Origin of the sequence: Neiella litorisoli, assembly GCF_014773395.1 — a bacterium.
GTDB classification, from domain to species: Bacteria; Pseudomonadota; Gammaproteobacteria; order Enterobacterales; family Neiellaceae; genus Neiella; species Neiella litorisoli.
This window is the reverse complement of record NZ_JACXAF010000013.1, coordinates 1-114,439: the sequence shown is the minus strand read 5'-3', so window position 1 is coordinate 114,439 and position 114,439 is coordinate 1. Positions and strand designations below refer to the sequence as shown.

The 114,439-nt window shown below is 51.1% G+C and carries 115 protein-coding genes, 1 other RNA gene and 1 pseudogene (1 of these 117 cut by a window edge); 55 read left to right on the top strand and 62 right to left on the bottom strand.

Annotation, left to right across the window (positions count from 1 at the left end):
• Together ampE and ampD are read right to left on the bottom strand one after the other, a co-directional pair.
• Positions 1-253, bottom strand: the beginning of a protein-coding gene (ampE, locus tag IC617_RS11120) for a regulatory signaling modulator protein AmpE (protein WP_191145061.1). Its footprint begins 800 nt before the window's first position; 253 of the gene's 1,053 nt are visible here — the first part of the coding sequence; the start codon lies at positions 251-253; its stop codon lies off the left edge, out of view.
• 58 nt (positions 254-311) lie between these two features.
• The gene (gene ampD / locus IC617_RS11115) at positions 312-884 is read right to left on the bottom strand and encodes a 1,6-anhydro-N-acetylmuramyl-L-alanine amidase AmpD (RefSeq protein WP_191145060.1); all 573 of its coding nucleotides are present in this window, start codon (positions 882-884) and stop codon (positions 312-314) included.
• A gap of 169 nt (positions 885-1,053) precedes the next feature.
• On the opposite strand from ampD, the gene nadC reads away from it, so the two are divergent.
• From nadC to yacG, 8 genes are all read left to right on the top strand, one after another.
• Positions 1,054-1,911 carry a carboxylating nicotinate-nucleotide diphosphorylase gene (gene nadC / locus IC617_RS11110; RefSeq protein ID WP_191145059.1) on the top strand — a complete coding sequence of 286 codons (858 nt, stop codon included), beginning with the start codon at positions 1,054-1,056 and terminating at the stop codon, positions 1,909-1,911.
• A 270-nt stretch (positions 1,912-2,181) separates the two neighbouring features.
• Complete coding sequence (locus IC617_RS11105; protein WP_191145058.1) at positions 2,182-2,622, top strand: pilin; 441 nt, start codon at positions 2,182-2,184, stop codon at positions 2,620-2,622.
• Between the two features lie 131 nt (positions 2,623-2,753).
• Positions 2,754-4,460 carry a type IV-A pilus assembly ATPase PilB gene (pilB, locus tag IC617_RS11100; RefSeq protein WP_191145057.1) on the top strand — a complete coding sequence of 569 codons (1,707 nt, stop codon included), beginning with the start codon at positions 2,754-2,756 and terminating at the stop codon, positions 4,458-4,460.
• Positions 4,461-4,478: 18 nt separating this feature from the next.
• On the top strand, positions 4,479-5,711 hold the full coding sequence (locus IC617_RS11095) for a type II secretion system F family protein (RefSeq protein ID WP_191145056.1): 1,233 nt from the start codon (positions 4,479-4,481) through the stop codon (positions 5,709-5,711).
• 27 nt (positions 5,712-5,738) lie between these two features.
• A complete protein-coding gene (locus IC617_RS11090) occupies positions 5,739-6,611 on the top strand; it encodes a prepilin peptidase (RefSeq protein WP_191145055.1) in 873 nt (290 codons plus the stop codon).
• Between the two features lie 3 nt (positions 6,612-6,614).
• The gene (gene coaE, locus IC617_RS11085; protein WP_191145054.1) at positions 6,615-7,229 is read left to right on the top strand and encodes a dephospho-CoA kinase; all 615 of its coding nucleotides are present in this window, start codon (positions 6,615-6,617) and stop codon (positions 7,227-7,229) included.
• Positions 7,230-7,264: 35 nt separating this feature from the next.
• Positions 7,265-8,011 carry a cell division protein ZapD gene (gene zapD, locus IC617_RS11080; protein WP_191145053.1) on the top strand — a complete coding sequence of 249 codons (747 nt, stop codon included), beginning with the start codon at positions 7,265-7,267 and terminating at the stop codon, positions 8,009-8,011.
• A gap of 18 nt (positions 8,012-8,029) precedes the next feature.
• A complete protein-coding gene (gene yacG / locus IC617_RS11075) occupies positions 8,030-8,254 on the top strand; it encodes a DNA gyrase inhibitor YacG (RefSeq protein ID WP_224745953.1) in 225 nt (74 codons plus the stop codon).
• On the opposite strand, the gene mutT is transcribed toward yacG, so the two are convergent.
• From mutT to IC617_RS11060, 3 genes are all read right to left on the bottom strand, one after another.
• Positions 8,251-8,655: an 8-oxo-dGTP diphosphatase MutT gene (gene mutT / locus IC617_RS11070; protein WP_191145051.1), complete on the bottom strand. Its 405-nt coding sequence runs from the start codon at positions 8,653-8,655 to the stop codon at positions 8,251-8,253. The two genes, yacG and mutT, sit on opposite strands and share 4 nt — an antisense overlap.
• A gap of 9 nt (positions 8,656-8,664) precedes the next feature.
• Positions 8,665-11,364: a preprotein translocase subunit SecA gene (secA, locus tag IC617_RS11065; protein ID WP_191145050.1), complete on the bottom strand. Its 2,700-nt coding sequence runs from the start codon at positions 11,362-11,364 to the stop codon at positions 8,665-8,667.
• 130 nt (positions 11,365-11,494) lie between these two features.
• Positions 11,495-12,433, bottom strand: coding sequence for a M23 family metallopeptidase (locus IC617_RS11060; protein ID WP_191145049.1), 939 nt, complete (start codon positions 12,431-12,433; stop codon positions 11,495-11,497).
• Positions 12,434-12,462: 29 nt separating this feature from the next.
• Between IC617_RS11060 and IC617_RS11055 the strand changes: the two genes are divergently transcribed.
• Positions 12,463-12,930: a DciA family protein gene (locus tag IC617_RS11055; protein ID WP_191145048.1), complete on the top strand. Its 468-nt coding sequence runs from the start codon at positions 12,463-12,465 to the stop codon at positions 12,928-12,930.
• Between the two features lie 34 nt (positions 12,931-12,964).
• On the opposite strand, the gene lpxC is transcribed toward IC617_RS11055, so the two are convergent.
• The 16 genes from lpxC to mraZ all read right to left on the bottom strand — a co-directional run bounded on the left by lpxC (position 12,965) and on the right by mraZ (position 30,604).
• Entirely contained in the window at positions 12,965-13,873 is a 909-nt protein-coding gene (lpxC, locus tag IC617_RS11050; protein ID WP_191145047.1) for a UDP-3-O-acyl-N-acetylglucosamine deacetylase, read from the bottom strand.
• A 111-nt stretch (positions 13,874-13,984) separates the two neighbouring features.
• Positions 13,985-15,136, bottom strand: coding sequence for a cell division protein FtsZ (gene ftsZ / locus IC617_RS11045; protein ID WP_191145046.1), 1,152 nt, complete (start codon positions 15,134-15,136; stop codon positions 13,985-13,987).
• 37 nt (positions 15,137-15,173) lie between these two features.
• Positions 15,174-16,409, bottom strand: coding sequence for a cell division protein FtsA (ftsA, locus tag IC617_RS11040; protein WP_191145045.1), 1,236 nt, complete (start codon positions 16,407-16,409; stop codon positions 15,174-15,176).
• Positions 16,396-17,172 (bottom strand): cell division protein FtsQ/DivIB, encoded by a 777-nt coding sequence (locus IC617_RS11035; RefSeq protein WP_191145044.1) that lies wholly within the window; start codon positions 17,170-17,172, stop codon positions 16,396-16,398. The genes ftsA and IC617_RS11035 overlap by 14 nt, the downstream gene beginning before the upstream one ends.
• Positions 17,173-17,185: 13 nt before the next feature.
• The gene (locus IC617_RS11030) at positions 17,186-18,121 is read right to left on the bottom strand and encodes a D-alanine--D-alanine ligase (RefSeq protein ID WP_191145043.1); all 936 of its coding nucleotides are present in this window, start codon (positions 18,119-18,121) and stop codon (positions 17,186-17,188) included.
• Complete coding sequence (murC, locus tag IC617_RS11025; protein WP_191145103.1) at positions 18,111-19,556, bottom strand: UDP-N-acetylmuramate--L-alanine ligase; 1,446 nt, start codon at positions 19,554-19,556, stop codon at positions 18,111-18,113. The genes IC617_RS11030 and murC overlap by 11 nt, the downstream gene beginning before the upstream one ends.
• A 20-nt stretch (positions 19,557-19,576) precedes the next feature.
• A complete protein-coding gene (murG, locus tag IC617_RS11020) occupies positions 19,577-20,656 on the bottom strand; it encodes an undecaprenyldiphospho-muramoylpentapeptide beta-N-acetylglucosaminyltransferase (RefSeq protein WP_191145042.1) in 1,080 nt (359 codons plus the stop codon).
• A complete protein-coding gene (gene ftsW, locus IC617_RS11015; protein WP_191145102.1) occupies positions 20,653-21,867 on the bottom strand; it encodes a cell division protein FtsW in 1,215 nt (404 codons plus the stop codon). Before ftsW ends, murG begins: the two co-directional genes overlap by 4 nt.
• Positions 21,867-23,195 (bottom strand): UDP-N-acetylmuramoyl-L-alanine--D-glutamate ligase, encoded by a 1,329-nt coding sequence (gene murD, locus IC617_RS11010; RefSeq protein ID WP_224745943.1) that lies wholly within the window; start codon positions 23,193-23,195, stop codon positions 21,867-21,869. The genes ftsW and murD overlap by 1 nt, the downstream gene beginning before the upstream one ends.
• 13 nt (positions 23,196-23,208) lie before the next feature.
• Entirely contained in the window at positions 23,209-24,291 is a 1,083-nt protein-coding gene (gene mraY, locus IC617_RS11005) for a phospho-N-acetylmuramoyl-pentapeptide-transferase (RefSeq protein WP_191145041.1), read from the bottom strand.
• Entirely contained in the window at positions 24,285-25,685 is a 1,401-nt protein-coding gene (locus IC617_RS11000; protein ID WP_191145040.1) for a UDP-N-acetylmuramoyl-tripeptide--D-alanyl-D-alanine ligase, read from the bottom strand. Before IC617_RS11000 ends, mraY begins: the two co-directional genes overlap by 7 nt.
• A complete protein-coding gene (gene murE / locus IC617_RS10995; RefSeq protein WP_191145039.1) occupies positions 25,682-27,175 on the bottom strand; it encodes a UDP-N-acetylmuramoyl-L-alanyl-D-glutamate--2,6-diaminopimelate ligase in 1,494 nt (497 codons plus the stop codon). The genes IC617_RS11000 and murE overlap by 4 nt, the downstream gene beginning before the upstream one ends.
• Complete coding sequence (locus IC617_RS10990) at positions 27,172-28,899, bottom strand: penicillin-binding transpeptidase domain-containing protein (RefSeq protein ID WP_191145038.1); 1,728 nt, start codon at positions 28,897-28,899, stop codon at positions 27,172-27,174. The genes murE and IC617_RS10990 overlap by 4 nt, the downstream gene beginning before the upstream one ends.
• Positions 28,896-29,204 (bottom strand): cell division protein FtsL, encoded by a 309-nt coding sequence (gene ftsL / locus IC617_RS10985; RefSeq protein WP_191145037.1) that lies wholly within the window; start codon positions 29,202-29,204, stop codon positions 28,896-28,898. The genes IC617_RS10990 and ftsL overlap by 4 nt, the downstream gene beginning before the upstream one ends.
• Complete coding sequence (gene rsmH, locus IC617_RS10980; protein ID WP_191145036.1) at positions 29,201-30,145, bottom strand: 16S rRNA (cytosine(1402)-N(4))-methyltransferase RsmH; 945 nt, start codon at positions 30,143-30,145, stop codon at positions 29,201-29,203. Before rsmH ends, ftsL begins: the two co-directional genes overlap by 4 nt.
• Positions 30,146-30,604 (bottom strand): division/cell wall cluster transcriptional repressor MraZ, encoded by a 459-nt coding sequence (mraZ, locus tag IC617_RS10975; RefSeq protein ID WP_087505484.1) that lies wholly within the window; start codon positions 30,602-30,604, stop codon positions 30,146-30,148.
• Between the two features lie 426 nt (positions 30,605-31,030).
• On the opposite strand from mraZ, the gene IC617_RS10970 reads away from it, so the two are divergent.
• Entirely contained in the window at positions 31,031-32,179 is a 1,149-nt protein-coding gene (locus IC617_RS10970) for an HIT family protein (protein ID WP_191145035.1), read from the top strand.
• Positions 32,180-32,242: 63 nt separating this feature from the next.
• On the opposite strand, the gene IC617_RS10965 is transcribed toward IC617_RS10970, so the two are convergent.
• Entirely contained in the window at positions 32,243-33,037 is a 795-nt protein-coding gene (locus IC617_RS10965) for an OmpA family protein (protein ID WP_191145034.1), read from the bottom strand.
• 150 nt (positions 33,038-33,187) lie between these two features.
• Entirely contained in the window at positions 33,188-35,470 is a 2,283-nt protein-coding gene (mrcB, locus tag IC617_RS10960) for a penicillin-binding protein 1B (RefSeq protein WP_191145033.1), read from the bottom strand.
• A gap of 130 nt (positions 35,471-35,600) precedes the next feature.
• On the opposite strand from mrcB, the gene IC617_RS10955 reads away from it, so the two are divergent.
• The 5 genes from IC617_RS10955 (at position 35,601) to IC617_RS10935 (ending at position 38,805) form a co-directional block, all read left to right on the top strand.
• Positions 35,601-35,765: a hypothetical protein gene (locus IC617_RS10955; protein WP_191145032.1), complete on the top strand. Its 165-nt coding sequence runs from the start codon at positions 35,601-35,603 to the stop codon at positions 35,763-35,765.
• 197 nt (positions 35,766-35,962) lie between these two features.
• Positions 35,963-36,511, top strand: coding sequence for a DUF4136 domain-containing protein (locus IC617_RS10950; protein WP_191145031.1), 549 nt, complete (start codon positions 35,963-35,965; stop codon positions 36,509-36,511).
• A 590-nt stretch (positions 36,512-37,101) separates the two neighbouring features.
• Positions 37,102-37,401: a hypothetical protein gene (locus tag IC617_RS10945; RefSeq protein ID WP_191145030.1), complete on the top strand. Its 300-nt coding sequence runs from the start codon at positions 37,102-37,104 to the stop codon at positions 37,399-37,401.
• Between the two features lie 179 nt (positions 37,402-37,580).
• Positions 37,581-37,850: a hypothetical protein gene (locus IC617_RS10940; RefSeq protein WP_191145029.1), complete on the top strand. Its 270-nt coding sequence runs from the start codon at positions 37,581-37,583 to the stop codon at positions 37,848-37,850.
• Positions 37,851-37,899: 49 nt separating this feature from the next.
• Positions 37,900-38,805, top strand: coding sequence for a LysR family transcriptional regulator (locus IC617_RS10935; protein ID WP_191145028.1), 906 nt, complete (start codon positions 37,900-37,902; stop codon positions 38,803-38,805).
• A 41-nt stretch (positions 38,806-38,846) separates the two neighbouring features.
• Here the strand turns inward: IC617_RS10935 and IC617_RS10930 are convergent, their stop codons facing one another.
• Positions 38,847-39,164 (bottom strand): hypothetical protein, encoded by a 318-nt coding sequence (locus IC617_RS10930; RefSeq protein WP_191145027.1) that lies wholly within the window; start codon positions 39,162-39,164, stop codon positions 38,847-38,849.
• Between the two features lie 166 nt (positions 39,165-39,330).
• Positions 39,331-41,799, bottom strand: coding sequence for an ATP-dependent helicase HrpB (hrpB, locus tag IC617_RS10925; RefSeq protein WP_191145026.1), 2,469 nt, complete (start codon positions 41,797-41,799; stop codon positions 39,331-39,333).
• 310 nt (positions 41,800-42,109) lie between these two features.
• Here hrpB and IC617_RS10920 point away from each other — a divergent pair, with 310 nt between their 5' ends.
• From IC617_RS10920 to panD, 11 genes are all read left to right on the top strand, one after another.
• A complete protein-coding gene (locus IC617_RS10920; protein WP_087505494.1) occupies positions 42,110-42,319 on the top strand; it encodes a cold-shock protein in 210 nt (69 codons plus the stop codon).
• A gap of 121 nt (positions 42,320-42,440) precedes the next feature.
• A complete protein-coding gene (locus IC617_RS10915; protein WP_191145025.1) occupies positions 42,441-42,899 on the top strand; it encodes a hypothetical protein in 459 nt (152 codons plus the stop codon).
• A gap of 11 nt (positions 42,900-42,910) precedes the next feature.
• Positions 42,911-43,429, top strand: a complete 519-nt coding sequence (gene thpR / locus IC617_RS10910) for an RNA 2',3'-cyclic phosphodiesterase (RefSeq protein ID WP_191145024.1) — start codon at positions 42,911-42,913, stop codon at positions 43,427-43,429.
• A gap of 10 nt (positions 43,430-43,439) precedes the next feature.
• A complete protein-coding gene (sfsA, locus tag IC617_RS10905) occupies positions 43,440-44,138 on the top strand; it encodes a DNA/RNA nuclease SfsA (protein WP_191145023.1) in 699 nt (232 codons plus the stop codon).
• A gap of 189 nt (positions 44,139-44,327) precedes the next feature.
• Positions 44,328-44,777 carry an RNA polymerase-binding protein DksA gene (dksA, locus tag IC617_RS10900; protein WP_191145022.1) on the top strand — a complete coding sequence of 150 codons (450 nt, stop codon included), beginning with the start codon at positions 44,328-44,330 and terminating at the stop codon, positions 44,775-44,777.
• Between the two features lie 30 nt (positions 44,778-44,807).
• On the top strand, positions 44,808-45,695 hold the full coding sequence (gene gluQRS, locus IC617_RS10895) for a tRNA glutamyl-Q(34) synthetase GluQRS (RefSeq protein ID WP_191145021.1): 888 nt from the start codon (positions 44,808-44,810) through the stop codon (positions 45,693-45,695).
• Positions 45,696-45,875: 180 nt separating this feature from the next.
• Complete coding sequence (gene pcnB, locus IC617_RS10890; protein WP_191145100.1) at positions 45,876-47,183, top strand: polynucleotide adenylyltransferase PcnB; 1,308 nt, start codon at positions 45,876-45,878, stop codon at positions 47,181-47,183.
• A gap of 18 nt (positions 47,184-47,201) precedes the next feature.
• Complete coding sequence (gene folK / locus IC617_RS10885) at positions 47,202-47,708, top strand: 2-amino-4-hydroxy-6-hydroxymethyldihydropteridine diphosphokinase (RefSeq protein ID WP_191145020.1); 507 nt, start codon at positions 47,202-47,204, stop codon at positions 47,706-47,708.
• Between the two features lie 70 nt (positions 47,709-47,778).
• On the top strand, positions 47,779-48,576 hold the full coding sequence (gene panB, locus IC617_RS10880) for a 3-methyl-2-oxobutanoate hydroxymethyltransferase (RefSeq protein WP_191145019.1): 798 nt from the start codon (positions 47,779-47,781) through the stop codon (positions 48,574-48,576).
• Positions 48,573-49,427 carry a pantoate--beta-alanine ligase gene (gene panC, locus IC617_RS10875; RefSeq protein WP_191145018.1) on the top strand — a complete coding sequence of 285 codons (855 nt, stop codon included), beginning with the start codon at positions 48,573-48,575 and terminating at the stop codon, positions 49,425-49,427. The genes panB and panC overlap by 4 nt, the downstream gene beginning before the upstream one ends.
• Positions 49,428-49,503: 76 nt before the next feature.
• Positions 49,504-49,884: an aspartate 1-decarboxylase gene (gene panD / locus IC617_RS10870; protein WP_191145017.1), complete on the top strand. Its 381-nt coding sequence runs from the start codon at positions 49,504-49,506 to the stop codon at positions 49,882-49,884.
• 119 nt (positions 49,885-50,003) lie between these two features.
• On the opposite strand, the gene IC617_RS10865 is transcribed toward panD, so the two are convergent.
• Entirely contained in the window at positions 50,004-50,909 is a 906-nt protein-coding gene (locus IC617_RS10865) for a LysR substrate-binding domain-containing protein (protein WP_191145016.1), read from the bottom strand.
• 234 nt (positions 50,910-51,143) lie between these two features.
• On the opposite strand from IC617_RS10865, the gene focA reads away from it, so the two are divergent.
• The 3 genes from focA to IC617_RS10850 all read left to right on the top strand — a co-directional run bounded on the left by focA (position 51,144) and on the right by IC617_RS10850 (position 54,694).
• Positions 51,144-52,592, top strand: a complete 1,449-nt coding sequence (focA, locus tag IC617_RS10860) for a formate transporter FocA (RefSeq protein ID WP_191145015.1) — start codon at positions 51,144-51,146, stop codon at positions 52,590-52,592.
• Positions 52,593-52,803: 211 nt separating this feature from the next.
• Positions 52,804-53,433 carry a uracil phosphoribosyltransferase gene (gene upp / locus IC617_RS10855; protein WP_191145014.1) on the top strand — a complete coding sequence of 210 codons (630 nt, stop codon included), beginning with the start codon at positions 52,804-52,806 and terminating at the stop codon, positions 53,431-53,433.
• A gap of 37 nt (positions 53,434-53,470) precedes the next feature.
• A complete protein-coding gene (locus IC617_RS10850) occupies positions 53,471-54,694 on the top strand; it encodes a uracil-xanthine permease family protein (RefSeq protein WP_191145013.1) in 1,224 nt (407 codons plus the stop codon).
• Between the two features lie 52 nt (positions 54,695-54,746).
• Here the strand turns inward: IC617_RS10850 and IC617_RS19075 are convergent, their stop codons facing one another.
• Together IC617_RS19075 and rnpB are read right to left on the bottom strand one after the other, a co-directional pair.
• Positions 54,747-54,947, bottom strand: a complete 201-nt coding sequence (locus IC617_RS19075) for a DUF6538 domain-containing protein (RefSeq protein WP_369410396.1) — start codon at positions 54,945-54,947, stop codon at positions 54,747-54,749.
• 281 nt (positions 54,948-55,228) lie between these two features.
• Positions 55,229-55,581, bottom strand: an RNA gene (gene rnpB / locus IC617_RS10845) — RNase P RNA component class A.
• A 207-nt stretch (positions 55,582-55,788) separates the two neighbouring features.
• Between rnpB and IC617_RS10840 the strand changes: the two genes are divergently transcribed.
• Positions 55,789-57,816, top strand: a complete 2,028-nt coding sequence (locus IC617_RS10840) for an EAL domain-containing protein (RefSeq protein WP_191145012.1) — start codon at positions 55,789-55,791, stop codon at positions 57,814-57,816.
• Between the two features lie 41 nt (positions 57,817-57,857).
• Here IC617_RS10840 and rsmI read toward each other — a convergent pair whose 3' ends face one another.
• Positions 57,858-58,691 carry a 16S rRNA (cytidine(1402)-2'-O)-methyltransferase gene (gene rsmI, locus IC617_RS10835; RefSeq protein WP_191145011.1) on the bottom strand — a complete coding sequence of 278 codons (834 nt, stop codon included), beginning with the start codon at positions 58,689-58,691 and terminating at the stop codon, positions 57,858-57,860.
• A 78-nt stretch (positions 58,692-58,769) separates the two neighbouring features.
• Between rsmI and IC617_RS10830 the strand changes: the two genes are divergently transcribed.
• Genes IC617_RS10830 through IC617_RS10815 form a run of 4 tightly spaced genes read left to right on the top strand, consistent with a single transcriptional unit; the run spans position 58,770 to position 62,129 of the window.
• The gene (locus tag IC617_RS10830; protein ID WP_191145010.1) at positions 58,770-60,575 is read left to right on the top strand and encodes a penicillin-binding protein activator; all 1,806 of its coding nucleotides are present in this window, start codon (positions 58,770-58,772) and stop codon (positions 60,573-60,575) included.
• 1 nt (position 60,576) lies between these two features.
• Positions 60,577-60,927: a YraN family protein gene (locus IC617_RS10825; protein ID WP_191145009.1), complete on the top strand. Its 351-nt coding sequence runs from the start codon at positions 60,577-60,579 to the stop codon at positions 60,925-60,927.
• Between the two features lie 14 nt (positions 60,928-60,941).
• Positions 60,942-61,532, top strand: a complete 591-nt coding sequence (locus IC617_RS10820) for a phosphoheptose isomerase (RefSeq protein WP_087506302.1) — start codon at positions 60,942-60,944, stop codon at positions 61,530-61,532.
• A 3-nt stretch (positions 61,533-61,535) separates the two neighbouring features.
• Positions 61,536-62,129, top strand: coding sequence for a BON domain-containing protein (locus IC617_RS10815; protein ID WP_191145008.1), 594 nt, complete (start codon positions 61,536-61,538; stop codon positions 62,127-62,129).
• A 63-nt stretch (positions 62,130-62,192) separates the two neighbouring features.
• On the opposite strand, the gene IC617_RS10810 is transcribed toward IC617_RS10815, so the two are convergent.
• From IC617_RS10810 to rplM, 7 genes are all read right to left on the bottom strand, one after another.
• Positions 62,193-62,648, bottom strand: coding sequence for a ClpXP protease specificity-enhancing factor (locus tag IC617_RS10810; RefSeq protein WP_191145007.1), 456 nt, complete (start codon positions 62,646-62,648; stop codon positions 62,193-62,195).
• Positions 62,649-62,675: 27 nt separating this feature from the next.
• Positions 62,676-63,302 carry a stringent starvation protein SspA gene (gene sspA / locus IC617_RS10805; protein ID WP_087506299.1) on the bottom strand — a complete coding sequence of 209 codons (627 nt, stop codon included), beginning with the start codon at positions 63,300-63,302 and terminating at the stop codon, positions 62,676-62,678.
• A gap of 83 nt (positions 63,303-63,385) precedes the next feature.
• Positions 63,386-64,126 carry a cytochrome c1 gene (locus IC617_RS10800; RefSeq protein ID WP_191145006.1) on the bottom strand — a complete coding sequence of 247 codons (741 nt, stop codon included), beginning with the start codon at positions 64,124-64,126 and terminating at the stop codon, positions 63,386-63,388.
• The gene (locus IC617_RS10795) at positions 64,123-65,382 is read right to left on the bottom strand and encodes a cytochrome b (protein ID WP_191145005.1); all 1,260 of its coding nucleotides are present in this window, start codon (positions 65,380-65,382) and stop codon (positions 64,123-64,125) included. The genes IC617_RS10800 and IC617_RS10795 overlap by 4 nt, the downstream gene beginning before the upstream one ends.
• Positions 65,382-65,972 carry a ubiquinol-cytochrome c reductase iron-sulfur subunit gene (gene petA / locus IC617_RS10790; protein WP_191145004.1) on the bottom strand — a complete coding sequence of 197 codons (591 nt, stop codon included), beginning with the start codon at positions 65,970-65,972 and terminating at the stop codon, positions 65,382-65,384. The genes IC617_RS10795 and petA overlap by 1 nt, the downstream gene beginning before the upstream one ends.
• A gap of 215 nt (positions 65,973-66,187) precedes the next feature.
• Positions 66,188-66,580: a 30S ribosomal protein S9 gene (rpsI, locus tag IC617_RS10785; protein WP_087506295.1), complete on the bottom strand. Its 393-nt coding sequence runs from the start codon at positions 66,578-66,580 to the stop codon at positions 66,188-66,190.
• A 17-nt stretch (positions 66,581-66,597) separates the two neighbouring features.
• A complete protein-coding gene (gene rplM / locus IC617_RS10780; protein ID WP_087506294.1) occupies positions 66,598-67,026 on the bottom strand; it encodes a 50S ribosomal protein L13 in 429 nt (142 codons plus the stop codon).
• A 720-nt stretch (positions 67,027-67,746) separates the two neighbouring features.
• Between rplM and IC617_RS10775 the strand changes: the two genes are divergently transcribed.
• Complete coding sequence (locus IC617_RS10775) at positions 67,747-67,902, top strand: hypothetical protein (RefSeq protein WP_191145003.1); 156 nt, start codon at positions 67,747-67,749, stop codon at positions 67,900-67,902.
• Between the two features lie 25 nt (positions 67,903-67,927).
• Here IC617_RS10775 and zapE read toward each other — a convergent pair whose 3' ends face one another.
• A complete protein-coding gene (gene zapE, locus IC617_RS10770) occupies positions 67,928-69,022 on the bottom strand; it encodes a cell division protein ZapE (protein WP_191145099.1) in 1,095 nt (364 codons plus the stop codon).
• Positions 69,023-69,225: 203 nt separating this feature from the next.
• Here zapE and IC617_RS10765 point away from each other — a divergent pair, with 203 nt between their 5' ends.
• From IC617_RS10765 to IC617_RS10750, 4 genes are all read left to right on the top strand, one after another.
• A complete protein-coding gene (locus tag IC617_RS10765) occupies positions 69,226-69,597 on the top strand; it encodes a Z-ring associated ZapG family protein (RefSeq protein WP_191145002.1) in 372 nt (123 codons plus the stop codon).
• 78 nt (positions 69,598-69,675) lie between these two features.
• Positions 69,676-71,019, top strand: a complete 1,344-nt coding sequence (locus IC617_RS10760; protein ID WP_191145001.1) for a Do family serine endopeptidase — start codon at positions 69,676-69,678, stop codon at positions 71,017-71,019.
• Between the two features lie 104 nt (positions 71,020-71,123).
• Positions 71,124-72,224: an outer membrane-stress sensor serine endopeptidase DegS gene (gene degS / locus IC617_RS10755; RefSeq protein ID WP_191145000.1), complete on the top strand. Its 1,101-nt coding sequence runs from the start codon at positions 71,124-71,126 to the stop codon at positions 72,222-72,224.
• Between the two features lie 69 nt (positions 72,225-72,293).
• Positions 72,294-73,694, top strand: a complete 1,401-nt coding sequence (locus IC617_RS10750) for an SEL1-like repeat protein (protein WP_191144999.1) — start codon at positions 72,294-72,296, stop codon at positions 73,692-73,694.
• A 31-nt stretch (positions 73,695-73,725) separates the two neighbouring features.
• On the opposite strand, the gene IC617_RS10745 is transcribed toward IC617_RS10750, so the two are convergent.
• Positions 73,726-74,610 carry a LysR family transcriptional regulator gene (locus tag IC617_RS10745; RefSeq protein WP_439651258.1) on the bottom strand — a complete coding sequence of 295 codons (885 nt, stop codon included), beginning with the start codon at positions 74,608-74,610 and terminating at the stop codon, positions 73,726-73,728.
• A gap of 117 nt (positions 74,611-74,727) precedes the next feature.
• Between IC617_RS10745 and IC617_RS10740 the strand changes: the two are divergent.
• Together IC617_RS10740 and IC617_RS10735 are read left to right on the top strand one after the other, a co-directional pair.
• Positions 74,728-75,810 (top strand): annotated as a pseudogene (locus IC617_RS10740) (alkene reductase); the annotation flags it as partial.
• Positions 75,811-75,864: 54 nt separating this feature from the next.
• Positions 75,865-76,944: an alkene reductase gene (locus tag IC617_RS10735; protein WP_191145097.1), complete on the top strand. Its 1,080-nt coding sequence runs from the start codon at positions 75,865-75,867 to the stop codon at positions 76,942-76,944.
• Positions 76,945-76,951: 7 nt separating this feature from the next.
• Here IC617_RS10735 and IC617_RS10730 read toward each other — a convergent pair whose 3' ends face one another.
• From IC617_RS10730 to IC617_RS10690, 9 genes are all read right to left on the bottom strand, one after another.
• A complete protein-coding gene (locus tag IC617_RS10730; RefSeq protein WP_191144998.1) occupies positions 76,952-78,838 on the bottom strand; it encodes a CRTAC1 family protein in 1,887 nt (628 codons plus the stop codon).
• A 156-nt stretch (positions 78,839-78,994) separates the two neighbouring features.
• Complete coding sequence (locus IC617_RS10725) at positions 78,995-79,279, bottom strand: nitrogen fixation protein NifW (RefSeq protein WP_191144997.1); 285 nt, start codon at positions 79,277-79,279, stop codon at positions 78,995-78,997.
• A 12-nt stretch (positions 79,280-79,291) separates the two neighbouring features.
• The gene (gene murA, locus IC617_RS10720) at positions 79,292-80,557 is read right to left on the bottom strand and encodes a UDP-N-acetylglucosamine 1-carboxyvinyltransferase (RefSeq protein WP_191144996.1); all 1,266 of its coding nucleotides are present in this window, start codon (positions 80,555-80,557) and stop codon (positions 79,292-79,294) included.
• A gap of 14 nt (positions 80,558-80,571) precedes the next feature.
• Positions 80,572-80,826, bottom strand: a complete 255-nt coding sequence (locus IC617_RS10715) for a BolA family protein (RefSeq protein ID WP_191144995.1) — start codon at positions 80,824-80,826, stop codon at positions 80,572-80,574.
• On the bottom strand, positions 80,826-81,143 hold the full coding sequence (locus IC617_RS10710) for an STAS domain-containing protein (RefSeq protein WP_191144994.1): 318 nt from the start codon (positions 81,141-81,143) through the stop codon (positions 80,826-80,828). Before IC617_RS10710 ends, IC617_RS10715 begins: the two co-directional genes overlap by 1 nt.
• Positions 81,136-81,777 (bottom strand): MlaC/ttg2D family ABC transporter substrate-binding protein, encoded by a 642-nt coding sequence (locus IC617_RS10705; RefSeq protein WP_191144993.1) that lies wholly within the window; start codon positions 81,775-81,777, stop codon positions 81,136-81,138. The genes IC617_RS10710 and IC617_RS10705 overlap by 8 nt, the downstream gene beginning before the upstream one ends.
• Positions 81,777-82,262 carry an outer membrane lipid asymmetry maintenance protein MlaD gene (gene mlaD / locus IC617_RS10700; RefSeq protein WP_191144992.1) on the bottom strand — a complete coding sequence of 162 codons (486 nt, stop codon included), beginning with the start codon at positions 82,260-82,262 and terminating at the stop codon, positions 81,777-81,779. The genes IC617_RS10705 and mlaD overlap by 1 nt, the downstream gene beginning before the upstream one ends.
• 7 nt (positions 82,263-82,269) lie before the next feature.
• Positions 82,270-83,046, bottom strand: a complete 777-nt coding sequence (gene mlaE, locus IC617_RS10695; RefSeq protein WP_439651260.1) for a lipid asymmetry maintenance ABC transporter permease subunit MlaE — start codon at positions 83,044-83,046, stop codon at positions 82,270-82,272.
• The gene (locus IC617_RS10690) at positions 83,046-83,879 is read right to left on the bottom strand and encodes an ATP-binding cassette domain-containing protein (RefSeq protein ID WP_191144990.1); all 834 of its coding nucleotides are present in this window, start codon (positions 83,877-83,879) and stop codon (positions 83,046-83,048) included. Before IC617_RS10690 ends, mlaE begins: the two co-directional genes overlap by 1 nt.
• Before the next feature lie 409 nt (positions 83,880-84,288).
• Here IC617_RS10690 and IC617_RS10685 point away from each other — a divergent pair, with 409 nt between their 5' ends.
• The 12 genes from IC617_RS10685 (at position 84,289) to mgtE (ending at position 93,543) form a co-directional block, all read left to right on the top strand.
• Positions 84,289-85,263: a calcium/sodium antiporter gene (locus IC617_RS10685; protein ID WP_191144989.1), complete on the top strand. Its 975-nt coding sequence runs from the start codon at positions 84,289-84,291 to the stop codon at positions 85,261-85,263.
• A gap of 8 nt (positions 85,264-85,271) precedes the next feature.
• Positions 85,272-86,240, top strand: a complete 969-nt coding sequence (locus tag IC617_RS10680) for a KpsF/GutQ family sugar-phosphate isomerase (protein WP_191144988.1) — start codon at positions 85,272-85,274, stop codon at positions 86,238-86,240.
• A complete protein-coding gene (gene kdsC, locus IC617_RS10675; protein ID WP_191144987.1) occupies positions 86,240-86,791 on the top strand; it encodes a 3-deoxy-manno-octulosonate-8-phosphatase KdsC in 552 nt (183 codons plus the stop codon). Before IC617_RS10680 ends, kdsC begins: the two co-directional genes overlap by 1 nt.
• Entirely contained in the window at positions 86,788-87,363 is a 576-nt protein-coding gene (lptC, locus tag IC617_RS10670) for an LPS export ABC transporter periplasmic protein LptC (RefSeq protein ID WP_191144986.1), read from the top strand. Before kdsC ends, lptC begins: the two co-directional genes overlap by 4 nt.
• Positions 87,341-87,886: a lipopolysaccharide transport periplasmic protein LptA gene (gene lptA / locus IC617_RS10665; protein WP_191144985.1), complete on the top strand. Its 546-nt coding sequence runs from the start codon at positions 87,341-87,343 to the stop codon at positions 87,884-87,886. The genes lptC and lptA overlap by 23 nt, the downstream gene beginning before the upstream one ends.
• A gap of 3 nt (positions 87,887-87,889) precedes the next feature.
• Positions 87,890-88,615, top strand: coding sequence for an LPS export ABC transporter ATP-binding protein (lptB, locus tag IC617_RS10660; protein ID WP_087506276.1), 726 nt, complete (start codon positions 87,890-87,892; stop codon positions 88,613-88,615).
• Positions 88,616-88,688: 73 nt separating this feature from the next.
• Positions 88,689-90,137, top strand: coding sequence for an RNA polymerase factor sigma-54 (locus IC617_RS10655; protein WP_191144984.1), 1,449 nt, complete (start codon positions 88,689-88,691; stop codon positions 90,135-90,137).
• A 29-nt stretch (positions 90,138-90,166) separates the two neighbouring features.
• Positions 90,167-90,454, top strand: coding sequence for a ribosome hibernation promoting factor (gene hpf, locus IC617_RS10650; RefSeq protein WP_191144983.1), 288 nt, complete (start codon positions 90,167-90,169; stop codon positions 90,452-90,454).
• 15 nt (positions 90,455-90,469) lie between these two features.
• Positions 90,470-90,919, top strand: coding sequence for a PTS IIA-like nitrogen regulatory protein PtsN (gene ptsN, locus IC617_RS10645; protein ID WP_191145096.1), 450 nt, complete (start codon positions 90,470-90,472; stop codon positions 90,917-90,919).
• A 27-nt stretch (positions 90,920-90,946) separates the two neighbouring features.
• A complete protein-coding gene (gene rapZ / locus IC617_RS10640) occupies positions 90,947-91,795 on the top strand; it encodes an RNase adapter RapZ (RefSeq protein WP_191144982.1) in 849 nt (282 codons plus the stop codon).
• A gap of 4 nt (positions 91,796-91,799) precedes the next feature.
• Positions 91,800-92,072: an HPr family phosphocarrier protein gene (locus IC617_RS10635; RefSeq protein WP_191144981.1), complete on the top strand. Its 273-nt coding sequence runs from the start codon at positions 91,800-91,802 to the stop codon at positions 92,070-92,072.
• Between the two features lie 112 nt (positions 92,073-92,184).
• Entirely contained in the window at positions 92,185-93,543 is a 1,359-nt protein-coding gene (gene mgtE / locus IC617_RS10630) for a magnesium transporter (protein WP_191144980.1), read from the top strand.
• A 580-nt stretch (positions 93,544-94,123) separates the two neighbouring features.
• Here the strand turns inward: mgtE and IC617_RS10625 are convergent.
• Together IC617_RS10625 and pmbA are read right to left on the bottom strand one after the other, a co-directional pair.
• Positions 94,124-94,609: a GNAT family N-acetyltransferase gene (locus IC617_RS10625; RefSeq protein ID WP_191144979.1), complete on the bottom strand. Its 486-nt coding sequence runs from the start codon at positions 94,607-94,609 to the stop codon at positions 94,124-94,126.
• Positions 94,609-95,946 carry a metalloprotease PmbA gene (gene pmbA / locus IC617_RS10620; protein ID WP_191144978.1) on the bottom strand — a complete coding sequence of 446 codons (1,338 nt, stop codon included), beginning with the start codon at positions 95,944-95,946 and terminating at the stop codon, positions 94,609-94,611. Before pmbA ends, IC617_RS10625 begins: the two co-directional genes overlap by 1 nt.
• Positions 95,947-96,056: 110 nt before the next feature.
• On the opposite strand from pmbA, the gene yjgA reads away from it, so the two are divergent.
• A complete protein-coding gene (gene yjgA / locus IC617_RS10615; RefSeq protein ID WP_191144977.1) occupies positions 96,057-96,581 on the top strand; it encodes a ribosome biogenesis factor YjgA in 525 nt (174 codons plus the stop codon).
• Between the two features lie 65 nt (positions 96,582-96,646).
• Here the strand turns inward: yjgA and tldD are convergent, their stop codons facing one another.
• Genes tldD through IC617_RS10575 form a run of 8 tightly spaced genes read right to left on the bottom strand, consistent with a single transcriptional unit; the run spans position 96,647 to position 107,488 of the window.
• A complete protein-coding gene (gene tldD / locus IC617_RS10610) occupies positions 96,647-98,113 on the bottom strand; it encodes a metalloprotease TldD (RefSeq protein ID WP_191144976.1) in 1,467 nt (488 codons plus the stop codon).
• A gap of 17 nt (positions 98,114-98,130) precedes the next feature.
• Positions 98,131-98,937, bottom strand: a complete 807-nt coding sequence (locus IC617_RS10605) for a carbon-nitrogen hydrolase family protein (protein WP_191144975.1) — start codon at positions 98,935-98,937, stop codon at positions 98,131-98,133.
• Positions 98,930-102,967, bottom strand: a complete 4,038-nt coding sequence (locus IC617_RS10600; protein ID WP_191144974.1) for a YhdP family protein — start codon at positions 102,965-102,967, stop codon at positions 98,930-98,932. Before IC617_RS10600 ends, IC617_RS10605 begins: the two co-directional genes overlap by 8 nt.
• Before the next feature lie 2 nt (positions 102,968-102,969).
• Positions 102,970-104,457: a ribonuclease G gene (rng, locus tag IC617_RS10595; RefSeq protein ID WP_255522917.1), complete on the bottom strand. Its 1,488-nt coding sequence runs from the start codon at positions 104,455-104,457 to the stop codon at positions 102,970-102,972.
• A gap of 3 nt (positions 104,458-104,460) precedes the next feature.
• A complete protein-coding gene (locus IC617_RS10590) occupies positions 104,461-105,036 on the bottom strand; it encodes a Maf family protein (RefSeq protein WP_191144973.1) in 576 nt (191 codons plus the stop codon).
• A gap of 30 nt (positions 105,037-105,066) precedes the next feature.
• Positions 105,067-105,540, bottom strand: a complete 474-nt coding sequence (mreD, locus tag IC617_RS10585; RefSeq protein WP_191144972.1) for a rod shape-determining protein MreD — start codon at positions 105,538-105,540, stop codon at positions 105,067-105,069.
• A complete protein-coding gene (gene mreC / locus IC617_RS10580) occupies positions 105,540-106,424 on the bottom strand; it encodes a rod shape-determining protein MreC (protein WP_191144971.1) in 885 nt (294 codons plus the stop codon). The genes mreD and mreC overlap by 1 nt, the downstream gene beginning before the upstream one ends.
• 20 nt (positions 106,425-106,444) lie before the next feature.
• A complete protein-coding gene (locus IC617_RS10575; protein WP_087506261.1) occupies positions 106,445-107,488 on the bottom strand; it encodes a rod shape-determining protein in 1,044 nt (347 codons plus the stop codon).
• Positions 107,489-107,513: 25 nt separating this feature from the next.
• Here IC617_RS10575 and IC617_RS10570 point away from each other — a divergent pair, with 25 nt between their 5' ends.
• Positions 107,514-108,170 (top strand): YbaK/EbsC family protein, encoded by a 657-nt coding sequence (locus tag IC617_RS10570; protein ID WP_191144970.1) that lies wholly within the window; start codon positions 107,514-107,516, stop codon positions 108,168-108,170.
• Positions 108,171-108,176: 6 nt separating this feature from the next.
• Here IC617_RS10570 and IC617_RS10565 read toward each other — a convergent pair whose 3' ends face one another.
• The 5 genes from IC617_RS10565 to IC617_RS18990 are packed head-to-tail and all read right to left on the bottom strand — an operon-like array spanning position 108,177 to position 113,894.
• The gene (locus IC617_RS10565) at positions 108,177-111,623 is read right to left on the bottom strand and encodes a DUF6701 domain-containing protein (protein WP_191144969.1); all 3,447 of its coding nucleotides are present in this window, start codon (positions 111,621-111,623) and stop codon (positions 108,177-108,179) included.
• The gene (locus tag IC617_RS10560; RefSeq protein ID WP_191144968.1) at positions 111,620-112,093 is read right to left on the bottom strand and encodes a hypothetical protein; all 474 of its coding nucleotides are present in this window, start codon (positions 112,091-112,093) and stop codon (positions 111,620-111,622) included. The genes IC617_RS10565 and IC617_RS10560 overlap by 4 nt, the downstream gene beginning before the upstream one ends.
• On the bottom strand, positions 112,065-112,883 hold the full coding sequence (locus IC617_RS10555) for a prepilin-type N-terminal cleavage/methylation domain-containing protein (protein WP_191144967.1): 819 nt from the start codon (positions 112,881-112,883) through the stop codon (positions 112,065-112,067). The genes IC617_RS10560 and IC617_RS10555 overlap by 29 nt, the downstream gene beginning before the upstream one ends.
• The gene (locus IC617_RS10550; RefSeq protein ID WP_191144966.1) at positions 112,883-113,443 is read right to left on the bottom strand and encodes a type IV pilus modification PilV family protein; all 561 of its coding nucleotides are present in this window, start codon (positions 113,441-113,443) and stop codon (positions 112,883-112,885) included. The genes IC617_RS10555 and IC617_RS10550 overlap by 1 nt, the downstream gene beginning before the upstream one ends.
• Positions 113,433-113,894 (bottom strand): prepilin-type N-terminal cleavage/methylation domain-containing protein, encoded by a 462-nt coding sequence (locus IC617_RS18990; RefSeq protein WP_191144965.1) that lies wholly within the window; start codon positions 113,892-113,894, stop codon positions 113,433-113,435. Before IC617_RS18990 ends, IC617_RS10550 begins: the two co-directional genes overlap by 11 nt.
• Between the last annotated feature and the right edge of the window lie 545 nt (positions 113,895-114,439).

Here is a 114,439-nt window from a genome sequence, read left to right as displayed (position 1 = left end):
CTAACACAGTCACCACCAAACTAAGCAGGCCAAATAAAGCGCCTTCGACCACTTCCAGCACTAGCCAGACAATCAGTGCCGGAATGGCCGCGATGGCAACCATGCCGATCGGCGCATCAAACCAGCCTTGGGTGGTACGATTTTTTTTCAGGGTGTCGAACAGTGATTCAACATAAGTGGCGAACTGCCATTTTGGCGACGGTAACACAACCCGCTCCAAAGCGAGGGCAAAAAGAAGAGCGAGTAACGTCATGGCATTATTCCAGCTAGTCAGTTTTAAATGTTTAAAACACTCGTTGTCGAGTTGTCCCTTAAGCGTTTAGCGCCAATTGGGAACGGAAATAGCCCCAATCAAAAGCTACCCCAGGATCGGTTTTGCGGCCAGGAGCAATGTCGCAATGGCCAACAATTTTCCCCAATGAAATAGTAGGATAGCGCAACATTAAGGCTTTTGTGATGGCAATTAAACGCTGGTACTGAGCAGAAGTAAAGCCGCTGTCGTCGGTTCCTTCTAATTCAATACCAATCGAAAAATCATTGACCCGCGTGCGGCCTTGAAAACTCGACACGCCAGCATGCCAAGCGCGCAGATGAAACGGCACATATTGCTTAACCTCGCCTTGGCGATTGATCACGCAATGAGCCGACACTCGTACGCCTTTCAGCTGGGCAAAGAATGGATGAGCGGAGCAGTCGAGCGTCCCCATAAAAAGATCATCAATATAGCTATGACCGAACTCGCCCGGCGGCAACGTAATGTTGTGGATCACCAACACACTGGGCTGCTCATGTTGCGGACGCTCATCGTAATGAGAGCTCGGGCGCTGTTGCACGCCGACTAAACAATGGTGGTCATCAATTTCGGCACGTTCGAAGATGGGCATAGGAAATAACAGCCTTATAAAGCACGACTAATTAGTTTAATTGTGCCGGATGTAATGAAAAATCTCAGGCAAAACACGGCCATTGGCCAATAGAAATACTGTGCAGTTGCTCACAGAGAGGGTAAACTATGGCGCAAATTTTTCCGAGTTCAGAGCCGAAGACCGAACAATGGCCACCGCAGAAAATGTCCGTCGCTTAGTAAAAGCCTGCCTGTCAGAAGATTTAAACCACTTAACGCCCACCGAAGGTGATATCACCGCGTCACTAATCCCCCTCCATACCATCAGCAAGGCCTACATTATTAGCCGCGAAAAGGCGGTGTTTTGTGGCAAAGCTTGGGGCGATGAAGTCTTCAAACAGCTCGGCGGTTCAGTGTCAATCGAATGGTTGATCGAGGACGGTGAGGTGATGGAAGAAAATCAGCGAATTTGTAACCTCGAAGGTCCGTCTCGTGACATCCTGACCGGTGAGCGCACCATGCTCAACATCATCCAAACCTTATCAGGCACAGCGACCGCAACTCGGGTTTACGTTAACGCCATCGAAGGGACCGGCGTGCGCCTGCTTGATACCCGCAAAACGATTCCCGGTATGCGCAACGCTCAAAAATATGCTGTCTACTGTGCCGGAGGCGTCAATCATCGCTGCGGTTTATATGACGCATTTTTAATTAAAGAAAACCACATCGCTGCGGCAGGCAGCATTGCTTCTGCGGTAGAGCAAGCTCGCGCCAATTTCCCAGGCAAGCCGGTTGAAGTTGAAGTCGAAGATATGAAGGAATTCTGCCAAGCCCTTGAAGCTGGCGTTGACCGAGTGATGCTCGACAACTTTTCGCTGCCACAAATGCGCGAAGCGGTGATCATTAATCAAGGTCAGGCAGAACTGGAAGCCTCGGGCAATGTCACCATAGAAACAATTCGTCAGGTCGCCGAAACCGGCGTCGACTATATTTCAGTGGGTGCGCTAACCAAGCACATTCGTGCCGTCGATTATTCCATGCGAATTGAGTCGGCGAACCAATACTAAATGGCAACAAACGGCCGATAAAATGAACAGCGGCCGTGTCATAAAACGCGCCAAGAATTCGTAATGCGTCAAGATTTGGATCAAAAAAGCAAAGTGAATCAAAATTTTGGCGCGCTGTAAAACCGGCACTTGACTGCCTTTCGACGTTTTCGGAGCTAATTTCAAATTAATTCTAAAAAGTTGATTATTTGTTATTGAAAACGCCCAAAACCCTACCTAGTATCATTCCAACGCACCCCCTGATACAGCGTCCTCGACGGAGATATTATTATGAAAGCGCAACAAGGTTTTACTCTAATTGAATTAATGATCGTCGTGGCGATCATCGGTATTTTGGCAGCAATTGCATTGCCTGCTTATCAAGATTACGTTCGTGGCTCGCAAGCCTCTAGTGCGATTGCTGAAGCGTCTTCTTATAAGATGGCGATTAGCGTTTGTACCAGCACAGAGGGAAATGGCAGTGCGGTAAAAGCTGACTGTTCCAACATTCCAACTGCCCCGACCTCGGGAGCAGGCTCAGCAGTTTCTGTTAACAGTACGTCTGGCGTGATTACAGTGAATACAGATTTGGATAGCCAAGGCTCTGCTGTCTCTGGGGTTGGCAGCGTAACCATTACACCAACGCTATCTGGTGGTAATATTGTTTGGACTATCAGCGGTGGCGCAGACTGTGTAAGTCTTGTCAAAGGTTGTGTCTCTAGCGGCGCCTAAACAGTCATCTATCCTGAAAAGACCACCCTTGGTGGTCTTTTTTTTTGGCTATGTTATTTTGATGAGCATCTGGTTAGTTAACCTATCTTTTAGCTATAGCTATTAAGCCCATGCACATAATAGGGTTCTGAATGGATCATGCAGCAAAAATTCAAGGCTTAGCCACCTTGTTGGTCCGCAAGCGTTTACTCGAAGCCAGCACTGCGGTTAGCTTGATTGAACAAGCTCGCACTGGTAAACACAATTTTATCAGCCTGCTTATCGAACAAAAAATAACCACCAGCAAAGCTTTGCAGCAGCTATTGAGTGACGAATATGGTATTGCTGCGCTTGACCTAGACACGGTCGACGTTGAGCAGTTGGATGATGAATATCGCAACGAGTCACTGATCAGAAAGCACCATGCGCTACCATTATATATCGAGCGAGGCATGTTGATTGTTGCAGTCGATGACCCAATTAACATCACTGCATTAGAAGATTTTCAATTTAGCTTTGGTAAGCGAACCGAACCCGTACTGGTCGAGCATGACAAACTTGCTAAGGCCATCGAGAAGGTTCTTGATTCTGGCTTTGACGATATTGATTTGGGCGATGTATCCGATGATGAACTGGCCAGCATGGAAGTGCAGGATACCGAGAGACAAGAAGATGACGAGGTTGATAGCACCGACGACGCGCCAATCGTCGTCTACATCAATAAGCTACTCATGGATGCAATCCGCAAAGGCGCATCGGATTTGCACTTTGAACCCTATGAAAAGAGTTATCGGGTGCGCTTTCGTATTGATGGCATATTGCATGAAATCGCCTCGCCGCCAATCACCCTTTCCACGCGCTTAGCGGCTCGCCTCAAAGTCATGGCGAATCTTGATATCGCCGAGCGTCGGGTACCACAAGATGGCCGGATTAAAATGCGCATTAGCCGCACCAAGGCCATTGATTTTCGAGTCAGCACCTTGCCGACCTTGTGGGGCGAAAAAGTGGTGATGCGGATTCTGGACTCATCCAGTGCTCAACTCGGGATTGATATGTTGGGCTATGAGTCAGCGCAAAAAGAGCTCTACCTTAGTGCCCTGAATCAGCCGCAGGGAATGATTCTGGTCACAGGACCAACTGGCTCGGGTAAAACCGTATCGCTTTATACCGGCTTAAATATTCTCAACACGCCAGAGCGCAACATTGCCACTGCCGAAGATCCGGTGGAAATTAACCTCGCCGGTATCAATCAGGTGCAAATTAATACTCGGGCGGGGTTAGATTTTGCATCCGCTTTAAGAGCTTTCCTGCGCCAAGATCCAGATGTGGTGATGGTCGGTGAGATCCGTGATTTGGAAACCGCCGAAATTGCCATTAAGGCCGCTCAGACCGGCCACCTAGTATTGTCTACACTACATACCAATTCCAGTGCCGAAACCCTGACTCGATTGCTCAACATGGGTGTTCCGGCCTATAACATTGCCAGCTCGGTCAGCTTGATTATCGCCCAGCGACTGGCTCGCCGTTTGTGTAGCAGCTGCAAGACGATAGATGACATTCCTCCTGAGGGCTTACTGGCAGAAGGTTTTAGTCAAGAGCAAATCGATGCTGGCTTAACCGTGTATAAAGCGGTTGGTTGTGACGATTGCACCGGCGGCTACAAGGGGCGAGTTGGCATTTATGAAGTAATGCCCATGACAGACGCCGTCGCCAAAATTATTATGGAGAACGGCAACTCGTTGCAAATTGCACAGCAGACTCAGAAGGAAGGCGTTGCTAACCTGCGCCAGTCTGCCCTTGTCAAAGTTGCTCAGGGCGTAACGTCATTGGCTGAAGCCGCGCGCGTTACCAGTTTCTAATCCACAGTTGGTCTTTCTATGGCAGCAGTAGCGAAACCAGTAACAATCAAAGTGAATACCTACCAGTGGCAAGGCGTCAACCGCAAAGGCCGCCGTGTTGAGGGGGAAATTACCGCTGCCAACGAGCAAGCAGTAAAAACTCAGCTGCGCAAACAAGCGATCGCGGTTTCAAAAATTAAGAAAAAGCCCAAGCCGCTATTTGAATTAGGCAATAAAATCAAAGCTGTTGATATTTGTATGGTCACTCGCCAAATTGCCACCATGCTCGGTGCTGGAGTGCCCTTGGTGCAGGCGTTGGAAATTATTGGCAAGGGCAGTGACAAAGAACAGCTAAGAAAACTACTAGAAGAAATCCACGCCGAAGTATCTGCCGGTAACCCACTCAGTGAAACGCTAAAAAAACACCCCGCTTATTTTGATGATCTGTATTGTGACCTAGTGGCGAGTGGCGAGCAGTCCGGCGCCCTTGATTCCATTTATGATCGTATTGCCACCTACAAAGAAAAAGCCGAGGCACTCAAAGCGAAAATCAAAAAGGCCATGACCTATCCAGCCATCGTGATCCTCGTTGCTGTGGTGGTGACGGCAATTTTGCTGATTTTTGTGGTCCCTAGCTTTGAAAATATTTTTGCTAACTTTGGTGCCGAGCTCCCCGCTTTCACCCTGTTTGTCATTGGCATTTCCAATTGGCTCACGGGCAACCTCTGGGTGGTGATTGCCGCGGTATTTGCAGCCAGTTACGCCTTTGCCCGGGCTCACCGTTCATCAAAATCGTTACGCGACAAAACTGATGCACTGATTTTAAAGCTGCCAGTAGTTGGTGGTATTTTGCATCAAGCTGCAGTTGCCCGTTATACCCGTACCCTCTCCACCACCTTTGCCGCCGGGGTACCATTGATCGATGCGTTAGACTCGGCCGCCGGCGCCTCAGGTAATGCCGTTTATCGTGACGCCATCAAAGCAGTTAAAGCGGATGTTGCCTCTGGCGTTCAATTAAACAGCGCCATGCGTCAAACCAGACGTTTTCCCGATATGGTCAGCCAAATGGTGATGATTGGCGAAGAAGCGGGCTCTCTGGACGATATGCTGGCAAAAGTTGCCACCATTTATGAGCAGCAGGTTGATGATGCTGTTGATAACTTAAGCTCCATGCTCGAACCACTGATTATGGTCATTATTGGCACCCTGGTTGGCGGCTTGATTGTTTCCATGTACCTGCCAATTTTCCAACTCGGCAAAGTGGTCGGCTAACTTTTTTGCTTCACTGGACTCCTCTGAATGATTGAACAATTTACCCATGCAGCGGCAACATCTCCGCTGCTGATATCAGTGATCTGCTTTGTCTTTGCCGCTTTGGTTGGCAGCTTTCTTAATGTGGTGATTTTCCGATTACCGGTGATGATAGAACGACGCTGGCAAATCGAATGCGCGGCATTAAATGACCAACCTGAACCCAAGTTCGATCGCTTCAACTTAATTGTGCCAAGTTCCCATTGCAGCAGTTGTGGCACTGCCATCAAACCGTGGCACAACTTGCCAATAGTCGGTTGGTTTATCTTGCGGGGCAAATGCGCCGCCTGCGGCCAATCCTACTCTTTTCGTTATCCGGCGATAGAGTTGCTGACCGCCAGCCTGTCAGTATTGGTACTTCACGTAGTTGGATTTACCGGACTAGGTCTAGCGATGGTGGTATTCACTTGGCTACTCATTTGCCTCACCTTTATCGATATTGATCATTATTTGCTGCCCGACCCGCTCAACTACATCCTGCTGTGGCTCGGTTTGCTGGTGCATGTTGTGCTGATGCCCCATGCTTTGGTCGATGCCGTTATTGGCGCCATTGCCGGCTACTCAACCTTATGGAGTGTCTATTGGGCATTTAAGTTGCTGACCGGCAAAGAGGGCATGGGTTTTGGCGACTTCAAGCTGCTGGCCGCGCTGGGGGCTTGGCTTGGTTGGCAGTTACTGCCATTAGTGGTGTTGCTGTCGAGTGCAGTAGGTGCGGTGCTCGGCATCGCGATGATCCTGTTAAAAGGCCGCGACCATCAAAAACCCATCCCTTTCGGCCCTTACCTTGCCATCGCAGGATGGATTGCCTTGCTGTGGGGCAATGACATTCTGGATCGTTACTTTGCCATGCTGGGCTATTAGCAAGTGAGCGGTTTCGTCGTCGGCCTGACAGGTGGCATTGGCAGTGGTAAAACCACGGTTGCCAATGAGTTCCAACGCTTAGGCGCAGGGTTGGTGGATGCCGATGTCATTGCTCGCGAGGTAGTCGCCAAAGGTAGCCCTGCGCTCGCCCAAATCAGCGCTCATTTTGGGCCAAAGGTAGTTGATACCACAGGCGAGTTAGACAGAGCGGCATTACGGGCTTTGGTGTTTGGCAACGAGTCCGAGCGACAGTGGTTGAATCAATTGTTACATCCACTGATTCGCCAGCAAATGATCGAACAAAGCCACAATCAACAAGCGCCATACACCATTCTGGTGGTGCCACTGTTAATTGAAAATCAGCTACAGCAGCTATGCCAACGCATCGTCGTCGTTGATGTTCCGCAATCAATCCAAGTCGAGCGAACGGTAAACCGTGATCAGGTTAGTACCGAAGCAGCTTGGGCGATCATCCAGCGGCAAGCGAGTCGGTGGCAGCGGATCAGAGCCGCAGACCATATCATTAACAACCACAGGCCATTCGAACTAGTAGCAAAAGATGTTTTACACTTGCATCGGCATTTCCTAGAATTCGCTACTCAAAGCTATTCAAATTGATTTGCTACCCTCTGATCTGACTCGATGGAAACCGCATGGCTGAAGCGTTCACCTATCAATTTCCCCTGAATGAAACGTCTCGCTCTTACCTCAGGATTGAACAACTGCTATTACGCTGCCACCAAGCCATGCAGCACATTAGTGAGCAGTCTTGTTTAAGCTACTTTGGCGCTTTGTTTGATTTGCTGGAACTATTAGAGCGCGCCGATGTGCGCCAAGATTTAATTAAAGATCTCGAAACCCAGCAAAAAGAATTAGCCCGCTGGGCAACTTATCCGAATGTTGATTTGGAAGCACTGGCGAAGCTCGAAGCCGCCAACCAGCATTGTCTTACTAATTTGCGCAGCCAGAATCGCTTAGCAAATTGTCTCAAGTCCGATAAATTTCTGGCTGGCATTCGTCAGCGTTTCAGTATTCCCGGTGGCAACTGCTGTTTTGATTTACCCCAGCTCTACCACTGGATAAATCTTCCGGCAGAAAAGTGTTTAACCGATATGCAAAATTGGCTGCGTCAGCTCGACATTTTAGCTGGCGCCATCGCTCAGTTAATGCACCTGATCCGTGATGGCAAGCCGTTTCAGCGGGTCATTGCGCGCAAGGGCTTCTATCAGGCGAGCGCTGAGAATTTACAGCTTCTGCGGATCTCCTGCTCGCCAGAGCATACTGTTTTCCCGACAGTTTCTGGCAATAAGCACCGCTTTACCATTCGCTTTATGCAGCATACCGACAGTGGCACAGCCGCTACTGAAAGCGATATTGAGTTTCTGTTGTCGGCCAGTTAAGGCCAGAGAGTAATGACGATGAAAGTAAGTTGCCCAACCTGCCAAAAACAAGTCGAGTGGAGCACGGAAAACAAGTTCCGGCCATTTTGCTCTGAGCGCTGCAAGTTGATTGATTTAGGTGAGTGGGCCGATGAAAGTCACCGGATTGCTGGCGAGCCCGATCGTCAGCAAATGGAACAAATGAGTGACGATGAGTTAATGGCCATGATGGTCAAGCTTCAAGCCAAACCAGACAGCGATTAGTCGGCGCCCAAAGCTGCCACCACGCGCTCGACAATAGCGACATTGGCAGCAGGAAAATCATAGTTAGCGAGTTCGGACGCGGCGACCCAGCGTCCTTCGAGACCTTCTTGGCTGCTCGGCTCGCCATCAAACTGGCGCACCCAATGAACGTCTAATTTCACCTGCTTGTCGCCATAGTCGTGACAAACCACTAACAATGGCGAGCAATCATGAACCGTGATCGCCAATTCTTCTGATAATTCCCGCACCAATGCCTGCGCGACGGTCTCACCGTTTTCGCACTTGCCACCGGGGAATTCCCACTTATCGCCCTGATGTTGATGGGCCGCTCGTCGGGTCAAAAAAATATGGCCGTGGCGTTCAATCACGCCAACGGCCACATGGACTTGCTTAATGCTCACGCGACTGCCTTACGCCAGTTTGCCGTGACACTGCTTGTATTTTTTACCTGAGCCACATGGGCACGGCTCATTACGACCCACTTTCGGCATCGCTCGCTGTTGCGGCTGCTGTTGGTCGGCTGATTCGGCACCAGCAGCACCTTGATATTGCTTCGGCAATGCTTGTTGTTGCTGACGGCGTTTTTCCTCGGCAGCCTCAACATCTTCTTGCGACTGAACTCGAACTCGGCTCAGAATCGAAATGACTTCCAGTTTCAGCGCATCAAGCATATTGCTGAATAGGGCAAATGACTCGCGCTTGTACTCTTGCTTGGGATTCTTCTGAGCATAACCACGCAAATGAATGCCCTGGCGCAAGTGGTCCATCGCCGCTAAGTGATCTTTCCAATGGGTGTCGAGTACCTGCAGCATGATCTGCTTTTCGAACTGACGCACAATTGGTGCACCAATCATTTCTTCTTTCTGACGATAAGCATCAGAGAAGGCGTGTTGAATGCGTTCGCGCAAGCTATCTTCGTGAAGCTTGTCGTCTTCATCCAACCATTGCTGCAACGGCATGACCATGCCGAAATCACCTTTCAAACGCTCTTCGAGTCCGGCAACATCCCACATTTCTTCCAAAGATTGCGGTGGAATGTATTCGCTGACTAACTGATCGACCACATCTTCACGGATATTGGCAATCGAGTCTTTAATTTCCTCAGCATCCATTAGCTCATTGCGCTGCGCATAGATCACTTTACGCTGGTCGTTGGCAACATCATCATATTCAAGCAACTGCTTACGAATATCGAAGTTGCGGGCTTCCACTTTGCGCTGAGCGTTCTCAATAGCGCGCGACAACCAAGGGTGTTCAATCGCCTCACCGCGCTCCATGCCGAGCTTCTTCATCATGGTACCCATCCGATCAGAAGCAAAAATGCGCATTAGCGGATCTTCTAGCGACAGGTAGAAACGCGACGACCCTGGGTCGCCCTGACGACCAGAACGACCACGGAGCTGGTTATCGATACGACGAGATTCGTGACGCTCGGTACCAATAATGTGCAAACCACCGGCTTCAATAACGGCATCGTGTCGCTCTTGCCAAGCCGCTTTGATTTCTGCGATTTGTTCATCAGTTGGGTTATCCAGCGCATCAATCTCTGCTTGCCAGCTACCACCCAAGACAATATCAGTACCACGACCAGCCATGTTAGTCGCGATTGTTACGGCACCGGCACGGCCAGCTTCGGCAACAATTTCGGCTTCTTTTTGGTGGAATTTAGCATTGAGGACGTTGTGCTTGATCTTGGCTTTTTTCAGTAAGCCAGAGAGCAGCTCAGAAGTTTCAATGGTGATGGTACCAACCAGAATCGGTCGACCTTTTGCCACCTGCTCATGGATGTCTTTAGCAATGGCCTCGTACTTTTCTTCTGCGGTCAGGTAAACCTGATCGGCGGTATCGTCACGTACCATTGGTTTGTTGGTTGGGATAACCACAGTATCCAAACCATAAATGCTTTGGAATTCAAACGCTTCAGTGTCTGCGGTACCTGTCATACCCGACAGTTTTTGATACAGGCGGAAGTAGTTCTGGAAGGTGATCGACGCTAGCGTTTGGTTTTCATTTTGAATGTTAACCCGCTCTTTAGCTTCAACGGCCTGGTGTAAACCTTCAGACCAGCGGCGGCCCGGCATGGTCCGGCCGGTGTGCTCATCTACGATGACAATTTCATCGTCTTTGACGATGTAATCGACATCGCGCTTGAACAACACATGAGCTCGAAGCGCTGCGTTAACATGATGCAGCAAGGCAATGTTAGCCGCATCGTACAAGGATGAACCTTCATCCAGCAGCTTGTTGTTTGCCAATAGCTCTTCAATGCGTTCCTGACCTTGCTCAGTCAAGTGAACCTGTTTGGCTTTTTCATCAACGGTGTAGTCGCCTACCGCTGCTTCTTCTTCGGTATCTTCTTTTTCCGCCTTGGTCAGCATTGGGATCAGGGTATCGATTTGGCGATACAAGCCTGAGCTGTCTTCGGCAGGACCAGAGATAATCAACGGCGTACGGGCTTCATCAATCAGAATCGAGTCGACTTCATCGACCACTGCATAAAACAGCGGGCGCTGAACGCGATCTTCTGGCCGGAAGGCCATGTTGTCACGCAGGTAATCGAAGCCGAATTCGTTGTTGGTACCATAGGTAATATCTGAACCGTAGGCTTCTTTTTTGGCATCTGGTGACATGCCGGCTAAGTTGATCCCCACGGTCATGCCAAGGAATTCAAACAGTGGTTTGTTCCATTCGGCATCACGCTGGGCCAAGTAGTCGTTCACCGTAATCACGTGAACGCCTTTGCCAGTTAGCGCGTTGAGATAGGCAGCCAAGGTAGCGGTAAGGGTTTTACCTTCACCGGTGCGCATTTCAGCAATCGAACAGTCATTCAGCACCATGCCGCCGATCAGCTGCACGTCGAAGTGGCGCATTGAGAATACACGTTTACTGGCTTCTCGAACCGTAGCAAAGGCTTCAGGCAGCACGTCTTGTAAGCTTGCGCCGTCGCTGACTCGAGCTTTCAGCTCTTCGGTTTTTTGTTTGAGTTGGTCGTCAGAGAGGGCCTCGAAGTCTGCCTCCATGGCATTAATTGCGTTGACAACTTTACGCAGCTTCTTCAGTGTTCGGTCGTTTTTACTGCCAAACAGTGAAGTCATCAATTTTACAAACATGGCTTGCCTAGTATTTTTTATTTGTTGGTCGCTGGTTAATGCTCTAACCAACGCTCATGGACACATTGTTCCGATGACCCCGCATAATGAACGGATCAGTCAATCAGGTAAAGTCTATTTATGGGGTCATTTATCGAAAAATAAACGGGCTGGGATCCACTTGCTTACCATTTTTTAGCACTTCGTAGTGCACATGGGGCCCTGTAGAGCGACCAGTACTACCCATAGCCGCAATGACATCACCTTTGGTAACTACATCACCAATGGCAACATAAATTTTGCTGTTGTGACCATAGCGGGTTGTGTAACCGCCGCCATGACTTACCTCAACCAAATTGCCATAACCCCAGCGTTTTCCAGCATAAGTGACAACGCCAGCCGCTGTGGTGTAGACATCACTGCCGGCATGGCCAGCAAAATCGACGCCCCAATGGGATGCTTTCTTACCAGTGAATGGATCTTTACGAGCGCCAAATCCAGATGATAACCAGCCTTCGCCAATTGGACGGCCGGATAACCAACTGGCATCTTCGACATCTTGTTGTTGCAGGAGGACCGATAACAAATCAAGCTGGCGTTGCTTGTCGTCATATTGCTCGATGAGCTGGTCGAGCTGGCTAAGCATTTGCTGGATATCATCGCTATTAGACGCTGGAGCAGCAGATAGCGGGCCACCAGCAGAGTCCATTGACTGTAAATTGGCGGTGGTTGCAACTTGAAATTCAGACTGTTCAATATCGGACTTTTGTACCAGCAGCTGGCTGACTCGATCCAGCTGGGAGGATTTGGCTTGCAGTGTGCCAATGTGTTCCGCCATTAAACTGATTTGTTCGTGCATTTGGCTGCGCAGCTTTACCAATGCGTCGCGCTGCTGTTGCTGCACTTGCTTTGCCGCAGCCACCTGCTGCTGATAATGATTGGCAGAAATCAAATGAGGTGCCAGCCACCAAGGGGCGATGAGTAAGGCCAGCAGAGCCGCCAACGATAGCAGTAACGCGGCAGGTGAAGGACTCCAAGATACTGGCTTCCCTGCTACATTAAACGTTAAACTGAAAATCGTTCGACTCATGGTTATTAATCACTAAATCTCTACTACAGATGTCAAAAGCTAACCGCCAACCTGTGGCATTTAATCAAATTGTCCAAAGCAACCGCTCAGGGTTAGCTAATATTGCCCGTCGAAGCCAAGCTTTGCAAAGCTTACAGCAGCAGTTTGCCAAGGTCATCGACGATGACTTGCGAGGCCACTGCCGAGTTGTCAGTTACCAACAAGGTGTACTCTCACTGAGCGTCGACTCACCGGTTTGGCAATGGCGGTTGAATATGAACAAAACAGCCATACTTGCCAAATTGCGACAATCAGGATTCACCGCGCTGACCACACTGGAATCCCAAGTCAAACCCACTGCAACGATTCAGTCACAGCAAGATTCAGGCTTTCACGTCAATCGGCAGATCTCTCATCAAACCGCAACCGATCTTCGCCAACTCGCCGAATCCACTCCCGAACCACTTAAATCTCAACTACTTAAGTTAGCTAGTCGTGAAAAAACAAAACCAGCGTAAGCGCTGGTTTTGTGGTGTTATTTGCAAATTGTCTCTATGCCAAACTCGGCACCTGATAGCTGATGGGAGCTTCCTGGTCGTCAAAGCTGACGATCTCCCACGCTTCTGGCTGCGCTAACATGGCTCGAGCCAGCATATTGTTCAAGGCATGGCCTGATTTGTATGCTTTCACTTCGCCGACAATGCCAAAGCCTGCCATGTACAAATCACCAATTGCATCAAGGATTTTGTGCTTTACAAACTCATCGTTGTAACGCAAACCATCGGTATTCAGAATCTTAAATTCGTCCAACACAATGGCGTTATCCAAGCTGCCACCAAGAGCCAAATTATTCGCTTGCAGGTACTCAATATCGCGCATGAAGCCAAAAGTACGCGCGCGAGAAATTTCCTGAACGAAGCTACAAGCCGACAGGTCCAGCACTTTGCGCTGGGTGTCTGCTTCAATCGCCGGGTGATTAAAATCGATTGCGAAATCGATGCGGAAACCGTTATAGGGTGAGAGTTCGGCCCACTTATCACCATCTTCGACGCGAATCGGCTGCTTGATCCGAATGAAGCGTTTGGCGGCTTGCTGCTCTTCAACACCTGCTTGCTGCAACAGATAAACGAACGGCAATGCACTGCCATCCATGATTGGGATTTCTTCAGCATCAACTTCAACGAAGACGTTGTCGATTCCCATGCCCGCTAAGGCGGCCATCAAGTGCTCCACCGTCGATAGGCGAACACCATCATCTGTTACCAGCGCAGTACAAAGAGTCGTTTCTCGGACTAGCTCAGCACTAGCTGGAATATCAACTACCGGATCAAGATCGGTACGGCGAAATACAATACCTGTATTCACCGGCGCAGGACGCAAAACCAGTTGCACTTTGTTACCAGAATGCAGACCAATCCCTGTCGCTTCAATCGCTTGTTTAAGCGTGCGCTGTCTCATCATATAGCTTGCCAATTATCCAAATTTATCCGAAAAATGTGCGTTGGGTCGCGCATTGTACCAGAGAGAACTCAGGAACACAAAAAGCGACCAAAAAACAACCAATAGCACAGTTTAGTCTGCTTGCTTCCGAAGGAAAGCAGGAATGTCCAAAATGTCGTTGTCACTTTCTGGCAACTCGACTTGAACCGGCTGCTGACCACCAACGGCGACTTTGCCTGGCGATTGCGGTGCTGTCACCGGTGCTCGCATGGTGGGTACCTCAGGACGCTCCAGCGACGACTCAACCAAGGTAATGTCCGGCTTACGCTCAGCACCAATGCCCGTGGCAACAACCGTTACGCGCAACTCATCTGTCATTTCTGGGTCAATCACGGCACCAACAACAACCGTTGCATTGTCAGAAGCAAAGGCTTTAATCGAGTTACCCACGGTATCGAATTCTTCGATGGTGATATCCAGACCCGCGGTGATATTCACCAAAATGCCGCGAGCACCCGCCAAATCAACATCTTCGAGCAGTGGTGACGCAATCGCCAACTCAGCCGCTTCTTGCGCACGGTCGGCACCGGAAGCAACGCCAGTACCCATCATCGCGGTGCCCATTTCAGACATCACTGTTTTAACGTCAGCAAAGTCAACGTTGATCAAGCCTGGGCGAGTGATTAATTCAGCAATGCCCTGAACCGCACCATAAAGCACATTATTGGCTGCTTTGAATGCATCCAGTAGCGACGTGCCTGGGCCCAACACCTTCATCAGCTTTTCGTTTGGAATAGTGATGAGTGAGTCGACGTGTTTCGCCAACTCATCAATCCCTTGGCCGGCGAAATTCATCCGCTTATTGCCTTCGAACGGGAATGGTTTAGTCACCACAGCAACGGTCAAAATACCCAGTTCACGAGCTATTTCGGCAACCACTGGCGCAGCGCCAGTACCGGTACCACCGCCCATGCCACCGGCGATGAAGATCATATCAGCACCTTCCAGTGCTTGTTGAATCGCTTCACGATCTTCCATTGCCGATTGGCGACCCACTTCCGGGTTGGCGCCAGCACCTAACCCTTTGGTGATATTGGCACCCAGTTGGATCTTGTTGCCAGCACTTGATTTACGCAGTGCTTGCGCATCGGTATTTGCTGCTAAGAATTCAACACCTTCGATGCTGTTTTGCACCATGTGTTCGATGGCGTTTCCGCCGCCGCCGCCAACACCGATTACTTTAATGACAGCCTCGTCAGTATGGCTTTCCATAATTTCAAACATGACAGATTCTCCGTCGAATTATCAGTCTCACCCTATATTAAAACTCACCTTTGAACCACCCCAGAATGGTGGACCAAAGGGAAGCAACCTTTTCTGTGCCAGTGCGCTCGCGCGTATTCCCCAGTACATCGTCCATGCCGTAGTGCAGCAGGCCTACTGCGTTGGCATAACTTGGGTCACTGACATAGTCGTACAAGCCCTTAACTTCTTGCGGCTGTCCCAGCCGTACTGGCATCTGGAAAATATCTTCGGCCAGCTCAATGGCCCCCTCAATTTTCGCCGTTCCGCCAGTGAGAACCACGCCGGCAGCAATTTGATCTGCCAAACCTGATCCCTTCAGTTCTTCGTTAATCAATTCAAACAATTCGTGGTAACGCGGCTCAACCACTTCCGCCAAGGTATGGCGTGACATGGTTCTTGCCTGCCGGCCGCCAACGCTTGCCACTTCAATGGTGTCTTGCATGTTGACTAACTGACGCTGTGCGCAGGCGTATTGCACTTTAATCTCTTCCGCATGATTCAATGGCGTGCGGAAAATCTTGGCAATGTCACTGGTGACCTGATTACCTGCCACAGGGATCACCGCGGTATGGCGAATTGCGCCATTGGCGTATACCACCATATCAATGGTGCCGCCGCCCATATCAACAACACAAACACCCAGCTCTTTCTCGTCTTCGGTCAGAGCCGCATCGCTAGCCGCCAAAGCCGAGAAAATCAGCGATTCTACCCGCAAACCACATCGCTCAACCACTTTTTCCATATTGCGGGCCATATCATTGGCGCAAGTGATCAAATGGACCTTGGCTTCCATCCGCATGCCATTCATGCCAATCGGACTTTTGATGTCCTCCTGACAGTCGATGGAAAACTCTTGCGGCAGCACATGCAACAATCGACGCTCATCCGAAATCGGGATCGATTTGGCGGTGTGAATGACGTTATCGACGTCTTCTTGCGTCACTTCTTCGCCGTTAATCGACACCATGCCATTTTCGTTCTGGCACTTAATGTGACGACCACTAATCCCTAAATAGACTGACGCAATTTGGCAATCCGCCATTAACTCCGCTTCTTGTACCGCTCGTTGGACGCAGCGCACAATGGAGTCCAGATCATTAACGCCGCCTTTGTCCATACCTCTAGAGGCATGGTTACCAACGCCAACAATGCTGAGTTCGCCGTTCGCTAAAATCTCACCCACTAAGGCACAGACTTTGGACGTACCAATGTCTAATCCAACGATGAGTTTGCGCTCGTTACTCTTTGCCATCTTGCTCTGCTAACCCTTCTTCAGTTTGATCCGGCCACTTCACTGCTGCGCCGGTGTCATACCGCAAATCAACATATTGCGGCGTACTTCGTTGCTCGTTGATCAGCTCTGGATACAACGCCAGAAACCTCTCAAATCGTGCCAATGTCTGTTCTCGGCCGAGTCGTAACTCGATTCCATTTGCCAACCATAATGTCCACGCTTGCCGTGACGTGACTTTCATCCGGATCACTTGCAAACCGGCCTTGTCAGTTGCTGCCCGAGTAGCGGCCAGCATCGACATGGTGTCGCCAACCAACTCATCGGCAGCTTCAATCAGCGGTAACTGCGCCACCACCGATGTATCAGGGACAGCAAACAATTCCCCCTGATCACTGACCAAACGGCTATCGCTCCACCGCATCACCGGTTCAAACTCGGTGACATGAACACTCAGCTGATCAGGCCATTCCTTTCGTACCGCAGCCTTATTAACCCAAGGCAACGCCACCACTTGCTGTTGCACCCAATCGACATCCAACTGGGTCAAACTTGGCAGCGGCCCCTGAGCCAACAATTGCTCGGTAACCATCTCATCGCTAACAAAGCGACGATCGCCATGAAGCCGTAAATGTTGCACCGGCAATGCCGCTCGGTCACTCCAGACATGAGCGGCGCCGTAGGCCAAATACAAGCCGCCGACTAGTGTGACCAAAAAAAATGCCACACCAAACCAAAACTCCCACTCAGGAAGACGCTGAGCTTGCGACGCTCCAACAGTCATCCTGATGCTCCGCTTAGACCTTGGCTTGAGCCAAAATCCGCACAACCAATTCGGAGAAACTTAACCCTTTTGCTTTGGCGGCCATTGGCACCAAACTCTTTTCGGTCATGCCCGGCACCGTGTTCACTTCCAGCAAATGCCATTGGCCATGATCATCACGCATGGCATCAACTCGGCCCCATCCTTCGGCGCCAACCGCATCAAATGCTTCTTTGGCGTAAACCTGCAGCGCTTTTTCATCCGCTTCTGGCAAGCCACATGGACAAAAATATTCGGTACTCTGGGACTGATATTTGGCGTCGTAATCATAAAACTCGTGAGGCGTTCGCATTTGCACCACTGGCAGCGCCTCATCGCCTAGAATCGCCACCGTGAACTCGTCCCCTTCAATCCAGCGTTCAACCAACACTTGCGGATCGTAATTGAGAGCGTCTGCGACAGCAGCCGTCAGTTGCGCGGCAGTGGTTGCTTTAGCCATGCCGATACTGGAACCTTCACATGCCGGTTTGACGATCACCGCTCCAGACAGCGCAGCGAGTATATCCGCCGCTTCGGCGTCATCGAGCGGCTCGGCAATAATGCGATAACCTGCGGTCGGCAAGCCCATACTTTGCCAAATTTGCTTGGTGCGAATTTTATCCATGGCTAGGGCTGAGCCCAGTACTCGACTACCGGTATATGGAATACCAAGCCATTCCAACGCGCCTTGCATCACGCCGTCTTCGCCACCTCGGCCGTGCAAAGCAATAAATACTCTGTCAAAGCCTTGCGTTTTCAATTCAGCCAGCGGCGTCTCTGCGGGGTCAAAACAGTGGGCATCAACGCCTTCACTGACTAACGCCTGATGCACAGCGGTTCCGGATTTCAGCGAGACAGGTCGCTCCGCTGAGCGCCCGCCCAGTAACACCGCTACTTTGCCAAACTCGGCCACATTGACATCATGCGCCATGTTCACTTCCTCCGGCGCTCGCCTTCATGGTTTCGATATTCAGTTGATAATCGGCTAATCGTTTTGCCAGTGCGCCAACACTGCCAGCACCTTGAGTCAGCACCAGATCGCCATCGACCAGCACATCAGCCAGCACCGACGGCAGTTCCTCTGGACCGCTGACATACACTGGGTCGATCTTGCCGCGTTGACGAATGGTGCGGCACAACGAGCGGCTGTCCGCTCCTGCAATACTCTCTTCGCCGGCGGCATACACTTCTAATAGCAACAAGGTGTCGGCTTGTGACAGCACATCGACAAAGTCTTCATATAAGTCTCTGGTTCGGGTGTAGCGATGAGGCTGATACACCAACACCAAGCGTTTGTCGGGCCAAGCCTGACGCACCGCATTTAATGTGGCGGCAACTTCGGTCGGGTGGTGACCATAATCATCAACCAACAACGCCTTGCCTGCGCCGGTGTCAAATTCGCCGTATTGCTGCAAGCGGCGGCCAATGCCTTCGAACTTTTGCAAGGCGGCTAACAAATGCTGATCGGCAACACCTTCATCGGTAGCGACCGCAATCGCCGCTAACGCGTTCAGCGCGTTGTGCTGACCGGCCATATTCAGTTGCACCGTCAACGGTTGCTGATTCGGCCGGTGAACCACAAATTCACTGCTGGCACCTGACTGTCGATAATCAGTGGCACGAACATCGGCATCTTCAGCAAAGCCATAGGTAATCACCTGACGACCACCTTCCTCGGCTAACTCACGAACCACAGGGCAATCAATGCACATCACCACCAACCCGTAGAATGGCAGGTTATGGATAAATTCGCGGAACGTTGCTTTGAGCTGTTCAAAGTCGCCGCCATAGGTATCCATATGATCCGCTTCGATATTAGTGATCACCGAAATCATCGGCTGCAAGTGCAAGAATGAGGCATCGCTCTCATCGGCTTCAGCCACTAAGTAACGGCTTTTTCCTAAGCGAGCATTGGTGCCAGCGCTATTGAGCAAACCACCAATCACAAACGTTGGATCCAATCCGGCTTCGGCCAGAATACTGGCGGTCAAACTGGTTGTGGTGGTTTTGCCATGGGTGCCAGCAATGGCAATGCCGTGGCGGAATCGCATCAGCTCGGCCAGCATTTCGGCCCGGCGTACCACAGGAATACGATTTGCTTGCGCCTCGGCAATCTCGGGGTTACTCGGATCAATCGCAGTCGAAACCACCACCACGCTCGCCCCTTCAATGTTCGACGCCGCATGGCCGATAAAAACAGTCACACCCAGTCCGCGCAAACGCGACACCATGGCATTGTCGGCGATGTCACTACCCGTGACTTGGTAGCCTTCACCTGCTAATACTTCAGCAATACCGCCCATGCCGGCACCACCGATGCCAACAAAGTGGATTCGCTCAACCCGGCGCATTTCCGGAATTCGCATTGCGGTATTTGGCTCTAAATTCACAGTGTTCCTCTTACTACTTGTTGGCATAACGATGCCATGCGCTCTGCTGCGTCGTTGATTGCAACGCTACGAGCCGCATTGGCCATATCCAGCAACCGTTCAGGCTGCTTGGCCAGTTGTTCAATATGTTGGGCTAACGCAGCCGGCGACAATTCGCTCTGCGGCATCAATATCCCCGCACCGGCTTGCACTAAAACTTGGGCATTCTTGGTTTGATGATCGTCAACCGCATGGGGCAAAGGCACCAGAATCGATGCTCGGCCGACGGCCGCTAATTCCGACACGGTCAGCGCGCCAGCGCGACATACTACCAAATCACACCACTGATACGCTTCATCAATGTTGTGAATAAAATCATCGGCGTGGTGCGGTTCAATCCCAAAATGCTGATAGCTCGCCTTAGTCGCTTCACCGTTGCCCTTGCCTGCTTGGTGCCACACCTCGATTTTGCATGTATCAACCAGCAAGGCTAACGCTTCTGGCACCCTGTCGTTAAGAACCTTGGCACCAAGACTGCCGCCCACCACCAGCAATCGCAGCGGCCGTTGCTCGACAAGCATCGGTAAGGGTAGCGCCATTAAACTGGCTCGAACCGGATTGCCGACCACGTCGCCCTTGTCGAACGCGCCGGCAAACGCCATGAGTACCTGATCGGCAAATTTTGCAACATAACGGTTGGTTAATCCCGCTACCGCGTTTTGTTCATGCAACACCACAGGAATACCGGCGAGCTTCGCTGCCAATGCGCCAGGGCCACTGGCATAACCGCCCATGCCAATGACGACTTGTGGCTGAAATTTTTTCAATACAGCTCGCGCTTGCCACACTGCTTTTAGCAACTTGAATGGCGCCGCCAGCTTGCGCAACAAACCATTGCCGCGCACACCCTTGATATCAATGAAATGGATCGGATAACCGTAGCGAGGCACCAAATCCGCTTCCATTCGCTCAGCAGTGCCAAGCCATTCAATCTGCCAGCCTTGCCCTGCTAATTGCTCCGCCACCGCCAAACCGGGGAATACATGTCCGCCAGTACCGCCAGCCATAATCAACGCGCGTTGGGTTAACGTGGTCATTTTCTACGCCCCCCAACAGCCTGAATATTGGCCATTCGCATTTCATGATCGATGCGGATCAACACGGCGATGGCAATACTCAAGATCACCATCGAGCTGCCGCCGTAACTCACCAGTGGCAGCGTCAACCCTTTGGTAGGCAGCAGGCCAGCGCTAGCACCAATGTTCACCACACCTTGGAAACACAACCAGATGCCGATACCGCTGGCTAAAAAGCCTTCAAAGTAACGTTCGTTATCCAGCGCTTGACGGCCAATCAACAGACCGCGAAAAACAATCACGGCCAACAGCAAAACAACCCCAACGACACCAACAAAGCCCAATTCCTCGGCTAAGATGGCAATCACAAAGTCGGTATGGGCTTCTGGCAAATATGACAATTTCTGAATGCTGTTGCCCAAGCCTTCGCCGGTCCAGCTGCCGCGACCAAACGCCATCAAGGATTGGGTCAGCTGATAGCCACTGCCGAATGGATCGGCCCATGGATCCCAGAAACTGGTCACTCGCCGCAGTCGGTAAGGTGAAAATAAAATCAGTAGCACCACTGCGCCGACGCCGGTCATCACCAGCGCAGCGAACTGCCATAATTTAGCGCCAGCTAGAAACAACATGCCCATGGTCGTTACCAACATCACCACCACAGTACCGAGATCGGGCTGCATAATGAGTAGGCATGCAAGGAAGAAAAACACCACCAAGGGCTTCAAAAAGCCTTTGACGTTTTCTCTGACTTCATCGTGGCGGCGCACCAGGTAACCGGCCAAATAGGAGAAAAAGAACAACTTAGCCAGCTCTGCCACTTGAATGTTAATGGGCCCAAGTGCGAGCCAACGGGTACTGCCGTTGACCTTTTTACCGATGATCAACACCGCGATCAGCAACACAAACGCAATCAGCAGCAATAACGAATTACCCTGCTGCCAGCGATACATGGGCACATGCAAAATCGCTCCGGCAACGGCCAGTGCAATACACAAAAATACCGCGTGACGAATGGCAAAATGATACGGATTACCAAAGCTTTTTTGCGCTTCAGGAATCGACGCTGACATCACCATCACCAAGCCGGTCGCCATCAGCGCAAGGGCACAAGTGATCAAGGTGCCATCGTACAAGCTGGGCGCTGTCGGGCGATTATCGGTGCGCCGATTCAGCAATTGCGCCCAGGCGGGCCATGCCCAATTACTGCGCCACTGAGTTAGAGCCGCCATCATTGCGACACCTCCTTGGCCAGTTGGGCAAATTGTTCACCGCGAACCATGTAATTGGGAAACTGATCGAGACTGGCGCACGCCGGTGACAACAACACCAAATCGCCATAACAGCTAATGTCGCTAGCCAGTCGTACCGCTTCTTCTAAATCATTGACCAGGCGAGCCTGATGACGCTTATTGGCCAGTTTCACCGCGTCCTTGCCAAAGCAAATCAGCTCATCAACCTGCTGATTGAGGACGCCGCACAAACTGCAAAAATCTGAGCCCTTGCCATCGCCACCGGCCAGCAAAATCAATTTGCCTTGGTAGCTGCCAGCCAACCCTTGGAGGGCAGCCAATGTGGCGCCTTCGTTGGTGGCTTTCGAGTCATTCACCCACACCACGCCGTTTTGGTCATACACGGTTTCACAACGATGAGGCAAACCACCGAACGATTTGAGGACAGTTAGACAGGGCGCCAAATCATCAACAAAATCGACCACACAGGCTAACGCTGCTAGGGCATTAGCTTGGTTGTGGGAGCCGAGCATCGCCATATCATCGACGCTCATCAATGGCTGCGAGCCCAAACACAGCTGGCGGTCTCGCAATGTCCACTGCTCAGGATCGGTACTGACATCAAGACCAAAACTAGTCTGGCGCTGCGGCTGACTAGCCGGTTTGGTTTGGCCGTCCTGACGATTCCAGATCGCCAGTTTGGCATTGTCATAGATGCGGTTTTTAGTGGCGGCGTAATGGTCGAAACTATCGTAGCGATCGAGATGATCGGCAGTCACATTCAGGCAGCAAGCAACATCGGCATTGAGTGAATGGGTAGTTTCCAGTTGGAAGCTGGATAATTCCATCACCACCACTTGCGCATCGCTGCCGATTTCATCCAATACCGGCACGCCGATATTGCCAATCGCTGCGGCCTTCACGCCAGCGGCATTGAGCATCTGCGCCACTAACGTAGTGACCGTGGACTTGCCATTGGAGCCGGTAATGGCGATTCGAGGGCGATTATCAGCGCGGCAGAACAATTCAACGTCACCGATAATTTCTGTTCCTGACTGCGCGGCTTTAGCAATCGCCGGAGTCGATACAGCAATGCCGGGACTGACCACCAGCACATCGCATTGACTTAGCAGCTCACTATCGAAATCCCCTAGATGGGCTGGCAGTGAGGCGTCGAACTCAGCCATCAATTGGCTGGCGCCAGCGGGCAATTGCGCACGACTATCAAACAGCACAGGCTGCTGGCCTTGGGCCAACAGCCAGCGAAGTACCGAGCAACCTGTTTGCCCCATACCTACAATGCCGATTGTGTCAGTCGTTAAGTTCAATGCGTATCCCCTGTTAGCGCACTTTCAAAGTGGCTAAACCAATCAGTACCAGAATCAAGCTGATAATCCAGAAACGGACAATCACCCGCGGTTCGGGCCAACCCTTGAGTTCATAGTGGTGATGAATCGGCGCCATGCGGAAGATGCGCTGACCACGTAGTTTGTAGGAGCCGACCTGCAGGATCACCGATACGGTTTCCATCACAAACACCCCGCCCATAATGAACAACACCAATTCCTGTCGGACCAGAATGGCCAATGTGCCGAGCGCTGCGCCCAGTGACAGTGAACCAACATCGCCCATAAATACTTGTGCCGGATAGGTGTTGAACCATAAAAAGCCAAGCCCAGCGCCAACGATAGCGGCGCAGACAATCACCAATTCGGAGGTTTCTGGAATATAAGGAATGTGCAGATAGCTTGAGAAATTGACGTTACCGGTGACATAGGCAAAGAAACCGAATGCGGCAGCAACCATCACCGTTGGCAAAATCGCTAGGCCATCCAGGCCATCGGTTAGATTCACGGCGTTACTGGTACCAACAATGACGAAATAGCTCAGCAACAAATACATGGCGCCGAGCTGCGGCATCACATCTTTGAAAAACGGCACCACCAGCAGAGTTTCGGCTTCAAGGTGAGCCGTTTGATAAAGGAAGAATGCGGTGCCGATTGCCACCACTGACTGCCAAAAGTACTTCCACTTGGCAATCAAACCTTTCGGATCTTTTCGGATTACTTTGCGGTAATCATCGACCCAGCCAATGGCGCCAAAGGCGGTAATGACAAAGATCATCACCCAAACATAGCGGTTGCTAAGATCGGCCCACAATAATGTTGCCAGCAAAATCGCCGCCAAAATAAGGACGCCGCCCATGGTCGGCGTGCCGGCCTTGCTAAAGTGAGATTCCGGCCCATCGTCGCGAACAGTTTGGCCAATTTGCATCGTTTGTAAAAAACGAATGACCTTAGGGCCGAGCAGCAAAGCCACCATCAAGCCGGTCAGGATACTGACAATTACTCGCAACGTCAGATAAGAAAAGACGTTGAAACCTGAATAAAACTGCGTCAGCCAGTCCGCTAGCCAAACTAACATGATATTTCCTCTTTACTGCGCAACCATTGCTGCAGTCGCTCGATAACTCGCTCCATCGCAGCACCACGTGAGCCCTTGACCAGAATTCGCACCGGTTGCGATTGCTGGCCAAGCCACTCGGTTAGTGCTGCCATCAAGGCATCAATTTCATAAAAGTGTTCGCCGTGCCCCGCTTGGCTGGTAAAGCCGTGCTGTGCCACTTCGCTCAATGAACCCAAGGTGAATAGCGCGTTGACGTTGTTTTCCTTGGCGTAAGCACCGGCATCGTGGTGATGCTGACGGGCCCAGCCGCCAAGCTCGCCCATGTCGCCCATGACCAGTGCGGTTTGCTCGTCTCGGCAATTGGTTAACACATCGATTGCCGCTTTCACTGAGGCTAAATTGGCGTTGTAGGTGTCGTCGATAACGGTCAAGCCATCGGCCAATGTTTGGCTATCGAGCCGGCCTTTGACAAACACCCCGGCTTCCAAAGCGGTAGCAATTTCAACAATACCAATGCCCATGGCATAGGCTGCGGCGCTGGCAGCCAAGGCATTGTCGATGTTATGCAAACCGGCCATTGGTAAACACATATCGATGGATTCATGGCCAATGGACAGCACAAACTGGCTGCTGTCTTGTTCAAGCTCGATATGGCTGGCGCGCACTTGCGCTTCGGCGGCGCCTTGTCGTGACCAAGTCACAACTTGTTTATCACTGAGTTTGCCAAGCCATTGCTCGGCGTATTGGTTGTGATAATCGAAAATCGCTACGCCCTGAGTGGGTAACCCAAGAAAGATCTCAGATTTGGCATTGGCAATGCCCTGCTCCGATCCAAAGCCTTCCAAATGAGCACTGCCGATATTCGTGATCAGTGCCACCTTGGGTTTCACTAGGTTAGTGGTGTAGGCAATTTCACCTTGATGATTAGCACCCAGTTCAATGACACCATGGGTATATTGATGGGTTAATCGCAGCAGGGTGAGCGGCACGCCAATTTCATTATTGAAATTGCCGGCAGTTGCTAGCACTTTGTGGTGCTTGCCGATAATGGCCGCGGTCATTTCTTTCACCGTGGTTTTGCCTGCACTACCGGTAATTGCCACACATTTGGTTTGGCAACGCTCCGCCACTAATGCGGCAATCGCACCCAGTGCCAGTTTGGTGTCTTTAACAATCAGGTGCGGGAGTTCAGATGTAATGGCTTGGCTGACCACCAACGCACAAGCGCCCGCTTGCTCAGCTTGAGGCAAGAAATCGTGGCCGTCGAACCGATCGCCGACCAGCGCGACAAACAAAGCCTTGTGATCAATTTGACGGGTATCGGTACTAACCGCTTCAATGCTGACCTGACCATCGCCGACCAAGGTGGCATCGAGCGCCAACGCCAATTCTTGCAGAGTCAAAGGGATCACAATGTCACCTCCAGTAGACTCTGAACCACAGCGCGGTCGCTAAAATTCAAACGTTGATCGGCAATCAACTGGTAGTCTTCGTGGCCTTTGCCGGCAATGACGATAAGGTCGTCGAGGTTCGCCTCTCGCAAAGCGGTTTGAATCGCCTGATGGCGGTCTTCAATGGTCATCACGGCTGCTGGGTCCTGAAAGCCATTGATGATGTCAGCACTGATATCTTGCTGAGCTTCGCTACGCGGATTGTCAGCGGTGACAATCACTTGATCGGCATATTGTTCAGCGGCTTTGGCCATCAAAGGGCGCTTACCTTTATCACGGTCACCACCGCAGCCAAACACCACCCACAACTTTCCTTGGCAATGATAACGCGCCGCTTGCAGGGCAACCGCTAGCGCGTCTGGAGTGTGGGCATAATCAACAATACAAACCGGATGGTCCGCTTGCTGGAAACTTTCCATGCGGCCAGCCACCGGTTTTAATGCGCTCAACGCTTGGGCTAGTTGCGGCAACGGCAAACCTGCCGCCAACAGTGGACCGAGTGCGGCGAGAACATTGCTTAAATTAAACCGGCCAAGCAGCGGCACATGAGCTTTGGCCTCGCCCCAGCTTGAGACCAGTTCGATATCGAAGCCAGTGGCCGTTGGCGTTAGTTGCTCAATGCCAAGCCAGTTCGAATACTGGCGCAAAGCGGCAACATCTTCGATGCCATAGGCAATAGCATCGGCACTCAGATCGGCCAGTAATTCACGGCCAAATTGATCATCGGCATTGATCGTTGCGCTGACCAAGGTTGGCCAACGGAACAGTGCCGATTTAGCCTCACCGTAGGCTTCCATACTGCCGTGATAATCAAGGTGATCGCGGCTTAAATTGGTGAATACGGCGTACTGGAAAGCAACACCGCCGACGCGGTTTTGCACTAGCCCATGAGAGGACACTTCCATGCACACCCAGTTTTCCTTGGCTTTATCGCCAGCTTGCTGCAATTGCGCCAGCAGACGGTGAACGGTTAACGCATCCGGCGTAGTATTTGGCAGCTCATGCAAGGCTTTAGGGTCGCCATAACCCAGCGTGCCGATCACACCGGCGCTGCGGTTCATCGCTTGCAGCAGCTGCACCATGTAGTGGGTCACCGAGGTTTTACCATTGGTACCGGTGACGCCAACGGCGACAGGAGCGCCAGCACTATTCTGGTAAAAACGCGCGGCCAACTCGCCGAGTTGCTCTGGTAATTGAGTCAGCTCCACCACTGGCACTTGCCATTGGCTGCTGACATGCACTCTGTCACCATCAACCAATACTGCACAGGCGCCCTGACAAATCGCCGCCTTGATAAAATCGGTGCCATTACGCTGATGACCGCGCAAAGCAACAAAGACATCACCGTGACTAATTTGACGGCTGTCTAAAACCAAATGACGCGCCGTTACATCAGCAACGCGCGCGCTTATTCCCCAGGGCTTGACGATGTCGCGTAAGCGTTTGCTCATGGCCATACCCTCGCATAATCAGATGTGTCCGCATCGGGCGGAATATTGAGGTAATGCAGCGCTCCGGCCATCACCGCAGAGAATACCGGTGCGGCAACATCACCGCCGTAATACTTATCGCCGGCGGGTTCGTTAATGACCACCGCAATGGCTAACTTGGGCTGAGACAAAGGCGCTACCCCAGCAAAATCAGCGACATATTCTTCGCCATAACCACCGGCGATGGCTTTACGCGCAGTGCCCGTTTTACCTGCTACCCGATAGCCAGGTACCCGAGCCTTGGTGCCAGTGCCGCCCTCTTCGGTTACTGATTCGAGCATTTCCAGCACGTTAGCGACGTGCTGCTCTTCAATCACCCGATCCCCTTGCGGCAACTCATTGAGTTTCAAAATCGATAATGGATATTTAATCCCGCCGGCACCCAGCACGGCATAAGCGCGCGCCAACTGAATCGGGGTGATGGTCATACCATAGCCAAACGACAAAGTGGCCAATTCAAAATCCGACCATTTACGGCGAATCGACAAATGGCCCATGGATTCGCCAGGCAACATGGCATCGGATAAACCACCAAAACCTAATTGGAAGAAGGTTTCGATCAGCTGATCTGGGCTCGATTGCAGGGCCATTTTGGTGACCCCAACGTTACTCGATTTTTGCAATACCGCCCGCACCGACATGTCGCCGTAGTTTTTGCTGTCACGCACTTCACGGCCACCAATGCGCATCCACCCCGGTGAGGTGCTAATCACCGAATCGGCATCAATCACACCATTGGCTAAGGCACCCAAAACCACCATGGGTTTCACCGTCGAGCCAGGCTCAAAGGCATCGGTCACCGCGCGATTGCGCATCCGAAACGGGTCGCGGTCAGCACGGTTATTAGGATTAAACGATGGCGTATTGGCCAACGCTAAGATTTCACCGGTTTCAACATCAATCACCACCACCGAGCCGGACGTTGCGCCGTGATACTCAGTGGCGATTTTAAGTTCGCGATAAGCAAGGGCTTGAATACGTTGATCAATGGCCAGCTCGATATCACCCGGTTTTTCGCGCGCTTCAATAATGCCCAACTCTTCCACGGTGCGGCCGGAACGATCTTTGCGAATTCGGCGCTTTTCTGGACTACCAATCAACCAGTCATTAAAGGTCGACTCAATGCCCTCAATACCATTGGCATCAATGTTGGTGACACCCACAATGTGAGCACTGACTTCACCCGCAGGGTAGAAACGACGGGATTCTGTTTTAAGAAACACACCGGGCAACTTGAGTTTGCGGACATATTCAGACAGCGCTGGGGTCACTTGCCGCTTGATGTACATAAAACGGCGATTGGGTGACGATTCGATTTTAGTGATCAGCTCATCGGCTTTGATACCGAGGGCATCAGCAAGGGCAGTCCAATGCTGACGCTTTTGAATACCGCCACGGTCGGCAATCACTTTCGGATCAACCCACACCGCTTTGACCGGCACGCTGACAGCCAACTCTTCACCATGACGGTCGGTAATCGTGCCGCGCTGAACATCGCCAGTTTTAGTTCGCAGCGATCGCATATCGCCTTCACGCTTGAGGCGGTCAGGTTCGAGCACCTGAATATACGCAGCCCGAGCCACCAGCATGGTAAACATCAAACCAATCGCGATCACCACGGTATAGAACCGCCATGGGATCACCGTGGGTCTTAGCTTACGCTTGGCGTGGGTGGAACGACTCATCGAACCTCCACCAGCGTTTGGTCAGTCCGCGATGGCCTAACCATACCCAGTTGTTTGGTGGCTTTGCGGCTAATGCGGCTATGTTCAGCCAAGGCGCCTTCTTCAAGGCGCAGGTGACGCCACTCAACATCAAGGTGATCGCGCTGCTGCTTCAGCTCATCTAACTGTGCGGTGAGCTGACGATTGTCATAGGCCAACTGAACCACGGCAAAAGCACTGATCAATACCGCAATACCGAGGGTCCAACGCAACTTGTAGCGCAGGATGTCTCGCAGCATGACTTTCACGAGCAGGGGGTGACTCATTGCTTCACCCCCTGCTTTTCTGCGATCCTCAGCACCGAGCTGCGCGCACGGCTATTGATTTCAATTTCTCGGGCTGAGGGTTTAATCGCTTTGCCAATCGCCTTGAGTGGCAGTGACTGTTTCAGTTGTTCTTCGGTTAACGGCAAACCGCGCGGCGGTGGTGTGCCCTTACTGTGATGCCGAATAAATTGCTTTACAATCCGATCTTCAAGCGAATGGAAGCTGATCACCGACAAGCGCCCTGTATTGGCTAACGCGTCCAGCGCCCCATCTAAGGCTTGGCGGATCTCCTCTAATTCGGAGTTAATGTAAATCCGAATCGCTTGAAAACTGCGAGTAGCAGGATGTTTGTTCTTTTCTCGCTTGGGACTGACCTTAGCAATCAAATCAGCCAGCTGATGGGTAGTCGTGAGCGGCGCATCGTCGCGATGGGCAACAATCGCTTTGGCGATCCGCCAAGCAAAGCGCTCTTCGCCGAATTCTTTGAGTACCCAGCTAATCTCATCCGCTTCGGCCTCAGCCAACCACTCGGCGGCATTGCGACCGGAAGTGGGATCCATCCGCATGTCGAGTGGCCCATCTCGCAAGAAGCTAAAGCCACGATCGGCTTGATCCAATTGCGGCGACGACACCCCTAAATCAAATAAGATGCCATCAACTTTGCCGATTAACTCACGCTGTTCCAGATAGGTGTGGATGTGGGAGAAGGGACCATGCTGGATGCTGAATCGTGGATCGTTAATCTGCTGTGCGGTGGCAATAGCTTGCGGATCGCGGTCAATCGCAATTAACCGACCATCAGGACCGAGACGGGACAATATCTCTCTGCTGTGGCCGCCGCGACCAAAAGTCGCGTCCACATAGATCCCATCCGTTTTGATCGCCAACGCATCCACTGCTTCATGCAGTAGTACGGTGACATGCTCCTGACTCGCTGCCATTTAAATACTTATGTTTAGAAGGTTATCGCTTAATGGTTCATCATCGGCAAGCTGTGCTGCCAAGTCCTTGTCCACCTGGGCTTGCCAGTTGTCATCGGACCAAATTTCAAATTTGTTGGTTTGGCCAACCAGCGTGATTTGCTTTTCCAACGAGGCAAATTGACGCAGTTTGGCGGGGATCAGAAAGCGACCATTTTTATCCATGTCACAATCGCTGGCATGGCCGATCAGCAGTCGTTGCAAACGACGTTCGGCTTCTTTCATGCTGGAGAGACGGCGCAATTGTGCTTCAATGGCTTCCCATTCGGGTAGGGGATATAACAGTAGGCAGGGCGAGGCCACGTCAATGGTACATACCAGACGGCCTCCACATTGATTCATCAGCATGTCGCGATAGCGCGAGGGTACAGCGAGCCGTCCCTTACTATCCAAGCTGATTGCACTTGCCCCACGAAACATGATCCACCTTTGTGTCGTAACATTCGACACACTAATTCAACAATGATCCACTTTGATCCACTTTTTCCCACGAAAGCTAGTTTAGGGATTGCAAACAAGGTCTGTCAAGGGAGGTGATAAGGCTTTTATGGCAATAAAAAAGCGGCTTTCAGCTAACCAATTGGTATTGAAAAAGAAGTGGGAAATGATGGCATAAATGTGACAATTAAAGGGCTGGCGAAGGTTTGAACAAGATCCATTTTTTGACAAAAATGATCCAAGGGTGGATCAAAGTGGGAAACAGGGGCAGATCACAAATTTGTTGATTAATTGCACAGTGGTCATGCCACACCATCGCCTCAATCGGTTTTTCTAGTCTTGCGCCAGTGGACGACCCGTTCGACTCCTATACTGATAACAAGCCAGTTAATTCACAGAGCAAGCGAGATGAAACAATTCGTATCGATGGCCAAATTAAAACAGCATCTGGTCGATCCGCAACCCCTGCGTATGGAGCTATCGCAGTTAATCGAGCAATTGATTGATAACTCCAACAGCAGCCAAAACATACCAGAATCCCATTATCAGATTGACCCGAGAGACGGCACCATTAGCGTGTTCAGCGCCGCTCGCGCGAAGCGAATCCATACCACCGCAGCAGAACCAGCCGCCCAATCGGACGATCAATCAGACTGCCCCATATGTCAGGGTCAGCTAACCACAGTCTGCCACATTCAACCGCTATCCGAAGGTGCCAGTTTTATTACCGATAACCTTTATCCTGTGGTTACGCCCCATGGTTTAAACCCAGAAGCTCACACCGAATTTGGCACCCAATCTTTTATCCGCGGCGGCCATATTTTTGGCGGCCACTTTCTCCAATGGACCAGTTCAGATCACCATGCTGACTGGCACAATATGGCGATCGACGATCTGGTACTGACCGTTGATCAACTGGCCAAGTTCAGCCTCAAAGTGCTCACCGAAGCTGATGCCATGCCCAAAACGGCCGGTTGCCAGCAAGGCAGCCGTGGCTATTTTTCTATCTTTAAAAATTATGGCGCTAAGGCCGGCGCTTCGCTCACCCACGGCCATCAGCAATTGGTGTTTTCAAACATCATGAGCCGAAGCAGCTTTAACAACTGGCGGTTTTATGGTCGCCATATGGAAACTTTTGCCGACTACATGCTGCGAGAAAACCCGACCTCGCTCGAGTTGCTGGATTTGGGCGAAGTGGTATTGCTGATCCCCTACTTCATGCACCGTCCTTACACCATGATGGCGTTTGTCAAAGATACCGCGTGCAGCCATTTGCATCATTTAACGCCGTTGCAAACGCGACAGCTGACAGAGGCAATGCAGCTGGCGATCAAGTCCATTCGAGCCGAGCTAGCCGCCGACGGCAAACCCATTGCGTTTAACGTGACGCTGCACACTGGACCGGGCTGCGGCTTGTACGTTGAAATTCTGCCGCGCGCAGACACCATGGGCGGGCTTGAATTACAAGGCTGCTGGGTCTGTCAGGCATTGCCAACCGATTGCCACCAGCGTTTGCAAGAACGAATTGGGTTGCTGCGAACAAAACCCGAGAGTTAGTACTGTTGGCCGCAACAAAAACGCCTGCAAAAAGCAGGCGTTTTTTATCTCAGTCAATCATGACTATTTTTTAGGGAAGACTTCCACTCGGCGGTTCTTCGCACGGTTGGCTTCAGAGTCGTTGGCAACCACTGGATCTTCCATACCATAGCCTTGCACATCCAACTTGGATTCAGCTACACCCTCTGATACCAGAACGGCACGAGCATTACCGGCACGGCGCTGTGACAAGCGGACGTTGTACTCTTTAGAGCCGATTGAGTCGGTGTAACCGGCGACTTCCAGCATCGGCACGTTGGTTGCGTTTGCGGCACGAGCGACACAAGACAAGATCTTCTGACCTTCACCAGAAATCTCAGCCGAATCAAAGGCAAACAATACTGGTTTCGCTTTCACCATTTTGTCGTCAGTAACGAATAGGTAAGGTTTACATTCATCAGGAATATTCGATGCAATGATCAGCGGACAGCCTTTTTCATTCACTTCAATACCTGCTGGGGTGTTCGGGCACTCGTCCAAGTGATCCGGCACACCATCGCCATCAGTGTCTAGTGGGCAGCCATCGCGATCCACTTTAACGCCTTCAGGGGTACCTGGGCATTTGTCGAATTCATCTGGCACTCCGTCGCGATCTTCATCTTCAGGATCGCAAAGAATGGCGCCAGCAATCGCACCAGCAACCGCACCAGCCGGCGCTGCTGCACTTGTTAGGCCTGCACCGGTTGCCGCACCGCCAAGGGCGCCACCAGCAATCGTACAAAATCCAATGTTTTCTCCAGGGTTATCACGGTTAGTGGCACAACCGCTTAGCATCACTGCCGCGAAGGCGATTAGTGATATCAATCTTTTCGCGTTCATCCAAAAAGTCCTCGTAAGTGTGTATTACTTATTATGCTCCTAGCACAGAAGCTCTAGCCTAAAAAATGACGACCAGTTTTTAGTTGTCAGGTCATTCCATACAAAAGTAGGTGACAAATGTTTGTCACGCCAATTTTTGCTCGTTGTATTTTAACCAAAAATCCTTTTCCACCAAGGTCTGACACTATCATCTTTTGGTGTCTCTTTTTTGACACAAGGTTGAATCGCAAGATCTTTGCGCTGATCGATTGGCAGTACACGCTGTTTTTGGCATTCGCCCGAAAAAATCTGGCCGTCGCTATCAACCGCCATTAATGCCACATCAGTCGGCGGGATCAGCTGTAATGGCAGTGCTTTTCGCTTCGCCAAATAGCGACTGTAGAATTGCATGGCCGCCTGACTACCGGTCAGTTTGATCGGCTGATTGTCATCGCGGCCAACCCACACCACGACAATTTCGCGACCATCAACCCCAACGAACCACGCATCCCGATAATCGTTCGAGGTGCCGGTTTTGGCCGCCAGCTCAGCGTCACCAAAAGCACTTTGCAACTGCTTTGCGGTGCCCGCTTTGACGACCTGCTGCATGGCAAACATCACTTGATAAGCATTGGATGAATCAAGCGCCTGATAGCTGCCAGGCGGCCGAATATGTTGATTACCCGAACGATCTAAAGAGACCCCCGCAACTAAATAAAGTGGCTGATAGGAGCCATAGTTGACCAAAGAACTGTATAGCTGCGCTACTTGCCATGGCGACATGGACACACTGCCCAATAAATCTGACGGATATAAATGCGGCGCGGGCGCTCCGGTGAGGCCTGCCAATAACTTAGCGATCGGCTCCAGACCTACCGACATCCCCAAGTTGACGAAAGGCACATTCAAGGATTTCGCCAACGCATCAATCGCCACCACACTGCCGCGATACTGTTTGTCAAAGTTCTGCGGCTGCCAGCGTTTGCCCTCCGAGCTGCGCATCGACACGGGCCTATCGTTGAGCTTCGACGCCAAACTCATGTCCGATTTAAACTCAAGCCCAGCAAGTAAAATCACAGGTTTCAACAACGAGCCAATCGGTCGCTGCGCTTCGGTCACCCGATCGTAGCCGGGGTAATCTGGCCGACGGTCACTAATCATTGCTCGGACCGCCCCACTAACGCTGTCGACCGCAATCATGGCAACCTGCAGTTGCTGCAATTGATGACGATCTTCTAATTCTTCGATCACACTCACCGCAGTTTGCTCCATAGCAGCCTGCGATAGCGGATCAATGGTCGTCGCCACCGCCATCAACTCACCAGCATGACGAGATGAAATGCGCTGCTGCAGCTCTTTTCGCACGGCTCGAACCACCGCTGGCCGCTGTTTTAACTGCAGCTTTTGTTTCGCCACAACGGCCACCGGTCGGGCACTAATGCGTTGGTATAAGTCGGTGTCGAGTTGCTCCCGCTCGAGCAACATTCGTAAAATTAGATCACGCCGCTCGGCAAGCTTTTCTGGGCGCCGCCACGGGTTATACAGGCTTGGTCCTTTGACCATCGCGACTAACGCAACTTGTTGTTCTAAATTCAGCTGATGCAGCGGCTTGTTGAAGTAAAACTGGCTGGCTGTGGCAAAACCATGGATCGCCGTTGCACCGTGCTGCCCCATGTATATTTCATTGATATAAGCTTCGAGAATGACATCTTTGTCGTAACGCCACTCCATCAGTAGCGCTAGGAATGCTTCATTGAGTTTTCTGATCAGGCTGCGCTGGCGTGTCAGCAAAAGGTTCTTAGCCAGTTGCTGGGTTAAGGTGCTGCCTCCCTGTACCGTATGGCCAGCCTGCAAATTCGCCACCATGGCTCTGGCAATGGCAATCGGATTAACTCCCCAGTGTTGGTAAAAGCCGCGGTCCTCAACTAACAGCAGTAACTCAATAAGCTGCTCCGGCACTTGCTGTAAATCGATCCAAATCCGATCTTCTCGCGTTCCCGCCCAGATTTTATCCAGCGTCACCGGCGCTAAAGTCAGTTTGTCTAACGGGGAGCCTGCGGCCTGTAGCTTGGTAATGCGGTCTTGCTCAAAACCAACGGTAATGACCCCCTGCTGGTGATCGGTGGCGGTAAAATGAATCGCATCGCGATGATGAACCAACAGCTTGGAGTGAAGGTCTTGCTTTAACTGTTTGATTTGGTTGGCTTGTTGGTACCCCAGCGCTTTTAATTCAGCAACCAGTTCGGTTGCCGAAAGGCGAATGCCGGACTGAATCACCAGCGGGCGCGCTTGTACGGTCAGCACATGGGGCTGGTAGAGCTCGGCAAATGCTTGTTGCAATTTACTGTCGAGGTAAATCAGGTAGCCGGCCAGCAACACCGCAAGACTAAAGGCGACTTTGCCAATCACCCGCCACCAAGAGTCCTGACCAATGATCCGCTCACGCCAGCTCATAAGGCGGTGTCAGTCCGTGAAAATAGCAACAACGTAGCTCCTGAATTGAGCGTCATGACTGAATATTTTTTAAACAAAACTCGGTCTATTGACGTAGTAATAATCAAATTAAACAACTATCGGAGCACTTATGATGATCGTGATTGAAGGTGATGACAATGCCATTGAGCTGGAATTTCATCTGATTGAGCAGCGCATGGCGCCAACAGTTCCGCAAAAACTAGGCACCACTGCAGAAGTAGAAGCCGCCTGTCAGGCTGGCGCACTGCTGCCAGACGGGTTCGAGGCCAAGTAAAACCGCCCATCCGAGGTTTGTCTCATTTAATGAAACAACCCATTTCATTTTCGCTGATTTTTCATCGCTAACTTGTACCCTATCATTTGCCTCGTTGAATACATCAAGTGGCGGCGAAGCACCCGCGGCCATCTTTATTACAGAGTTCAGTGGAGGCGACAATCATGAAAAAGCGAAACTCTCTTGGCGGAATAATAATGGCTGCAGCTGCATTGGTTTTATCGGGTTGCGCTAGCAGTCCTAAAGTCGAAGCAGATTATGCTAATGGCTACAACTTTGCGCACCTGAGCACCTTTTCAATGGTGCCGATTAACAACGACACCTATGCCGGCCAGCCGGGAGAAAGTCTGACGGAGCAACGCATCAATGAGTCGCTCAGAACGCACTTGAGCAACCGCGGCATGACTGAAGTGCCAGCCGATCAAGCCGATATTCTGGTGTCTTATTACGTCACCAGCGAGGATAAAACTCGAGTCACAAGCTATAACACAGGGTTTAATCACCACCGCGGTCTTTATCGCGGCCATCACCGCCATGCTTGGGGCTATGGTGTTGGCAGCGACATTCAGGTACGTCAATTTACCGAAGGCCAGCTGCTCATTGATTTCGTTAGCCCAGAGAACAACATGGTCGTTTGGCGCGGTATTGGCGCCAAAAAATTGAAGTCATCGCCGACCCAACAAGAGCGGATGGACACCATTGATCAATATGTCGATGCCATGCTGGCTGAAGTTCCAGGCTGGTAAAGGCCCACAGCTCAACCACGAGAAGCCCTCCGTCATGACGTGACTGGGGGCTTTTTATTGGCGACTTAGCCACCAACCGTCGCGACCACAACCGAAAGTCATTGTTGCAATAAGTGGCACAGTTCGTCTCAGCAACCGCCATTTTTCATCATCGAATTTGCGCCTAAACTTGCCTCATCAGTGACCAACACACTCAATTATTTGGAGAACACCATGACTAAGCCAACCACAAACCGCTCTCGCATCGCTTTGCTGTCAATTATTGCGAGGGGCTGTTGAGCTTCACGGTATAAATTTTGTTCGTCCAAAACACTCTTTTGAGCAAGGAGCGAGCTATGCCGTATAGGGATCTATACAAATAGCGAGCGACGCAGCGAAATGAGTGTTTTGGCAAACCCTTTGGGCAGCATTTATGGGCAATTTATTCGGCGTCAGCGATGACTTATTGACGGCCAGTCAACTTCGCAATCGCTTTCTTGCCTAAATCACCCATAAAGTGCTGCAAAAATATACAGTGAAGCTCAACAGCCCCTAGTATCAGCTCATTCGCTACGGCAACCGCCAGCGAGCATACCGAGACCGAGCAATACATGATTAATACGGCCGGCAAAGCCATCTACATGAATGAGTTTTGTGGCACCAACATTGAAAAAGACAAGTTTGTCGAAATCGCTAAATTGTCTGCTTTTGCCAATGGTGAGACTGTTGCTGCACCTGGCGAAATCAATTGGAGCGAGCTGCAACAACCAGCACATCGGGCCTATTACGAGTATGCAGTGGCACACCCAAATGGCTCGGCTTGTGAGCAATTGCTGGAGCGCACCGCCAACGTACTGCCGATGCTGGAAACGGGTCAGATCATGGAGCTGGAACTTGAGTTGACTCAATAAGTGGTCCACAGCTCAACATCAACGTGGAATAAAACAACTAACAACAACACGGGCCGGCTTCTGCCGGCTTGTTTATTTTCAGTATTTTTTGGGTATCGGACTGGTAGTTTTCCCAGCATTCAAACAACTCATCGAGCAGTAGAGTAGACACATCACTACACAATAAAAAATACCCCGCGATGAACTGGATAAATACCTGCAAAACAATCTTTGTGGCCACCGGCCTGATCACTTATTTAGCCCATGCTACTGATATCCAGCTGGATGATGAGCAATTGAGCGTTCAGCAGCAATCGCTAACGCAACAAACAGTGAATGGGACTTGGCCAACGGCAGCAGAACATCACCATGGCGCTCAAGCAGACGCCAGCTCAACCTCCCCAAAAGTATCGGACAGAGCAGCTAATGAATGGCTCCAGCTTGATCAGTTATTTGCCGATCACTCTTAATCAAGGCGTACTATAGTAGCTTATGGATAAGTAAAAAGAGCGTGGGAACATGAAGTTAGAAGACATGGAGCTGTTTGTTGTAGTGGCCGAGCTAGGTAGCTTTACCAAGGCGGGCGACTATTGCGACATGCCCAAAAGCACGGTCAGTCGGCGGGTTAAAGAACTCGAAGACAGCCTCAAAGTTCGCCTGCTAAATCGAACGACTCGGGCGCTTCACCTTACTCAGCAAGGTGAAGTCTTTTATCAGCGCGCAAAAACCATTCTTGATGATATTGCCCGTATTCAAAATGAGGTGGCAACAGAACAAGCCACAGCGTCGGGCCGAATCACGATCTATGCGCCGAGCCTGCTATTTCACGTCTTCGCCCGCTGGGTCACCCAGTTCCGCAAAGACTTTCCCAACATTTCCCTTGAACTGCTGTCGCGCGACGATAATGCCCCTTTGGGCGATGACAAGCGCTTCGATTTGCTGTTTCAAGCGGGCGCATTGGAAGATTCCAGTTTAATTGCTAAAAAGATCTGCGACATTCCTGGCGGTTACTATGCCAGCCCAGATTATCTGGCACAGGCAGGCACGCCGAACACCCCCCATGATCTGGCCGAACACGACATCGTATTTCGCGAGCTTGTTCACGGCGAAGAGCCCAAGTGGTACTTCAAGGATGCGGACAACGAATACTGCGTGGAATTAACCCCGAGTGTGATTACCGACTCACCTCAAGGCATGTTGGCCCTGACCAAAAGTGGCGCCGGCGTTGCTCGGCTATCGGATATTCATGTCAAAGAGCCATTAGAAAACGGCGAATTAGTGGAGCTGTTTAATGGTCGCTATAAAATGAAAGCGCCGCTCTACGCGCTTTACCCATCACGACGATACATGCCAGAGCGCGTTCGCCTGTTACTGCAATATTTAGAGAGCGAGCTGCCCAAAGCAATCGATCATTTGCTGACCTGATACCTGCGATGGCGCTCGCATTGTTCTAACCGATCAGTGTCCTAACCGATCAGTTTCGACAAGTTCATTTGCTGGGCATTGACCAGTGGCTGTTGTAATTGCGCTAGATAACGCCGAGCCATCGCCGTTAACTCAACATGCTGCACGGGTGAATCGACACGTAGCCAGACCGCTGGAGCCGTCAGATCTAACTCCTTTAACTCGGCAAATGCAGCGGTTCGGCTAATACCTCGATTAGCGGCTAACTCATCAATGCTGCCTGCCTCATCTAAATCAGCGAGCAATTGTATCGCGGCAAAGTTAAGCGACATCACATCAACCTCCCCGCCATTGAGTACCCACAACGATGCGGATGCCAATTGTGATCCGGCATGTTGAAGCCATTAATTGTTGTCATTTCAAACTCCCTAACTTCATTAATGATTTGAAGATGTTCATGGTAGAGAGCCGTTGACGGGTGAAAAATAGCGCGTTTTAGGATGGATAGTTGCAGTGAATGCAACAATCCACCCCAGCGATTAGCGGCTATTGCAAATGTCGCTTGGTCTTCCTCGTTGGTGCTGTATTGGCTGGATCATCAGGCCACAGGTGTTTCGGATAACGACCTTTCATTTCTTTTTGCACTTCCTTGTATGAACCTTGCCAAAACTGCGGCAGATTCTGGGTTAATTGCACTGGACGTTTCGCCGGTGACAACAGCTCAAATGCCAATTGGCAGCGACCTTCCGCCAATAGCACTTGCTGATTGAAGCCATACATTTCTTGCATTGGCACAGCGACTTTCGCCCCACCGTTATCGTCATAAGCAATCGCGACCTGCCGCCCGAGTGGCGTGGTGAATGACGTCGGTAACGTTTGATCAAGCTGCTGAGATGCTTGAAACCCCAAATATGCGCGCAGCAGCTGTAGTAAATCTAATTGCTGCAGTTCCTTGTGGCTGCGAACACCAGGCAAGTAAGGCAACAACCACAGCTCAAGGGTATTGAGTAAGCCGTCAGTGGTGAAGTCTGGCCAATCATCACTACCAGCAACTTGCCACTGTTTGGCCAATTGAATGCGCTGAATGAGATTGCTGGCAGGCGTCGACCAATTCAACACAGCTAATCCTTTGCGTCTCACCCACTGGCACAACGCCGCCCCTATTTGATCGCTGGCCATATCGCTCAGCGGGCTGCTGGTTAACACCAAGCGGCCTAACTTTTGTTCTCGACGACCAATCACTCGGGCTTTGTCATCATCCCAGTCAACCACGTCCTGCTCGATAATAAAGTCGCTCAAATGCTGCTGGATCAGCTGGGGAGAAATTTCAATGGCCGCTCGGATCCAACTATCAGCATGATGCTCGCTGAGTTGATGCTGCAACACCAACAACCACTTAGCGCGCTGCAACGGATCGTCAGTCGCAAGTTGCACACCAATGCCATCACTAGTGCTGTAGCTGTTATTGTGACGTTGTTTTGCCACCCGATCAGGAAAGGCTCGAAGTAACAAAGCATCGAAACCGGCGGTCGAAAGCTGGCTGGGCCACTGGCGACCACCGGCTCGCTTGAACCATTGCCGAGCCTGCTGATCAACGGCTCGGGACGACTGCTTAATCGCACTATCCAATCGGGCCAAAAACTCCACCGAGCGATTCGCCCGCTGTTCGAGTAATGCCGCACCATAACAAGCCGCAGCAAGTAATGAATCGCCTTGCTCCGCCCCCAGCACCAGTAAGTGAGCAAGCCGTGGCGACAGCCCAAGTTGCAGCATCGCGCGGCCGTGATTGTTGATATTGCCCTGACGATCAATCGCACCGAGCCATTGCAACTGTTGCTTGCCATGCTGCCAAAGGCCGCCATTAGGCGGTGTCAGCCAGGTCAGCTGGTCTAACTCAGTGATCCCCCACTGGGCCAACTCTAGTGCTAGTTGAGTCAGTTCAGCATAGGTCACTTCAGGCACGATCGCTGGCTCAAAGCTTTGCTGCTGTTGTTCTGACCACAGACGGTAGCAATGCCCCTCGGCAACACGGCCTGCCCGACCAGCACGCTGCTTAGCCGATGCCCGACTAATCTGCCGAGTTTGCAAACGGCCAGCATTGGCACTGCTCACAAAACGCATGGCGCGCTCAAATCCGCTATCGACCACGGTTTTAACCCGCGGCAAGGTGATCGAGGTTTCAGCAATATTGGTCGCGACAATCACCCGCCGCTGCTCACCGGGCTGAAAGATCCGCTGTTGCTCGGCGTGGGATAAATCACCATACAACGGCAGCCAGTCAAAGCTGGCGTGCAATTCGGGCTCCTCAGCGGCCCATGCAAGCAATTGCTTAATTTCCCGCAGGCCTGGGACAAACACCAGTACATCACCCTCGCTTTGTTCATTGAGCGCTTGTTTGAGCAAAGCAAAACACTGTGGCAACCAAGGCATGTGGCTGTCGCGCATACGATAATGAAGATGAACGGGGAATTGCCGACCGTCACAGCCAATCAATGCGGCCGCTGGCAGACAACGCTGAAAGGCGTCAACGTCCAATGTGGCCGACATCATCATCAAACGGAGGTCGTCACGCAGCCCTTGCTGGGCGTCGAGGCACAAGGCAAATGCCAAATCAGCATTGAGATTTCGCTCATGGCATTCGTCAAAAATGACTAAATCATAATCAGCCAACTCAGGATCATGCTGTAATAGTCGAGTCAAAATCCCTTCGGTCACGACCATCAGCCGAGTTTGCGCTGATTGCTTTTTTTGTTGCCGAATATGGTAGCCAACCTGTTGCCCAACCGATTCCCCCAGCTGCGCCGCCATATACTGAGCCACCGAACTGGCTGCGAGCCGTCTTGGCTCCAGCATAATTATCTTTTTATTTTTAAATTCAGCTTGTTGAAGCAACAATAGTGGTAGCAATGTCGACTTACCTGATCCAGTTGGAGCAGTCAGGATGACATCACGTTCGGCGGCAATGGCTTGGCCCACTTGATCAGCTATTTGGGCCACTGGGAGATCAGTGTTCATGATAAAAATGCTGTTAAAACCAAGGGCTAGTCTAAGGACGAGATCGCCAAAAGTCATCGCTAAAGCAACAGATTAACGATTATTTATGGCTTGATAACGGCAAATACACATTGACGCGCCCCGCTAGCCTCTTATAATCGGATATGCTTGATTGTCTGCCTGATATTTATGCACCAAACTGCGATGGACCGTTGGCGTACCTTTTGATGGACCTTGCGCCCTTCGTAAATTGAAAATAAGTACCAAGAGCAATATTTCAGCACCACGCCGCGAGGCACCAATTTTTATCGAAGAGTTTAAAGGACATCCCATGTCAGAAATCAAAACCGGCACCGTCAAGTGGTTCAATGAATCAAAAGGCTTTGGCTTTATTGAACAAGAAGGCGGCCCAGACGTATTCGCTCACTTCAGCGCCATTAAAGGCACCGGTTTCAAAACCCTAGCCGAAGGCCAGAAAGTACAGTTCACAGTGACCCAAGGCCAAAAAGGTCCACAAGCTGAGAACATCGAAGCTCTGTAATTTGCCGGTCCGCAAATCGCAAAGATGCCAAAAAACGAGGTCGAATGACCTCGTTTTTTTATGGCCCCGCCCCAGTCCATTCACTAAACTTATCGCCATCAACTAACTTGTTGGAATTTACATGAAAATTACATTTACTGGTGTCATCGCCGGGATGGCTCTGGCCTTTGTTTGTTTTGTTGGGGCGAGCCGCATCGCCGTAGATAGTCTGGTCTCTGGTGTTGGCACCAGCCAAGTCCAAACCCTGCTGAAAGACATTCGCCACAAACTCGCCATGAAGCAAGCATTGGATCAAGCGCAGCTTGCCGATGTTGAGCAAATGCTGATCACCGACTTAGCGCGCGACCTTGACGAACTTCGCGGCTTTCGCTCGTATGCTTCCGATCTACGAAAAGCTGATATCGATCAGGCATTTGTTGATATTGTCAGCTACCGACAAACTCTTACAGCGGCAAACTCAAGCGCCGTCAGCCGCAGCAGTTGGCAAGCCAAAGACATTGAAGCCCTGCTAGGACCTATCGAGCAAGCGCTCGTTAAGCAGCAGCAAGCTAAAGCCGCTCAACAACAAGAGACCCCCTAGGTCAGCTGCTGATGTCACGTCGCTTGTTTGTGGCCATTGCGGTGCCGCAATCGGTTCAACAGCAAATTAGCCAATGGCAATCGCGACACGCGCCTGTCGGCAGCCAACCGGTGGCTGCCAGCAACTATCATCTGACGCTGGCATTTTGTGGCGACTGTTGCACTGCCACAGAACAAGAGCTGTGCCAGCAACTCGATGCCATCAAGGCCGAAGGCTGGCAACAAGTGCTCGACAGCACTGGCTGGTTTGCCAAACCTGCGATTGGTTACCTCGCGCCCTCTGTGGCAAAAGCGCCACTACTGACACTCTATGAGGCGGTCAAAGCGGCAGCTGAAGCGGCCGCCATCAAACTACCCGAACAATCGTTTGTTCCTCATGTCACGGTATTTCGGCACCATCGCCATGGTGCGCACTGGCAGCCGCCACTGACGCCATTGAGCTGGCCAGTCAGCGACTTTCGACTGTATCACTCGCATCAGGGTGACTATCACCAACTGCGCCGCTGGCCCTTACAAGCCGGTTCAAATTAAGAGCAATAACATGAAGTTAACTCCCGCCACGCTGATCAAGCGCTACAAGCGTTTTCTTGCTGACGTCACACTCGAAGACGGCAGCACCATCACGGTCCACTGCCCGAACACCGGCTCAATGAAGAATTGTGGTCAATCTGGCGATCGGATCTGGCTAAGCACATCAGACAATCCCAAGCGCAAATATGCCCATACGTGGGAATTAACAGAAACCACCAGCGGCGACTTTATTTGCATTAATACCCAACGAGCCAACCCTGCAGTTGCAAAGGCGATTAATGCAGGCCAGATTGCGTCGCTAAACGGCTATCAGACGCTACAGCGGGAGGTTAAGTATGGCGAGTCGAGCCGCATTGATATTCTGCTCAGCGATGGGAAGCAAGCCGATGCCTATGTTGAAATCAAATCCTGCACCCTGCTTGAAGCCGATGGCTGTGGTTATTTTCCCGACGCAGTGACCAGCCGAGGTCAGAAACATCTGCGAGAACTAATGGCCATGGTGACCGCCGGCAAGCGTGCGGTATTAATCTTTGCCGTGATGCACACCGGCATAGAAACGGTTCAGGCAGCCAGCCACATCGATCCGAAATATGCGCAGTTGCTGGTCGAAGCGGCGCAAGCGGGGGTAGAAATTCAAGTATGTTTGTTCGATATCAAACCATCTGGTATTACCTTTCGGCACTGTTGTGAACTGACTGTTAATGAATAGTACAGTGAAGTGGCTAGCCACCGCGCATCGGCGATGTGTCACTTTATGAGCGCATTTTTTTTCAGGGTCGAGGCCTTCACCGCATGTTAATAAAATGCGATTGCCCCGGCGCCCCGATTCTGCTATAGATAGCGCCCTACTGCTCTGGTTGGGTCCAGAGATATCGTTGGATTTGAAGAGGTATGTAGCATGCCAGAAACAAAAAAAGCCAGTTCACTGGGCGTGTTAGCACTAGCTGGCGTGAAGCCGTACCAAGCCGGTGCGGACGAAGAGTACATGAATGAAGCTCAGCAAGCTCATTTCCGTAAAATTCTCGAAGCCTGGCGTAACCAACTGCGTGAAGAAGTCGACCGGACCATGTCGCACATGCAAGACGAAGCCGCTAACTTCCCTGATCCAGTCGATCGCGCTGCGCAGGAAGAAGAGTTCAGTCTTGAGCTGCGTACTCGTGACCGCGAGCGCAAGCTGATTAAAAAGATTGAGAAAACGCTGCAGAAAATCGAAGAAGATGAATTTGGCTACTGTGATACCTGTGGTATCGAAATTGGCATTCGTCGTCTAGAAGCTCGCCCTACAGCCGACCAATGCATCGACTGTAAAACGCTGGCTGAAATCAAAGAGAAACAACTGGTCGGCTAATCCTCCCCGATTAACCGATCATCTTCTGCGATGATCTTATCTGCTCAAACGCCGCGGCAGCCCGGCTACCGCGGACGTTTTGCTCCCTCACCTTCCGGTCCTCTCCATTTTGGTTCGTTGCTTGCTGCGGTCGGCAGCTATCTCGATGCCAAAGCCCATCGCGGCCAATGGCTGGTTCGTATTGAAGATATCGATCCACCGCGAGAAGTAGCAGGAGCCAGCGACCAAATCCTCCGAGCTCTGGAAGCATTCGGCTTACACTGGGACGAATCCGTTCGTTATCAAAGCCATCGCCTTGACGATTTTCAACAAATCATTAATGAGCTACTAAGCACACAAGCAGCCTACTTCTGTGACTGCACTCGTAAGCGAATCAAGTCGGTCGGCGGCATCTACGATGGCTATTGCCGCAATCGCCATTTGCCTGGGGAGCACTGTGCAGTGCGCTATCGTTACGATAACGCGATCACTCACTTTGATGATTTGCGGCTCGGCAGACAAACCAGTATTGCCGCTCAAGATTTCGTGATTAAACGACGCGATGGTTTAATTGCCTACCAACTCGCCGTGGTCGCGGATGATATTGATCAGGGTATTAATCATATTGTTCGTGGTGTCGATCTACTTGAAACCACCAGCAGCCAACTGGAGCTGTATCGCCAATTTGACCACAGCCCCCCGCAATACCTGCACTTGCCATTGGCAGTGGATCAACATGGCCACAAACTCAGTAAACAAAATCACGCGCCAGCAATTGACTGGCAACAACCTCAGCAGCAACTTTGGCAAGCACTGAATTATCTCGCCTTGGCGCCGCCAATGGCCTTGCAACATGAATCGGTTACGGACCAGCTTGATTGGGCGATTGAGCAATGGGATCGCCAACAACTGCCTCAAGACAATCAAGTTTTGACCTAAAAACGGGAACTTACTGACGTTTTTGTGCTTTTCGTTCTATTTTTCTAACAGTTTGCTAAAATTGCGCTTCTTTTAACCTCGGACAACACTTTATTCATGGTACTTAACCGCGTTCTTAATCTGTTTCGGCGCACCTCTACGGGCGATAATGACGACCAATCGGGCCTTCACGCCACCGTGATCCCTCGTGCCGAACACAACATTTCGCGCAAGGATATTTCAGCAAGTGCCATTAAGGTGATGTATCGGCTGCACAAATCGGGCTATCAAGCTTATTTGGTTGGCGGCGGCGTGCGCGATTTGTTGCTCGGCCTGTCGCCCAAAGACTTTGATATTGTCACCGATGCCAAACCCGAGGAAGTCAAAAAACTATTTCACAACTGCCGCTTGATTGGTCGCCGCTTTCGTTTGGCGCACATCATGTTTGGCCGCGAAATCATTGAAGTAGCAACCATGCGAGGCCACCACGATGAAGAAAAAGGCGGTCATATTTCTAAGCGCGATGCCAGCGGTATGATTGTTCGCGACAACGTCTATGGCAGCATTGAAGAAGATGCCGAGCGTCGCGACTTCAGTATCAATGCCTTGTATTACAACATCGCCGATTACAGCATTTTGGATTTTGCCAACGGCGTCAATGCCATTAGCAAACGTCGCATTGAGATGATTGGCGATCCTGCCGCACGCTACCGCGAAGACCCAGTTCGCATGTTACGGGCCGTTCGCTTTGCAACCAAGCTCGACATGACCATTGAGCCTGCCACAGCCGAGCCAATTTACGAGTTAGCCGACACCTTGGGCGCGATTCCGCCAGCGCGACTGTTTGATGAAATGTGCAAGCTGTTGTTAGCCGGTAAAGCCGAGCAGAATTTCGATATGCTGCGCGAGTTCGGCCTGTTCGATGTGTTGTTCCCAGAATTGGGCGAATTTCTCAATAATGAAGCAAGCGAACAAGATTTAGACTTTATTCGCGGCGCGTTGCGCAACACTGATTCACGGGTCAACAGTGACCAAAGCGTTACTCCGGCGTTCATTTATGCCGCTTTGTTATGGCCGATGGTTGAAGCCAAAGCTCGCGAGTTGGGAACCGAATCAGAGCTTAGCGAGCAAGATGCCTTTCAGGTTGCCGCCAGTGAGACGCTGGATCGCCAGCAACAACGCACGGCGGTGCCGAAGCGCTTTACCTTGATGTCGCGTGATATCTGGACCTTGCAGTTCCGCCTGCCCAAACGCGGCGGTAAGCGAGCAGAGCGCTTATCGACTCATCCTAAGATCCGCGCAGGCTTTGATTTCTTGTTGTTGCGAAGCGAAGTCTATGGCGGAGAGCTAGTTGAGTTAGCCAACTGGTGGCAACGATTTTTAACTTCAACCGGTGACAAGCGCAGCGCCATGTTGCGTGATGTATCTGGGCCCAAACGAAGCAACCGTCGTCGCCGACCGCGCCGCAAACCACAAACTAAAACAGCTGCGCCTAAATCGGATTCTTAAAAAATCGTCGGAGCAACTATGACAAGCCAGAGCCAAGCCGCAACCGTTGCTGCTTACATTGGCGTTGGAGCCAATCTCAACAATCCAGTGGCACAAGTGGTCAAAGCGATTAACGCATTGAAATCATTGCCACAGACCACTTTTGTCAAGGCGTCCCCCATGTATGGTAGCAAGCCGTTAGGGCCTGCCGACCAACCCGATTACATTAACGCCGTGGTTAAGCTAGAAACCAGCCTAGCACCAGAGAGCCTGCTCGATGCCCTGCAAGAAATTGAACAACAACAGGGCCGCGAACGTAAAGAAGAGCGCTGGGGACCACGAGTCATCGATCTGGATATTCTGTTGTTTGGAAACCAAACTATCCAGACAGAGCGGCTGACAATTCCGCACTACCATATGGGCGAACGAGAATTTGTCCTTTATCCTCTATTCGATATTGATTCTGACGTCACCATGCCAGATGGCACTGCGGTGCGCGACATGTTGGTCAACTGTCCGCGCAATGGTTTGCAGCGCTACTATTAAATGACGTGTTGACGTCCAGCCCGCCCCGTTCGGGCTGCCAAATGCGGGTATCCAACCCTAGGGTTATGTTATGAAAAAAGTCTCCGTTGCCAGCTTGCTGAAAAAGAAGCAGGACGGCCAGAAATTTGCCACGCTCACCGCTTACGATGCCTCCTTCGCCAAGTTATTTGATGACTGCGGCATTGATTTGATTCTCATTGGTGACTCGCTGGGTATGGTGCTACAAGGCGAATCCAGCACGTTGCCGGTCACCGTCGAACAAGTGGCTTACCACACGCGCTGTGTTGCCTCGTCAACCGAACGCACCATGGTCGTTGCCGACATGCCGTTCATGTCTTATGCGACCCCGGAACAAAGCTATGAAAACGCCGCGGCGTTGATGCGTGCAGGCGCCAACATGGTGAAAATGGAAGGCGGTGAATGGCTATGTGAAACCATTCAAGGTCTAGTCGAACGTGGCGTCCCGGTTTGTGGTCACCTCGGCTTAACACCGCAATCGGTCAACGTCTTTGGCGGTTTTAAAATTCAGGGTCGTGGCGATGCTGCCGCACGTCAGTTGATTAACTCTGCCATGGAGCTTGAAAAAGCCGGTATTCAGCTGTTGGTACTTGAGTGCATTCCTGCGCCATTGGCCAAGCGAGTCGCCCGCTCTCTGACGATTCCAGTGATTGGTATTGGTGCCGGTAAAGACACCGACGGCCAAATTCTAGTGATGCAAGATATGCTTGGGATCACCGCAGGCTACGTGCCGAGCTTTTCGAAAAACTATCTGGAAGTCACTGGCAACATCCGAGAAGCGGTCAAACTCTACATTGATGAAGTGGAGCAAGGCCTGTTCCCAGCGGCCGAGCAGAGCTTTGACGAATGATCATTTCTGAACAAATCGCGGTGATCCGCGACACCGTGCGCGAATGGAAGCAACAAGGTTTAACCGTGGGCTTTGTGCCCACCATGGGCAATCTTCATCAGGGCCATCTGACGTTAGTCAAGCAAGCGCAGCAGCGCACAGATAAGGTGGTCGTCAGCATCTTTGTCAATCCGATGCAGTTTAATAACGCCGCCGATTTAGACAACTACCCACGTACGCTGGAAGATGATTGCGGCGCATTGGCTGAAGTCGGCACCGATCTGGTGTTCTGCCCGACGCCGGACATCATGTACCCGAAAGGTTTAGCGCAACAATCGCAGGTATCGGTGCCCGGCATCGGCGATGTCCTTGAAGGTGCCATGCGACCCGGTCACTTCACCGGTGTCGCCACCGTGGTCACCATGCTATTCAACATTGTTCAGCCTGACGTGGCTTGTTTTGGTGAAAAAGACTTTCAGCAATTGGCGCTGATCCGCGCCATGACTCGCGATCTGTGTTTACCCATCGAGATTGTCGGCGTGGCAACGGTTCGCGAAGCGGATGGTTTAGCGATGAGTTCACGCAATGGTTACCTGACAGCCGCTGAGCGCCAGCTGGCACCTAAATTGGCGCAAGTCATGAATGACATTCAACAACAGCTGAAAAACGGTGAAAAAAATCCAGAAATGTTGATTGCCGAAGCTTCTGAGCAATTAAACGAACATGGGTTTAAAACAGATAGCATCGACATCTGTGACGCTGACAGCCTCGCGCCGTTAACTAAAGACTCTCGTCAGGCGGTTGTTTTAATGGCAGCATTTTTAGGCAAAGCCCGTCTCATTGACAACTGCGTGGTAGATTTGCAGGGATAAGCGAATTGTTATATATTCCGCCGTCCGTGGACTACCACGGCCGTGTTAAATCTATATGTCAGTAGTGGGAAGCTCAATGCAAGCGATCATGTTAAAAGGCAAACTTCACCAAGCCCGCGTCACTCACGCCGAGCTGGAGTATGAGGGATCATGTGCCATTGATCAGGATATGTTGGACGCCGCCGGAATTCTCGAGTACGAACAAATCCAGATTTACAACATCGAAAACGGTGAACGCTTCACCACTTACGCCATTGCCGGCGAGCGCGGTTCGCGCATTATCTCTGTGAATGGCGCCGCTGCTCACAAAGCCAGCATCGGCGACCGCATTATTATTTGTGCTTATGTCAGCATGAGCAATGCCGAAGCCGGCAGCCATAAACCATCACTGGTTTATCTTGATCAAGACAATAATATTGCTCGCACCAGCAAGGACATCCCAGTCCAAGTTGCGTAATTCAGCGCTCGATGCTGATCCCGATGAAATAGCTAAAGCCAGTCGCTCAACTGGCTTTTTTATTATCTACCATTCATCAAATGACTTGATAATGATGAGCAAGGCGTTTGATAGCTGATTTACATGACCCGTTGATTGCGCTTGACCAGTTTGATCGCTTCGCGTTTGATGCAATCACGGAGTGGATTTTCAATACTGTCAGCGCGCCAGATAAAAGACAGTGGTCGCTCAATTTTAATATCCGGCGTGTTCAACACCACTAAATCACCGCGCTCAACAAACTTAATCACATCCAAGTAGGGCAAACAGCTCAGATACAAGCTATCGGCCACCAGTTGGCGTAACACCGGCACATGGGAATATTCGCGCCAAACATCTAAGTCATCAATTCGGCCATAGAGGGCGCTATCAAAAATCTCGCGGGTGCCAGCGCCCTGCTCTCGCAACACCCATTGAGCCTGCTCTAACTGCGTCAGATTAACGCTGTCGTTATTGGCATACGGGTGATGAGCGGAAGCAACGATCACCAGATGATCGTGACACCAGATTTGTTGGTCGATACGGGTATCATCGCATCGGCCTTCGATAATGCCGAGATCAAATTTGTAGTTCCGAACCCCATCAATAACATGGCCGCTGTTAATTTCGTCAAACTCAATCCGCAATTCTGGAAATGCACTATCAAGATGACTGATAAGCTCAGGTACTAAATGCTCAGCTGCCGTTTGACTGGCCGCTAAGCGTAACTCGCCACTAATGATTTGCTGATCATAAAAGCCTAATTCAATTTGCTGTGCATCAAACAACAATTGCTTAGCCCGGGGACGAAGCCACTTTCCCCAGTTGGTCAGAACCAACCGCCGCCCTTGCCGCTCAAACAAAGGCCTGCCGAGCATTTTTTCTAATTGAGCCAACGCCATACTTGTTGCCGACTGAGTGAGTGCCAACTTATCAGCAGCCAGACTGACACTTTCAAATCGAGCAATCGCATCAAAAACGGCCAACTGCTTTAGCGAATAACGCATGTTCGTGCACCTCGGTAATGACAATAACCACTTGCCTGAGCGCTAGCTTAGCAAAGCTAATATCAATTTATTTGATTAAGCGTAATCAAATTATCAATTTTACTTGGATTAGCGCCCCACCCTAATCTAACCGCAGTCAACACACAACAACCAACAAAGGGGTGTATCCATGCACGACACAACGACTTACCGAGCCCAACAGGGCGCAATCGACCACCATACTGGAGAGGAGCAATGACTGTTAACACCGTTGGCACTGCTGACATTGTTAATCCACGCCAACTGGTCGCAGTGGCAGAGGGCTACACGCTCGCCAAGCAACAGAAACGCACCCGCGAAACCATAGGGCTGGCAATGATGGCGGGCATTTTCATCGGCTTGGCATTTGTGTTCTATCTGACCGTGACCACAGGAAGTCACAGCAATTGGGGGCTCACTCGATTGGCTGGCGGCGTCGCCTTTAGTCTTGGTCTCATTCTGGTCGTGGTCTGTGGTGCCGAGCTATTTACCAGCTCGGTATTGTCTGCCATTGCCCGTGCTAACGGCCAAATCAGCAGTAAAGCCATGCTAGTGAATTGGCTCAAAGTCTACCTTGGCAACTTACTTGGCGCGCTAGTCTTAATGGCGCTGGTCATGGCCGCAGGCATGTTCATGCTTGCCAAAGGTCAGTGGGGCCTGAATGCGTTGCAATTGGCAGCGCACAAAGTGCATCACAGCCCACTTCAAGCTTTTTCACTTGGCGTGCTGTGCAACATGTTGGTGTGTCTGGCGATTTGGATGACGTTTAGTACCAGTCAGATACTTACCAAAGCGCTGCTGATCATGTTGCCTGTGGCGATGTTTGTTAGCAGTGGCTTTGAGCACTGTGTTGCCAACATGTTCATGGTGCCGCTCGCTATCGCCATCAAAACCTTCGCTCCGGCCGAATTTTGGCTGCAAACCGGAGTGACCGCCAGCCAGTTCAGCGAACTGACTTGGAGTCATTTTGTCACTGCCAACCTGATCCCAGTGACGCTCGGCAATATGTTTGGTGGCGCCATTCTGGTTGGCTTGAGCTATCAAACCATCTTTCAACCGAAACCCGCGGCCATAACAACTGCCGCCTCACCCGCAACCACCACCGATTTATGTCTTACTGAGGACAAACACATGCTAAACGATACCCTTACAATTAAAGATATTATGGACAGCAAGCCACTAACCTTGAGCGCTGGCGCGACCGTACAAGATGCTCTCGATCAATTACTCGCCTGCCATATTAGTGGTGCACCGGTCGTCGACAGAAACCACAAGTTGGTCGGCTTCTTTTCACTACAAGACGCCCTAGCTGACATGTGGGCAAGTGATTTCATGCCTTCGCTCACGCAACAAGTACAAGATCTCATGGTGCGCGAGGTGCAAACGGTTGACAGTGATGAGTCCCTGCTTGATTTTGCCGAATACCTCAGCGTTGATAAAAACAAGGTGTACCCAGTGACCTCGGCGGGTATCGCATTGCAGATGACCAACTTGTCGATGGCAGAGCGAGCACAAGCGGCGACACCGAACTTACCCCATCACTTTCCAGTGGTGAGCAATGGTCAACTCGTTGGCACTGTTAGTCGTCAGCAACTAATGGCAGCACTGCGGCCGATCTATGGTCAGCAGCTAAATTTGGTACCAAGTCATGACATTGTTGCTTAGAATGGCCCTGCTTTAATAAAGATGCTCACTGAAAGCCAGTCGCTCGACTGGCTTTTTTTGTCACGTTAATCGACTGTTGCGATTTGTTGACAGCCACTAGGGCGACGGAAATCGTCGACCTGTCTGAGACTTGTCAAACATCAACAATGGCAAATTGTCGCTATGCTATTTGTTACGCGCATTTTTTACCTCATCATGTCAGGACTCCATCATGGCCGTTTTTGAAATCAAGCACCCACTGGTGCAACACAAACTAGGACTCATGCGAAAAGCAGGACTCAGCACCAAACAATTTCGCGAATTATGCAGCGAAATCGGTGCTCTGCTTACTTACGAAGCCACTCGTAACCTCGAAACTGAAACGGTTGAAATCAAAGGTTGGCAAGGTACGCCTTTAGCAGTTGAGAACATCAAAGGTAAAAAAATCACCCTAGTTCCGATTTTGCGGGCGGGTTTAGGCATGTTAGATGGCGTTCAGACCCTACTGCCAAATGCCAAGATCAGCGTGGTTGGCCTCTACCGAGATGAAGAAACATTAGAGCCGGTGGCCTATTTCGATAAAGTCGTTCGTGATGTCGAAGAGCGCACCGCATTGATTGTTGATCCTATGCTGGCCACCGGCGGTACCCTGATTGCCACCATTGATCTGCTCAAGCAAAAGGGCTGTAAGCACATTCAAGGACTATTCCTCGTCGCCGCGCCGGAAGGCATTGCCAAACTAGAAGCGGCTCACCCAGATATCGATATTTATGTCGCATCAGTTGACGATCATTTAAATGACAAAGGCTACATCATTCCTGGCCTTGGCGATGCTGGCGACAAGATCTTCGGCACCCGATAATTTCAATTAAAAACACACAGCAGGACTCAACAACGCTATGCAAACCTTCTCTGTTCGCACCGCTCTGATTGGCGCACAAATGCTTTTTGTCGCCTTCGGCGCACTGGTGCTGGTGCCGATTCTAACTGGCTTAGATCCCAACGTGGCATTGTTCACCGCCGGTATCGGTACCTTGTTATTCCACTTTATTACCAAGCGTTCAGTGCCGATTTTTCTGGCCTCATCGTTTGCCTTTATTCCAGCAATCTCCCACGGCGTAGCCACTTGGGGCATTGCCGCCACCATGTCAGGCCTGATGGCTGCGGGCGTGTTCTACATGCTGCTCAGTGGCTTGGTTGCGCTGCGCGGCAATGACATCATTCACCGTATTCTGCCGCCAATTGTGGTTGGTCCGGTAATTATGGTCATTGGCCTCAACCTCGCTCCCGTCGCTGTTCACATGGCGCTGGGCCGCACCGGCGATGGCGCCATTGAACTGTTTAGTATTGAGCAGGCTCTCATGGTGTCGATGCCGGCACTAATCGTCACCATTTTGGTTTCAATTCTGGGCAAAGGGTTACTGCGACTGGTACCAATTTTGTCAGGTCTAGTGGTGGGTTACATCATCGCGGTGCTGATGGGCATGGTTAGCTTTGATGGCGTCGCCGCCGCGCCTTGGGTGGCAATTCCAAACTTCACCGCTCCTGAGTTTCATTGGGAAGCGATTTTGTTCATCGTACCAATTGCTATTGCTCCAGCCGTTGAGCACATCGGTGACATGGTGGCCATTTCCAACGTCGCCGGTAAAGACTTCTTGAAGAAACCTGGTCTAAAACGCACCTTATTGGGCGATGGTGTCGCGACATCGGCAGCGGCAATGTTCGGTGGCCCGCCAAACACGACCTACTCAGAGGTAACCGGCGCTGTTGCGCTAACTCGAGCGTTCAACCCAGTGATCATGATTTGGGCCGCTGTGTTCGCGATTTTACTGTCATTCTGCGGCAAGAGCGGCGCATTACTGAGCTCTATTCCGGTCCCTGTAATGGGCGGCATCATGACCTTACTGTTTGGTGCTATTGCGGCAATTGGTCTAAACACTCTGGTGAAAGCGGGTGATGACATCAGCCTGCCACGCAACATGACCATCGTGTCACTCACTTTGGTATTTGGTTTGGGCGGCATGTTCTTCGAATTTGGTGACTTCACCTTACGCGGCATCGCGCTGGCGGCAATCACTGCCATCGTCTTGAACCTTATTTTGCCAAAAGGCAAACACGCTTAAGTCTTTGACTCAACCATGGCGCAGCCGCGCCATGGCTATCTCACTGTTTTCCCTATCCCACAAACTTTTTGTAGCTACAACATTCTTGAACGGTTTGGCGTGCTTGCTTGGGCGAGCGTGTCCGCAAGCTAAAGCGAATGAACTGCGGGAGCTTTGTGAAATCTCTTACGATCGAAGGGACACGCAGACAGAGATAATAAATGCCATTGCGCAGATAGGTGTGTTTAAGCTTCCGCTGCTCATTTTGTTGCACACTTTGTATCACAGTAACCTCGCATAGCTGCAAGTTACTGAACTCAAAGGAGTTTGGAGTCGACCATAAGCCGCTTGGTTTGTTTGAGTGGAGTGGGCAATCGAGTGCGCTTCATCCCCCAAAAACAAAAAACCAGCCTTGGATAACAAAGCTGGGATTCGTAAAAAATGGGAGTCGGCCACAAGCCGCTTGGTTTGTTTGAGTGGAGTGGGCAATCGAGTCCGCTTCGTCCCCCAAAAACAAAAAACCAGCCTTGGGTAACAAAGCTGGGATTCATAAAAAGTGGGAGTCGGCCATAAGCCGGGTTCTGTCGTGGACAATCATTCGTCTAGGCCAGCGGTCGCCCGCTGGCTCAAGCAGCCTACCCGCCCCCAAACGCGGGCCGCGTCCGCAGGGGCCTATTTGGCCTTGCTCCGGGTGGAGTTTACCGTGCCGCGAACTGTTGCCAGCCGCGCGGTGCGCTCTTACCGCACCCTTTCACCCTTACCTGTGCTCTTACGAGCCATCGGCGGTTTGCTCTCTGTTGCACTAGTCGTGAGCTTACGCTCCCCAGGCGTTACCTGGCACCCTGCCCTATGGAGCCCGGACTTTCCTCCCCCCTGCAAAGCAGAGCAGCGATTGCCTGGCCGACTCCGGCGCGCAGTGTACACCGATCGTCGCGCCAACCCAAGTATTAACGAAACACAAAAGTTGATAGGCATTTGGTGCCGGCGACAGTTTTGAGTCAGCTCGCAACTCCATACTAAAAGAGTGAAACTAAGGTACTGCCTAGACTACACTGCCCACATCAATGATGTGCAGACCAAACCACACCTAAAAGCTGCAAAATCAATGGGACTCCATGTTACAAAACAACCATAAAAGCATTGCTCAGCTGTCGTTCTTTCTGTCGCTTCGAGAAGCTTGTATCGCGTTGGTTCCCTTTGTCATTTTGATGGCGTCGTCAGCCGTTCTGTCTGAATATACCCATCGCTTTGATTGGTTCTCAGAGTCGCCACAAATTGTCGCAGCAATCAGTTCTTGCAACACTGTCTTGTTTGGTTTGTTTTCCTTAGCCCTTGTCGGCTCGATGAGCTTTTACTTAGCCAAAAATTTGGGCTTAAACACCGTCGCTTCACCTATATTGGCATTATGTTGCTTTGTGTTTGATGCAACCCAGCGCTCTGCCGAACTGGATGCGTTGGCGTTTTGGTCAGAAGGATTTTCTGGCTACGCGATATTGATTCCAACATTATCCAGCTACTTACTGGCCCTCATTGCTAAGCTGAAATGGCTGCATTTGGTCAAAGGCTCAGGGATTAGCCATTTCCTCAAAAAGCACATCAATCTGGTATTGCCATTTGCTGTGGTTTTTATTCTGGTCAGTTCAATCATGCCTTACATCGCAGAACTGTTCAGCATGCTGGGCTACTTGCTGGTCGCGCACTATGAAGATCTATCGATGTTTCCGAGGGTCCTAACACGGATCTTTATCAGCCAATTAACTTGGATGACTGGGGTTCATGGTGAACATATTGTCAACATGATCGATGGCATGGAGCTGAGTAATAGTCTCATGATCGCAGGTATGCCGATGCATACCTTTATGTCGACCTTTGTCCACCTCGGCGGCTCGGGCTCAACTTGGGGACTGATTTTGGCGTGCTTGGTATGTCGCGAGCAATTTCATGAAAAAAATGTCGCCAAGTTGTCGGTTCCACTGGCAATGTTTAACGTCAATGAAACGCTGATCTACGGCATTCCCATAGTCTTCAATATTTACTTTTTAGTGCCTTTTGTCTTTGCGCCAATGGTCAATGCCTACATTGCATACCATGTGCTACAAACCGGGTGGTTACCATTCACCGAAACCGAGCGCTCATGGGTGACACCGGTACTGCTCGATGCTTGGTTCATGTCTCAAAGCGCTCGTACCGTGTTCTTTCAAATGGTGCTGATTGCCATTAGTACCGCAATCTATTACCCATTTGTGCGTCTCAGCATTCGCCACAACTCGACTTATCATCAACTTGAAAGGCTCCGCGCGAATTTAACCGTGAACACTAAACTCGACGAGAGCCTTGAACATCGTTTTATTGAAGTACAACAACAAAACCAAATGCGCCAATCAGAGCTCAATCAAGTATTGCAAGATTTAGAGCACGGTGAGCTGGAGTTGCATTACCAACCGAAAATCGGACTGGCCACAGGATTAGTTTCCGGCTTCGAGGCGTTAGTACGGTTGCGCAAGCCAAATGGCAACATTGTCGGCCCCTACTTTTTAGCCACTCTGCGGGAACATAATCTGCTCAATATCATCGATTGGTGGGTGATCAACCGAGTCAGTGAAGATCTTGAGAAATGGGCAGCTGCCGGTTATCACCCGAAAGTCAGTCTTAACATTGATCCCATTGATTTGCATGAGCAAACGGTCGAACAGCTAGAGAAAGCCTTGCAACAATTTCCCGAGCAAGTCGAAGTCGAAATTATCGAAAGCAGTTACATTAGTAACCAAGCAGCAATGGACAAAATGATTGAGCGTTTAGATAAGAGCAACATATCTACCGCCATGGATGATTTTGGCACTGGCTACTCCAATCTCGCGATGCTGGCTCGAACCAATATTCAAACCATTAAGTTCGATAAATCATTACTTGATATTACCGACGAACCGAAAGGTCAACGCCTTTACGAGCAGCTTGTGGTGTTATGTAAACAGCTCGGTTTTCAGATCGTCGCGGAGGGGGTCGAAACCCAACAGCAATTAGATTTCTTGCGTAGCACAGACATTGATGAGGTGCAGGGCTGGCTTTACGCGAAAGCAATGCCCTTTCAACAAGCGCACCAATACATGTGCGACAGCCAAAGCTCAGTATTGACCAGCTACTGATCGGTTGTGCTTGCGGCCTGAACGAGTGCGCTCCTAATCAGTTATTCTTCCTCTGCCATCATCGCTTTGTAGATCGCATTCTTCTTACAGCCGAAGGTATCTGCAGCAATACCTGCAGCTTGCTTGGGTGGCATTAACGGTTGCAGTTTATTAGCCAATTGCAATGCTTGCTCAAAGCCCTGATCTTGCTCTTTCGTCGCTCCTGCCACCATCACAACCATTTCACCTTGCTGGCGCTCCTGCTCGGCTTGAAACCATGCAATCACTTCCGCCGAAGTGCCACTGATAAAGGTCTCAAAGCGCTTGGTTAGCTCTTTGGCAACCACAAGCTGACGTGACTCGCCGAATACCTCAGCAATAGCGGCAAGGGTATCCAAGACTCGCCGCGGCGATTCATAAAACACCATGGTGCGTGATTCGGCCGCAAGCGTTTGCAGAGCTTCGATACGACCAGCTTTTTTAGCCGGTAGAAATCCCTCAAAACAAAATCGGTCGGTAGCCAAGCCCGCTGCCGATAGCGCGGTAATTGCGGCACATGGGCCAGGGAGCGCAATCACCTCGAAACCAGCCTGACGTACTGCCGTCACTAACGGGTAACCGGGATCGGAGATCAGCGGCGTACCGGCATCGGATACCAGCGCCAGCGATTGACCATTGTCCAAATAACTGAGCATTTGTGCCGAGCGCTGATTCTCATTGTGCGCATGGAGCGACACCGCTTTGGTGCCGATACCAAAGTGGTTCAATAATTTACGGGTATGGCGCGTGTCTTCGGCAGCAATAACGTCAACTGCAGCTAACACCTCAAGGGCTCTTGCGCTAATATCTCCGAGGTTGCCGATTGGGGTAGGTACTATATAAAGGGTGCCGCTCATGGAATTGGTTTTGTTTGTTCAGAATCAGCGGTTAATATACATCACTAAACCGCGCTCCCCCACATTTAAGGAGATCTTGTGCGCTATTCACAAGAACGTCGTTTCGCATTCGTGTCACGTTGGCTGATGGTCGTGATCATGGCCTTTGGCATCCTCAGCTGTGCCAGCAACGACAAGCCATCGCAGGCTGATCTGAATAATATTGCTTCGCCGCAACAATGGTTAGATTTGGCCCAACAAGCGAAAGAGCCAGAGCGCAGCGAATATCGATTAAATGCGACTCGGCTGTATTTACGTTCAGGCCGACTCGATTTAGCGGCGTCGACACTCGCCGCCACGAACCCCACCAATCTTGCCAATCAACAGCATTGGTTGTTGCTCGATGCGCAAGTAAAAATGGCTCAGGGTGACATGGCCAGTGCCGAACAGTCGTATGACAAAGCCATTGCCCAACCGTTGGTTAACGGCCAGCTCAACGACGAACGTTACGCCTTAGCCACGGCGATTCATCAGTACCATGAAGACTATTGGGGCGCGGCGCAACAAGCGGTCAAACGCTACCCATACGTCGAGCCCGAACGCCAGCAAAAAGTGCAGCAACAAATCTGGAACCTACTCGGCGAAGTTGAAAAAAGTCAGCCTGCTCGATTCAATGGCCAGTCGATAGATCCGGCATTTGATGGTTGGTTGTCGCTGTACCAGATCCTCAATACCAAGGGCCAGCTGAAGCATGTACTGGCACAGCTGCAACAGTGGCAACAACGCTATCCAAAACATCCGGCCGCGGCGACCTTGCCGAGCAATCTCAATGAGGCGATGACCGCCACCGACCAGAAACCAGCGGATGTAGCCGTTATCCTGCCACTGAGCGGTGCCTACAAAGCGCAAGGCCATGCCCTGCGCAATGGCATGTTACAGGCCGTGTTGGATGATCTGGAAAGTCCGACTCAACTGCATTTTTACGATAGTGGCCGCAACACCATTGCCGATCTATATCAACAAATTCAACAAGATGGCCATTCCATCATTATTGGCCCGCTGCTTAAGTCCAATGTCCGCACATTGCTGGAGCTAGCCGACAACTCAGTACAGATCCTCGCGTTAAACCAAGTGGATGCTGATCAGCAATCACAGATGATCAGTTCATTTGCCTTGTCGCCAGAACTTGAAGGCCGCAACACCGCGCAGTTCTTTATCGACCAAGGTATCGAGCATCCGTTGCTATTGCAGGCCAACGGCAATAGTTACCAGCGAATCACTCACTCGTTCGAGCAGACCTGGCAACAGCAGGATAATGCTCAAGATATTGCCCTAGTGCCGATCCAAGATGCCAAGAACATGCAGAAGCAAGTTCAGCAAGTAATGGGGATCACTGACTCGAAAGCGCGCGCAGTTGAGTTAGCGCGAGTACTAGGCCTCAAATTGGAATCAGAGCCGCGCAGCCGCGCCGATATTGATGCCATTTACGTTGTTGCTAGCTCACAACAGGCGCGTCTGCTCAAGTCATTTGTCGATGTCACCATCAGCCCATTTGCCGATCCGGTCAATGTTTATGCTGGACCGCGCTCTCACAATGGCCAGAGCAGTGAATTTAATGGCATCTATGTCGCCGATATTCCGCTGCTAACCAGCCCGTCATTGAGTCAACAAAAAGCAGCAGTTGAAACCCTTGCTCCTGAATGGCAATACAGCGATATCCGCTTGTTCGCGATGGGTCATGATGCCCTGTCATTAATTCCGCAACTGCAAGCGCTGCGACAGTTGCCTGGCTTTACCGTATCGGGTTGGACTGGTGATCTCAGTGTCTCCGAGCAAGGAGAAGTAGGCGTCAGCTTACCTTGGAGCCAGTATAAAGATCAGCGCCTAGTGCCAGTGAGTAGCTGATTTGAAGCACACCGGCGATTACTATGAGCAGTTAGCCATCGACTATCTGACGGCTCAAGGTCTATCGCTGGTGACGCGGCACTTTCGCAAAGGCCACTGGGAAATAGACTTGATCATGAAGGAACAAGACACCCTAGTGTTTGTCGAAGTAAAGTATCGCAGCCAGAAAGACTTTGGTGGTGCCGAGTATGCCCTCAGCCAAGCGCAAATTAGTCGCCTTCGGCGCACCGCCCAGTACTACCTGCAAACACAGCAATTGAAAGAACACCAAACAGCGTGCCGATTTGATCTGCTCGCTGTTGACGGCCAGGGAAGCGAACAACGCATCTCCTGGCTAAAAAACGCATTCTAGTTCGAGAGGAACCCATGTTAGACCGAATTAAAGCCAGTTTTACTGAAAGCATCCAAACCAAAATAGCTGCTGCAGAAGCGCTACCCGATGCCATTCAGGCGGCCGCTTTTAACATGAGCCAAGCGCTGCTCAACGGCAACAAGATTTTATCTTGCGGCAATGGCGGCTCCGCTGGCGATGCTCAACATTTTTCTTCTGAGCTGCTCAATCGATTTGAAAAAGAACGCCCTGGCTTGCCTGCGATGGCGTTGACCACCGATAGCTCCACCGTCACTTCCATTGCCAATGACTACAGCTACGATGAAGTGTTTTCCAAGCAAGTTCGCGCACTGGGGCAACCGGGCGATATTCTGTTGGCAATCTCAACCAGCGGTAATTCCCGCAATGTCATCAAAGCGATGGAAGCGGCGGTTAGCCGAGATATGAAAATCGTCGCACTGACCGGTAAAGACGGCGGTGAAATGGCCGGTCTGCTGAGTCAGAACGATGTTGAAGTTCGAGTTCCATCGGATCGCACCGCCCGTATTCAAGAAGTGCACTTGCTGGTCATTCACTGTCTGTGTGATTTGATCGACAACACCCTGTTCCCCAACATTGAGGACTAAATTGTGGCTCGCTGGTATTTAGGTTTAGCGGCAGTTGCCAGTTTAGCCTTGGTGCAGGGCTGCGCTGGGGTCATCGTTGCCGGTGCAGCAGGTACAGCTACCATGCTGCATGATCGGCGCCCCGTCACCACTCAGGTGGAAGATACCAAGCTGGAATTTGAACTCTCCAGCGCCTTTTCCGAAAGCGAAGGCCTCAACAAGCAGTCGCGGATCCGGGTATTTGCCGTCAACGGCACTGTTTTACTGGTTGGCCAAGTGCCAAGCAGCTATTTGATGGATGAAGTAAAGCGGATCAGCGCTTCGCAAGTCGATTCGGCCAAACTTCATAACGAACTTGAGATCCGAGAGCCGATATCGCTGACTACTCGCTCAAGCGACAGCTGGCTATCGACAAAAGTTCGCAGCGCACTATTGGCTGATGAAAACACGGAATTCGCGCGACTGAAGATCATCACAGAAGATGGCAAAGTGTTCTTGATGGGGGTCGTGACGCGCTCAGAAGCCAACATTGCTACCGAGATTGTCCGCAATGTCGGCGGCGTCAGCGAAGTAGTCCGAGTATTTGAATTTGTGCCAGAAGAAACGGCTCGCCAATAGCCGCCCAAACTTGCAATAAAAAACCGAGCATATCGCTCGGTTTTTTATTGCCTGACTGAAACCTTATTTAACCACTCGAAGTGTTGGCCTCGAGCCAGATGGCGGCGTCGGCTTGTCGTCGTCACCATTGTCGCTTGGTAAATCACGCTCTGCGGCAGGTTGCGCGGTTTCATCGGCACTGTCTAACTGACTGAGCATCTCACGATAACCCGGTTCAGCTTCAAACACGGTGCCAGCACCATTTTCGCGGGCGTAAATCGCTTTCACCGCCCACATTGGTACATAGAGCAACTCCGGCTTGCCACCAAAGCGAGCCGAGCATGACACCACGTCATTGGTCATTTGCAGCTGAGACACCGCAGCAGGAGCAATATTCAACACGATCTGGCCGTTCTGGACGAATTGCCGCGGCACTTCAACATCCGGCTGCTCGGCATCCACCACCAAATGAGGGGTTAAATCATTATCAACCAACCATTCGTAGAAGGCTCTGAGCAAATAGGGACGACTCGGGGTCATAACATCTCCTGCTGACGATTATCGCGCTTAAAAAGCGTGAATTTCGCGCTCAACTTCAGTCAGTGAAGCTTTGAATGAATCACGCTCGAACAAGCGGTTCATGTAAGCTTTCAATTCTTTGCTACCACGGCCGCTTAGCTCAATGCCAAGAACTGGCAAACGCCACAATAGCGGTGCCAAGAAGCAGTCGGTCAGGCTGAACTCTTCACTCATGAAGTATGGTGTTTCAGTGAAGATTGGCGCAATGGCCAACAAGCCTTCACGCAATTCGCGACGGGCATTTTCAGCATCATCATTGTTGAAAATCTTTTCAACCAAGCCGTACCAGTCTTTTTCAATGCGGTACATCATCAAACGGCTACGGCCACGAGCCACTGGATAAACCGGCATCAATGGCGGATGAGGAAAACGCTCATCGAGGTATTCGGTGATGATTTGTGCGCGATAAAGTACTAAGTCACGGTCGACCAGAGTTGGAACGCTACCATATGGGTTGACCTCAGCAAGTTCCTCAGACGGGTGCTCAGCATCAACATAAGTGGCTTCAAAGGTGACACCTTTTTCCGCCAGAACAATGCGAACCTGATGGCTATACAAGTCATCCATCGCAGAGAACAGGGTCATAACAGAACGTTTGTTGGCAGCTACAGCCATGCGTTCCTCCAAGTCATTAAACGAAAACTGAAAACAGCAAAGGGGCCGCCGGCCCCTTGCTAGCAAAAATTAGTGCATTGGGATTAATGCACGTCTCGCCAGAATTCCTTCTTCAAGAAGTAAGAAAGGATTAGCAAGATGAACAAGAAACCAAGTACCCAGTAACCTAAACGCTGACGTTCCAGCGCAATCGGCTCTGCTGAATATGCTAGGAAGTTGGTGATATCACGCACCGCCTGATCATATTCATCAGTACTCATTTCACCCGAACCGTCGACTTCGATTTCACCGGTAAAGACCAGCTTCTCTTCGCCGTCAATCAAACGGGTTTCATATTTCTTGGTTGGAATACCTTGCAGTTCTTCCAGAACATGCGGCATACCGACGCTTGGGAACACCACATTGTTGACCCCAAACGGACGCGTTTCATCAACGTAGAAAGTGCGCAGGTAGGTGTAAATCCAATCGACACCACGAACGCGGGCCACTAACGTCAAGTCAGGAGGAGTGGCACCAAACCACTTCGCCGCTTGCTCATCATCGACTGAATTTTCCATCAACTCACCGATTTTGGCACCGGTGAAGATCAGGTTTTCCTGCATCAAATCCAATGGAATACCGATGTCAGTAGCAACACGCTCATAACGCTGGTATTGGGTGCTATGACAGCCAAAGCAGTAGTTCATGAACAACTTGGCACCGCGTTGCAGTGACGCATTGTCAGTCAGGTCAATGTTGGCGTCATCCAACGGCACACTGCTACCACCAGCTGCGAAAGCAGCAGAAGGAACCAGCAGTGACAAAATTAACAACCATGTTTTCATTTGCTGATCCTCTCAGGTACAGGCTTACATTTCTCGTTTTTACTGTAGAACCACAGCAGGGCGAAGAATGCGAAGTAACCAAAGGTGGTGATCTGAGCCAACAAAGTGCGGCCCGGAGTCGCTGGAATCGCACCCAGAATACCGAGAATGATGAAGCAGATAACAAACTGAGTCAGGTTCAACTTGTGCCAAATGCTGCGGTACTTAACCGACTTCACTTTACAGCGGTCGAGCCAAGGCAGCAGGAACAGCACTACGATTGCCGCGCCCATACCGACAACCCCCATCAATTTGTGAGGGATCGCCCGCAGAATGGCGTAGAACGAAGTGAAATACCAAACCGGCGCAATGTGCTCAGGCGTCTTCAGTGGGTTAGCCGCTTCGAAGTTTGGCTTCTCCAAGAAGTAGCCGCCCATCTCTGGCGCAAAGAAAATCACATAGCAGAACAGAATCAAGAAGCCCGCGACGCCCATAATGTCTTTCACCGTGTAGTACGGATGAAAAGGCACGGCATCAACGATGTCGTATTTGTCATAGCGCGCGTGGAACTTGAATGGGCTTTTCTCGCCTTCTGGTACCGAGCCTTTCGGCTTCTTAATATCGATACCTTCAGGGTTGTTTGAGCCCACTTCATGCAATGCCAAAATGTGCAGGAATACCAACACCACAAGAACTAGCGGCAAGGCAATCACGTGCAGCGCAAAGAAGCGGTTCAGGGTCGCGCCTGAGATCACGTAGTCACCACGGATCCACAGGGTCAAATCGTCACCAATCCAAGGAATGGCACCGAACAGCGAAATAATGACCTGAGCACCCCAGAATGACATCTGGCCCCATGGCAACAGGTAGCCCATGAAGGCTTCGGCCATTAGCACCAAGAAGATCAGCATGCCGAACAGCCACAGCAGTTCGCGCGGCTTTTGATAGGAGCCGTACATCATGCCACGGAACATGTGCAGGTAAACCACCACGAAGAACGCTGAAGCACCGGTCGAGTGCATATAGCGCAGTAGCCAGCCGTAATCGACATCACGCATGATGTATTCGATCGAGGCAAACGCACCTTCGCCAGAAGGGACGTAGTTCATGGTCAGCCAGATACCAGTGACGATCTGATTGACCAACACCAGCATGGCCAAAGAGCCAAAGAAGTACCAGAAGTTGAAGTTCTTCGGTGCTGGGTATTGGATAACGTGTTTGTTCATCGCTTCCATAAATGGAAGACGAGCTTCAATCCAGTCCATCAAACCTTTCATCACGCGGCTCCTTCTTCAACACCGACCAAAATAGTGGTGTCATCAACAAAGGTGTACGGTGGGATCACCAGGTTCAGGCCAGCTGGAACGTTTTGGAACACGCGTCCGGCCATATCGAATTTTGAACCATGACATGGGCAGAAGAACCCTGACTTCACGCCAGAGACCTGCTCACCGAAAGTATCAGGCAGATAAGTTGGTGAACAACCAAGGTGAGTACACAAACCGACCGCAACCAGAATCTCAGGCTTCAACGAGCGGTATTGGTTTTTTGCGAACTCAGGTTGCTGAGGCTCATCAGACGCAGGATCTTTGAGCTGATCTTCAACAGCTTTCAGTTCGTCCAATGCCGCTTGGGTACGATTAACAACCCAAACTGGCTGGCCGCGCCAATCGACACGAATTAATTGGCCAGGTTCGAGTTTACTAATATCCACTTCCACCGGTGCACCAGCCGCTTTGGCTTTCGCACTTGGGTTCCAGGATGCGATGAAAGGCACAGCGGCGAAAGCACAGCCAGCACCTCCAACCACAGCCGTGGTCGCAGTCAAAAATCGACGGCGGCCAGAATCAACAGGCGCATTGCTCATGCAAGGGTCTCCCGTCAGGGCTCCGTAATTGAATTATTGTTATGAAGTGTCGAATCAGATAACGGCAGGGTAAAACCAGACCTTGATCAACACTAATGTATAAAACCGCGCCAATGATAAAAAATCGGGGCGCGAAACACAAACTGGTCTTGCCACAGAAGGCAAAAAAAAACCCAGCAGTTGCTGGGTTTTTTCGAACCAAAATGCAGCAAAACTTAACGTTTTGAGAATTGTGGCTTCTTACGTGCTTTGTGCAGACCAACTTTCTTACGTTCAACGCGACGAGCGTCACGAGTCACGTAGCCAGCTGCGCGCAGTGCAGGACGCAAGGTTTCATCGTACTCCATCAGAGCGCGAGTGATACCGTGACGGATTGCACCAGCTTGACCGCTGATACCACCACCAACGACGGTGATGTACAGGTCCAGTTTTTCAGTCAGTTCAGTCAACTCAAGAGGTTGCTTAACAACCATGCGAGCCGTTTCACGACCGAAGTACTCTTCCAAAGTACGCTTGTTTACTGTGATGTTGCCAGTACCTGGTTTAACGAATACGCGAGCAGTAGAGCTCTTGCGACGACCAGTACCATAATATTGATTATCAGCCATTTGCCTGTTCCTCTACCTTAGATGTCCAGTACTTTAGGTTGTTGAGCAGCGTGTTGATGCTCAGCACCCGCGTACACTTTCAGCTTGCGGAACATTGCGCGGCCCAGAGGGCCTTTTGGCAACATACCTTTCACAGCTTTCTCGATTACCATTTCTGGCTTACGTGCAATCAGCTTCTCGAAGTTGATTTCACGAATACCACCAGGGAAACCGGTGTGACGGTAGTACATCTTGTTTTCGGCTTTACGGCCGGTAACAGCTACTTTTTCACAGTTGATAACAACGATGTAATCACCAGTATCAACGTGTGGAGTGTATTCAGGCTTGTGCTTGCCGCGCAGGCGCAAAGCAATCTCAGTTGCCAAACGGCCCAGAGTTTTGCCTTCCGCATCCACGACATACCAGTCGCGTTTGACAGATTCTGGCTTAGCAGTAAAAGTTGTCATTTATCTTAACCCAATAAAATCAGTTACATACCTAGCTTCCAAGGAAGCCCCGATGCGGTTTTTCGCCCCTTCGAGCGCATTGTCCGCAAAATGGTAAAAGTGGGAGCATGCAAATAAGGGCTGGCGGATTATACAGAAAGGTGTAACCGAGATCACGCGCTAATTATGATTATTTTTTGTGCGCTGTTTATGGTGTGTTGATTCGGCAACGAATAACTCCCGTCGGTGACGCTCAAGTCGATCCATGGAGCGCTCTACATGCGGCATCCATGCCGCCTGAAGCACCTCAGTGAGTCATTCGCTGCCTCTTTGCCAGTCAAACGGATAGACGTAATCACCGAGCGGCGGCGATTGATTCGGCAACGAACAACTCCCATCGGTGACGCTCAAATCCGTCCGTGGAGCGCTCTACATGCGGCATCCATGCCGCCTGAAGCACCTCTGTGAGTCATTCGCTGCCTCTTTGCCAGTCAAGCGGATAGTCGTAAAAACTGAGCGGCGGCGATTGATTCGGCAACGAACAACTCGCTTCGGTGACGCTCAAGTCCATCCGTGGAGCGCTCTACATGCGGCATCCATGCCGCCTGAAGCACCTCAGCGAGTCATTCGCTACCTCTTTGCCAGTCAAGCGGATAGTCGTAAAAACTGAGCGGCGGCGATTGATTCGGCAACGAACAACTCGCTTCGATGACGCTCAAGTCCTTCCGTGGAGCGCTCTACATGCGGCATCCATGCCGCCTGAAGCATCTCAGCGAGTTATTCGCTGCCTCTAAAGGCATCATTGGCGTTGGACTCAGTGAATTGAAAGCATCTGCCGCAGGGATGCGGCAGCTGAGCCATCAAGGACGATTTTACGGCGTCTTGAGTATTTACTGAGTTTAACGACAATATTCGCACGTACTCAAGGCCGATGAGGTAGCGCCAAATATTCCTCACTCTGCATTTCCTGCAAACGAGACAGGCAGCGTTTGTATTCAAACTCCAAACCGCGACCTGAATACAAGTTTTCCAACGGCTGCTCGGCGGAAAGCAATAACTTCACTCGGCGGTCATACAATTCATCAATCAACGAAATGAATCGACGCGCAGCATCATTTTGACTGTCATTCATCGCGATGATGTTCGTTAGCAGAACCGTATGATAGTAAGTGGCCACTTCGATGTAATCGAGCTGACTTCTGGCGGTTTGGCAAAGCGAAGCGAAATCAATCATCAACACATCATCAGCATGCCAGCGAACCTTAATGGCGCGGCCCAAAATATCGATGGTGCCGCCCTCTCGACCCGGTTCAGGCGCCAATTGATGGAATCGCTCAGTCAAGGCTTGGTCTGCTGCGGGATCGTTGGGAATGTAACTGCATGGCGCTGCAGTCAATAAACGCAGGCGATAGTCAATGCCAGCATCAACATTCACCACTTTGCAATGCTGCTCCAGCAACGCAATCGCCGGCAGAAATCTGCTGCGCTGCAAGCCGTTACGATACAGCTCATTGGGTACAATATTCGAAGTCGCAATCAACACCACGCCGCGATCAAACAGGCCTTTGAGCAACTCGGCCATCAGCATCGCATCGGTAATATCGGAGACAAAAAACTCATCGACGCAAATCACCCGCGCCCGCTGGGCAAAGCTCGCTGCCACCAATTCCATTGGATTAGCCTGCCCCGCGGCAGCTTTCAGTTCGGTGTGAACTTGCTGCATCAACCGATGAAAATGCAGTCGCAGCTTGTTTTCGAACGGCAAGGACTCGAAAAAGGTATCCACTAAGTAAGTTTTGCCGCGCCCGACTCCGCCCCAGAAGTACAGCCCGCAAGTACTCTCAGTAGATTTTTTTTGCAGCAAACGCTGCCAGAAGCTGGACTTCGGGCTAGGCTTGATGAGCCGCTGGAACAAGGACTCCAATTCGTTGACCGCATTCGCTTGCGCCGGATCTTGACTGAAACCCCGATGAGTCAAATCATATTGATATTGTTGCAAAGGTGAACGGGCCACTATGGAACATCCTCGTTGTTACAATGGCCCGCATCTTATACCAATCCTGCGGCATTTTGGTATGGTCAGCTAAACGTCTAATTTCGCGATGCGCGTTCAGCTTTTATTTTAATGAGCTTGATTTACTCTTGCGCCGTACCCATTAATTGAGGAGCTGGCATGCCAGCTCCACGTGAAGATTGTTGTTCCCTCAAAAGGAGAGTCGAATGAGTTGGATCCCATTTGTATGCGTATTTGCTGGCCTTATCGTCGGTTTTTTCATTGGTCGCTTTTGGGCTCACAAGTCAGCAGAAACGTCCACACTCGACATTGAACTGCACAATACCAAAGCCGAATTTGAGCGTTACAAGTCAGAAGTCACCGAGCACCTGCAATCGACTTCAGACTTGATGCACGCCGCACAAGAGAATTACGAGCAATTGACCGAGCAATTACTAAAAACGCGTCAGTTGCTAACAGACGACGAGGTTGAAGAAAGCGAGCAGCCGGTCCGTGTTAAAAGTGCTGGTGAGTTACCACCACGCGATTACGCCAATACCAGTCACGGGCTTTTGAAACAAAAAGAAACATCTCAATAAACAAATTTGCTGAACTTAACCTTAATGTAAACGTCTATTGGCTTAACGGATAAAACAGAAGTAGAGGATTTTCTGGCTATGAAATTTCGCCATATTTTCAGTGCATTAATTGTTGGCGTAACACTAACAGCGCCGATTTCAGCAGTTGCAGCTTTGCCATCGAGCGTCGATGGCAAGCCACTGCCTTCACTTGCTCCGATGTTGGAAAAAGTGACTCCTGCGGTGGTCAATATCTCGGTGGCAGGGACCCATACCCAGCGTCAGCGCATTCCCGAGATATTTCGCCACTTCGGCGCCCCTTCGGAGTCAGTCAGAGAGCGCCCTTTCAAAGGACTTGGCTCAGGCGTCATCATTGATGCCGATAAAGGCTATGTCATCACCAATCATCACGTCATTAACAACGCGGATGAAATCACCGTCACCTTGACCGATGGCCGTAGCTTTGATGCAACCAAGATAGGCTCAGATGAGGGCACAGACGTTGCCTTACTGCAAATCGAGGCCGATGATTTGGTTGCGATTAAGCTGGGTAACTCTGATGAGCTTCGCGTCGGCGACTTTGCGGTTGCCATTGGTAACCCATTTGGTCTCGGTCAAACCGTCACCTCCGGTATTATTGGTGCATTGGCGCGCTCTAGTCTGAATATCGAAAACTACGAGAACTTTATTCAAACCGATGCTGCCATCAACAGTGGTAACTCCGGCGGCGCCTTGGTCAATCTCAATGGCCACCTAATCGGCATTAACACGGCGATTTATGGTCCCAACGGCGGCAATGTCGGCATTGGTTTTGCGATTCCAATCAACATGGCCAACAACATTGTTGACCAACTGATCGAGCACGGCAAAGTACAGCGTGGCGTCCTCGGCATTACCGGTCGCGACCTCAACTCTGACGTGGCCAAAGCAATGGATCTGGATATTCAAAAAGGAGCCTTCGTCAATCAGGTGTTCGCCGATACCGCCGCTGCCGATGCCGGCATTGAAGCCGGTGATGTGATCACTGAAATTAACGGCAAGCCAGTGAATTCGTTTGGTCAGCTGCGGGCGCAAATTGGCACCATGGGCGCTGGCTCTAAAGTGAAATTAGGCCTGCTGCGCGATGGCAAGAAGAAAACCGTAACCGTTACCCTAGGTGGCTCAGATGAGCAAACCGCCAGCGCGCAAGATATCGATAAGCGACTGCTTGGCGCCAAACTCGAAACCACCAAGGAATACAAAGGCGGCATCAGCATTGTTGAACTAGAGCCCGGTTCTCCGGCGGCTCGCGTCGGCCTGAAAAAGGATGATGTGATTATCGGTGTCAACAAGCAGCGGGTTAAAACCATTAGTGATTTACAAGATATTCTGGACGATGCCAAAGGCACTATCGCGCTGAATTTAGTGCGAGATGGTACTCAAATCTACTTGTTTATGCGCTAATTGAAGCGGTAATGACAAAAATGGGTGAGCACATAGCTCGCCCATTTTTTTGTTAGCTGTTATTCTCCGGCTATCAATCATTAACCTGCTGTTAACCGAATTCCGTGCGCTTTCTTACCTATGTTTTTAAAGCTTCACTAGCGGGCCTGCTACTGGCGGCGTTGTTGCTTATTCTGTTCCCAGGTCTGCGGGGCAGCAATACGCTGTTGGACTCATGGCTTCCCACGGTTTCCCCTGATAATGGGCCACTGTCACTGACCGATGCGGTGCGAAAAGCATCGCCAGCTGTGGTTAATGTCTATTCAAGAAGCTTGCAGCGCGCTGGCGGTTTGTGGAGCAATAAAGCAGAGCTGCGCACCAAAGGTCTCGGCTCTGGCGTCATCATGACCGAGAAGGGTCACATTCTGACCAACTCTCATGTGGTGGAAAATGCCGATCAGATTCTGGTGGCACTGCAAGATGGCCGCATTTACACCGCCAAATTGATTGGTCAGGATATTTTCACTGATCTGGCCGTATTGCACATCGAAGATGACGACCTGCCGGTAATTCCGCAATTGGCCGATTACACTCCCGAAGTTGGCGAACTGGTGCTGGCGATTGGCAATCCCTACAACCTCGGTCAGACCATTACTCAGGGGATTATCAGCGCGGCGGGCCGCAGCGGTATGGCTGCCACCAACTATCAAGAATTCTTACAAACCGATGCAGCGATCAACCGCGGCAATTCAGGCGGCGCACTGGTCAATAGTGATGGCGTACTAGTTGGCATTAACACCGCCGCTTTCCAGGCTGGCCAAGAAATCGATATTTACGGCATCAGCTTTGCTGTGCCCTATGGGTTGGCCCGCAAAGTACTCGAAAGCATTATTAAACATGGTCGGGTGATTCGGGGTTATCTGGGGATCACCGGCGAATCGATCAGTCCGACCATGGCGCAGCAGCTAAGACTTGCCGACCGCAGTGGTGTCATCGTTACCTCAATGGAACCATCTGGACCTGCCGCGAGTGCCGGCATCATCGCCAATGACATTATTCTCAAGATCAATGGCAAAGACATAAGCGAAGTCAATGTCGCGATGGACTCGATTGCCGAAACTAATCCTGGCGAGCAGGTCGAACTGACGATTCTTCGTCAGGGTCAGTTAATCACCATTGCCGTGAAAGTCTCTGAGCCGCCAGTACCGGCGAATCTAGTTCGCTAAATTCGGTTCAGATCAACCACGATGTAGACAATAGCGACTTAAACAACAACGATTCACAGGACGTTAATCATGTCAGCAAAAGGACTAGTGCTGCTCTTGGCACTCAGCTGTTTTTCAGCTTTTTCATCGAGCTTTAAAACCGCCGATCAACACTACCAAGACCAAGAGTTCGACAAAGCATTTCAGCTTTACCAAAACCTCGCCACCATTGGCGATGCTTACAGCCAATATCGCTTGGGCGTGATGTACCTTTATGGTGAAGGCGTGCCCACCGACTACACCCGCGCCATAGCTTGGATGCAGGTTGCCGATCAAAACGACCCCGGTTTGGGCGTCGCCGACTCGGTGACTCAAATCAAGGCCCAATTAGCCCAACACAACATTGACATTGAACCTTCTGCACTTGCCGCTGAAACGGCGTCACTAATGAGCCAATACGGCAAAGCGTCGGTACAGGAAAAATTCTCGCCAATCCCCTTGCTCGATCGGAATTGCCAATTCAAGCCGGCAGGCTGGGTCGAACGAGCGGAGCCTAAGTTCCCAGTCAATGCCGCCCGCGCTGGCCTCAGCGGTACCGTCAAATTGCAATATAACGTCTCTGCACAAGGCTACATTCGCGACGTTGAAGTACTCGGAGCAACCAGCAAACATTTCATTGCGCCGTCGCTGAAAATTTTGCCGCGCTGGCGTCAACAACCCAGTCAACAAACTGGCCTCCAGCTTGAGGGGCATCAGGTAAAACTGGAGTATCAGCTTAAAGATACCAAGGTCCGAGAAGCCAAACTCAAAGCGTTGATCGATGAAGTGGAGCAACGCGCCAATGCCGGCGATATCAAAGCACAACACCAACTGGCCGAAACCATTATCTATTGGCGCACCCAGCTCAAATCCATGGGCATTGAACTGACGAATTTCAAAGATGCCAACAAGTGGTATCACCAAGCGGCCGCCGGTGGACACCCAATATCACGCTATGAGTTAGGCCGCAGCATGATTCAGGGCAAAGGTTGTGAAGTGGACGTGGAAGGCGGTTTAGCTTGGCTTCGCGCATCTGCCATTGCCGGTTATGCCCCTGCTCAAGGCGAACTAGCCAAGCAATTACTGAAAAAACCAGACGCCGACATTAAACAAGCGGTGCAGTTGCTAAGCGATGCCTCCGCCGGCGGTCATTATCTATCGTCGGTCAACCTCGCATGGTTACTGTCGACTCACCCAGACGCAGCCATTCGAAATGGCCAGCAAGCTTTGCTTAGCCTTGAGCAAAATTCAGAAAACTACTTCGATGAAGTCCGAGTTTTGGAAACCCAGGCTGCGTCCTTTGCCGCCATTGGCGACTTTGAAGAAGCCGTTGACTATCAACAAGAAGCGATTGAACAAGCCGACGATTATGGCTGGTCGATTCCGGTGATGAACCAACGACTGGCCAGTTATCAAGCCAAAAAACTGTGGCACGGCGAGTACTATCAATAGTGATAGCAATCCATGCCGAAAAGGATTGGAATTACAACTTAAGGTGCTGCTGCAAATAATCGAGTAGCACCGACACCCGCGGCGCTAGACCGCTGCTGCGGTAATACACGGCATGAACCAGCTCGCGCTCACTACCGGCAACAAGCTGCGATGACAACACCGACCGCAGCCGCCCTTCAGCAATATCTGGCGCCACCATAAAACGAGATAAGCAAGCGATGCCATGGCCCGCCAAGGCCAACTGCCGCACCACTTCGCCGTTCGACGCGGACAAATGCGGTTGAATAGCCAACGCCGGTTGCAGAGGCCAGCGATTCAGGTTGTTGCTGCCAACAAATCCCAACAGTTGATGATGTTGTAATGCCGCGGCCGATTGCGGCGTACCATGTTCAGCGAGGTAGCTGGGCGATGCCACCAGCAATAAAGGGCTGCGGCCAAGTAACCGAGCATGGAGATTTGAATCTTGCAGCCGACCAATCCGAATCGCAACATCGACCTGATGGCGCAATAAATCGATAATGCCCTCATTGGCAGTTAACTCCAGCTCGATTGCCGGATACAGGCGCCGAAAATCGCCGATTAATGGCACGATTTGATGCAATGCGAAAGGGCTAGCCGCATCGAGTCGAATCCGCCCTGATGGTTGTTGGCTGTGACTTTGCAACTGTTCTTCAGCCAAAGCTAGCGTCGATAACCCTTGGCGAATTGAGTCGACAAACGTTGCCCCCTCTTCGGTCAGTTCTAGGCGGCGGGTGGTGCGATTTAACAGGGTGATGTTGAGCTGACTCTCAATGCGAGCAACCGCCCGAGAAACTTTGGCAACCTGCACACCTAACTGCTCAGCCGCGGCAGAAAAGCCACCGCAGTCGACCACACTAATCAATAACTGAAGATCATCCGATCGAGTTTTCATCATAACTTTTGCAAAAACCACAATAATGTTTTTCGATAACCATAGTTAATCACAAATAAAACTGCACCTATACTTCAAGCCTCTGATTTTGATAACGGCCAAGTGGCAAGGGGTATTACCGTGAATGACGCGCTGTTTAATGCAATTAAGCTGGGCTCAAGCAAATTAAAAAACCGCATCGTGATGCCTCCGATGACGCGCTCTCGCGCCAGTCAGCCGGGTAATGTCGCCAATTCATTAATGGCCGAATACTACGGGCAGCGTGCTTCTGCCGGTTTAATTGTCGCCGAAGGCACGCAAATATCGCCATTGGGGCAAGGCTATGCGTGGACGCCGGGGATCTACTCCGACGAGCAAATTGCTGGCTGGAAATTAGTGACCGATGAAGTGCATGCCAAAGGCGGTACCATCTTCGCCCAGCTGTGGCATGTTGGCCGAGTGACGCACCCAGACAATATCGGTGGCAAACAGCCCGTGTCCGCCTCGGCAATCAAAGCGGAGAATGTCCGAGTGTTCGTTGACAACGGCAGTGACCAACCCGGTTTTGTCGATGTGGTCGAACCCCGAGCATTAACCGTCGATGAAATTGCCGCAATTGTCGAAGAGTATGCGCAAGCCGCCCGTAATGCCGTTGCTGCCGGTTTCGATGGCATCGAGTTGCATGGCGCCAATGGTTATCTGGTCAATCAATTTATTGATTCTGAATCGAACGCCCGCACCGACCAATATGGCGGCAGCTTGGCAAACCGTCTGCGCTTTTTAGACGAAGTCGTCGCCGCCATGGTCGCCGCAATTGGCGCCGATCGCGTTGGCGTCAGGTTAGCGCCGCTGACCACCCTAAACGGCACCGTTGATGCCAAACCACAACAAACCTACACCGCCGCGGCAGAACTGCTCAACAAACATCAGATTGTTTATCTGCACATTGCCGAAGCCGATTGGGACGATGCGCCTGAAATGTCACAACAATTCAAGCAAGAGTTGCGCGCAGCCTTTTCTGGCGTGCTGATTTACGCTGGTAAATACACTGCCGAACGAGCTGTCGACGCCATCGAGTCTGGCTGGGCCGATATGATTGGTTTTGGCCGCCCATTCGTCGCCAATCCGGATTTACCCTATCGCATTGAACACGGAGTGCCATGGGCTGCCCACAATCCAGAAACCCTATTTGGCGGTGGTGCCGCAGGTCTCACCGACTACCCCGCTTGCCATCAGCAGGCCGCAACAGCAGATTCGGCGGAAGTATTGCTGTCGGCGATGACGATCGGCAACCACCAACTGGGCAACCGCATCGCCATGGCACCAATGACTCGGTCCCGCACCGACCAGCCCGGTGATGTACCCAATGCGCTGATGGCTGAGTACTATCAGCAACGTGCTGGCGCCGGCTTGATCATCACCGAAGGCGCGCCGATCTCGGATGTCGCTCGCGGTTATTCATTGACGCCGGGGATCTACAGCCAAGCTCATATTGATGGCTGGAAAAAGGTCACCGATGCGGTGCATGCCAAAGGCGGCAAGATCTTTATTCAGCTCTGGCATGTTGGCCGTCGCTCCCATTCGAGTATTGCCGGCGAAACACCCGTAGCACCATCGGCAGTCAAAAATCCCGATCAGGTATTCGGCCCGTTGCCGGAAGGCGGTTTCGGCATGATTGAAACCGAGATGCCACGAGCCATGACCCAGCAAGACATCGACAACACTATTGCTGATTTTGTCCAAGCAGCGAAAAATTCAATTGCCGCAGGCTTTGATGGCGTTGAACTGCATGGCGCCCACGGCTATTTGTTGGATCAATTTCTCCGCACCACCAGCAATCACCGAACCGATGCGTATGGCGGCAACGATGACAATCGTATGCGCTTCCCGCTGCAAGTAACACAAGCAGTGGTCGATGCCATTGGCGGCGATAAAGTTGCCATTCGGCTGTCACCGTTTGTAACCGAAGGACAAGCCGATGCCGATCCAAACATCGCCGATTTGACCTTAAAATTGATTGCTCGATTGGCACCGATGAAGCTGGCTTATCTGCATTTCTCGGAGAATATTTCGAATTACACGTCAATGCCGGATAGCTACCGACAACAGGTGAGAGCAATTTATCCGCAACCAATAATGGTGGCGGGCAAATACACTCAGCAGTCGGCTATTGATGTCATTAACAAAGGGTATGCGGATCTTGTTGCCTTCGGTCAGCCATTCATTACCAATCCAGATTTGGTCGACCGGATCCGTCATGGTATCGCGTTAACACCGGTGGATTACGATGCCCATGCCACCTTCTATGGCGGAGGTGCCGAGGGTTACACCGATTACCCGACAGCCACGGCAGACTAATCTGCCGTTAACGTTTACCGACAACTAGGCGTTGGTTGAGGTCGGTGATGGTAAATTGCTGGCGCTCGCCATTGGACCAGACGACCACACCATCGCCGATCTGCTGGCATTGGCCTAAGCCGACATGCAGTTGGTTGATGTTGCTGTGGGAAAAGGCCGCGGAAGTTTGCCCTACCACTCGGCGATACGTCATACCGCAGGCGTCAACAGTCATCACCGCCCCCATTGGTCCGGCTTTGCCACTCGGGGCATTGGCTACTTCAACCATCAAGTATGAATTGCCATTGTTGGCAGCATCATTAGTGAACAAATGCCAGCGACCGCGCTCGTTAGCATAGAATAAATCCAAATCGCCATCGGCGTCATAATCGAACACTTCCGCACCGCTGCCGGTGGCACCAAGCTCTGTCGATATCACCCCATGCCCTTCAATCCGTTTGAATCCTTTACCCTGTTGATTGCGGTAAATAATCTGTTGCGTTTCACTGGCCATATTGCCGTAGCGGACGATAAAAATATCGCTCCAGCCATCATTATCAAAGTCACCAATAGCCGAACTAGCCGTCTGCTCTGCCACGTCTATTGCCATCGCATCAGTGACATCAACAAATTGACCATGACGATTTTCAAACAAGCGCACGGGGATTAATTCTTCATCGGTTGTTTGCGGTGCTGACACCACGTTGAGGATCACCGCTGCGGTCGGCGACTTGGTATTGGCAAACACCCGCCAAATACCATCGCCGAGATAGCCAATATAGAGCCCTTTTTGCTCCGTACTGGCCGGCCATCCTTCGGCCTGCTGGGGGCTTAGAGTGAAGTCTTTGTGGCCATGGCGATCAACATCAAAACTAAGCGGCTGTTTGCTGGCGCCAATAAACACATCAAAGGTTGGGAACGCCATTTGCAGATTTTCTAACTTAAAGTCACCGGCGATATGCAAATCATCGATTGCTAACGGCTTAAAGCGGCTGAAAAAAGCGAAGCGGCGTTGTTCACTATCATAGTAGCTTTGGCCGGTAAATTGATGCTTGGCACGAGTCAGTAACCAATCGAAATCACCGTCATTGTCAAAATCAATCTCTGCGATGCTGCTGACATCATGGGTATTGGCCAGTTCGCCGAGCACGGCTTGGCTGACGTTAGTGAAGCTAGTACCTTCACCGCCCTCAATAAGGACCATGTCGGCACCGCCGTAGAACACCACATCCGGATCATTGTCATTGTTGTAGTCGGTGACGAGTACCTTGTAGCCAAGCCATTGGGCGAACGGCAATCGCTCAATAAACTCAAACTGGCGCAAGCTTTCTTGGCGGTAATGAAAATTAGCGCCATCAGGCTGGGACTTCAGCGGAAACGCAGAAGTGATCAGATTGAGCATGCCGTCATTATCGCTATCAACCAGCTTCACTGCTCGGCCGCGGCTACGTTCAAAATGGTCGAACACTTTTCGTTTGCTCAAGGTGCGATCAGGGTTGACCTCAAAACCAACCGGAAACCTCGGATTGGTGCCCGCTCCGCCGCCTTGAGAGACAACAATTTCGACCTTGCCATCAAGGTCGTAATCGGCAGCGGCCACGCCGTGAGTATCGCCGCCAATCAATAACTGTGGCCCAGAGAAGTAGCCGCCCTCATTCCAGAAAATATTGGCCCGATAGGCATGGTCGGTGGTAATGATGTCGAGTTTACCGTCAAGGTCTAAATCGGCGATAACGGCATTGTCCCATTTACGCCGTGAACGTTGCTCCAGCGGAATAATGTCGCTGCCCGCTGCACTGAATCGAAGTTCAGCATTGCCACTGGAATTGCCAGAAGTCGAGTGGCAACCAATCACAGTAACTGAACTCAGAATAGCGACAACGCTGGCAATGGCGACCTTATCAAACAATGACATAGTACATTCTCTAGAATAATGAACAGGCCATTAATAACACTGCAATAAAATATTATCAATATAAACATATGATGTATTTGATTCACCCATTTGATCGCCAGTGGTGGTTTTGGCGCCGAATGACTTTGCGAGGGTTTGGTGAACAGGGCTTGGTAGTTAGCGCCTTTCACAGCTAGTGCAGCCGGTACAGGCACGGCGGGTTTCAGAGCGGCTGTTCTGACGGTTGCGCTGGATCTTACAATAGGCTGACTTGAGCGCTCGGCGATAACCAAACCAGTTATCGGGTTTAGCGATTAACACATTGCCCCAAAAGCGTTTTTTAAGCGCTTCGCCATAGTGTTGCAGGAATTGGCTATCGCAGCCGATATCAAAGAATGCCATCAACTCAGATAAGCTTTTCATCTGGTTGATTTTATTGGCTATCTCATCTTTCGGCTGCATTGCATAGGTCTGTTACATGGACTCGTTGATGCGGCGAACCGTGGCGCCCAAGCCTTGAAGTTTATCTTCAATGTGCTCGTAGCCGCGATCCAAGTGATAAATACGGTCGACTTTCGTTTGCCCTGAGGCGACTAAGCCGGCGATCACTAAACAGGCTGAGGCACGCAAATCGGTCGCCATCACGGTCGCACCGGACAATTTAGCACCACCTTTACTAAAGGCGGTGTTGCCTTTGAGTTCAATACTTGCGCCCATGCGCTGCAGCTCAGGCACATGCATAAAGCGATTCTCAAAGATGTTTTCCGTAATGGTGGCGGCACCGTCAGCGACAGCATTCAGCACGGTAAACTGAGCCTGCATATCCGTAGGGAAAGCCGGATACGGGGCGGTGGTGATATCAACCGATTTCAGTGGCCGATCACGTTGATCAATCTCGATCCAGTCGTCACCAAAATCGATCGCTGCGCCCGCTTCTTTTAGTTTGGCAAGCACTGCTTCCAATAAGCGAGGATCGGTATGGGTACAGCGGACCTTGCCACCAGTCACTGCTGCGGCAACCAAAAAGGTGCCGGTTTCAATTCGATCCGGCTGAACCTGATACTCACCACCGTGCAGCTCGGCAACACCTTCAATCACAATATGATCGCTGCCTGCGCCGGAGATTTTGGCGCCCAGTGCATTGAGGAACATGGCCAAATCAACCACTTCGGGTTCACGGGCGGCATTTTCAATCACTGTGGTTCCTTCGGCCAGCACGGCCGCGGCCATCAAATTCTCGGTGCCAGTAACACTCACCATGTCCATCACAATGGTTGTGCCCTTCAGGCGACCATCAACCCGAGCATTAATATAACCCTCGGTGACAGTGATGTCGGCGCCCATTTGCTCCAGACCATGCAAATGTAAATTGACCGGCCGCGCTCCGATCGCACAGCCACCTGGCAGCGACACTTTTGCTTCACCTTGTCGCGCCAACATGGGTCCCAATGCGAGAATACTGGCGCGCATGGTGCGAACTAATTCATAAGGCGCAACATGGCTAGCAATGGTCGGTAAATTCACCGTCACCACATCATCATGATGCGCTACTTCGGCCCCAAAGCCATTGAGTAGTTTGATTGTGGTGGCGATATCTTGCAGCCGCGGTACGTTACGAATCGTTACCGGTTGCGGGCAGAGCAAACTGGCAAATAAAATCGGCAAAGCCGCATTTTTTGCACCAGATATGCGAACGTCTCCGGCCAGCGGACCAGAGCTCAATACTTCCAACTTTTGCATGACAAGCCCCTCGGTTACAGCATCATGAGCTTGCGCTCGCGTTGCCACTTCTCGGGCGTGAAGGTTTTAATGGTGACCGCATGGACCGAGCCATCGGCAATCACGTCAGATAAAGGTTGATAGATAGTTTGTTGCGCCTTAACGCGGGACATGCCTTCAAACAAGTCACCCACAGCGATCACTTTAAAGTGAGTGCCTTCGGCTTCAACATGACATTCTTGCAGGCTAATTGCCTGTTCCAGCAATTCTTTAACTTCAGCGGCGTTCATTAATTATTCTCGATTTTACTCGTGTTCAGGTCGGGTAGTGCCAGTAACACGTCTACATGAAATAAATGCGCCATATGGCAAAGCTGCGGCGGCACATTCTCAAAGCTTAACGCCACTTGCTGCTGTTCGGCTTTGATGCGCAATTGCACCAAGCCAGCAAGTCCGGCGCTATCTACGCGTCCTAGCTTTTCTAAATCCAAGGTCACATCGGCGCCTGTTGGCAGCGCTTTGAGCTGCGGCCAAATCGACATCAGGCTGAAGCGATCAAACGCACCTGCTAGCTGCCAACGATTACCTTGTTTGGTCAGCTCAGTCACCAGAGTTAAACCCTGCTAACTCGTCTTCGCTGAGACCACCATCGACTTTTGCTCGCAATTGCTGGGTCACAAAGTCAATACCATGCTGGCGCAGCAGAGGTCGGAATTCTTTGTTTTTGGTTTCAACCTGGCTAATTCCTTCAGCGGCCAAATCCCACACTTTCCACTCGCCGGTTTTACTATTTTGGCGCATGTAGAAAATCACTTTAATGTCTGGCTTACCCTCTTCAACGAATCTCGCTGGGACTTGTCCTGGAATGCGAATTGGATCGACGGTAATAACATGGCGATTCGGATCATAGCGTTTGAACAGCAGGGTAAAGGTGCCGACCATGTAATCCTTAAAGGCTTCGGAAAATTCCTCGCGCTGCTCTTTGTTGGTTTGGCGCACTTCAACACCCAATACTTTCAAAGCGGCATAGCGATAATCGACATGTGGCAACAAGTCGTTCTGCACCACGCTGCGCAAGAACTCCGTGGTATGTTGTTCGGTATTGGTTGCTTTGAGCTTTTGCGATGTTTCATTGGCAATTTGAGTGAGCATAACGGCAGGATCAGAGGTATCCACCGCAGCCCACGAAGAAACCGTAAGAAAGCTAAAACTAATCAGTAATATTCTTAGAAAAACAGTCATTAATCGTCGCTCTGGTTATATAAAAACTGACCAATCATATCCTCAAGCACGAGTGCAGGCTTGGTGTCATTGATGTAGTCACCGTCTTTAAGCATAGCAATATCGTCAATAACAAAGCCTGGCGTAATGCCGACATACTGCTCACCTAACAAGCCGCTAGTGAGAATCGATGCCGATGATGTCTCGGCAATTTCGTCGTACATGGAGTTAATACGAAGCTCTACCACTGGGGTGTAATATTGTGACTCCAAGGTAATGGAAGCCACTCGGCCAATCACCACGCCACCAATTTTGATGGGCGCCCGCTCCTTCAGACCGCCGATGTTGTCAAAACGAGCATACACGGTATAGGTGCTCTGACCGCCCGTTAATCCCCACGTCGCTACTTTGACCGACAAGATTGCGATCGAAGCGATAGCCATCACCACAAACAAACCTACTGCAATTTCGACTCGGCGTTGTTGTAGCTGCTTTTTTCTATCCATACCAAACTTACCCAAACATTAATGCAGTCAGAACAAAATCAAGGCCTAGCACCATCAACGATGCTTGTACCACGGTTTCAGTGGTCGCTTTGCTAATACCAGCTGAAGTTGGCACGGCGTGATAGCCTCGGAAAACTGCAATCCACGTCACTACATTAGCAAATACCACACTTTTGATGAGCATACTGCCAATGTCTTGTTTCCATTCCACCGCCGCCTGCATCAGCGACCAGTAGGTGCCAGTGTCCAATCCTAGCCAGTCGACACCAACCAATTTACCGCCGTATATTGCTACCAAGGTAAAGATGGTCGCCAACATCGGCATACAAATTAGGCCTGCCCAGAAACGCGGCGCGATCACACGACGAAGCGGATCAATGGCCATCATTTCCAAACTGGCGATTTGCTCGGTGGCTTTCATCAAGCCGATCTCTGCAGTCAGCGCCGAGCCAGCCCGACCGGCGAATAATAGCGCCGTCACGACCGGCCCAAGTTCCCGCAGCAAACTCAGCGCTACCATCGGCCCTAAACTGCCTTCGGCGCCATAGCTGACCAAGACTTGATAGCCTTGCAGTGCGATGACCATACCAATAAACAGACCGGACACCAGAATAATTAATAATGATTGCACGCCAACGACATACATTTGGCGGATCAGCAGGGGCACAAAGACCGACATTCTGGAAAAGCCGAAGACCACTTTCATGTAGGTCATGACGGCAAATCCCATGGTCGCTAGCACATCAAAGGTGCGCCGCCCTATTTGTTGCAATGCATTAGCGATCATTTACCTGCCGACTCCCCACCTGCCAATTCCCGCAATTGCTGCTCTAACGGAGCTGCTGGGTAATGAAATGGTACCGGCCCGTCTGGTTTACCTTTCAAAAATTGCACAATCTGCTCAGATTGGTCTTGACGCAATTGCTCTGGCGAGCCTTGAGCGATAATTCGTTTATCAGCCATGACATAAACATAATCAGCAATGCTCAATACTTCGTGGACGTCGTGACTGACAATCACCGAAGTAGAGCCCAGCGTTTCATTGACCGAGTGAATCAAGCTGACCAACACGCCCATCGAAATAGGATCTTGGCCGGTAAATGGCTCGTCATACATGATCAATTCAGGGTCGAGCACCGTCGCCCGCGCTAGCGCAACACGGCGCGCCATACCGCCGGAAAGTTCTGATGGCATCAGATGGTGAGCGCCGCGCAAACCGACTTGCTCTAGTTTCATCATCACTAATGTTTGGATCACCGATTCCGGCAACCGCGTGTGTTCACGCACTGGAAACGCAACGTTGTCAAATACGTCGAGTTCGGTGAACAAGGCGCCGCTTTGGAACAACATGCTCATCCGCGTTCTGAGTTCGAACAATTCCTTTCTGCTCAGCTGCGGCACGTCATGGCCATCAAACCAGATATGGCCACAATCAGGCTCAAGCTGGCCACCGATCAGGCGCAGCAAGGTTGTTTTGCCGATACCACTCGGGCCAAGAATCGCGGTGATTTTGCCACGCGGGATCGAGAGACTGATGTTGTCATAGATCAGTCGCTCGCCGTGGCTGAAAGTCAAACCATCCACAACGACTAGATTGTCAGAATCCTTATTGATCATTCCATCTCTTTGCTGCATCGGCGGCGGGAAGCTGCCGACTATACCAGAAGCCCGCTGGGGACTCATCGTTCAATTTAGTTAAAAACGTTACAAACTGTTGTGTATTGCTGATCGACGTAAACCTTAAAAGTAGCTCAAATGTCTAAGCCAAGCGTCTTGACGCGAACTCAACTAGCCGACAATCACAGCTATTAACCATATAATTCATAATGTTAAATTACATTTGCCGATCAATTCATAGGTGAATCAAGGCGCTAGGGCTGCTTTTTGCTTACTGCGCTCTGTTAACGTCGGTTTGGTTCAACCTGATCAGCTCGGGGACCACTTAAATGGGGGCTGTTTTGAGACTTTCAATTCCCTATCAAATCCAGCAAAATCTACGCCTTTCTCATACTCAGGTAGGTTTACTATGCTCATCGCCTCTGCCATGGTGATTGTTGGCCTTGTCTTACTAGGCTGGTCAGCAGACCGTTTAGTCTTTGGATCGGCCTCACTAGCCCGCAATATGGGCATTTCGCCACTGGTTATTGGTATGACCATCATTGCCATGGGCTCATCCGCGCCTGAAATGATGGTGTCGGCAACCGCCTCATTGATGGGGCAACCCAATACTGCGGTTGGTAACGTGCTGGGTTCGAACATTACCAACATTGGCTTGGTATTAGGCGCGACCTTGTTATTACGGGCATTATCAGTTAGCTCCATTGTCCTGCGGCGCGAAATCCCTCTACTCATTATCATCACCGCGTTAGCGGGTTTGGTGTTGCATAACGGCCACCTGTCCCGTTTCGAAGGCATCCTGTTATTGGTTGCATTTTTTGCCCTGCTTGGTGGCCTGCTGTGGATGGCCATGGCCGACACCAATCAGGAAGATCCACTCGTTGCCGAGCAAGCGGCAGAAGTACCTGACAATGTCAGCACCGGCAAAGCGGTGTTGTGGACCCTAATCGGCTTAGTGATTTTGCCGGTCAGCGCTCAAATCCTAGTATCGGGTGCCACCAATATTGCCCAGCACTTTGGCGTTTCCGATTTGGTCATTGGCTTGACGATTCTTGCCATCGGTACCAGTTTGCCGGAGTTGGCCGCAAGCATTGCTGCGGTGCGCAAAGGCGAGGATGACATGGTCATTGGCAATGTTGTTGGCTCAAACTTGTTCAACATCCTTGCGGTTCTGGGTATTGCCGGTACCATTGCGCCAGCCGATTTGGACCAGGCAGCGGCAGGCCGCGATTTGTATGCCATGGTCGCCATCACCTTTTTATTAGTGGCAGTAAGCTATGCTGCTAAGCGTCATCGTCAACTTCCACGCTGGTTTGGAGTGCTGTTGTTAGCCTCTTTTGTTGGCTATCAAGTACTCTTGTATATCAGCGAAGTGAGCAAGTAAGAGGCTCTATGCGTCAGCAATATATTGATTCAGCAAAACAAGTTATCGCCATTGAAGCCGAAGCCGTCGCTCGTTTGGCCGACTCCCTCGATGAACAATTCGAGTCAGCCTGCGAAATACTGCTGCAATGTAAGGGGCGAGTCGTCGTCACCGGCATGGGCAAGTCAGGTCATATTGGCCACAAAATTGCGGCGACCCTAGCCTCGACCGGCACCCCAGCCTTTTTTGTCCACCCTGGCGAAGCGAGTCATGGCGACTTGGGCATGATCACCTCCAACGATGTGATTATTGCACTGTCCTATTCGGGCGAAACCGATGAGCTGACCAACTTACTGCCTTTAATCAAACGCATTGGTGCGCGGATGATTGGGATGTCGAAATCTGCCGAGTCAACCCTAGCGCAATTCTCAGACTGTCATATTCAGGTGGTGGTCGAGCGCGAAGCGTGCCCTCACAATCTCGCGCCAACGTCGAGCACCACCGCCACGCTGGTGTTGGGTGATGCCCTTGCTATAGCGCTGCTCAAGGCGAAGGGCTTTAGTGCCGAAGATTTTGCGTTCTCACACCCTGGCGGCAGTTTGGGTCGTCGTCTACTGCTCACGCTCGATGACCTGATCCACACTGGCGATTCACTACCAGTGGTCACCGAACAAGCCAGCCTCAATGACGCGCTGGCGGAAATGTCACGCAAACAATTGGGTATGACCGCCATCGTCAACGACGAGGGCATCATGACAGGCCTATTCACGGACGGCGATCTGCGCCGGGTGCTGAACAAAGGCAACGTCCAAGTGCAGTCTCCAATCACCGAATTTATGACCGCCAATGGCGTCACTGCCTCTGCTGGCATGATGGCCGCTGAAGCATTGAAGTTAATGGAAGATAAGCGCATTAATGGCTTGTTTGTTGTTGACCCTAACAATCGGCCTGTCGGCGCATTAAACATGCAGGATCTGCTGCGCGCCGGAGTGCTGTAATGACCGTTCAGACCCTGTACGGCGCAATTACTGCCGAACTCGCTGAACAACTCAAAGACATTCGCTTATTGATCTGCGATGTCGATGGCGTGTTTTCAGATGGTCGGATTTACATGGGCAATGATGGCGAAGAGCTCAAAACCTTTCACACTCGTGATGGTTATGGCGTCAAAGCCTTGCAAGCAACCGGCGTCGCGCTGGCGGTGATCACCGGCCGCAAATCCAACATTGTCGAGCAGCGGATGACCGCGTTAGGCATTGAGTGGCTTTACCAAGGTTGTGATGACAAAGTCAGTGCTTTTGAAGACATTCTGCAGCGCAGTGGCGTGAGCCCAGAGCAGTGTGCTTACATTGGTGATGATTTGATCGATTGGCCGGTAATGGCCCGTTGCCGCGTCGGTATTTCGGTTGCCGATGGCCACCCATGGTTACGGCAACAAGCCACATGGGTAACGCAAACCGTTGGCGGTGCCGGCGCGGTGCGCGAAGTGTGCGATACCATCATGGAAATGCAAGGTAGCTTTAATACCACCATGGGCCGGAGCATATGAACCGATTAACCATTATCTCAGTGTTACTGCTGGTGGCAGCGTTGATGTTCAATGCGGTCATGGATAGTGGTGAAGAACCTGTGCAAGAAAGCAATCTGTGGGGCAGCTACGAGCCCGATTACGTCGCCCATAACCTATTCAACCGCAACTATGATGAAAGTGGCCGGCTAGAGAGCACAGTATTTGCCGAAACCATGGAATCTTATCCCGATCTAGCAATGACGATTTTCGCCAAGCCCGAAGTCACTATCTACGATAAGAACACCGACAAACTGCCGACCTGGCATGTCTCTGCTTCCGAAGGTAGTCACTACCCCAAACAACAGCAATTGCAGCTGCGCGGCAGCGTCACCATTCGAGCGAAAGATCCGAGCAGCCAGATCCAAACCATGACCACTCCGTTTCTGGTACTCGAAATCGAATCCAATCAGATGCATACTGACGAAAATGTGACAGCAACAGGCCTGGGTCTATTGATGAAAGGGCTTGGCCTGAAGGCAGATTTAAATGCCGAATACATCCAGGTGCTGCAACAAGTGGAATCCGTCTATGAAAACAACCGTGCGAATTAGCGCCTTACTCATGTTGCTGTGCAGTTCAGCCAGCAGCGCCATTGAACGCGACTTTGCTGAAAAAGTAGAAATCTCAGCCAACCAAAATGCCTTCGATATCAAAGCCAACGTGTTGAAATACACCGGCGATGTCAAAGTCGCTCAAGGCACCATGCAAATTTTTGCTGACAATCTGACCATCCTCAATGCCAATCAGGAAGGGCAGCAAGTGCTGGTCGCCGACGGTGCGCCAGTTCGCTACAGCCAAGTGCTGGATAATGGCAAAGTGATGGATGCTCAGGCCGATAAAATGCGCTACGAACTGAACTCACGCATCTTGCTATTGACTGGCAATGCTCAGGTGATGCAAGAAGATAGTTTGGTAAAAGGCGACCGCATCCGCTATAACCTCGATAAACAGTTACTCGAAGCTGATGGCAATGCCGATGGCAACAAACGAGTCACCACCATCTTTATTCCCGAGCAAGTCAAACAGCAGCTCGACGACAAGCCTGCAGCGGCAAGCGAACAAGAAGGCAACTAAGGCGTGGATGTTTTAGAAGCGAACCAACTGGCAAAATCGTACAAAGGCCGCCAGGTCGTCCGTGATGTCTCATTGCGCGTCGAACCGGGACAAATTGTCGGCCTACTCGGCCCGAATGGTGCCGGTAAAACCACCACGTTTTATATGGTGGTTGGTTTAGTGCAGTCCGAAGGCGGCAACATTTCGCTCAATGGCGAAGATATCTCCCATGCTCCAATGCATGAGCGGGCCCGCAAAGGCATTGGCTACCTGCCGCAAGAATCGTCAATTTTCCGCAAATTGTCGGTCAGCGATAACATCATGGCCATCTTGGAAACGCGCAAAACTCTGACCAGTGCCGAACGCGACCAAATTCACGATGATTTACTCGAAGAATTCAATATTGGCCATATCGCTAAAAGCAAAGGTATGGCATTGTCTGGTGGTGAGCGTCGCCGAGTTGAGATCGCCCGAGCGTTAGCCGCCGAACCTAAATTTATTTTGCTCGATGAGCCCTTTGCTGGCGTTGATCCAATCTCCGTTTCAGACATCAAGAAAATCATTGAGCACTTAAAGGCGCGCGGCTTGGGGATCTTAATTACCGACCACAATGTCCGTGAAACCTTATCCGTGTGTGAGCACGCATATATTGTTTCTCACGGAGAATTAATTGCTTCTGGTACGCCAGATCAAGTACTCGCGAATCAGCAAGTTCGAGATGTGTACTTGGGCGAGCAATTCCAGCTATAGTAAAGACATGCAAGAATCAGGCAGAGGTGATTATTTTTCATCCTGCCCCAACAGCAACACAGTCGGAGATTAGATGAAGCCATCGCTTCAGCTCAAATTTGGCCAGCAGCTGACCATGACCCCACAATTGCAACAGGCGATCCGCTTGTTGCAACTGTCGACGCTGGATTTACAGCAAGAAATCCAAGAAGCACTGGATGCTAACCCTTTGTTAGAGCAGGCCGAAGAAGACACTAGCAGTAATGAAGCAACGGATGCATCAGACAACCAGCTAGAAGCCGATAGCAGCGCCGTCGATACCTCAGAGGCACTGCAGCAAGAATCCATCAGTGACGACATGCCCATTGATACCACATGGGATGAAGTCGTTTCCGCAGCCCCAGTTTCTTCCGCCGTTGCTCGCGATGATGACGACACTAGCTTTCAGGGCGAAACCACCGACTCACTGCAAGATCACTTACGCTGGCAACTTGATTTAACGCCAATGAGCGATATTGATCGGGCCATTGCGCTGACCATTATCGATGGTATTGATGATGCCGGTTATCTCAGCCTGAGCGCTGAAGACATTCTCGAAAGTCAAGGCAATGAAGAAGTTGAGTTAGACGAAGTAGAAGCCGTGTTAAAGCGGGTTCAATTATTCGACCCTATAGGCTCCGGCTCGCGCTCCATTGCTGAGTGTCTAACCATTCAGCTCAAACAGTTTGATCCAGAAACACCTTGGTTGAAAGAAGCATTGACCGTCGTCGCCAATCACATGGATTTATTGGCTAATCGTGATTACCGCACCTTAATGCGTCGCGCCCGACTGAAAGAAGATCAGCTGCGTGAAGTCATGCGCCTGATCCAAAGCCTCAATCCACGTCCCGGCAGTGCCATTGTTAAAGAAGACGACCAGTACGTCATTCCCGATGTATCTGTCCACAAAAAGAACGGCGTGTGGCAGGTCGAACTCAACCCTGATTCGGTGCCAAAGATCCGGGTCAACCAGCAATATGCGGCAATGTCCCGCAATGCCCGCAACACGTCAGACAGCCAGTTTATTCGTTCCCACATGCAAGAAGCTAAGTGGTTCATTAAGAGCTTAGAAAGCCGCAATGAAACCCTGATGAAAGTGGCCAACTGTATTTTGCGCCGCCAATATGACTTCTTTGAACTCGGCGACGAAGCCATGAAGCCCATGGTGCTTAATGATGTGGCCGAAGAAGTGGGCATGCATGAATCAACCATTTCCCGAGTGACCACGCAAAAGTACATGCATACACCGCGTGGCATTTTCGAATTGAAGTACTTTTTTTCCAGCCATGTCAGTACCGAAGGCGGTGGTGAATGCTCATCGACAGCCATTCGTGCACTGATCAAAAAGCTGGTTGCTGCAGAGAATCCGGCCAAGCCATTAAGCGATAGCAAAATGGCTGAGCTGTTATCGGACCAAGGGATTAATGTCGCTCGCCGCACGATTGCAAAATATCGTGAAGCGCTCAACATTCCACCGTCCAATCAACGAAAAAGCCTGTTGTAAAACAGCGCACTGATGAAGGAACTATGCCTATGCAATTAAACTTAACCGGTCATCATGTTGAAGTAACGTCTGCCCTACGTGATTACGTGACTGATAAACTAGGCAAACTTGAAAGACGATTCGATAACATCACCAATGCCCACGTGGTATTGAAAGTAGAAAAGCTCCGCCACATTGCAGAAGCAACCGTTCATGTCTCCGGAGGCGATTTGGTTGCCACCGCCGAACAAGAAAACATGTATGCCGCCATTGATTCCTTGGTCGATAAGCTTGACCGTCAGGTGATCAAGCACAAGGAAAAGCTGCAGAAGCACTAACCCTCTCTATCGATGATGAATATTGGTAACATTCTCAGCGCGGACTGCACCCTTAGTGCAGTCCGCTGCACCAGCAAAAAGCGAGCTCTGGAAATATTCAGTCAGGTTGCCGCCACGCAACTACCTGAGTTGACCGAGCAAGATATATTTGAGCGCTTGTTAAACCGCGAAAAGCTGGGTTCAACCGGTATTGGCGGAGGAATTGCTATTCCCCATGGACGCCTGCCATCCGACAGCAAAGCGGTAGCGGTGTTACTGCAACTTGAGAAGCCAATTGAATTTGACGCCATCGACAAACGCCCCATCGACATCTTGTTTGGCCTGCTGGTTCCTGAACAAGACTGCAACCTGCATTTGAAAACGCTGGCCATGGTGGCCGAAAAACTATCCGACAAAGAAACCCTCAAACAGCTTCGATCTGCCACTAGTTCTGAACACCTATATCAGGTTATTATCACGGCATAAGCTTGCTAGCTGGTATTGGTTTACAGGATGAAACTCACAGTTGTAAGTGGTCGTTCTGGCTCAGGAAAGTCAGTCGCACTGCGTGTTCTGGAAGATCTTGGTTACTACTGCGTCGATAACTTACCGGTCGAATTATTAACGCCGTGGCTCACCCAACAGCAAAATCGCCATGAGCAAATTGCGGTCAGTCTCGACATGCGCAACTTGCCCAACAGCCCTGCAGAAGTTGAACAATTACTGACCCTGATCCGCAGTACAGTCTCAACCACTATTATTTTCCTCGATGCCGCCGACTCAGTGTTGCTACGACGCTACTCTGAAACTCGCCGCCGCCATCCACTGACCCGAGCCCACCCGACACTGACCGAAGCGGTTGCCGCAGAAACGGAGCTACTCGCACCAGTCAGAGAGCAAGCCGATTTATTCCTCGATACCGGCGAAATGACGATTTATCAGTTCAGTGCGACCTTGCGAGAGCGCGTCTCTGGCAGCCCTAGCTCGTCGATGGTGCTGATTTTTGAGTCATTTGGTTTTAAGCATGGCATTCCCAATGATGCTGACTTTGTTTTCGACGTGCGTTTTTTACCCAACCCTTACTGGCAGCCTGAATTACGTGGCTACACTGGCAATGATCAACCTGTGATTGATTTCTTTAACCATCAACCCACAGTTGGCGAATTCATCGAACAGCTTAAATCGATGCTCATCAAATGGTTACCTCAGCTACAGCAAAACGATCGCAGTTATGTGACGGTCGCCATTGGCTGCACCGGCGGCTGTCATCGCTCAGTATTCATTGCCAATTCACTAGCAGAACACTTCCGCACGGAACGCGAAGTACAGCTGCGACATCGCAATTTAGAGGGTAATCATTAAGGCTATGACACAAGTTCGCTCACTGCTGATCAAGAATAAACTCGGCTTACATGCGCGCGCAGCGACTAAACTAGCTACAGTGGCTCAGGATTTTGATGCCAACGTGATGATCAAACATGGCGATAAACAAGCTTCGGCAGCCAGTGTAATGGGATTATTACTGCTCGAAACCTGCCAAGGCCAGCACATTGAGGTGTCTGCCGATGGCCCCGATGCGGAGCGCGCGTTGGATGCAGTGGAAACCCTAATCAATAACTTTTTCGATGAAGGTGAGTAGCACCAAGTTCAGAGCCAATCAGAACTAAATACTTCTTACCCATCAGTGGAATATCCGATTGATTCGGATAGAATACACCCCGAGATTTATCAGGGGATAGGAGTAGTGGGCGATGCCGGAATCACTCGAGCAACAACAGACCCATAGTCGTTTACGCGCAGTTAACGACGCCCTAACCAGCGGCATGTATGTGCATGTCCGACAAATGCTCCATTCATTACCCGCTTTCGACGTTGCCCTATTACTCGAATCCTCGACACCGTCGGCCCGTCCGGTGTTGTGGCAGTTGATCGATCCCGATCAACACGGTGACATCCTCGAAGAATTATCCGAAGACATTAAAGACTCCATCATTCAGGAAATGGATCCTGAGCACGTTGCTGCCGCAATAGAGGGCATGGACAGCGATGACTTGGCTTATGTCTTAGGTAGCTTGCCAGAGTCGGTTTATCAGCAAGTGCTCAGCTCAATGAGCGAGCAGGACAAACACCGAGTAGAACAGGCGCTGTCGTACGATGAGGAAAGTGCCGGCGCCATGATGAACACTGATGTCATCACCCTACGCCCCGATGTTTCGGTGGATGTGGTGTTGCGCTACCTGCGATTACGCGGCGAGTTACCAGAACGTACCGACATGCTGTATGTCGTGGATGGTCAGGATAAATTACTTGGCGAGGTGTCATTGGGCGACCTCATTATCTGTCAGCCAGACACGATGATCCGCGAGATCCAGGAATCCGAAGTAGCACCGCTCAAAGCAGAACAACACGATTCAGAAGTAGCTCAACACTTCGAACGTTATGAGTTGATCTCAGCGCCAGTGGTTGATGCCAATGACCGCCTACTCGGCCGTATCACCGTCGACGATGTCGTTGATATTATTCGTGAAGATGCCGAGCACTCGATGATGAGCATGGCCGGTCTTGAAGATGAGGAAGATACCTTTGCTCCTGCCGCCAAGAGTACTCAACGCCGTTCAATCTGGCTCGGACTCAATGTCGGTGCTGCATTGCTGGCGGCGTCGGTTTCCAATATGTTTGAAGACATCCTGTCGCAACTAGCCACCATCGCGATTCTGATGACCATTGTGCCAAGCATGGGCGGAGTGGCGGGCAATCAGACCCTGACTCTGGTGATCCGCGGTATTGCCCTTGGCCATGTTGGCGACTCAAACGCCCGTTGGCTGCTCGGCAAAGAAGCGTTGGTTGGTGTCTTTAATGGTTTGATTTGGGCAACGATTCTGGCGTCGGTGGTGACCGTTTGGAAAGGTGATTGGCATATTGGTGTGGTCATCGCGGTGGCCATGTTCGTCAATATGTTGATGGCGGCGCTCGCTGGCGTGCTGGTGCCGTTGACGCTGAAGAAATTCAAGATTGATCCAGCCTTGGCGGGCAGCATGATGGTCACGACCTTCACTGACATTATCGGCCTGTTCACCTTCCTAGGTACTGCCACGTTAATGCTGAGCTAAGCGCTGCTCAGTTGTGCATAGTCGCAAACAAGCCATAACTCGCTCTGACGCTCAAGTACTTCCATGTATCGCTCTACATGCGGCATCCATGCCGCCTGAAGCATCGCTCCGTTACGAATTGTTTGCTCTTCGTCGAATCCAGCAGAGACAAGACAAAGCGGCTTGGAAGTTATTGAGCTGAGTTTCTGCCGCAGGACGCGGCAGTAAAGCTTACAAGGATGTATTCACAGCGTCTCTGCGAAGTAACTTGCAAGCCGCTTAGTCGAGAAAAGTCGCAAACAAGCCATAACTCGTTTCCATCTCAGTGGAGCTGCCGGAATAAAAAATTCATCAACAAGACGCCGTAAAATCATCCTTGATGGCTCTGCTGCTGCGTCCTGCAGCAGAAGCTTGCTGCTGAATCATTTATTCCTCTGACGGCAACCTCTGCGCAAGATTGAAAAGCGGCTTGGAAGTTATTAAGCAGAGTTTCTGCCGCAGGACGCGGCAGCAAAGCGTACAGGGAGGTATTCACAACGTCTCTGCGACGTAACTTGCAAGCCGCTTTGTGCAAAGTCGCAAACAAGCCGTAATAAAAACGTTATGCCAGCTTCTTTTCCCAGAACAAGGCGTGGCCTCGTCCACCCGGCAGTTCATAGCCTTCAAAGCCATGCTTACGATAAGCATTTTGAGCCACAGTATTGCCTTGCAGAACTTCCAACGTCACCTTGCAACAACCTTGCTGGCGAGCTATTCGCTCAACTTCATCAAGCAATAGCTGACTTAACTGGCGTCCTCGAAATTCTGGCATAACGGCAAAGTCATGAATGTTGATCAGAGGTTTACAAGCAAATGTCGAGAACCCAGTGAAACAGTTGGCTAAACCAGCTGGCTTGCCATCAACATACGCCAGAACCGTAAATGCTCCCGGTTGTTGCGCCAGTGCGGCAATCAAGTGTTGTTGAGCATACGTACTGAGATCGTCACCACCGCCCATCACGTCATTCGCATAAGCGCGGAGCAAGGTGATCAAATCATCGCCGTGTTTTGGGTTGTGATAATCGGCAATGGTCAGTTCAATCGCCATTAGTGACCTGCCACCTGCATTTCAGAGATCAGTACTGAACCGGTTTGGATTTGACCACGGCGGTCTAAGTCTGCACCGACGCGAACAATATTGTTGAACATATCGTTCAAGTTACTGGCGATGGTGATCTCATGAACCGGATAAGCCAACTGACCATTTTCCACCCAGAAACCGCTCGCGCCGCGCGAGTAATCACCGGTTACGGTATTCACGCCTTGCCCCATCAGCTCTGTGACGTACAGGCCAGTGCCCATTTCTGCCAACAATTGCTCAAAGTCTCGACCGCTGTGACGGACCAGCCAGTTGTATATGCCACCGGCGTGGCCGGTGTTTTCCATGCCCAGCTTGCGAGCGGAATAAGCCGTCAGCAGATAACTGCTTAATGTCCCCTGCTCCACAATCATTCGATCTTGGGTTTCAACACCTTCTGAGTCGAATGGCGCACTCGCCAAGGCGCAAGGAATGTGTGGCCGTTCCACGATCGACACATGCTCTGGCATGATCTGATGGCCAAGTTTGTCTTTCAAAAACGACGCATTGCGATACAGGCTGCTACCGGCAATGGCATTCACTAAATGCGCAAACAAGCCCGATGCCAGATCAGAAGCGAACAACACAGGTACTTTGCGCGTGCCCAGTTTGCGGGCGTTGAGGCGATTCAATGTACGCTCAGCGGCGTGCTTACCAACCCGCTCTGGCAGCCACAGCCGTTCAGCTTGACGACTCACTGAGTAGCTGTAATCGCGCTGCATGTCATCGCCATCAGTGGCAATAACCACCGCGCTGAGGCTGTGGCGAGTGCTGGGATATCCGGCGATAAAGCCATGGCTGTTGCCATAGACACGCACCGATTGATGACTGGCAAAGGTGGCGCCATCAGAATTGGTGATCCGAGGATCAGCTTCAAATGCCGCTTGCTCACAGCGCTGGGCTAACTCAATGGCATGTTCAGGCGATAGAGAACCCGGATGGTAAAGCTGCAAATCAGGCACTTCTTCTGGCATTTGAGACGCTTCGGCCGGCCCACTGAATGGATCTTCGGAAGTAAATCGGGCAATGTTGCAGGCCGCATCAACGGCGCTTCGAACTGCTTCGGGTCGCAAATCTGAGGTTGATGCGTTACCCTTTTTATGCCCGAAATAAACCGTAATACCCAATGCGCCATCACGATTAAATTCAAGTGTTTCAACCTCTTGCATACGAGTACTAACACATACTCCGGTTTGGCGACTCATCGCCACTTCTGCTTGTGAGGCACCTTTGGACTTGGCGTAACTCAACGTATCTTCAATGACTTGCTGTAGTTGCGCTTGCTCTTCGGCAATCGGTTGGGACATGAAGCTTGGGTCCAGTTTCTGTTAAAATCGGCAAAGCAGCCATGATACTGCAATTTACCCCCGCGGTGCGAGTCCTGCGAGGGATCTGAAACCATGATTAGTGAAAGGCCATGTCAGAGCAAAACACACAGCCCGAAGATGAGTTGGAATGGGTCTCTAAAACCCAGCGCAAGCAAGAAAGTGAAGCGTTACAAAAATTAGGCCGCCAACTCACTGAAATGGGCGATCAGTTACTGTTAAAACTGCCCCTTGATGAGAGTTTGCTGGAGGCCATTCAACTGGCCAAGCGCATTCGCAACAAGCGAGAGGGTTATCGTCGTCAGATCCAATATATTGGCAAACTCATGCGGCAGCGTGATTGCGACGACATCATTAAAGCCATCGCTTTAATCGAAGCCAAAAAACAGCAAGACAATCAGGCGTTTCATCAGCTTGAGAATACCCGTGATGCCATAATTGCCGAAGGTGACAGCGCCATTCAGCAGTTTATTGACGATTATCCACAAGCCGATCGCCAACGCTTACGCCAACTCAGCCGAGGTGCTCAGCGGGAACAAAAGCAGAACAAGCCTCCCAAATCAGCACGGGAGTTGTTCAAATATTTGCGTGAAATCGCGGAGTCCTCAGCAGAGTAGCGCTTGCTGTCAGACACAAAAAAAGCCAACGTTTTATCGTTGGCTTTGTCTTTTTAACTGGTGACTTAGCTGCTGGTGCCGCCGACCGTAAGTTCGTCCACCTTGAGGGTCGGTTGGCCAATGCCAACGGGTAAGCTTTGACCATCTTTACCACACACGCCAACCCCTTCGTCGAGCTGCAAGTCATTACCAACCATAGAAATGTGCTTCATCGCCGTTGGTCCAGAACCAATCAGCGTCGCGCCTTTGACTGGTACAGTAAGCTCACCATTTTCAATTAGGTAAGCTTCAGAGGTCGAAAAAACAAACTTACCGGAGGTAATATCAACCTGACCACCCGCAAAGTTTGGTGCGAACAGGCCCTTTTTCACCGACTTGATAATATCTGCCGGGTCGCTCTCACCTGCCAGCATGTAGGTGTTGGTCATTCGCGGCATGGGCAAATGGGCATATGATTCGCGGCGACCATTACCAGTCAGCTTTGCCCCCATCAATCGTGCATTAAGCTTATCTTGCATGTATCCGCGCAATACACCATTTTCAATCAGCACATTGTACTGACCTGGGGTGCCCTCATCATCAACACTGACTGAGCCGCGACGGTTGGCAATGGAGCCATCATCCACCACCGTACACAGCGGCGAGCTGACTTGCTTACCAACCTGACCGGTAAAGGCCGATGAGCCCTTACGGTTGAAGTCACCTTCGAGACCATGACCAACGGCTTCGTGCAGTAACACACCCGGCCAACCGGCACCAAGTACCACCGGCATGGTGCCAGCAGGTGCATCGATTGCAGTGAGGTTAACTTGAGCTTGACGCACGGCCTCATGGGCATAGCCAAGGGCTCGTTTGTGGCCTTTGGCGTCAATATCGCTGAAATAGCTATAGTCGAGACGGCCACCACCGCCGGCAGAGCCGCGCTCCCGCTTCGTGCCATCTTGCAACAACACGGTACAATTCATCCGCACCAAGGGTCTGATATCAGCCGCCAAGGTGCCATCCGAGCCCATCACCATCATTTGTTCATAGACGCCGCTGATACTCACAATGACCTGAGAGACTCGCACATCTAACGAACGAGCTAGTTCATCGACTTCACGCAGCAAGGCGATTTTCTCGGCCTCGGCCAATGCGGTGAGCGGGTTAATTGGCTGGTAAATTTGCGATTGGGCTACCGCTTGAGCAACTTGTAACTTACCCTCCTGACCACAATCGGCAATCCCCTTGGCGGTATTGGCAGCCATCGACAACGCATCGGCAGTGAGCTCATCTGAGTAAGCAAATCCAGTTTTTTCGCCGGTCACGGCACGAACGCCCAACCCTTGCTCGATGTTGAAGCTGCCTTCTTTAATAATGCCGTCTTCCAGCACCCAAGATTCGTGATGCGAGCCTTGCAGAAAAATATCAGCATAATCGAGCTGATTGCTGTACATGCTTTCAAGACACTGCTGCAAGTCATTAAGCTGTAGCTCAGCAGGTGCCAGCATTTCATCACTGACTTGGTTCAAGACGGGAGAGCCGGTGGCCATTCAAACACTTCCTCAAATTAACGGCGGTGATTCAGCGCCGGAATTGCTTGGCGAACGTCGTTTAAACGCTGCCTAGAAATCGAATCGACAATGATACCAAGTTGTTTACCGCTGTCGCTAGTCACCTGTCCCCACGGGTCAATAACCATGGAGTGGCCATGGGTTTCGCGGCCATTGAGATGCTGCCCAGATTGACCGGCGGCAATGACATAACATTGATTTTCAATCGCTCGCGCTTGCAACAAGGGCTGCCAATGGGCTTTGCCTGTGACGGCGGTAAATGCCGCTGGCACCGCAATCAAATCTAAGCCCTGATCGAGCATCGCCCGAAAATGCTCAGGAAAGCGCAAGTCATAGCAAACGGACAAACCTAATTGAAATCCTTCAACATCCACCACCACTAATTGTTGACCCGCTTCGGTGTAGGACGATTCGCGATAGCTACCGACATTGTCCGCCACATCGACATCAAATAGGTGACGTTTGTCATAGCGAGCTCGGAGCGAACCATCTGGCGCAAACAATAAGCTCGATGCGGTAATTTTATGCTCGGTACTAGTCGTTATCCCAAGAGAGCCAGCTAGCAACCAGATTTGGTACTGCGCCGCCTGCTGACTCAACCACTGCTGCACTCGGCCGTCGCCAAATTGCTCGCCGTAAGGGCGGCCGTCTTCACGACCAAAAGCAGCAAAACATTCTGGCAAAACCACCAGCAGCGGCCGTTGTGTTGGCAGTGATGCAAACAACCACTCCAGCCATTGCAAATTATCTGCAGGTTCGGGCTTGCTGCACATTTGTATGGCAGCGACGGTCAACTCACTCATTGGGCGGCGTATCTCCAACGGTAATCGGCTGCTCCGTAGGCAGCTCGGGCAATAGCTGCGCTTCGCTCACCACTGGCGCTGGCGCTTCTGGGCTAGTTGATGGCGTTGGCGCGGCACTGCTCTGCCCTGCTTCGGCTGCATCAGGCAGCACTTCATCGAGTAATTGCGGCTCAGTTTTCGGCTTTTGCAGTTCAACTTCTTTACTGCTTCGACCAACCTCTTCAACCACAGGATTTGATGTCGTACCTGACACTTTGAAGCGCACCTGAGTCACCACTTCTACTGCGGGTTTGATCACAGTCGATACAGCTAGCACTGCTAAACCAGTGAATGGGTTGAAAGTAAGTGCTGACAACAGCGGTAAGCTGCCGGTGATATTGGGATTAAAGACGACATCGTAATCAAGTTCACGGGTTGCCAAATTCGTTCGGCCGTTGATGAACATATCGCCAGCAACACCATCCATTTCCAATTGTTTGGAATTGACGTAGCCATCTTTGAGAACAAAGTCGCCCTCAAAGCTGTTGTAGTGCAATCCTTTGTCGAACACGTCAGAAAAATCCAGCCGGATCTTACGCACCAGAGAATCGATGCTTAACAAAGTGAAGACCCGCGCACCTTTGTCGCTTAATTCCGAAACGTAACCCGGGCCAAGCTCCCAAGCAAACACACCTTCAGCAGTTTGCGGGTTAAATTGATAAGGAGCCCCCGGCCAACTGAAATTAAGCTCTCCCGTGGCATCACTGTCTTTAATTGGGTTTTCGCCGGAAGTGACAAAGGCCTCGGCATACTTGCCGAAATTGCTGACTTTTAATTTGCCTTTGAGTGTGGTCATCGGTTGCGCTGGCGCATCATCACCATCGGCGGCAAGTCGCCAGTCAAATTGCTCCAAGGTGATTTGGCCGTGAGGATTTTTCAGCCACGCCTCTTCGATTTGCCAAAGTCCGAGTTTCGGTTGCGTCACGCTCTTCAACCGCACTTCGCCGAGGTTTACGTTATTGACTACGCATGTGTTACACAGCACATCCAAATCTGGAATATTCGCTAACTCGTTTTGCCCAGCTGGAACAAACTCGGCGGCTGGCGTGGCGGGGGGAAGTGGCGCAGCTGGCGTTGATGACTCTGGCTCAAGTTGTTGCAGGTTAAACTGACTCAGCTTGATATCGAGCAGCGGCTGCTCAAGACTGTCAAAGCGCACCGAACCTTCAGCGGCGGGGCCAGACAAGCGAGCCTGCCAACCAAGCGGGGTCTTTTCCATCTCAATATTGACTTGCTCCAGATACCAGCCTTCAGCCTCAATCTGATCAAAGTGCCAATGGCCACGGTCAAATGGCAGTGAGCTAGGCGTCGCGCTGTGTTGTTGATCTAACACTGCAAGCCACTGATTAATATCAATATGCGGTTGGCTGATATCGAGGCTCAAGCCCGCTTCGATTTGCTCTGGTGGCTCAGCACCAACGCCAATCCAAATACTCGCCGCCGAATCAGCAACGGACAGATCCTGCAACCAACGAAGCTGGCCAACATCGCCCAACTGGAAGGTCATATCAAACTGATGCGCTGCACTAATCGTGATATTGCCGAGCAATTGTTGGGCCTGGTCAGCCGGCTTGGCAAAAGGTGCTGGCAAGTCAATGGTTAGCGGCGATAAGTCAGAGCGAATAGTGATTTCTGTATGCGGTCCTTTGTCGTCAATCCGCGACTGAACCTTGGCGTGGGTATCAAGACGACCGGTCAGACCCGGCACCCAAAAGTCCGGCAACTGTCGCAATTGCTCCGCTTGCCAACTGGCATCAATGGTGCCGTCGACGAGGTAATCGTCGCCTTTTTGATCACCTGACACGCTGATAGTAACCGGCAATTGATGATAGTTACCGAGCAATTTTTCGATGCGAAAATTCTGCTGCTGATAATCAATGCGACCACTGGCATCAGTAATGTAGTGAGTGTGAGTGCCCGGCACCAGCAGCTCGGCTTGTTCAAGCTGAGCAAAGCCGGACACCTCGACCGCTTCGGCATTATCCAGTGGAATTTTTAATGACAAAGGCCCCCAAACCGGCCCCTTTAAGTCCATCAAATCCAAGGTTTCGCCAAGCGAGTCAGCCAGCATGGAATCACGCATCACTTCTCGAACGGAGGTGCTGCTGCCGCTGATATTGCCATCAATGGATAATACCGAGTCGCCGCTCAAACCTGGGATCCGAGCCACTAAATCGTCAACATGAACATCATACAATCGGGCTTGCTGCGCCAACATATTCAGGTCGCTGTTTTCAAACTGCAAATCTAAATCAAGCGGTTCCAGCGCAGGCCAGTCGGGACTGAATTTAAAGCGGCTATTGCGTAGCGGCACATACGCCTGAAACATGCCGCTGCCATCGTCATAGGGGAAATTAGCCAATGGCCCGTGCCACAAGATCTGTGCCCCTTTAGCTTGGCCAGATTGCAGCGACTCGCTCAGATAGTCGGCTAAATCGGCGCCCATCGCTGGTAGCGGAAAATAGTAATCGGCATGACCCGCATCCGCTAAATCTAACTCGGCATAAAGGTACAGCTCATTTGGCAGATCCGGCCCCATGCGCCCTTGGGCCACCACTTCGGCCGACAAGTCAGTGGCGCGGAGTATTAACTTGGGTAATTCAAACTGCCAGCCCCAGTCGTGGCGATAGGCTTGAAAAAACGCATCAAGCCGCTCCAGCTCAATGTCATGGTAGAACAACTCACCGGTGCTAATCAGTTGCGGCGGTGCCGACAGCTCTAACTGCAATAAGTGCTGATTAAGATAGATGTCGCCATTGACCAGCTCGGCACCGGGCATGTTGTCGATTTTAGGCCAGCCGACGTTGGCGAAGTTGGCTTGGATCTGCCAACGCTCCGCATCCTGGTAGCTCACCATCAAATCTCGGACCGCACCTTTTAACGGTACCTGTTTTGGAATCGGCAATTCCCAACGCTCAGGGATCCATTCCAGCAGCGGCGCAATTAAACTCAGATCGACATACTCGACTGACGCCTGAATTTGCTCCTCGCGTTGCCAGATTTTTAGATTCAAATCTCGCCATAACTCGCCGTTGGTATGAACATCCAAATCATCACTAAACAAGTGCCAGCCTTGCTGTTCGGCGTTAAAACTCAGATAACCTTTCTCAATCACCAACTGATGATCATCGTCGTCCTCGCTCAGCGGTAGCCGCCAAGCCAAGCGGTTTTGATCCAACCGCAGCATCACTTGATCAATGCTATCCCAACCGAAACTCACCCAAGTTTCAAAGCTCAACAAACTGTCGGTAATGGTAATTTCATCGCCCAAGTACGGTTGCACAAACGGGTGCGGCGATAGATTGTTGACCTCGATATAAAGCTGGCCAGTGATTTTCTTTGGCCGCTGCTCATTGCCCGATAACTTGACGATAAACTTGACCGTCTCATCGCTGTCTGGCCCCATTTGAATGCGACCTTCGCCTTGATGCAAGCGTTCGCTATTGGTCCAAGTGAGATAGGGAATATGAAGACTGGGGATCTCTTGCTCGTCGCCCAGGTGAATGACTAAGTCGGACAGCTCAAAGGCCTTAAAGCGGCTCCCAACCAGCTCCACCATTAGCTGCTGAGCGGGCGATTGCTGATCGTTTGATTCGCCGGAGGTATCAATCGTCGATATATCCAGCTCAACACCATGCATGCGAATGTCGCCGAATCGCACTTCGCGGGCCATGAGGCTGGCTAGCGGATCGATCCGCAAGCTCATCAAATCAATGCCTTTAAGGCGATCGACGCCGTCTGTCGGATCAACATTGACGTCGCTAAGTGAGACATACAAACCAAATCGACTCCACTGTAAGTCGAGCTGTTTGTAGTCAATCTTCATTTGGTAGGTATCGAGAAACCAGTCAACCAAGGGTTGCTTGATGTGCTCAGCATGGGGAACTAACAGCCGCAACGAACTCACGGCCAAGGCGGCAACAATGACCACCACCGCTAGCAATAACCAGAGGTAATAGAGCGTGGATTGGCAAATGCGCCGCAATGCCATGGTTACATCATCACCACGTCAAACTTTTCCTGACCGTACATAATTTCTGGTTGGATTTTGACCTGTTTGCCAATAAAGACTTCGAGTTCCGCCATCGAGTGCGACTCTTCGCCGGTTAATGCATCAGCAACCGGCGGTGAGGCATAGACCACAAACATATCAGCATCATAAGCACGATTGACCCGAAGAATTTCCCGCAGGATTTCAAAACACACGGTCTCAACGGTTTTCACTGTGCCGCGGCCGCCGCAAGACGGGCAAGAATCACACAACACGTGCTCTAAACTTTCCCGAGTGCGTTTGCGCGTCATCTCCACTAAGCCCAAACCAGAGAAACCGCTAATCTTGGTTTTGGCATTATCACGTGCAAGTGCCGCTTCAAGGCTTTGCATGACCCGCTCTTGATGGTCTTCTTGCACCATATCGATAAAATCAATAATGATGATCCCGCCTAAGTTGCGCAGGCGTAATTGCCGCGCAATAGCTTGGGTTGCCTCAAGATTGGTATTGAAAATGGTTTCTTCGAGATTGCGATGGCCAACAAAACCGCCGGTATTGATGTCAATGGTGGTCATCGCTTCGGTCTGATCGATGATCAGATAACCGCCTGATTTGAGTTCCACTTTGCGCTCAAGAGCGCGCTGAATTTCGGTCTCAACATCGTACAAATCAAAGATCGGACGCTCGCCGGGATAGTATTCCAAGGCGCCTTTCAGCGTCGGAACAAAGTCTTCTAAAAAAGAATCGAGCTGCTCAAAGGTCTGGCGAGAATCAACTCGGATGCGGTCAATACCGGTTCCAACATAGTCACGCAGCACCCGAAACGCCAAGCGCAGATCTTCATAAATCATGCTCAGCGGTGGATCGCCCTGCCAGCGTTTTTGAATTTTTGCCCATAGCCGACGTAAAAACGCCGTGTCCTGCTCCAGCTCGATTTCACTTGAGTGCTCGGCTGCGGTGCGAACAATATAGCCACCGCTTTCATCGATGTAGTTGGAGACAAAGTCTTTTAAGCGCTGTTTTGCTTCCTCGCACTCAATTCGCTGCGACACACCTACATGAGAAGCGCCGGGCATAAACACCAGATAACGGGACGGTAAGGTAATATCTGTGGTCAGTCGGGCGCCTTTGGTACCCAGCGGATCTTTTACCACCTGCACCACAATTTGCTGCCCTTCGCGGACCAACTCGGCAATATTACCGGCCTGAAAATGCTCTTGTTCAACATCGGCAACACACTCGGTGTGAGGAACAATATCCGAAGCGTGCAAGAACGCAGCTTTGCCCAATCCAATATCGACAAAGGCGGCTTGCATACCGGGCAACACACGGCTGACAACGCCTTTATAGATATTGCCAACAATGCCTCGTTTCGCTTCTCGTTCGATATGTACTTCTTGCAACACCCCGTTTTCAACCAGTGCCACTCGGGTTTCACTGGGCGTCACGTTGATCAATAGTTCAACGCCTAACGCTGACATATTCGACATAATTCAGGATTCCTTAATTGCAGCCTGCAGCATCTGGTGAGTCTGGCACAAAGGTAGCCCCACCACGGCACTATAGCTGCCCGATAAATGAGAAACGAAACATCCGGCCAAGCCCTGAATTCCATAGCTGCCAGCCTTATCTGCCGGCTCGCCGGTTTGCCAATAGGCTTGGATCTCCGACCGGCTCAACGTCCGAAACGTGACATCAGAGATAACGGTTTGCTGGAGGAGTTGCTCGCCTTTACACAAGGCCACCGCTGTCATCACTTGATGGGTTTGACCAGAGAGCAGCGATAAGGTTGCCAAGCAATCCGCTTCATCCGCCGGTTTTTCAAAAATTCGCGAGCCCAATACCACGATAGTGTCAGCGCCTAATACCCACTTATCTGCGGTTGAATGCGCTATCGTTTGGGCTTTTTCGCGCGCCAATCGGGCAACATAAGACGACGGCGATTCACCGCTCTGGCGCACTTCATCAATGTCGGCACTGCGCTGCTCAAAACAGTTGACCAATTGCCCCAACAGTTCCCGTCGTCTCGGGCTTTGGGAAGCTAACACCAGAGGCAAAGATAATTTCATGGCGATATCCGCAAACGCGTATTCAGTAGATTAGCGTATTCTGAAATGACGGCGATAGCGCCGCATCAAATAAAACAGCCAAGGCCACAACAAAAAGTTAATCAGCGCGCCCCACAGTTGCTGCTCATTAAAGTCTATATCGTAGGCCAGATAGCTCATCCAGTAGCTCAACAATTTGACCATGATGGATAGCAGCGAAATGATAATTGCCTGCTGCCACACCGAGAAATTGCGTATTTTCTGGAAATGCAGCGCCAGCACATAAATCACCACGCTGAGCGCCAGCGCATTAGCGCCGAGTACAGCGCCCTGCAAAATATCCAGAATCAGGCCAAAGCTCCAAGCTGTGCCGACATTCACTCGGTTGGGTAACGCCAGCGCCCAATACCCCAGTACCAGCAACAACCAATCCGGTCGAAAATCTTGAATCCAGGCAGGCACCGGCATCACCGCCGCAATCAACGCCACCAACAAGGTCAGAGCCAACCAAAGACGTGCGCGCATCAGCTGCCCTCCTCTGCCACTTGCTCGGCGGCAGAATCAGCCTTGGTTACAGGCTCTTGATCGTGCTCGGCAGGCCACACCAGCAACAAATAACGCAGTCGGTCGAGTGCTGCAATTGGCTGCACCACGATCTCGGCAAACGGTAAGCTTTCATCAAAGTTAGCCGATATCACCCGCGCCACCGGATAGCCTTCAGGAAAACGACCGCCAAGACCCGAAGTAATGGCCAAGTCGCCTTCTCGAATATCGGCGCTGTGGGGCACATGTTGCAGCTCCATTTTGTCCAGCGCCCCAATCCCCAGCGCAATACTACGGGTGTCATTACGACTAATCCGAATCGGCAGGGCATGACTCAAGTCAGCAATCAACAACACTCGGCTGGTGCTGTAACCGACCTCATCAATTTGTCCGACAACACCGTTGTCATCAAGCACCGGCTGACCAATATAGGTGCCGTCTTTGCTGCCTTTGTCGATCAGCACGCGGTAGCGGTACGGATCACTTTCCACCGCAATGACTTCGGTCACCATTTTGCGGGCATCCTGCTGCACCGGTGAGCCCAATAGGGCGCGCAGACGATTGTTCTCACGCTTCAACTGCGCCAACATCTGCAGCTTGCCGGCATCGAGACGGGCCTGCTCTCGCAACTGGGCATTTTCTTTGCGCAAGGTGTAACGGGTCTTGAGGACATCACCCACTTCGGTCAGTACTTGTTCGGGCAAATTGGCAACGTAATAGATAGGGCTGACTGCAGTGCTCAGGTAGCCGCGGACTTGGGCAATATAGGCAAAATTTCGGTCGAGGTACGCCAGCAGAATGGCCGTGATAACGGCCAATATCAAACGAAGCTGGAGCGATGGGCCCCGACCAAAAATAGGATTCATTGGGCGATTACCAGCGACGATTAATCGTACGCGAAGACATCGCCACCATGCATATCAATCATTTCCAGTGCTTTACCACCACCGCGCGCAACACAAGTCAGCGGATCATCGGCAATCACAACCGGAATGCCGGTTTCTTCCATCAGCAGGCGATCGAGTTCTTTGAGCAGCGCACCACCGCCGGTCAGGACCATGCCGCGCTCAGAAATATCCGAAGCCAGTTCTGGCGGAGATTGCTCGAGCGCCACCATGACCGCAGAGACAATTCCGGTGAGCGGCTCTTGCAGCGCTTCAAGGATTTCGTTGCTGTTGAGGTTAAAGCTACGCGGCACGCCTTCGGCGAGGTTACGGCCACGGACTTCCACTTCGCGAACTTCTTCACCCGGATAAGCCGAACCGATGTCATGCTTAATGCGTTCGGCGGTCGCCTCACCAATCAAGCTGCCGTAGTTACGGCGAACATAGTTGATGATGGCTTCATCAAACTTGTCACCACCAATGCGAACAGATGATGAATAAACCACGCCGTTCAGCGAGATAATGGCTACTTCAGTGGTACCACCACCAATATCAACCACCATCGAGCCGGTTGCTTCAGACACTGGCAAGCCAGCACCAATCGCCGCCGCCATTGGCTCTTCAATTAAATACACTTCACGGGCGCCAGCGCCAGCGGCAGATTCTTTAATCGCACGTTTTTCAACTTGCGTCGCACCGCAAGGCACACACACCAGTACGCGTGGGCTCGGGCGGAAAAAATTATTCGAATGCACTTGCTTGATAAAGTGCTGGAGCATTTTCTCGGTGACATAGAAATCGGCAATCACACCGTCTTTCATCGGACGAATTGCTCGGATATTGCCTGGTGTTCTACCCAACATCTGCTTAGCGGCATGGCCGACTGCCGCAACGCTTTTCGGGCCGCCCGCTCGCTCTTGGCGAATAGCTACAACCGAAGGCTCATTGAGGACGATGCCTTGTTCCCGGACGTAAATGAGAGTGTTTGCTGTCCCTAGATCGATAGACAGATCGTTGGAAAAGATTCCGCGAAATTTCTTAAACATGAGGCGCCCAAGGTTAGATTGGCTAATGATTCAAATTAAACGGGCTAACTTTACCAATGCCCTAGGGCTTCGACAAGCAAGCAACCACTTAATTCAGCCATTAAATGGTAAAACCACAACAAGACCACAAAAATCTGTCATGATGTTGGCAGATGATGATTTTTTTGACGCAAATTTAACACCACAAATGACACCAATTGGCTTGCAAATCCTGACCTTGCTAGACCAGCACCAAATTCCCCACCAACAACAGCGCCATAGCGCCGCCAGCACCTGTGAGCAGAGTGCCAAAGAACGGCAATTACCGATGACTCTGGGTGGCAAGAGTTTGCTATTTCGCAGCCGTTACACGGCAAATTCGTTTCATCAGGGTGATTTTGCCATGATTGTGGTGCCCGCCGATCAGCAAGTGGACTCGCAAAAAGTACGACGCTTTCTTGGCTGCCAGAAACTTCGTTTTGCCTCAAACGACGAGTTGATGGCCATTGCAGGAGTAGAAAAAGGCGCATTACCGCCTTTTGGCGGCGGGCTGATTGATGTCCCCATGTATCTCGATGAACGACTCCAGCAAAATCAACAAATTGCCTTCAACTGCGGCGTTACCACCGAATCGGTGGTCATGACAATGAGTGACTACCTCAGCTTAATCACGCCGATTTGGGGTCAGTTCTGTCGAGATTAACAGGCTCTAGAGTTCACGCCGCGAAATCACCCGATCGCTGCCACGGGTGCGGCCGAACGTTGCAACACCACTGACGCTGGCGTCATCACCGGGGCTTGGCGAGGCTCCTTGATCACCATCCCAATTGTATTTCAACCATTCTGGCCATGGGCTTATTGGGCTCGACACGCCACCTTCGCCAACGAAATGCGTTGCTGAGCCGGAGTCATTTGGCGCCGTGTAGCGGATCCACAAGCGACCATCTTGCGTGATCACTGTGCCACCCGAGCCAACATAGCTGCTACGATCACGAGTCAGCGCCAAGGTCGATGAGCCACTGCCAATGTCGATAGCATCAGCGTTATCTTTTTGTGGATCAAATGACATCATGGCAAAGCCTAACTCAGTGCAACTGTCCCAGCTATTAACGACAAAGTTACTGCCATTCCAATACTCCACTTGTAGTGGCACATGCAAATCTAGGCTATCGGGGCTGTACCCATCATCAGCTTTTAAGCGGCCATAGCGTAACTCTGCGATCGGCGCCTCTAGCAATTCAATCGCTAACTGAGGGCAAGCGGCGCCACCACAGTCATAAATCAGATCTTGTAGCTTGAACGTCTCGCCATCGCCTCCTTCCAGAGACAAACCGATTTCAGGGCGAGTAAACGGCCCGTCTTCTATTGACGTGAGTGGTGTCTGCGCGGTGAATAAGCGATCGACAGTAAAACCATCATCTTCAACAAATACAATGCCATCTTGCCACACCAGAGGATCTGGCAAGCCCTGCAAACGAGCGCTCAGATCGGTGCTGTCATCGTATAACAGGTAACTTGGCGCCGTGGCGGTGAAGGCATAATGATTATCGGGATCATCATCGTCTTGATGATAATTTTCAGTCACTTCGCCGCCCCTTGCTCGGGCCACCAGCTCAAAGCTAAGCTGTTGATTTGGCGCCGACAGATAGGAAAAGTGGTCTTCCCCTGCGGCCAAGTTTAGACAGCCCGGCTGAGCATTAGGCAGATCTCGAACAGCATCAATCGTGCGCTCTAAGTAAGCCGGGTAGAATCGTCCAACCACCAGCTCTGAGCTGAAATCGATGCCGGTACCGGCATAATCGACAACTTCGGATCGCAAGATGATGCTACCGACCTCGTCATAGCGTAAATTGGCGGCAACGGCACTACCATTGGCAAAGTCGTTTTCTGCCGGTTGATCGCCACTAAACTCGCCATCAGAGCCTTTATTGGGGGTATCCAAATCGGCAGAAATAGCCACTGGCGCTTTAAAGTTTGGTGCAGCGCAAGCAACCGCATTGGGATCACAGGCACTGCCGCTGGGCTCCCCAGAATCCGGGCAATTCGCTACTAAACCCGAGACCAACGCAACGAATGGGTCGCCCGCGGCAGTGAAGGCGGCACCACTGGTTGCGGTCCCCTGCAAGTTAACTGCACCACACTGGCCGCCATCAAGCTGGGTTCGGACATCCAAGATGGTGACACTCGCCGGCACCACTATGGTCGAGCCTTCGCCAGTTAATGGCGCTTGATCTGGAAACTCGGCGGCAAAATCTTCATCGCTGGCAATCACCTCAATGCCACCAACATCGCGATAATTGACATCATCAAGGGGCGGAACCGACTCGCCCTGAACGAAGTTCAATTGGCGCACCAACGTACCGCTGCCCTCTTCGGGGATGGTCTCGGCCGCTTGCGTTAACGGCACAAAGACCGATTGCTCGGAGTCGGCATAACGCATGGCAAACGCAATGTTTTTAGTGCCTTCGTAGTTAATATCAGAAACGCACTGGCTGGGGTCAGAGTCGTTCGGTTTCACCGCTTTGACAATTAATTCAAATGGCTCGTTGGCGGTGGGATATTCAGGATTAAATTCTACCGCCAACCCTTCGGGCACAAAGGTCACCGAATCGGGCTCAGAGGTCGTTGTATCTTTGATCATTTCCATTGATACCGTGCCAATCGACGGATGACGGAATCCCACCAGCACCTGACCATTGTCACTAGCAACAAACTCATAGCTGCCATTGCCATTACTGGTGTTGTTTAGCTCACCATTAAAGGAGTAACCATCACCAACCCAGCTGCCTTCTGATGTGCTGGTATTGAGACTAACGACCCCTTCAAAATCAGTAACCGTGCTACCTCCGCGCTCCACTCGCAATTCCACATCGACCACTTCGCAGGTAAGCGCCGTATCTTTTTTGGCATCAATGAACAAATCCACTTCGGTGCTCACCGAATCACAAATGTCATCAAAATCAGCGTTTTTAACAGCTGGTTCGTAATAAAAATTACCCGCATTCATGGTGTAGCCCGCTTCCACCGAAGCCATGCCATGAAACGTTGCCTGACTATTGTTAATCACCAGATTGATGTTCTGATTGTTGTTGCCCTCATTCGCCTGCACCAAAGCACCGCGAAATATGCCACCACTAATGGTCATCTGTTGATTGGTATGAACCACGAGGTATTCGGCTTTTGCCCCGGAATAGTCATTCATCCGCGCCGCTGAATTGTTGATATCCAAACGGCTATTGAGGCGCATTCGAGTGGTGGCGGAGGGGTGATCTAGCGGCCACAGAAACTCAACCAATGAATCGGGTATATCACCATCAGCAAAGACAAAAACCACGTAGCTTCCTACTTCAGACGATGGGACTTGCAGACCTCGATCAAGAGCGTCCAAGACAAAATCAATCCGATCAACTTGAGAAACAGCTGCGTCACCGCCAAACAATGTGGCTATTAGTTGAGAGAAAAAGCCGCTGGCATTTCCCATAGGAATGTCATCAATAAAGTCATCCCAGCCGGTTGGGCGATTATTTCCTTGTGGCTCAAACGATCCACCGGGAATTTGAAAACTTTTAGCGATCAGCAAATCGCCGGGCGGCACCGATAATCGGCCGCCGTAATGGTTCACTCGGTCAATACTGTACTGAATATATCCGCGATCATTTTGGTTGGCATCACGGCCCCCCCACAAATAGACGGTGCCACCAATATCCATTTGTTTATAAACGCTTTCGGTGCGGACCAAGTAGTTAGCGCTAAAGTAAGGCGCGAGCCAATCAGGAACACCTAAATAGGCGGTAATGCCGTTGTACGCATTAATACTGTCGGCTTGATTGTTTTGCGGCAAATCCCAAGCGGGATTGCCCCTGATCCCAATTTGCTCTGTGATTTGGCACTGAAACTCATTGCCACTGCCGTCATTACAACCTTGGCTGACAAGCCAGCCTCTGACACGGGCAAAATCAAATTGCTGACCACCCACATCATGGATCTTGGCACTGTCATTATTCTGGGTGAAGTAGGCGCCACCGTTGCCACCGTTATTGGGCTCCTGAACACCTTGCAAGGCCTTAACCAGCACCTGATCACAGCTATTGGCTTCCACGCCATGGCTAACCAGCAAGGTGAACAACGCCAGCGATATGGCCAGTTGTCTGATCAAAGGTTCACTCCTCTGGCTTCCAGCTCAATCACTCGCTCTGCTCTGATCGCCTCTTCGCCGCTGCCGCCAGCACAAAACCCAGTGACGGTGATGGTATAGAGCACACTGCCAACGGCATCGGGCAGCGCTTGCTGCTGGCATTGAATAGTGGCAGAGCAGCGGAGCAAGCCGGCATTTTCAGCAAACTCGCCGTTATCATTGGCTGGCACCGCAGCGCAGCCAGCGCCAAAACCATTGTTCAACGGAAATAACTTAACCAACGCCAAATCGGCGCCGCTTTGCGCCGCCATTAACGCGCGGGTGCCATACACTTCAACGGCGACACTACGGGAACTGTCTGAAATAACATTAATCAGGCGCGCGGCCAGCATCGATAAGATCACCAATAAAAACAGCGCCACCATTAAACTGGCGCCGCGCTGTTTGCCTATCGGCATAAGGTTATGGGACTTGCTGGAGATGAATTTCATGATTCAGCACCACATCCTCATCACGGGCATTCAGCCGCAAAAATACTTGCACCAACGACACCCCAGAAAACTGCGACTGGCTAATGGCAAACATGTTTTCACCAATGCCATTGGCAAACACTCGCCCCATCAATACACCGCCAACGCCCGGCGTAATGCTGCCGTTACTGCTGGTATGTCGATATAGCTCGCCGGCGACCAAACAATAACTCACCACAGTTCGCGTCAAAAATAACCGTTGCGCAGGCGAGCCTTCGGGAAACTGAAAATTACCACTGAATTGCAGGGTGCTGGTGTTATCGCCGTTGTCAGACAAGCCACCACTCGCCACGCGCACCGCTCGACTATTACCGCTACCGCTAAATACGTGGTCTCGAACTAGGGGGTAGATAATCGCATCATAATTGCTGGCCGAGCTATCAAACGAATAGCTGGTATTGCTGGCAACAATGGCTGTGCTCGCCGCGGGCAATGGTGCGACGGGCGCATCGAGGTAAAACAGCGTCGCTTCGATTGGCCGAAATTCCAAACAGTCCCCCAAGTCGTTGCGAATGGTGACACTGCCGGGCACCGCATCGCGCACTTCACGCGATAATCGCTCGACCACAAAGCGGCCCGTTGAGGCCATATTCTGGCGGTCAACGCCTCGGGTAAAAATCTCGACGCCGGTGATGACAAAGTTACTGGTGGCAATCACCACAATGCCCAGCAGCACGATGACCACGACCAATTCCATCAGGGTGAATCCGGCGCTAGCCGCGCTACCCATCGCAGGCATTCGGCGAGCCATTAGTAATTTCCTCGATAGGCGGAGAACACAAGTTCTCGACCCGATGGCCCGCGGATAGTAACGTCAATTCGCTTGGCGACATCGGTGCCCGAGTCATCAAAAGCCGCCGCGTCATGACTGACTGCGATAGCGGCAGCGAAGTTGGGATAGAGCGGACCAATGGCTTGGCCGGATGAATTTAACAGGTCGTTGCCAGATAAAAATGCGCCGCCGGTGTCAAAGTCATCGACGTCGTTAAATTGGGTTCGGCTTTCCAAACTACCGCCGACCATGTCGGGGCCGATACTGGTGGTGCAACTGGCAATGGTAAGACCGACAATGCTCTCGCCACAGCGCCAGCGGCTGCCGTTATGATCGGAGTTGTGATCGTACGATTTAGCCAGCGCTTCATTTAATAAGGTTTGCGCTAATTCAGCGGCTTTAACATCCATCACTGGATCAACGGTATTTCTGGCTTGCGGCGCCATGACGGAGGTGACAATCAGCAGCGCAATGGCCATGATGACGATGCTGATGACGATTTCAACCAAAGTGAAACCATTTTGGGCTTTATAAACCATGAATAAAGCCCTCCGATTCGATGGTGATGGTTTCGGTGGTGGTGCCGATGATTTCAATGTTACAACCGCCGTTGCAGCTATCAGTGGGCCGCCCCAAGCGGTCAAACCCGAAAATGCCTTGGCTAATGCTGAGGCCGGTCTGACTGTAGTCGGTAACGTGCTCAAGCGTGCCGGGACACGGATCGGCATCCATCACTGACACGCCAAATTCATCACTATTGATCACCAGCGCATGACAGTCGGCCGCAACGCCATTCATGGCGCTTAATTGCACGGCTCGCAGGCGTTGCATGACTTCATCACGCAGAGCGATTTCATCAAACCCTTGCGAGCCAATAAAGCGCGGCGCAGCAACAACTGAGATGACGCCAAGCACAATGATCACCACCACCAGCTCAACCAGGGTAAACCCGGTTTGATTGTTTTGTGGGGAGCGAGAAATTGGCGACATCAAATAGCCTTGAATAAATTCTAAAGTGCTTGCGCTAATTGTATCCAACCGAATGAAAAATGGCAGAAAAAAGCGGATGCGAAGCTAAATTATGGCGACTTCATCAGTAATGGGTTCGCTTATTCAAGATTGTCAGTTGTTTAGTCGGAGCGCAGTCGGTCGCAAGTCACAGCTAAGTAGTGACGCTCAAGTCCATCCGTGGAGCGCTCTACAACAAGCATCCATGCTTGTTGAAGCACGACTAAGCTGTAACTTGCTACCTCTTTGATGCTCGAGGACTGTTTGGCTGCGTGGCACAGTTTGGAGAGATAGGAAGGAACTTCCGGCGAGGACCTTTCGCAGCAGGGATGCTGCGGCAGAGTCTACATGGAAGTATTCACGACGTGTCCGAGTTGGAAGTTGCTTTCTATCGCACGTACTCAATAACAAATACCAAAAAAGCCAGCAAACGCCTGTCTCTTGATCACATCTTAGAGTTCAAGAGACTTGGCTAATTCGTACCCTTCAAGGATGGCTTGTAATTTGAGCCATCCTTGCCACAGCAC

What these genes read in the sequence shown, in the direction of transcription:
- ftsL (WP_191145037.1), bottom strand. Translation starts at nt 29,204, where the DNA reads ATGAGTCACCCCCTGCTCGTGAAAGTCATGCTGCGAGACATCCTGCGC.
- IC617_RS11035 (WP_191145044.1), bottom strand. Translation starts at nt 17,172, where the DNA reads ATGACTGTTGGAGCGTCGCAAGCTCAGCGTCTTCCTGAGTGGGAGTTT.
- petA (WP_191145004.1), bottom strand. Translation starts at nt 65,972, where the DNA reads ATGAGCAATGCGCCTGTTGATTCTGGCCGCCGTCGATTTTTGACTGCG.
- secA (WP_191145050.1), bottom strand. Translation starts at nt 11,364, where the DNA reads ATGTTTGTAAAATTGATGACTTCACTGTTTGGCAGTAAAAACGACCGA.
- thpR (WP_191145024.1), top strand. Translation starts at nt 42,911, where the DNA reads ATGTCACGTCGCTTGTTTGTGGCCATTGCGGTGCCGCAATCGGTTCAA.
- murE (WP_191145039.1), bottom strand. Translation starts at nt 27,175, where the DNA reads ATGAGCAAACGCTTACGCGACATCGTCAAGCCCTGGGGAATAAGCGCG.
- IC617_RS10590 (WP_191144973.1), bottom strand. Translation starts at nt 105,036, where the DNA reads ATGAAATTATCTTTGCCTCTGGTGTTAGCTTCCCAAAGCCCGAGACGA.
- panD (WP_191145017.1), top strand. Translation starts at nt 49,504, where the DNA reads ATGCAAGCGATCATGTTAAAAGGCAAACTTCACCAAGCCCGCGTCACT.
- IC617_RS10915 (WP_191145025.1), top strand. Translation starts at nt 42,441, where the DNA reads ATGAAAATTACATTTACTGGTGTCATCGCCGGGATGGCTCTGGCCTTT.
- IC617_RS10715 (WP_191144995.1), bottom strand. Translation starts at nt 80,826, where the DNA reads ATGAACGCCGCTGAAGTTAAAGAATTGCTGGAACAGGCAATTAGCCTG.
- folK (WP_191145020.1), top strand. Translation starts at nt 47,202, where the DNA reads ATGACAAGCCAGAGCCAAGCCGCAACCGTTGCTGCTTACATTGGCGTT.
- IC617_RS10635 (WP_191144981.1), top strand. Translation starts at nt 91,800, where the DNA reads ATGACACAAGTTCGCTCACTGCTGATCAAGAATAAACTCGGCTTACAT.
- murA (WP_191144996.1), bottom strand. Translation starts at nt 80,557, where the DNA reads ATGCAAAAGTTGGAAGTATTGAGCTCTGGTCCGCTGGCCGGAGACGTT.
- IC617_RS10560 (WP_191144968.1), bottom strand. Translation starts at nt 112,093, where the DNA reads ATGAAATTCATCTCCAGCAAGTCCCATAACCTTATGCCGATAGGCAAA.
- focA (WP_191145015.1), top strand. Translation starts at nt 51,144, where the DNA reads ATGACTGTTAACACCGTTGGCACTGCTGACATTGTTAATCCACGCCAA.
- ftsW (WP_191145102.1), bottom strand. Translation starts at nt 21,867, where the DNA reads ATGGCGGCTCTAACTCAGTGGCGCAGTAATTGGGCATGGCCCGCCTGG.
- mreC (WP_191144971.1), bottom strand. Translation starts at nt 106,424, where the DNA reads ATGAATCCTATTTTTGGTCGGGGCCCATCGCTCCAGCTTCGTTTGATA.
- IC617_RS10625 (WP_191144979.1), bottom strand. Translation starts at nt 94,609, where the DNA reads ATGGCGATTGAACTGACCATTGCCGATTATCACAACCCAAAACACGGC.
- IC617_RS10735 (WP_191145097.1), top strand. Translation starts at nt 75,865, where the DNA reads ATGACGATCGGCAACCACCAACTGGGCAACCGCATCGCCATGGCACCA.
- IC617_RS10970 (WP_191145035.1), top strand. Translation starts at nt 31,031, where the DNA reads ATGAAACAATTCGTATCGATGGCCAAATTAAAACAGCATCTGGTCGAT.
- IC617_RS10795 (WP_191145005.1), bottom strand. Translation starts at nt 65,382, where the DNA reads ATGAAAGGTTTGATGGACTGGATTGAAGCTCGTCTTCCATTTATGGAA.
- nadC (WP_191145059.1), top strand. Translation starts at nt 1,054, where the DNA reads ATGGCCACCGCAGAAAATGTCCGTCGCTTAGTAAAAGCCTGCCTGTCA.
- mraZ (WP_087505484.1), bottom strand. Translation starts at nt 30,604, where the DNA reads ATGTTTCGTGGGGCAAGTGCAATCAGCTTGGATAGTAAGGGACGGCTC.
- IC617_RS11055 (WP_191145048.1), top strand. Translation starts at nt 12,463, where the DNA reads ATGTCAAAAGCTAACCGCCAACCTGTGGCATTTAATCAAATTGTCCAA.
- panB (WP_191145019.1), top strand. Translation starts at nt 47,779, where the DNA reads ATGAAAAAAGTCTCCGTTGCCAGCTTGCTGAAAAAGAAGCAGGACGGC.
- rplM (WP_087506294.1), bottom strand. Translation starts at nt 67,026, where the DNA reads ATGACAACTTTTACTGCTAAGCCAGAATCTGTCAAACGCGACTGGTAT.
- ampD (WP_191145060.1), bottom strand. Translation starts at nt 884, where the DNA reads ATGCCCATCTTCGAACGTGCCGAAATTGATGACCACCATTGTTTAGTC.
- yacG (WP_224745953.1), top strand. Translation starts at nt 8,030, where the DNA reads ATGAAAGTAAGTTGCCCAACCTGCCAAAAACAAGTCGAGTGGAGCACG.
- IC617_RS10725 (WP_191144997.1), bottom strand. Translation starts at nt 79,279, where the DNA reads ATGCAGCCGAAAGATGAGATAGCCAATAAAATCAACCAGATGAAAAGC.
- IC617_RS10555 (WP_191144967.1), bottom strand. Translation starts at nt 112,883, where the DNA reads ATGGCTCGCCGAATGCCTGCGATGGGTAGCGCGGCTAGCGCCGGATTC.
- pilB (WP_191145057.1), top strand. Translation starts at nt 2,754, where the DNA reads ATGGATCATGCAGCAAAAATTCAAGGCTTAGCCACCTTGTTGGTCCGC.
- IC617_RS11095 (WP_191145056.1), top strand. Translation starts at nt 4,479, where the DNA reads ATGGCAGCAGTAGCGAAACCAGTAACAATCAAAGTGAATACCTACCAG.
- IC617_RS10935 (WP_191145028.1), top strand. Translation starts at nt 37,900, where the DNA reads ATGAAGTTAGAAGACATGGAGCTGTTTGTTGTAGTGGCCGAGCTAGGT.
- IC617_RS10820 (WP_087506302.1), top strand. Translation starts at nt 60,942, where the DNA reads ATGTTAGACCGAATTAAAGCCAGTTTTACTGAAAGCATCCAAACCAAA.
- IC617_RS11090 (WP_191145055.1), top strand. Translation starts at nt 5,739, where the DNA reads ATGATTGAACAATTTACCCATGCAGCGGCAACATCTCCGCTGCTGATA.
- IC617_RS10760 (WP_191145001.1), top strand. Translation starts at nt 69,676, where the DNA reads ATGAAATTTCGCCATATTTTCAGTGCATTAATTGTTGGCGTAACACTA.
- IC617_RS10800 (WP_191145006.1), bottom strand. Translation starts at nt 64,126, where the DNA reads ATGAAAACATGGTTGTTAATTTTGTCACTGCTGGTTCCTTCTGCTGCT.
- IC617_RS10940 (WP_191145029.1), top strand. Translation starts at nt 37,581, where the DNA reads ATGAACTGGATAAATACCTGCAAAACAATCTTTGTGGCCACCGGCCTG.
- hrpB (WP_191145026.1), bottom strand. Translation starts at nt 41,799, where the DNA reads ATGAACACTGATCTCCCAGTGGCCCAAATAGCTGATCAAGTGGGCCAA.
- mgtE (WP_191144980.1), top strand. Translation starts at nt 92,185, where the DNA reads ATGCCGGAATCACTCGAGCAACAACAGACCCATAGTCGTTTACGCGCA.
- IC617_RS10775 (WP_191145003.1), top strand. Translation starts at nt 67,747, where the DNA reads ATGCGGCATCCATGCCGCCTGAAGCATCTCAGCGAGTTATTCGCTGCC.
- IC617_RS10955 (WP_191145032.1), top strand. Translation starts at nt 35,601, where the DNA reads ATGATGATCGTGATTGAAGGTGATGACAATGCCATTGAGCTGGAATTT.
- rsmH (WP_191145036.1), bottom strand. Translation starts at nt 30,145, where the DNA reads ATGGCAGCGAGTCAGGAGCATGTCACCGTACTACTGCATGAAGCAGTG.
- IC617_RS10680 (WP_191144988.1), top strand. Translation starts at nt 85,272, where the DNA reads ATGCGTCAGCAATATATTGATTCAGCAAAACAAGTTATCGCCATTGAA.
- IC617_RS10655 (WP_191144984.1), top strand. Translation starts at nt 88,689, where the DNA reads ATGAAGCCATCGCTTCAGCTCAAATTTGGCCAGCAGCTGACCATGACC.
- ptsN (WP_191145096.1), top strand. Translation starts at nt 90,470, where the DNA reads ATGAATATTGGTAACATTCTCAGCGCGGACTGCACCCTTAGTGCAGTC.
- IC617_RS10840 (WP_191145012.1), top strand. Translation starts at nt 55,789, where the DNA reads ATGTTACAAAACAACCATAAAAGCATTGCTCAGCTGTCGTTCTTTCTG.
- IC617_RS10575 (WP_087506261.1), bottom strand. Translation starts at nt 107,488, where the DNA reads ATGTTTAAGAAATTTCGCGGAATCTTTTCCAACGATCTGTCTATCGAT.
- IC617_RS10745 (WP_439651258.1), bottom strand. Translation starts at nt 74,610, where the DNA reads ATGATGAAAACTCGATCGGATGATCTTCAGTTATTGATTAGTGTGGTC.
- hpf (WP_191144983.1), top strand. Translation starts at nt 90,167, where the DNA reads ATGCAATTAAACTTAACCGGTCATCATGTTGAAGTAACGTCTGCCCTA.
- rng (WP_255522917.1), bottom strand. Translation starts at nt 104,457, where the DNA reads ATGTCGAATATGTCAGCGTTAGGCGTTGAACTATTGATCAACGTGACG.
- IC617_RS11060 (WP_191145049.1), bottom strand. Translation starts at nt 12,433, where the DNA reads ATGAGTCGAACGATTTTCAGTTTAACGTTTAATGTAGCAGGGAAGCCA.
- sfsA (WP_191145023.1), top strand. Translation starts at nt 43,440, where the DNA reads ATGAAGTTAACTCCCGCCACGCTGATCAAGCGCTACAAGCGTTTTCTT.
- IC617_RS10965 (WP_191145034.1), bottom strand. Translation starts at nt 33,037, where the DNA reads ATGAACGCGAAAAGATTGATATCACTAATCGCCTTCGCGGCAGTGATG.
- mreD (WP_191144972.1), bottom strand. Translation starts at nt 105,540, where the DNA reads ATGCGCGCACGTCTTTGGTTGGCTCTGACCTTGTTGGTGGCGTTGATT.
- ftsA (WP_191145045.1), bottom strand. Translation starts at nt 16,409, where the DNA reads ATGGCAAAGAGTAACGAGCGCAAACTCATCGTTGGATTAGACATTGGT.
- pmbA (WP_191144978.1), bottom strand. Translation starts at nt 95,946, where the DNA reads ATGTCCCAACCGATTGCCGAAGAGCAAGCGCAACTACAGCAAGTCATT.
- IC617_RS10705 (WP_191144993.1), bottom strand. Translation starts at nt 81,777, where the DNA reads ATGACTGTTTTTCTAAGAATATTACTGATTAGTTTTAGCTTTCTTACG.
- IC617_RS10850 (WP_191145013.1), top strand. Translation starts at nt 53,471, where the DNA reads ATGCAAACCTTCTCTGTTCGCACCGCTCTGATTGGCGCACAAATGCTT.
- IC617_RS10750 (WP_191144999.1), top strand. Translation starts at nt 72,294, where the DNA reads ATGTCAGCAAAAGGACTAGTGCTGCTCTTGGCACTCAGCTGTTTTTCA.
- mraY (WP_191145041.1), bottom strand. Translation starts at nt 24,291, where the DNA reads ATGTTAGTTTGGCTAGCGGACTGGCTGACGCAGTTTTATTCAGGTTTC.
- upp (WP_191145014.1), top strand. Translation starts at nt 52,804, where the DNA reads ATGGCCGTTTTTGAAATCAAGCACCCACTGGTGCAACACAAACTAGGA.
- IC617_RS18990 (WP_191144965.1), bottom strand. Translation starts at nt 113,894, where the DNA reads ATGTCGCCAATTTCTCGCTCCCCACAAAACAATCAAACCGGGTTTACC.
- ftsZ (WP_191145046.1), bottom strand. Translation starts at nt 15,136, where the DNA reads ATGTTTGAAATTATGGAAAGCCATACTGACGAGGCTGTCATTAAAGTA.
- zapD (WP_191145053.1), top strand. Translation starts at nt 7,265, where the DNA reads ATGGCTGAAGCGTTCACCTATCAATTTCCCCTGAATGAAACGTCTCGC.
- lptC (WP_191144986.1), top strand. Translation starts at nt 86,788, where the DNA reads ATGAACCGATTAACCATTATCTCAGTGTTACTGCTGGTGGCAGCGTTG.
- rpsI (WP_087506295.1), bottom strand. Translation starts at nt 66,580, where the DNA reads ATGGCTGATAATCAATATTATGGTACTGGTCGTCGCAAGAGCTCTACT.
- dksA (WP_191145022.1), top strand. Translation starts at nt 44,328, where the DNA reads ATGCCAGAAACAAAAAAAGCCAGTTCACTGGGCGTGTTAGCACTAGCT.
- murC (WP_191145103.1), bottom strand. Translation starts at nt 19,556, where the DNA reads ATGCGAATTCCGGAAATGCGCCGGGTTGAGCGAATCCACTTTGTTGGC.
- IC617_RS10550 (WP_191144966.1), bottom strand. Translation starts at nt 113,443, where the DNA reads ATGGTTTATAAAGCCCAAAATGGTTTCACTTTGGTTGAAATCGTCATC.
- IC617_RS10690 (WP_191144990.1), bottom strand. Translation starts at nt 83,879, where the DNA reads ATGATCAATAAGGATTCTGACAATCTAGTCGTTGTGGATGGTTTGACT.
- gluQRS (WP_191145021.1), top strand. Translation starts at nt 44,808, where the DNA reads ATGATCTTATCTGCTCAAACGCCGCGGCAGCCCGGCTACCGCGGACGT.
- lptA (WP_191144985.1), top strand. Translation starts at nt 87,341, where the DNA reads ATGAAAACAACCGTGCGAATTAGCGCCTTACTCATGTTGCTGTGCAGT.
- IC617_RS10990 (WP_191145038.1), bottom strand. Translation starts at nt 28,899, where the DNA reads ATGAGTCGTTCCACCCACGCCAAGCGTAAGCTAAGACCCACGGTGATC.
- kdsC (WP_191144987.1), top strand. Translation starts at nt 86,240, where the DNA reads ATGACCGTTCAGACCCTGTACGGCGCAATTACTGCCGAACTCGCTGAA.
- IC617_RS10920 (WP_087505494.1), top strand. Translation starts at nt 42,110, where the DNA reads ATGTCAGAAATCAAAACCGGCACCGTCAAGTGGTTCAATGAATCAAAA.
- mlaD (WP_191144992.1), bottom strand. Translation starts at nt 82,262, where the DNA reads ATGGATAGAAAAAAGCAGCTACAACAACGCCGAGTCGAAATTGCAGTA.
- yjgA (WP_191144977.1), top strand. Translation starts at nt 96,057, where the DNA reads ATGTCAGAGCAAAACACACAGCCCGAAGATGAGTTGGAATGGGTCTCT.
- lpxC (WP_191145047.1), bottom strand. Translation starts at nt 13,873, where the DNA reads ATGATGAGACAGCGCACGCTTAAACAAGCGATTGAAGCGACAGGGATT.
- IC617_RS10600 (WP_191144974.1), bottom strand. Translation starts at nt 102,967, where the DNA reads ATGGCATTGCGGCGCATTTGCCAATCCACGCTCTATTACCTCTGGTTA.
- rsmI (WP_191145011.1), bottom strand. Translation starts at nt 58,691, where the DNA reads ATGAGCGGCACCCTTTATATAGTACCTACCCCAATCGGCAACCTCGGA.
- IC617_RS10570 (WP_191144970.1), top strand. Translation starts at nt 107,514, where the DNA reads ATGATTCAAATTAAACGGGCTAACTTTACCAATGCCCTAGGGCTTCGA.
- rapZ (WP_191144982.1), top strand. Translation starts at nt 90,947, where the DNA reads ATGAAACTCACAGTTGTAAGTGGTCGTTCTGGCTCAGGAAAGTCAGTC.
- IC617_RS10730 (WP_191144998.1), bottom strand. Translation starts at nt 78,838, where the DNA reads ATGTCATTGTTTGATAAGGTCGCCATTGCCAGCGTTGTCGCTATTCTG.
- panC (WP_191145018.1), top strand. Translation starts at nt 48,573, where the DNA reads ATGATCATTTCTGAACAAATCGCGGTGATCCGCGACACCGTGCGCGAA.
- IC617_RS10950 (WP_191145031.1), top strand. Translation starts at nt 35,963, where the DNA reads ATGGCTGCAGCTGCATTGGTTTTATCGGGTTGCGCTAGCAGTCCTAAA.
- IC617_RS11030 (WP_191145043.1), bottom strand. Translation starts at nt 18,121, where the DNA reads ATGGCGCATGATGTCAATGTGGCCGAGTTTGGCAAAGTAGCGGTGTTA.
- IC617_RS10810 (WP_191145007.1), bottom strand. Translation starts at nt 62,648, where the DNA reads ATGACCCCGAGTCGTCCCTATTTGCTCAGAGCCTTCTACGAATGGTTG.
- murG (WP_191145042.1), bottom strand. Translation starts at nt 20,656, where the DNA reads ATGACCACGTTAACCCAACGCGCGTTGATTATGGCTGGCGGTACTGGC.
- IC617_RS10685 (WP_191144989.1), top strand. Translation starts at nt 84,289, where the DNA reads ATGCTCATCGCCTCTGCCATGGTGATTGTTGGCCTTGTCTTACTAGGC.
- tldD (WP_191144976.1), bottom strand. Translation starts at nt 98,113, where the DNA reads ATGGCCACCGGCTCTCCCGTCTTGAACCAAGTCAGTGATGAAATGCTG.
- IC617_RS10605 (WP_191144975.1), bottom strand. Translation starts at nt 98,937, where the DNA reads ATGAGTGAGTTGACCGTCGCTGCCATACAAATGTGCAGCAAGCCCGAA.
- IC617_RS11105 (WP_191145058.1), top strand. Translation starts at nt 2,182, where the DNA reads ATGAAAGCGCAACAAGGTTTTACTCTAATTGAATTAATGATCGTCGTG.
- sspA (WP_087506299.1), bottom strand. Translation starts at nt 63,302, where the DNA reads ATGGCTGTAGCTGCCAACAAACGTTCTGTTATGACCCTGTTCTCTGCG.
- IC617_RS10865 (WP_191145016.1), bottom strand. Translation starts at nt 50,909, where the DNA reads ATGCGTTATTCGCTAAAGCAGTTGGCCGTTTTTGATGCGATTGCTCGA.
- IC617_RS10945 (WP_191145030.1), top strand. Translation starts at nt 37,102, where the DNA reads ATGATTAATACGGCCGGCAAAGCCATCTACATGAATGAGTTTTGTGGC.
- mrcB (WP_191145033.1), bottom strand. Translation starts at nt 35,470, where the DNA reads ATGAGCTGGCGTGAGCGGATCATTGGTCAGGACTCTTGGTGGCGGGTG.
- IC617_RS10765 (WP_191145002.1), top strand. Translation starts at nt 69,226, where the DNA reads ATGAGTTGGATCCCATTTGTATGCGTATTTGCTGGCCTTATCGTCGGT.